At 67.4% G+C, this 105695-nt stretch carries 90 protein-coding genes, 2 rRNA genes and 1 riboswitch (2 of these 93 cut by a window edge); of the genes, 26 read left to right on the forward strand and 66 right to left on the reverse strand.

The genetic code is table 11. The features are described from left to right. From CLM74_RS20650 to CLM74_RS20775, 26 genes are all read right to left on the reverse strand, one after another. Positions 1 to 2695, reverse strand: the 5' portion of a protein-coding gene (locus CLM74_RS20650; RefSeq protein WP_059065581.1) for an ankyrin repeat domain-containing protein. 644 nt of this gene lie to the left of the window's left edge; 2695 of the gene's 3339 nt are visible here — the first part of the coding sequence; the start codon lies at positions 2693 to 2695; its stop codon lies beyond the left edge, outside the window. Continuing rightward, complete coding sequence (locus CLM74_RS20655) at positions 2688 to 2948, reverse strand: YcgL domain-containing protein (protein ID WP_032976812.1); 261 nt, start codon at positions 2946 to 2948, stop codon at positions 2688 to 2690. Before CLM74_RS20655 ends, CLM74_RS20650 begins: the two co-directional genes overlap by 8 nt. 159 nt (positions 2949 to 3107) lie before the next feature. Continuing rightward, positions 3108 to 3548 carry a hypothetical protein gene (locus tag CLM74_RS20660; protein WP_025877987.1) on the reverse strand — a complete coding sequence of 147 codons (441 nt, stop codon included), beginning with the start codon at positions 3546 to 3548 and terminating at the stop codon, positions 3108 to 3110. 37 nt (positions 3549 to 3585) lie between these two features. Further along, positions 3586 to 4824, reverse strand: a complete 1239-nt coding sequence (locus tag CLM74_RS20665) for a beta-ketoacyl-ACP synthase (RefSeq protein WP_105164856.1) — start codon at positions 4822 to 4824, stop codon at positions 3586 to 3588. Then, entirely contained in the window at positions 4824 to 5555 is a 732-nt protein-coding gene (locus CLM74_RS20670) for a 3-ketoacyl-ACP reductase FabG2 (protein ID WP_025877991.1), read from the reverse strand. Before CLM74_RS20670 ends, CLM74_RS20665 begins: the two co-directional genes overlap by 1 nt. Beyond that, positions 5552 to 6010, reverse strand: coding sequence for a hotdog family protein (locus CLM74_RS20675; protein WP_025877993.1), 459 nt, complete (start codon positions 6008 to 6010; stop codon positions 5552 to 5554). Before CLM74_RS20675 ends, CLM74_RS20670 begins: the two co-directional genes overlap by 4 nt. Beyond that, on the reverse strand, positions 6007 to 7194 hold the full coding sequence (locus CLM74_RS20680) for a beta-ketoacyl-[acyl-carrier-protein] synthase family protein (protein ID WP_025877995.1): 1188 nt from the start codon (positions 7192 to 7194) through the stop codon (positions 6007 to 6009). The genes CLM74_RS20675 and CLM74_RS20680 overlap by 4 nt, the downstream gene beginning before the upstream one ends. After that, on the reverse strand, positions 7191 to 7745 hold the full coding sequence (locus CLM74_RS20685; protein ID WP_033832520.1) for a DUF3261 domain-containing protein: 555 nt from the start codon (positions 7743 to 7745) through the stop codon (positions 7191 to 7193). Before CLM74_RS20685 ends, CLM74_RS20680 begins: the two co-directional genes overlap by 4 nt. Beyond that, positions 7733 to 9007, reverse strand: a complete 1275-nt coding sequence (locus CLM74_RS20690) for an NAD(P)/FAD-dependent oxidoreductase (protein ID WP_105164857.1) — start codon at positions 9005 to 9007, stop codon at positions 7733 to 7735. The genes CLM74_RS20685 and CLM74_RS20690 overlap by 13 nt, the downstream gene beginning before the upstream one ends. Before the next feature lie 62 nt (positions 9008 to 9069). Further along, entirely contained in the window at positions 9070 to 11415 is a 2346-nt protein-coding gene (locus CLM74_RS20695; protein ID WP_088101872.1) for an MMPL family transporter, read from the reverse strand. Continuing rightward, positions 11408 to 12037 (reverse strand): outer membrane lipoprotein carrier protein LolA, encoded by a 630-nt coding sequence (locus CLM74_RS20700; protein WP_059065590.1) that lies wholly within the window; start codon positions 12035 to 12037, stop codon positions 11408 to 11410. The genes CLM74_RS20695 and CLM74_RS20700 overlap by 8 nt, the downstream gene beginning before the upstream one ends. Further along, on the reverse strand, positions 12034 to 12465 hold the full coding sequence (locus CLM74_RS20705) for an acyl-CoA thioesterase (RefSeq protein WP_059065592.1): 432 nt from the start codon (positions 12463 to 12465) through the stop codon (positions 12034 to 12036). Before CLM74_RS20705 ends, CLM74_RS20700 begins: the two co-directional genes overlap by 4 nt. Then, positions 12452 to 14002: an aromatic amino acid ammonia-lyase gene (locus CLM74_RS20710; RefSeq protein ID WP_025878005.1), complete on the reverse strand. Its 1551-nt coding sequence runs from the start codon at positions 14000 to 14002 to the stop codon at positions 12452 to 12454. Before CLM74_RS20710 ends, CLM74_RS20705 begins: the two co-directional genes overlap by 14 nt. Beyond that, positions 13992 to 14933 (reverse strand): acyltransferase, encoded by a 942-nt coding sequence (locus CLM74_RS20715; protein WP_025878007.1) that lies wholly within the window; start codon positions 14931 to 14933, stop codon positions 13992 to 13994. The genes CLM74_RS20710 and CLM74_RS20715 overlap by 11 nt, the downstream gene beginning before the upstream one ends. A gap of 1 nt (position 14934) precedes the next feature. Beyond that, a complete protein-coding gene (locus CLM74_RS20720; protein WP_080149573.1) occupies positions 14935 to 15705 on the reverse strand; it encodes a glycosyltransferase family 2 protein in 771 nt (256 codons plus the stop codon). Then, a complete protein-coding gene (locus tag CLM74_RS20725; protein WP_105164858.1) occupies positions 15695 to 17383 on the reverse strand; it encodes an AMP-binding protein in 1689 nt (562 codons plus the stop codon). Before CLM74_RS20725 ends, CLM74_RS20720 begins: the two co-directional genes overlap by 11 nt. Beyond that, on the reverse strand, positions 17376 to 17927 hold the full coding sequence (locus CLM74_RS20730) for a membrane protein (protein WP_025878012.1): 552 nt from the start codon (positions 17925 to 17927) through the stop codon (positions 17376 to 17378). The genes CLM74_RS20725 and CLM74_RS20730 overlap by 8 nt, the downstream gene beginning before the upstream one ends. Before the next feature lie 22 nt (positions 17928 to 17949). Then, positions 17950 to 18207 carry an acyl carrier protein gene (locus CLM74_RS20735; protein WP_025878014.1) on the reverse strand — a complete coding sequence of 86 codons (258 nt, stop codon included), beginning with the start codon at positions 18205 to 18207 and terminating at the stop codon, positions 17950 to 17952. Positions 18208 to 18223: 16 nt separating this feature from the next. After that, the gene (locus CLM74_RS20740) at positions 18224 to 18481 is read right to left on the reverse strand and encodes a phosphopantetheine-binding protein (RefSeq protein ID WP_005411610.1); all 258 of its coding nucleotides are present in this window, start codon (positions 18479 to 18481) and stop codon (positions 18224 to 18226) included. Beyond that, positions 18468 to 19265, reverse strand: a complete 798-nt coding sequence (locus tag CLM74_RS20745; RefSeq protein ID WP_105164859.1) for a lysophospholipid acyltransferase family protein — start codon at positions 19263 to 19265, stop codon at positions 18468 to 18470. The genes CLM74_RS20740 and CLM74_RS20745 overlap by 14 nt, the downstream gene beginning before the upstream one ends. Then, the gene (locus tag CLM74_RS20750) at positions 19258 to 20004 is read right to left on the reverse strand and encodes a beta-ketoacyl synthase chain length factor (protein WP_025878021.1); all 747 of its coding nucleotides are present in this window, start codon (positions 20002 to 20004) and stop codon (positions 19258 to 19260) included. The genes CLM74_RS20745 and CLM74_RS20750 overlap by 8 nt, the downstream gene beginning before the upstream one ends. 229 nt (positions 20005 to 20233) lie before the next feature. Beyond that, on the reverse strand, positions 20234 to 21247 hold the full coding sequence (gene cydB / locus CLM74_RS20755) for a cytochrome d ubiquinol oxidase subunit II (RefSeq protein ID WP_088101877.1): 1014 nt from the start codon (positions 21245 to 21247) through the stop codon (positions 20234 to 20236). Between the two features lies 1 nt (position 21248). After that, a complete protein-coding gene (locus CLM74_RS20760; RefSeq protein ID WP_099844137.1) occupies positions 21249 to 22646 on the reverse strand; it encodes a cytochrome ubiquinol oxidase subunit I in 1398 nt (465 codons plus the stop codon). A gap of 224 nt (positions 22647 to 22870) precedes the next feature. Continuing rightward, complete coding sequence (locus CLM74_RS20765; RefSeq protein ID WP_080149569.1) at positions 22871 to 23086, reverse strand: hypothetical protein; 216 nt, start codon at positions 23084 to 23086, stop codon at positions 22871 to 22873. Beyond that, positions 23083 to 23727 carry a sigma-70 family RNA polymerase sigma factor gene (locus CLM74_RS20770; RefSeq protein WP_105164860.1) on the reverse strand — a complete coding sequence of 215 codons (645 nt, stop codon included), beginning with the start codon at positions 23725 to 23727 and terminating at the stop codon, positions 23083 to 23085. Before CLM74_RS20770 ends, CLM74_RS20765 begins: the two co-directional genes overlap by 4 nt. 37 nt (positions 23728 to 23764) lie before the next feature. Beyond that, positions 23765 to 24094 (reverse strand): hypothetical protein, encoded by a 330-nt coding sequence (locus tag CLM74_RS20775; protein ID WP_025878030.1) that lies wholly within the window; start codon positions 24092 to 24094, stop codon positions 23765 to 23767. 166 nt (positions 24095 to 24260) lie between these two features. Between CLM74_RS20775 and CLM74_RS20780 the strand changes: the two genes are divergently transcribed. From CLM74_RS20780 to hemF, 6 genes are read left to right on the forward strand one after another with little or no spacing between them, the layout of a single operon-like run. Continuing rightward, a complete protein-coding gene (locus tag CLM74_RS20780; protein WP_105164861.1) occupies positions 24261 to 26633 on the forward strand; it encodes a S9 family peptidase in 2373 nt (790 codons plus the stop codon). Beyond that, positions 26630 to 27049 (forward strand): NUDIX domain-containing protein, encoded by a 420-nt coding sequence (locus tag CLM74_RS20785; protein WP_032976796.1) that lies wholly within the window; start codon positions 26630 to 26632, stop codon positions 27047 to 27049. The genes CLM74_RS20780 and CLM74_RS20785 overlap by 4 nt, the downstream gene beginning before the upstream one ends. 30 nt (positions 27050 to 27079) lie before the next feature. Beyond that, entirely contained in the window at positions 27080 to 27643 is a 564-nt protein-coding gene (locus tag CLM74_RS20790) for a hypothetical protein (protein WP_105164862.1), read from the forward strand. Positions 27644 to 27680: 37 nt separating this feature from the next. Next, the gene (locus CLM74_RS20795) at positions 27681 to 28874 is read left to right on the forward strand and encodes a hypothetical protein (protein WP_158684180.1); all 1194 of its coding nucleotides are present in this window, start codon (positions 27681 to 27683) and stop codon (positions 28872 to 28874) included. 41 nt (positions 28875 to 28915) lie between these two features. After that, on the forward strand, positions 28916 to 30097 hold the full coding sequence (locus CLM74_RS20800) for a hypothetical protein (protein WP_105164864.1): 1182 nt from the start codon (positions 28916 to 28918) through the stop codon (positions 30095 to 30097). Between the two features lie 10 nt (positions 30098 to 30107). Next, a complete protein-coding gene (gene hemF / locus CLM74_RS20805) occupies positions 30108 to 31004 on the forward strand; it encodes an oxygen-dependent coproporphyrinogen oxidase (protein ID WP_025878040.1) in 897 nt (298 codons plus the stop codon). Between the two features lie 96 nt (positions 31005 to 31100). On the opposite strand, the gene CLM74_RS20810 is transcribed toward hemF, so the two are convergent. Further along, a complete protein-coding gene (locus CLM74_RS20810; RefSeq protein ID WP_025878041.1) occupies positions 31101 to 31583 on the reverse strand; it encodes a YetF domain-containing protein in 483 nt (160 codons plus the stop codon). A 315-nt stretch (positions 31584 to 31898) separates the two neighbouring features. Next, positions 31899 to 34673 (reverse strand): DNA polymerase I, encoded by a 2775-nt coding sequence (gene polA / locus CLM74_RS20815; protein ID WP_105164865.1) that lies wholly within the window; start codon positions 34671 to 34673, stop codon positions 31899 to 31901. 97 nt (positions 34674 to 34770) lie between these two features. Here polA and CLM74_RS20820 point away from each other — a divergent pair, with 97 nt between their 5' ends. Together CLM74_RS20820 and CLM74_RS20825 are read left to right on the forward strand one after the other, a co-directional pair. Next, positions 34771 to 35055 (forward strand): DUF2782 domain-containing protein, encoded by a 285-nt coding sequence (locus tag CLM74_RS20820; RefSeq protein WP_025878043.1) that lies wholly within the window; start codon positions 34771 to 34773, stop codon positions 35053 to 35055. A gap of 186 nt (positions 35056 to 35241) precedes the next feature. Next, positions 35242 to 35499: a hypothetical protein gene (locus tag CLM74_RS20825; protein WP_105164866.1), complete on the forward strand. Its 258-nt coding sequence runs from the start codon at positions 35242 to 35244 to the stop codon at positions 35497 to 35499. Positions 35500 to 35601: 102 nt separating this feature from the next. Here the strand turns inward: CLM74_RS20825 and CLM74_RS20830 are convergent, their stop codons facing one another. The 4 genes from CLM74_RS20830 to CLM74_RS20845 all read right to left on the reverse strand — a co-directional run bounded on the left by CLM74_RS20830 (position 35602) and on the right by CLM74_RS20845 (position 40641). Continuing rightward, a complete protein-coding gene (locus CLM74_RS20830) occupies positions 35602 to 36048 on the reverse strand; it encodes a universal stress protein (protein ID WP_025878044.1) in 447 nt (148 codons plus the stop codon). Positions 36049 to 36240: 192 nt separating this feature from the next. Further along, positions 36241 to 37257 (reverse strand): RNA 3'-terminal phosphate cyclase, encoded by a 1017-nt coding sequence (rtcA, locus tag CLM74_RS20835; protein ID WP_025878045.1) that lies wholly within the window; start codon positions 37255 to 37257, stop codon positions 36241 to 36243. Between the two features lie 81 nt (positions 37258 to 37338). Continuing rightward, entirely contained in the window at positions 37339 to 38565 is a 1227-nt protein-coding gene (locus CLM74_RS20840; RefSeq protein ID WP_059065616.1) for an RtcB family protein, read from the reverse strand. Between the two features lie 528 nt (positions 38566 to 39093). Further along, positions 39094 to 40641, reverse strand: a complete 1548-nt coding sequence (locus CLM74_RS20845; protein ID WP_105164867.1) for a VWA domain-containing protein — start codon at positions 40639 to 40641, stop codon at positions 39094 to 39096. A 187-nt stretch (positions 40642 to 40828) separates the two neighbouring features. On the opposite strand from CLM74_RS20845, the gene rtcR reads away from it, so the two are divergent. Both rtcR and CLM74_RS21700 read left to right on the forward strand, forming a co-directional pair. Beyond that, on the forward strand, positions 40829 to 42421 hold the full coding sequence (rtcR, locus tag CLM74_RS20850; protein WP_105164868.1) for an RNA repair transcriptional activator RtcR: 1593 nt from the start codon (positions 40829 to 40831) through the stop codon (positions 42419 to 42421). 78 nt (positions 42422 to 42499) lie between these two features. Continuing rightward, positions 42500 to 42658, forward strand: a complete 159-nt coding sequence (locus CLM74_RS21700; RefSeq protein ID WP_165780913.1) for a hypothetical protein — start codon at positions 42500 to 42502, stop codon at positions 42656 to 42658. 89 nt (positions 42659 to 42747) lie between these two features. Here the strand turns inward: CLM74_RS21700 and CLM74_RS20855 are convergent, their stop codons facing one another. The 8 genes from CLM74_RS20855 to dnaQ all read right to left on the reverse strand — a co-directional run bounded on the left by CLM74_RS20855 (position 42748) and on the right by dnaQ (position 50373). Further along, on the reverse strand, positions 42748 to 43302 hold the full coding sequence (locus tag CLM74_RS20855) for a hypothetical protein (RefSeq protein ID WP_025878052.1): 555 nt from the start codon (positions 43300 to 43302) through the stop codon (positions 42748 to 42750). A gap of 210 nt (positions 43303 to 43512) precedes the next feature. Beyond that, entirely contained in the window at positions 43513 to 43839 is a 327-nt protein-coding gene (locus CLM74_RS20860) for a low molecular weight protein tyrosine phosphatase family protein (RefSeq protein ID WP_105164869.1), read from the reverse strand. A 97-nt stretch (positions 43840 to 43936) separates the two neighbouring features. Continuing rightward, a complete protein-coding gene (gene uvrD / locus CLM74_RS20865; protein WP_032976788.1) occupies positions 43937 to 46129 on the reverse strand; it encodes a DNA helicase II in 2193 nt (730 codons plus the stop codon). A gap of 9 nt (positions 46130 to 46138) precedes the next feature. Continuing rightward, positions 46139 to 47560, reverse strand: a complete 1422-nt coding sequence (locus CLM74_RS20870) for an FAD/NAD(P)-binding protein (protein WP_105164870.1) — start codon at positions 47558 to 47560, stop codon at positions 46139 to 46141. Positions 47561 to 47584: 24 nt separating this feature from the next. Beyond that, positions 47585 to 49003 (reverse strand): cardiolipin synthase, encoded by a 1419-nt coding sequence (gene cls / locus CLM74_RS20875; RefSeq protein ID WP_105164871.1) that lies wholly within the window; start codon positions 49001 to 49003, stop codon positions 47585 to 47587. 205 nt (positions 49004 to 49208) lie between these two features. Next, positions 49209 to 49376, reverse strand: coding sequence for a 50S ribosomal protein L33 (gene rpmG, locus CLM74_RS20880; protein WP_170272460.1), 168 nt, complete (start codon positions 49374 to 49376; stop codon positions 49209 to 49211). A gap of 10 nt (positions 49377 to 49386) precedes the next feature. Further along, positions 49387 to 49623, reverse strand: coding sequence for a 50S ribosomal protein L28 (gene rpmB / locus CLM74_RS20885; RefSeq protein ID WP_005411638.1), 237 nt, complete (start codon positions 49621 to 49623; stop codon positions 49387 to 49389). Between the two features lie 240 nt (positions 49624 to 49863). Beyond that, positions 49864 to 50373, reverse strand: coding sequence for a DNA polymerase III subunit epsilon (gene dnaQ, locus CLM74_RS20890; RefSeq protein WP_025878062.1), 510 nt, complete (start codon positions 50371 to 50373; stop codon positions 49864 to 49866). Between the two features lie 203 nt (positions 50374 to 50576). On the opposite strand from dnaQ, the gene CLM74_RS20895 reads away from it, so the two are divergent. Further along, a complete protein-coding gene (locus CLM74_RS20895; RefSeq protein WP_105164872.1) occupies positions 50577 to 51809 on the forward strand; it encodes a glycosyltransferase in 1233 nt (410 codons plus the stop codon). Here CLM74_RS20895 and CLM74_RS20900 read toward each other — a convergent pair. Continuing rightward, on the reverse strand, positions 51778 to 52671 hold the full coding sequence (locus CLM74_RS20900) for a LysR family transcriptional regulator (RefSeq protein WP_105164873.1): 894 nt from the start codon (positions 52669 to 52671) through the stop codon (positions 51778 to 51780). The genes CLM74_RS20895 and CLM74_RS20900 overlap by 32 nt on opposite strands. A 110-nt stretch (positions 52672 to 52781) precedes the next feature. On the opposite strand from CLM74_RS20900, the gene CLM74_RS20905 reads away from it, so the two are divergent. From CLM74_RS20905 to CLM74_RS20925, 5 genes are all read left to right on the forward strand, one after another. Then, positions 52782 to 53180: a RidA family protein gene (locus CLM74_RS20905; protein ID WP_059065633.1), complete on the forward strand. Its 399-nt coding sequence runs from the start codon at positions 52782 to 52784 to the stop codon at positions 53178 to 53180. 242 nt (positions 53181 to 53422) lie between these two features. Next, positions 53423 to 53767, forward strand: a complete 345-nt coding sequence (locus tag CLM74_RS20910) for a hypothetical protein (RefSeq protein ID WP_032976781.1) — start codon at positions 53423 to 53425, stop codon at positions 53765 to 53767. Positions 53768 to 53823: 56 nt separating this feature from the next. Further along, positions 53824 to 55077 (forward strand): TolC family protein, encoded by a 1254-nt coding sequence (locus CLM74_RS20915; protein ID WP_059065635.1) that lies wholly within the window; start codon positions 53824 to 53826, stop codon positions 55075 to 55077. Then, positions 55074 to 56273, forward strand: coding sequence for an efflux RND transporter periplasmic adaptor subunit (locus CLM74_RS20920; protein ID WP_105164874.1), 1200 nt, complete (start codon positions 55074 to 55076; stop codon positions 56271 to 56273). Before CLM74_RS20915 ends, CLM74_RS20920 begins: the two co-directional genes overlap by 4 nt. 9 nt (positions 56274 to 56282) lie before the next feature. Then, on the forward strand, positions 56283 to 59492 hold the full coding sequence (locus CLM74_RS20925; RefSeq protein ID WP_105164875.1) for a CusA/CzcA family heavy metal efflux RND transporter: 3210 nt from the start codon (positions 56283 to 56285) through the stop codon (positions 59490 to 59492). Positions 59493 to 59614: 122 nt separating this feature from the next. Here CLM74_RS20925 and CLM74_RS20930 read toward each other — a convergent pair whose 3' ends face one another. From CLM74_RS20930 to CLM74_RS20970, 9 genes are all read right to left on the reverse strand, one after another. After that, complete coding sequence (locus CLM74_RS20930) at positions 59615 to 61387, reverse strand: DUF885 family protein (RefSeq protein ID WP_025878076.1); 1773 nt, start codon at positions 61385 to 61387, stop codon at positions 59615 to 59617. A gap of 245 nt (positions 61388 to 61632) precedes the next feature. Further along, the gene (locus tag CLM74_RS20935; RefSeq protein ID WP_025878793.1) at positions 61633 to 61980 is read right to left on the reverse strand and encodes a lipid-A-disaccharide synthase N-terminal domain-containing protein; all 348 of its coding nucleotides are present in this window, start codon (positions 61978 to 61980) and stop codon (positions 61633 to 61635) included. Further along, positions 61980 to 62702: a glycosyltransferase family 2 protein gene (locus tag CLM74_RS20940; protein WP_099589329.1), complete on the reverse strand. Its 723-nt coding sequence runs from the start codon at positions 62700 to 62702 to the stop codon at positions 61980 to 61982. The genes CLM74_RS20935 and CLM74_RS20940 overlap by 1 nt, the downstream gene beginning before the upstream one ends. 90 nt (positions 62703 to 62792) lie before the next feature. After that, positions 62793 to 63758 (reverse strand): NAD-dependent epimerase/dehydratase family protein, encoded by a 966-nt coding sequence (locus CLM74_RS20945; RefSeq protein ID WP_025878791.1) that lies wholly within the window; start codon positions 63756 to 63758, stop codon positions 62793 to 62795. 64 nt (positions 63759 to 63822) lie between these two features. Then, on the reverse strand, positions 63823 to 64548 hold the full coding sequence (locus tag CLM74_RS20950) for a suppressor of fused domain protein (RefSeq protein WP_105164876.1): 726 nt from the start codon (positions 64546 to 64548) through the stop codon (positions 63823 to 63825). 142 nt (positions 64549 to 64690) lie between these two features. Beyond that, entirely contained in the window at positions 64691 to 65614 is a 924-nt protein-coding gene (locus tag CLM74_RS20955; protein ID WP_025878789.1) for a ParB/RepB/Spo0J family partition protein, read from the reverse strand. After that, positions 65614 to 66411 carry a ParA family protein gene (locus CLM74_RS20960; RefSeq protein WP_025878788.1) on the reverse strand — a complete coding sequence of 266 codons (798 nt, stop codon included), beginning with the start codon at positions 66409 to 66411 and terminating at the stop codon, positions 65614 to 65616. Before CLM74_RS20960 ends, CLM74_RS20955 begins: the two co-directional genes overlap by 1 nt. 112 nt (positions 66412 to 66523) lie before the next feature. Further along, complete coding sequence (gene rsmG / locus CLM74_RS20965; protein ID WP_025878787.1) at positions 66524 to 67162, reverse strand: 16S rRNA (guanine(527)-N(7))-methyltransferase RsmG; 639 nt, start codon at positions 67160 to 67162, stop codon at positions 66524 to 66526. 39 nt (positions 67163 to 67201) lie between these two features. Then, positions 67202 to 67801 (reverse strand): 4'-phosphopantetheinyl transferase superfamily protein, encoded by a 600-nt coding sequence (locus tag CLM74_RS20970; RefSeq protein ID WP_105164877.1) that lies wholly within the window; start codon positions 67799 to 67801, stop codon positions 67202 to 67204. An 84-nt stretch (positions 67802 to 67885) separates the two neighbouring features. Between CLM74_RS20970 and CLM74_RS20975 the strand changes: the two genes are divergently transcribed. After that, positions 67886 to 68137, forward strand: a complete 252-nt coding sequence (locus CLM74_RS20975; RefSeq protein WP_025878785.1) for a GlsB/YeaQ/YmgE family stress response membrane protein — start codon at positions 67886 to 67888, stop codon at positions 68135 to 68137. A 79-nt stretch (positions 68138 to 68216) separates the two neighbouring features. Here the strand turns inward: CLM74_RS20975 and xth are convergent, their stop codons facing one another. The 4 genes from xth to CLM74_RS20995 form a co-directional block, all read right to left on the reverse strand. Further along, positions 68217 to 68984, reverse strand: coding sequence for an exodeoxyribonuclease III (gene xth / locus CLM74_RS20980; protein WP_032976774.1), 768 nt, complete (start codon positions 68982 to 68984; stop codon positions 68217 to 68219). 266 nt (positions 68985 to 69250) lie between these two features. Beyond that, positions 69251 to 70660, reverse strand: coding sequence for a coniferyl aldehyde dehydrogenase (locus tag CLM74_RS20985; protein WP_105164878.1), 1410 nt, complete (start codon positions 70658 to 70660; stop codon positions 69251 to 69253). Between the two features lie 198 nt (positions 70661 to 70858). Further along, positions 70859 to 72514 (reverse strand): MFS transporter, encoded by a 1656-nt coding sequence (locus CLM74_RS20990; protein ID WP_025878778.1) that lies wholly within the window; start codon positions 72512 to 72514, stop codon positions 70859 to 70861. A 113-nt stretch (positions 72515 to 72627) separates the two neighbouring features. Next, positions 72628 to 74049, reverse strand: a complete 1422-nt coding sequence (locus CLM74_RS20995) for a DcaP family trimeric outer membrane transporter (RefSeq protein WP_025878777.1) — start codon at positions 74047 to 74049, stop codon at positions 72628 to 72630. A gap of 245 nt (positions 74050 to 74294) precedes the next feature. Between CLM74_RS20995 and acs the strand changes: the two genes are divergently transcribed. The 3 genes from acs (at position 74295) to CLM74_RS21010 (ending at position 78028) form a co-directional block, all read left to right on the forward strand. After that, positions 74295 to 76238 (forward strand): acetate--CoA ligase, encoded by a 1944-nt coding sequence (acs, locus tag CLM74_RS21000; protein WP_105164879.1) that lies wholly within the window; start codon positions 74295 to 74297, stop codon positions 76236 to 76238. Positions 76239 to 76319: 81 nt separating this feature from the next. Continuing rightward, the gene (locus CLM74_RS21005) at positions 76320 to 76985 is read left to right on the forward strand and encodes a response regulator transcription factor (protein WP_006477308.1); all 666 of its coding nucleotides are present in this window, start codon (positions 76320 to 76322) and stop codon (positions 76983 to 76985) included. Positions 76986 to 77273: 288 nt separating this feature from the next. Continuing rightward, positions 77274 to 77441, forward strand: a riboswitch (yybP-ykoY riboswitch). A gap of 11 nt (positions 77442 to 77452) precedes the next feature. Continuing rightward, positions 77453 to 78028 carry a manganese efflux pump MntP family protein gene (locus CLM74_RS21010; protein WP_033832555.1) on the forward strand — a complete coding sequence of 192 codons (576 nt, stop codon included), beginning with the start codon at positions 77453 to 77455 and terminating at the stop codon, positions 78026 to 78028. A gap of 39 nt (positions 78029 to 78067) precedes the next feature. Here the strand turns inward: CLM74_RS21010 and CLM74_RS21015 are convergent, their stop codons facing one another. The 6 genes from CLM74_RS21015 to glyQ all read right to left on the reverse strand — a co-directional run bounded on the left by CLM74_RS21015 (position 78068) and on the right by glyQ (position 93077). After that, entirely contained in the window at positions 78068 to 81511 is a 3444-nt protein-coding gene (locus CLM74_RS21015; protein WP_105164880.1) for a PAS domain-containing hybrid sensor histidine kinase/response regulator, read from the reverse strand. A 261-nt stretch (positions 81512 to 81772) separates the two neighbouring features. Next, positions 81773 to 83920, reverse strand: a complete 2148-nt coding sequence (locus CLM74_RS21020) for a S46 family peptidase (protein ID WP_105164881.1) — start codon at positions 83918 to 83920, stop codon at positions 81773 to 81775. Positions 83921 to 84088: 168 nt separating this feature from the next. Further along, complete coding sequence (locus tag CLM74_RS21025) at positions 84089 to 87955, reverse strand: translocation/assembly module TamB domain-containing protein (RefSeq protein ID WP_105164882.1); 3867 nt, start codon at positions 87953 to 87955, stop codon at positions 84089 to 84091. Then, a complete protein-coding gene (locus CLM74_RS21030; RefSeq protein WP_025878770.1) occupies positions 87952 to 89748 on the reverse strand; it encodes an autotransporter assembly complex family protein in 1797 nt (598 codons plus the stop codon). The genes CLM74_RS21025 and CLM74_RS21030 overlap by 4 nt, the downstream gene beginning before the upstream one ends. Positions 89749 to 90001: 253 nt before the next feature. Beyond that, entirely contained in the window at positions 90002 to 92077 is a 2076-nt protein-coding gene (gene glyS, locus CLM74_RS21035) for a glycine--tRNA ligase subunit beta (protein WP_105164883.1), read from the reverse strand. 88 nt (positions 92078 to 92165) lie between these two features. Beyond that, positions 92166 to 93077, reverse strand: coding sequence for a glycine--tRNA ligase subunit alpha (glyQ, locus tag CLM74_RS21040; RefSeq protein ID WP_105164884.1), 912 nt, complete (start codon positions 93075 to 93077; stop codon positions 92166 to 92168). Between the two features lie 83 nt (positions 93078 to 93160). On the opposite strand from glyQ, the gene CLM74_RS21045 reads away from it, so the two are divergent. From CLM74_RS21045 to CLM74_RS21055, 3 genes are read left to right on the forward strand one after another with little or no spacing between them, the layout of a single operon-like run. Continuing rightward, complete coding sequence (locus CLM74_RS21045) at positions 93161 to 94996, forward strand: GspE/PulE family protein (RefSeq protein ID WP_032976767.1); 1836 nt, start codon at positions 93161 to 93163, stop codon at positions 94994 to 94996. After that, complete coding sequence (locus CLM74_RS21050; RefSeq protein WP_025878766.1) at positions 94968 to 95714, forward strand: glutamine amidotransferase; 747 nt, start codon at positions 94968 to 94970, stop codon at positions 95712 to 95714. Before CLM74_RS21045 ends, CLM74_RS21050 begins: the two co-directional genes overlap by 29 nt. 51 nt (positions 95715 to 95765) lie before the next feature. After that, positions 95766 to 96677 carry a BPSS1780 family membrane protein gene (locus tag CLM74_RS21055; RefSeq protein WP_105164885.1) on the forward strand — a complete coding sequence of 304 codons (912 nt, stop codon included), beginning with the start codon at positions 95766 to 95768 and terminating at the stop codon, positions 96675 to 96677. Between the two features lie 90 nt (positions 96678 to 96767). Here CLM74_RS21055 and tatC read toward each other — a convergent pair whose 3' ends face one another. From tatC to CLM74_RS21075, 4 genes are all read right to left on the reverse strand, one after another. Then, positions 96768 to 97517 (reverse strand): twin-arginine translocase subunit TatC, encoded by a 750-nt coding sequence (gene tatC, locus CLM74_RS21060; RefSeq protein WP_025878764.1) that lies wholly within the window; start codon positions 97515 to 97517, stop codon positions 96768 to 96770. Then, positions 97514 to 97987: a Sec-independent protein translocase protein TatB gene (gene tatB, locus CLM74_RS21065; protein ID WP_032977537.1), complete on the reverse strand. Its 474-nt coding sequence runs from the start codon at positions 97985 to 97987 to the stop codon at positions 97514 to 97516. Before tatB ends, tatC begins: the two co-directional genes overlap by 4 nt. A gap of 15 nt (positions 97988 to 98002) precedes the next feature. Continuing rightward, positions 98003 to 98230 (reverse strand): Sec-independent protein translocase subunit TatA, encoded by a 228-nt coding sequence (tatA, locus tag CLM74_RS21070; protein ID WP_025878762.1) that lies wholly within the window; start codon positions 98228 to 98230, stop codon positions 98003 to 98005. Positions 98231 to 98304: 74 nt separating this feature from the next. Next, positions 98305 to 99195, reverse strand: coding sequence for a YSC84-related protein (locus CLM74_RS21075; protein ID WP_025878761.1), 891 nt, complete (start codon positions 99193 to 99195; stop codon positions 98305 to 98307). 166 nt (positions 99196 to 99361) lie between these two features. On the opposite strand from CLM74_RS21075, the gene hemH reads away from it, so the two are divergent. The 3 genes from hemH to CLM74_RS21090 all read left to right on the forward strand — a co-directional run bounded on the left by hemH (position 99362) and on the right by CLM74_RS21090 (position 103566). After that, a complete protein-coding gene (hemH, locus tag CLM74_RS21080) occupies positions 99362 to 100324 on the forward strand; it encodes a ferrochelatase (protein ID WP_105164886.1) in 963 nt (320 codons plus the stop codon). Next, the gene (locus CLM74_RS21085) at positions 100321 to 101178 is read left to right on the forward strand and encodes an alpha/beta hydrolase (protein WP_105164887.1); all 858 of its coding nucleotides are present in this window, start codon (positions 100321 to 100323) and stop codon (positions 101176 to 101178) included. The genes hemH and CLM74_RS21085 overlap by 4 nt, the downstream gene beginning before the upstream one ends. Positions 101179 to 101469: 291 nt before the next feature. Continuing rightward, positions 101470 to 103566, forward strand: coding sequence for a methyl-accepting chemotaxis protein (locus CLM74_RS21090; RefSeq protein ID WP_105164888.1), 2097 nt, complete (start codon positions 101470 to 101472; stop codon positions 103564 to 103566). Between the two features lie 389 nt (positions 103567 to 103955). Here the strand turns inward: CLM74_RS21090 and rrf are convergent. Further along, positions 103956 to 104070: ribosomal RNA gene (gene rrf, locus CLM74_RS21095) — 5S ribosomal RNA — on the reverse strand. Between the two features lie 169 nt (positions 104071 to 104239). After that, positions 104240 to 105695 (reverse strand): 23S ribosomal RNA (locus CLM74_RS21100) (it continues 1425 nt past the right edge of the window).

A 105695-nucleotide genomic window follows, 5' to 3' on the forward strand; every position in this document is an offset into this window, starting at 1 on the left:
CCGCCGCTGACAACGGCGTGGCACCACTGGCAGCGGCATGCTGCGGATCAGCGCCGCGCGCCAGCAGCAGGTCGACCACGGCAAGGTGGCCACCGCCGGCAGCACGCAGCAGTGCGGTGCAGCCCTGCGCATCGACGGCGTCGACGGCAAAGCCCAGATCATTCAAACGACGCACGGCGTCGACATCCCCGGCCATCGCGGCGGCCGGCAGATCGCCTTCGCGCAGGGTCCGGCGCGGCAGCGGCCAGACGCGCCAGTCCAGCCAATCAGCCAGATCACGACGACCGATCGACAACGCCACGCCCAGCGGTGTCTGCCCATCGGCAGCACGCGCTTCCGGCGAGGCGCCGTGCTGCACCAGCAGCTTCAAGGCGCTTTCGCGCGCCAGTGCGGTGGCCAGATGCAGCGCGGTCATGCCATGGCTGTCGCGTGCTTCGCGGTCCACGCCGGTGGTGAGCAGCGCCTGCTGCAGGCGCAGCCAGCCCAGGCGCACCGCCAGCGACAACGGCGGATCACCGGCCGGCGAGGCGGCAAACGGATCGGCGCCCCGCTCCAGCAGTTCCAGCGCCAGCTGCTCAAGCCCACGCGCCGCCTGGTCGTGCTGCGCACAGGCAGCCAGGAAACGCGCCAGGCCACCGCGCCCGGCCGGCGACAGGCCGTGCTGCAGCATCACCTGCAGGGCTGGCACGGCATCGATGCCACGCGAAAGCAGCGCGAACATCGGCGTATCTGCGCAGGCGTCGCGCACGTACGGATCGGCACCATGGGCGAGCAGCCAGTCGACCGCACGCGGCTCCAGCGCCAGCTCCGGATCGAGCAGCAGGCCACCCAGTTCTTCGGGCTGGCACAGCCTGGCCAGTGCGGCCATGCCATCGGTATTGCCGAACCCCAGCGCCTCGCGCAGCAGGGTCAACGGCGGGCGGTCGGGCAACAGGCCGCTGGCGCTGGCCGTCTCACCGCGCTCGGCCAGGCCATCGCTGACGGCGGCGGGCAGCGGGTAGGACGGGTCCAGCAGGGCCACGATCGCCCAGCGACCGGCTTCGGCGGCATAGTCCACCGCGCGCCGGCCGGCCGGATCGCTGCCGTCGGCGGCGATGCCCAGTTCCAGCAGGCGCTTGATCAACAACGGCGAAACGTCCTCGGCCATCGTGGCCAGCAGCACCGCGTTGCGGCCATCGGTGTCGACCGCAACCAGGTCGGGTTTGTGCGGCAGCAGGTGCTCGACCACGGCAGCGCGGCCGGCGCGTGCGGCTTCCAGCCACGGGGTGCGGCCCAGCGCATCGCGCGCTTCCAGGTTGGCACCGGCGGCCAGCAGCACGCCGATGATGTCCACGTGGCCGGCCAGTGCGGCTTCATGCAGCGCGCTGCGGCGCTGGCGGTCGCGCGCGTCGGCACGTGCCTTGTACTTGAGCAGCAGCTGCACGCCGGCCGGATCGTCGTCCTCGGTGGCGGCCGCGGCCAGCAGCACCGGGGTGCCGTCAGCCGGCTCGCTGCGCGCGCCACGCTCCAGCAGGAAGCGCGCCAGGCGCCAGTTGCCGACCTGGCAGGCCACCGCCAGCGGCGACCAGCCATCACGGTTCAGTGCGTCCACTTCAGCCGCCGCATCACGCAGCAGTGCGGCCACGCCCGGGTCGGAACTGCGCGCGGCGTGGTGCAGGGGCGTGTTGCCCTCGCTGTCGGTGGCGCGCGAATCGGCACCGTTGGCCAGCAGGGTCATCACCGCTTCCGGACGCCCATGCCAGCTGTCGCGGGTCGCGGCCAGCAGCGGGGTCATGCCACGGTGCGGCGCGTTCACATCGACGCCGCGGCCGATCAGCTCGCGCAGCAGGCGCAGGTCCGGCAATACCGCGGCCAGTACAGCCAGGCTGCGCTGGTCGCGCCAGTTGGGGTCAGGCAATGAATGCGGATCGGCGCCGGCCTGCAGCAACTGCAGCGCGCGGTCGATGCGGCCGTGGCGTGCGGCTTCGTACAGGGCCGGGGTCAGCTCCTGCGGCGCCAATGCTTCCAGCGGTGTGGTGTCCACCGCAGCGCTGAACAGCGTTTCGCGATCAACCGGCAGTTCAGCGCCAACCGGGCCGCGCAGCGAGACCAGCGGCGCCGGTGCGATGCGCTGCAGCAGCAGGTGGAGCAGCGGCGACAGCAGCAGCACCGCCAGTGCCGACGGCCAACGCGCGCTTTCCGGCAGCAGGCCCGGCCAGGTCGGCAGTACCACCAGTGCGGCCAGGGCCATCACCAGTGCGGCCACGCCAAGGCCACGCCAGGCGCTGAGGTCGCGGCCGGCCAGCGCCTGCCAATGCTGGGCCAGGCCACCGTCGAGACGCTCGACATCATTCCACAGCGGCCAGGTGCGCCAGGCCGCCAGCAGGCCAGCGCTGACCAGCACGCTCAGACCCAGCACCGCAGCCAGGCTACCGCTGTCGCGCAGCGCGGCCAGCGGCCAGGCCAGCAACAGGGCCAGCAGCAACGGCGCGGCGATCCACAGTGCCAGCAGCGCCGGCAGGTCCTGGCGGACGATCACCTTCGGCGGCAGCAGCGCACGGCTGCGCCGCCACCACGAGATTCCCAATGCGAACGCCGGTTGTGCCAGTGCCGCCAGCACCGCACCGGGCAGGCCGCCCAGCGCCGAACCCAGTGCCAGCAAGGCACCCAGGGTGAAGGCCAGCGACAGGGCGCGGGATCGGGAAAGCTCAGTCATAGTGGCGCAGCATCATGCTGCTCACCGACGGCGGCACCTGCAGGTAGAACCCGCGCTCGGTCAGTTCGCTGCGCACCTTGGCCGGGTCGGCCTGGGCCAGCCGGCGCTCCGCGTCCAGGGTCACGTCCAGCACGAAGACGAGCGAACCCAACGACGCCGACAGCGGCGCAGGCAAAGCGCTGAAGTCATCGCGTCGGGCGAGATAGACGTAGGTGTCCGGCTTGAGTTGGCTTTTATAGACGTAGGCGTGCATGTCCACGGGACGATAACCCGGGAAGAGCCGTGATTGTGTCGGAAAGCCGACACCGGGGAAAGCCGTCACGCGACGATGGCGGCGCGATCGACGGCGTTTCCCCGTTGAGGTTCAGCAATGTGGCGGCGCCGTTCAGGCTGCGCCACCGGTCGGCAGCGCTTACTTGACCTTGGCGTAGGTGCCCTTCAGGGCCACGCCGGCGACGAAGGTGCCGGCCCAGCACTCGTAGTTGGTCGCGCTCTTGAACTCGTTCTTCTTGTAGTAGCTGACGATGTCGACCACGGCGTTGGCGCCGCGCGACTTGGCACCGTCCTGCAGGGCCAGCAGTGCCGACAGCGCGACCCAGTTGCAGGCCTCGACGTCGCTCTTGTTGGCGGCGTTGGTCTTCTTGTTGGTCACGTCTTCGCCCAGGCGCTGCTGCACGCTGACCGGCTGGCCGGCCAGGTAGAAGCGCACGCTGCCGTCGATGCCGGCATCTTTGGCGGCCTGCGAACTGATCAGCTCGCGCAGGGACTGTTCGACGCGGGTATCGCGCGCCGAAGCGGTGGAAGTCAGGGCCAGCAGCGCGGTGGCAGTGGCGATCAGCAGGGTGCGGCGCATCGGAACGTCTCCTTGTTGGGGTGCGGGTACGGCGGGGTCACGCGCTCCAGCGGCGGAACACCAGCGAGGTGTTGATGCCGCCGAAGGCGAAGTTGTTGCTCATCACGTACTCGGCCTGCAGCTCGCGGCCTTGCCCGGTGATGAAGTCGAGCTGGCCGCAACGCGGGTCCACCTCGACCAAGTTCAGGGTGGGCGCGAACCAGCCGGCGCGCATCATCTCGATGCTCATCCAGGCTTCGAACGCGCCGCAACCGCCCAGCATGTGGCCGACGTAGCTCTTCAACGAGCTGATCGGCACGCGGCTGCCGAACACCTGGGCGGTGGCCTGGGTCTCGGCGATGTCCCCGTGGTCGGTGGCGGTGCCATGGGCGTTCACGTAGTCGATCTGCGCCGGCTGCAGACCGGCGTCTTCCAGCGCCAGGCGCATGGCCTGGGCCATGGTATCGGCGCTGGGCTGGGTGACGTGCTGGCCGTCGCTGTTGGTGCCGTAACCGACGATCTCGGCGAGGATGGTCGCGCCGCGTGCCTGCGCGTGTTCCAGATCCTCCAGGATCAGCGTGCAGGCGCCCTCGCCCAGCACCAGGCCATCGCGGCCGGCATCGAACGGGCGCGGGGTGGTGTGCGGTGCGTCATTGCGCGTGCTGGTGGCAAACAGGGTGTCGAACACCGCCGCAGCCGTGGCGTCGAGCTGTTCGGCCCCACCGGCCACCATCACCGTCTGCTTGCCGCTGCGGATCGCTTCATAGCCGGCGCCCACGCCCTGGCTGCCCGACGTACAGGCGCTGGAAGTGGTGTAGACACGCCCGGACAAGCCGAAAAACACACCGATGTTGACCGGTGCGGTGTGGCTCATCATCTTCAGGTAGGTGGTGGCGCTGATGCCGTCGGTGGTGAACTCATGCAGCATGCGGCCGAATTCGCCGGTGGCTTCGTGGCTGCCCGACGACGAGCCATAGGCCACGCCGGTACGGCCACTGCGCAGCACCGGGTGCTCGAACAGGCCCGCCTCACGCAGGGCGACCTCGGTGGCGCGCACCGACATGATCGCCACCTTGCCCATCGAGCGGGTGGTCTTGCGGTTGTAGTTCGGCGGCAGCTCGTAGTCCTGCGCCGGCGCGGCAAGCTTGGTGTTCAGGCCCGCATACACATCCCATTCCGGCATCGAACGCACCGCATTGCGGCAGCTGCGCAGATGGGCGTGGATGGTCGGCCAGTCGTGGCCGAGCGGACTGATGGCGGCAGCACCGGTGACCACCACGCGACGATCGGCGGCCATCAGATCATCCCTCCGTTGACCGAGATCACCTGGCGGGTGATGTAGCCGGCCGGCTCGGACAGCAGGAACGCGACCGTGGCCGCCACTTCCTCGGGGCGGCCGACGCGGCCGGCCGGGATCAGCTTCAATGCGTGTTCGACCACTTCTTCGTTGAGCATGTCGGTCTCGATCAGGCCCGGGGCCACGCAGTTGACGGTGATCTGGCGGCTGGCCAGTTCCAGCGCCAATGCCTTGCTGGCACCGATGATGCCGGCCTTGGCCGCACTGTAATTGACCTGGCCACGGTTGCCGGCCACGCCCGACACCGAGGACAGGGTGACGATGCGGCCCGGCTTGCGCCGCCGCACCATCGGCATGATCAGCGGATGCAGCACGTTGTAGAAACCGTCCAGGTTGGTGTGGATCACCTGGTCCCAGTCGTCCTCGGACAATGCCGGGAACGCGCCGTCACGGGCGATGCCGGCATTGCACACCACGCCGTAATAGGCGCCATGTGCCTCCACGTCAGCCTCCAGCGCAGCACGCGCGGCAGCACGGTCGGCCACGTCGAAGGCCAGCACGCGCGCCTGCCGGCCCAGCGCCTGGATCTCGTCGGCCACCGCCTGTGCTTCTTCCACACGGCTGCGGCAATGCACCACCACGTCGAAGCCATCGCGCGCGATACGCAGCGCAATGGCCCGGCCGATGCCCCGGCTCGCGCCGGTCACCAGCACGCTTGGATTCCCTGTCATGCCTGTCCACTCTCCAGATAGGCCATCGAGTCGGCCGGTTCGAACACCGACACGTTGGCAACCGCCCATTCTTCTTCGCCTGCCAGGATGCGGCAGGCGAACATCCCTAATCCATTGTCGCCCAACAGCTCGCAACGCGCCTGTACCTGCAGGCGGGTGCCACTGGGGAAACTGCTGCGCGTGCTGGTATAGCGCCGGCTGCCAAGCAGGAAGCCCAGCTGCGGCGGGTTGCCGGCCGTGCGTGCGCGGCAGCCGGCCCAGGCAGCGATGGCCTGGGCCATGTATTCGATGCCGACCCATGCCGGGACCGCACCGTCTTCGATGAACAGGCCGGCCTCGGGCACCACCAGTTCCGCCTCGATGCCGTCCTGGTCCCAGCGCAGGATGCGGTCCAGCAGGCACATGTCCTGGCGGTGCGGCACCACCTCTTCGATGGCATACAGCGGCATGTTCATCGGCGCTCCAGTGCCAGCACGGCATTGCTGCCGCCGAAGGCGAACGAATTGCTCAGCACCCGCCGCGGCAGCTGCTGCAGGAAGGTCGCCGGGGCTACCAGCGGCAACGCCGGCAGCGCCGGATCGGCCACGCCGTCCCACCAGTGCGGCGGCAGCTGCTGCTGCGGATTCTCGGCCAGCAGGATCCAGCACAGCGCCGCTTCGATCGCACCGGACGCACCCAGCGTGTGGCCGGTCAGTGGCTTGGTCGAACTGGCCGGCACGGCGGTGCCCAGCACCTGCGCCACGGCGTGGCTTTCCATGGCGTCGTTGTGGCCTGTCGCGGTGCCATGCAGGTTCACGTAATCCACTTCCGAAGGTGCCCAGCCAGCACGCTGCAACGCCTGCTGCAGGGCATCGATGGCACCCAGACCCTGCGGGTCCGGTGCCGACATATGGTGCGCGTCGGCCGACTCACCCCACCCCGCCAGGCTGACCGGGCCTGCATCGCGGGTCAGCAGGAACAGCGCGGCGCCCTCGCCGATGTTGATCCCGCAGCGATGCTGCGAGAACGGATTGCAGCGCACTGCGGAGACCGATTCCAGCGCGCTGAACCCGGCGACGGTGAACCGGCACAGGGAATCGGCACCACCGGCGATGACCGCATCGACGATGCCCGAGCGCAGCATGCGCGCGGCCGACATCAACGCCTTGGCGCTGGACGAACAGGCCGTGGACAGCGTCCAGGCCGGGCCCAGCGCACCGCTGCGCTCACGCACGAACTGCGCGGCGGTGCCCATTTCCTGCTGTGCGTAGTCGAAGCCTTCCGGCCAATGGCCGTGCTCGGCGCGGGTACGCAGCGCCTGTTCGGATTCACCGATGCCCGAGGTGCTGGTGCCCAGCACCACCGCCACACGCTCGGCGCCGTAACGGTTGATGGCATCGGCAACGGCCGGCGCGATCTGCGCCAGTGCCACGTCCAGCAGAGCATTGTTGCGGCCACGCAGGGACACCGGCAGTTCTTCCAGCGTCGGCAGCGGGCTGTGCACTTCGCCCAGCGCGAGGGTGCGACCCGGCAGCAGGTTGGCGTTGTCGCTCAAGCCGCCGGGCGCATCGGCAAACAGCGCAGCAGCCACCGCGGTGCGGCCCTCGCCCAACGCGCAGACCACGCCGAGGTCGTTCAGGAAAATGGGAGCGCTCTTCATTCCTGGCCGGCCATGTCGATCGATTCGATGCGCAGGGTGTAGCCCTCGGCGCGGTTGTCCAGCTGCACGCTGCCATCGCCCAGGCGCTGCAGCTGCAGCCACACGGTGCCGTCGCGGGACAGGCTGCGCTGGCGGCCGTCGTCGCTCACCTGCCAGCCGGCCGGCAGCGCGGCGGCAATGGCGTCCGTCGGCCACAGCGCGAACTGCAGGTCATCCAGTACGCGTTCGGCACGTACCTGTGGCGGCAGCCACGGTGCACGCTGCTGGGTCAGCTGCTGGCCGTCCCACTGCAGGCGCACGCCGGTCTGGCCCATCGCCTGCACGGCCAGCCGCACCTGCTGCGCGTCGGCTTCCAGCAGCGCATCCAGATCACGCTCGTGGCTGCCGAAGCGGAAGTGCAGTTGCTGCTGCAGGGCCAACGGCGCCGGCAGGCTGGACGGTGCCAGCCGCAGCGGCGGCAGGTCGACCAGCGGCCGCGGCATGCGGCTGGCACAGGCGGCCAGCAGCAGGCACAGCAGGACCGCGGAGAGGCGGACGATCAGGCGCTGCACAGTTCCTCCAGCACGCGCATGCGGCGGCCACTGTCGTCGGCCACATACGGATTGTTGGTGTCCCAGGCGTAGCCGGCCAGGATGGAGCTGATCATGTCGCGTACCTGCGGCTGCTGGTCGGGGTGGTAGATGATCTTCTGGAAGCCGCCCTGGTACCAGCTTTCGACGAAGCGGCGGAAGGTTTTCACACCGGCGCGCAGCGGAATCGAGAATTCGCTTTCCCAGTCCACGGTCTCGCCCGCGTAACGGCGCTTCAGGCATTCGCTGGCCAGCTGCGCCGACTTGAACGCGATGGTGACGCCGGAGGAGAACACCGGGTCGAGGAACTCACCGGCGTTGCCCAGCAGCGCATAACCCGGGCCCCACAGCGAGCTGACATTGGCCGAATAGCCAGTGATGCGGCGCACCGGCAGCACCGCCCATTCGGCATTGGCCAGCAGCGAGGTCAGGTTCGGATCCTCGCCGACGATGGCCTGCAGCTTCTGCAGGTCGTCGCCTTCGTAGCGCTCGAAGAACGATGGCTCGGCGACCACGCCCAGCGAGCAGCAGCCGTTGGAGAACGGAATCGTCCAGTACCAGACGTCGATGTGCTCGGGATGGGTGGTGATCAGGATCTTGTTGCGGTCGAATTCCGCTTCGGCCGGGATGTTGTCGCGCACGTGGCAGAAGATCGCGCCGCGCACCGGGAAGTTGGACGGTGATTCCAGGTCCAGCAGGCGTGGCAGCAGGCGCGCGAAACCAGAGGCGTCGAGGATGAAATCGGCTTCGATGCGGTACTCGCTGCCATCGGGGCGGCGCACGCTCACCAGCGGCTGCTCGCCCGGCTCGACGGACAGAACTTCGTCACCGAAGCGCAGGGTCGCGCCCATGCGCTCGGCGCCGCGCGCCAGCACGTTGTCGAAGTCGGCGCGCTGCACCTGGTAGGTAGTGCCCCAGCCCGGTGAGAACTTCTTCCTGAAGTCGAACGCGGTGCGCGCTTCCCCGTGCACGAAGGCCGCGCCGTTCTTGTACTGGAAGCCTGCCTCGACCACGTCCTGCAGCAGGCCCGCCGCTTCGATGTATTCCATGCTCTGCGGCAGCAGGCTCTCGCCGATGGAGAAGCGCGGGAACTGCTGGCGCTCCAGCATCAGCACCCTGCGGCCCTGCTGGCGCAGCATCGCCGCGGCCACCGAGCCGGCCGGGCCGGCGCCGATGATCAGGATCTCGGTACGTTCCACATCTTCGTGGCGGGAAGAATCAGCAGCATCCACAGCAGTAGTCATCGGTGCGTCCTTGTTGCTCGATCAGGTGGAAAAGCGGAGGAATCGGAATGAAGCGTGCCCGGTCAGGCCGGCGGAGCGTCATGCGGTGGCGGCCGGAACAGCGGCGAGATCAGCCACACCAGGCCGATGCCGAACAGCAGGGTGAGCCCGAACGCGCGCAGCGCCGGCGTCTGAGAAAGACCCAGCAGGCCGAACGACAGCCAGGTGCTGGCCGCACCCACGCATACCGCCAACCAGGCGCTGGCATCGCCGCGGTGCTCGATCAGGAAGATGCCGTAGTCGATGCCCATGCCCAGCAGCAGCATCAGTGCCAGCACGTTGAACAGCTGCAGCGGCTGGCCGAACAGGCCGAGCAATCCAAGGGTGAGCGCACCGGCCACCAGGGTCGGTGCGAATACGCGCCAGGCCTGGCGCCGGTAGCGCAGCCACAGGGCGCCGAACACCAGCACGATGCCGACCAGCAGCAGGCCGCCCATCAGCTTGCGGTAGTGGCCCAGCAGCTGCGAGAAATCGGCCGTACGGTCGACCCAGCGCACGCCGTCCAGGCCTTCGGCAGCACCGCGCAGGGTGGCCAGTGCATCGGCGCGCGACAGGTCATCGACCATCACCACGCTGATCATCTGCCCGCCCACATTGCCGACCCACAGGTGGCGGAACGGCTGCGACGCCGGCGAGGCGAGGAAGGCCTCGGCGCTCAGCGGCGCCGCTGCGAATGCGGGGCGCTGCAGGGGCTCGCCCACCGCTTCGCCCACGGCGGCCAGCACGCCGGGTTCCACCCTGGCGGTCAACGCCGCATCGGCCTGCTGCCGCGCGGGCGATGGCAACCAGTCACTGATTGCGCGGTAACCGCCGATGCGCTTGTCGTGGGTCAGTTCACGCAGGCGCGTGGTCAGCGCTTCTTCGCGCTGCAGCAGTTGTGCGGCATCGCTCCCCTGCACCAGGTAGAACTGCGCCGGGCTGGGCATGCCCAGCAACTGGCTGAGACGGATCTGCTGGGCCATCAGCGCCGGCGGCGACGACTGCAGGCTGCGCAGGTCGTCGTTGCTCTGCAGGCGGGCGATGCCGATGGCCGACACCAGCGCGGCCACGCCGAGGAAGATCGCCACCGGGCGACGCCCGTGCAGGCGCGGGAAACGCTCCAGCGTGTTGCCCAGCCACTGCGCGAAGCGGGTGGTACGGATCTCGCCACCGTCCAGCCACGGGAACCAGAAGATCACCGTGAGGAAGGCAGCGGCCAGCCCCACCACCGAGAACAGCGCCATCTGCCGCAGGCCGGGGAACGGCGCCAGACCCAGCGCCAGGTACGCCAGCGCACTGGTCAGCAGCGCCAGCCACAGGCCCGGCAGCAGATGCCGCAGCAGCTTCCAGCGACGGTCGGCCGGCTCGGCCTGGCGCGAAGCGAACCAGTGGATGCCGTAGTCCTCGGCCACGCCAACCAGCGAGGCACCGAACACCAGGGTCAGCACATGCACCTTGTCGAACACCAGCACGGTCACCGCCAGCGCCACGCCACAACCGATCAGCAACGAAGCGGCAACCAGCAGGATCGGCCGCAGCGAGCGGAACGCCAGCCACACCAGCAGCAGCACCGCCGCCAGCGAGCCCCAGCCGATGGTGTTGATCTCCTGGTTGGCCTGCACGGCAGCCGCTTCGGCATGCAACGGCACGCCGGCATGCAGGATCTCCAGATCCGGCGCAGCGGCCTTGGCCGCCTGTCCGGCGCGTTCGAGCAGGCCATCGAGATGACGCTCGCCATCGAGCCTGAAGGCCGAGCCCGGCGTATCGAACTGCAGCGCCGCCCAGTGCTTGCCTTCGGCCTCGAGCAGGCCGTCATCGCCCAGGCGCAGGCCGGAGCCCTGGGCCTGCTGCTGCCACCACTGCGGCCACAGCGACAGCGGATCCTGCCGCCACTCGGTCAACCGCGGCGCGCCCATCGGGCCGTACAGCGCGCCGAGTGCCTGTTCGGCCAACGCACCGGGTTCGGCCTGCTGCAACTGCTCGCGCTGGGCCGGGGTCAGCAGGCGATCGCGGTACGGTGCGTAGAACGCACGCGCCTCATCGAACCAGCCTTCGATCGAACCACTGGGCACCAGCAGCGCGCTGTCGGCATCACTGGCCATCGCCGCGGCGAACGCGGCCTGCGCGCGCTTGGCAGCGGCACCGTCGGTACTGCCGAGCAGCACCACCACCTGCCGCGAGCTGCCATCGGCAATGCGCCGGGTGACGTCGCTGAGCAGGCGGTCGTGCGCGTCCTGCGGCAGCAGGGCGAGGATGTCGGTGTCGATCCGCGACTCCTGGCTCCACAGGCGCCACTGCTGCGCACCCAGCACCAGCAACAGCAGCAGCCAGGCGATGCCCAGCCAGTGCCACCAGCGGCGCAGGCGATCCGGTGCGGCGCTGTCACTCAAAGCGGCGCGCCTCGTCGGCGTTCAACGCGGCCGGCGCTTCGCTCAGCGCAGTGAACTGGATGCGGGTGCGATCCTGGTTGGCTTCGATGATCTCGACCTGGCGCACGTAACGGTCGCCCTGCAACGTCAGCGACTGGAAGGCCTTGGCCAGCATCGCCGACTTCGGCGTCAGCTTGAGGTGCCAGCCCTGCCCTTCACGGGTGGCCTCGACGTTGAACTGGCTGGACAGTGCCTGCACGTCACCGCTCATCAACGCGAACATGATCGCGTTGACCGAGCGCATCGCCGGCTGCTGGCGCGCGTCCAGTTCGACGCGGGTGCTGCCATCGCGCTGGCGGCTGAGGATGCGGTCGGCAGTGACCACCACCTCCGACGGGAACGGCTTGAGCGTGGACCAGATCACGCCGTGCTTGCGCGCGACCACGAACTGGCCCTGCGAACGCAGCGGGTTCTTGAAACCGCTGACCTGCTTTTCCTGGGTGAACTGCCCGCGCAGCACGTCCGGCCGGGCGACGGCCTGGGTGATGGCATCGACGGCGGCATCAGCCGCCTGCACCAGCGGTGCGGCCACCAGCAGCAGCGCGCACAGCAGCACGCGCGGAAGACGAAGGGATCGGTTCACGGGGCAGGCACTCCAAGACGCTGCCACAGCACCGGCGGGCACTGGTACAGCATTTCCTTGCTGGCCGCGTCGACCGCGACCTGGATGGTCATTGCGCGGGTCAGCACCTGGCCGCTTTCCGCATCGACGATCTCGTATTCGATCTTCAGCCGGTTCTCCCACTCGACGATGCGCGAGCGCACGCGCAGCGCCTGGCCGAACAGCAGCGGCCGCACGTACTTCACCCGGGCGTCGACCACCGGCCACAGGTAGCCCGATTCGAGCATCTGCGGATAGTCGTAGTCGTAGCGCTTCAGCAACGCGCAGCGCGCGATCTCGAAGTACTTGAAGTAGTTGCCATGCCAGACCACGTTCATCGGATCGCAGTCATGGAAAGCAGGGGCCAGCTCGATCTCGCCGACCAGTTCGTTACCTTCATTCACCGACATACAGCTCCCAGCGTTGCGCGCGGATCTCCACCAGCAGTTCCCGCAGTTCGCGATCCAGCGCGCGGTCTTCTTCGACCAGGGCGATGCGCTGCCCCAGGTCGGCGTACATGTCGGCCAGACTGCCATGCAGCTGCGCGTTCATGCCAACCCGTTCGCGCAGCGCCAGGCCCTGGCGGGCAGCGATCAGCATGGCCGCCACCACCTGCTCAGTCAGCTCGATCACGCGCAGGCAGTCGCGCGCGGCGATGGTGCCCATGCTGACCTTGTCCTGGTTGTGGCATTCGGTTGACCGCGAGAACACCGAGGCCGGCATGGTCTGCTTCAGGGCCTCGGCCGTCCACGCCGAAACGCTGATCTGCAGCGCCTTCAGGCCATGGTTGATCGCCGCGCGCGGGCCGGTGGCCGCCGACAGGTTGGCCGGCAGGCCGTGGTTGTAGCGGGCGTCGACCACCAGCGCCAGCTGCCGGTCGAGCAGGTCGGCGATGTTGGCAACCGTATTCTTCAGCGTGTCCATCGCCAGCGCGATGTGCCCGCCGTAGAAGTGGCCACCGTGCAGGATGCGCTCGCCGTCGGCGTCGATCAGCGGGTTGTCGTTGGCGCTGTTCAGTTCGGTTTCGATCAGCTGGCGCAGGAACGGCAGGGTGTCTTCCAGCACGCCGATCACGTGCGGCGCGCAGCGCAGCGAGTAGCGGTCCTGCAGGCGCTGCTCGTTGCGCGGCGGGCGCTCGCTGTGCAGGTCGCTGCGCAGGCGTGCGGCAATGCGCGACTGCCCCGGGTGCGGCTTGGCGGCGAACAGGGTTTCATCGAAGTGATGCGCGTTGCCGTCGCTGGACAGCACGTTGAACGCGGTCAGACGCGTGGCCATGCGCGCCAGGTAATCGGCGCGCTGCCAGGCCAGGCAGGCCAGGCCGGTCATCACAGCCGTGCCGTTCATGATCGCCAGGCCTTCCTTCGGCCGCAGCTTCAGCGGGGTCATGCCGATCTTCGCCAGCACGTCGGCAGCCGGCTGTACGCGGCCGTCGTGCAGCACCTCGCGTTCGCCGCACAGCACGGCCGCCACGTACGACAGCGGGGTCAGGTCGCCACTGGCGCCCACCGAGCCTTCGGCCGGAATCAACGGCAGCACGTCGTGCTGCAGCAGCGTGGCCAGGCCTTCCAGCAACGGCACGCTGACGCCGGACATGCCGCGCACCAGCGAGGCCAGGCGCGCGGCCAGCACGGCGCGGGTCTCGGCCGGGTCCAGGTAACGGCCCAGGCCGCAGCCATGGTAGGTGTACAGGTGGTGCGGCAGCTCGGCGACCAGTGCCGGCGGAATGTTCACCGTGCACGAATCGCCGTAGCCGGTGGTCACGCCATAGATGACGCCATCCTCGCGCAGCAGGCGGTCGAGGAAGTCGGCACCACGCTGGATATGTGCGCGGAACGCCGGCACATCGCTCAGCGCGGCCTCGCACTTGCGCTGGGCCAGGGCGACCACGTCTTCGATGGTCAGCGGTGCATCGCCGAAACGGCACACGGGTACGGCGTCAATCGTCATGAGGAGCCTGATCCCAGAAGGGGAAGAAATTGAACCAGTCCAGCGGGGACTGGATGACCTGGAGTTCCAGCCAGCGCGCGAAGCGCTGCGCCTGTTCGGCCAGTGCGGCATCGCGTGAACCGCGCGGCAGCACCACGCGGTCGGCGAACTGTTCGAATGCCACCCGATAGCCGTCGCCCTGGTGCAGGCACGACATCGTGTAGACCGGGCAGCCGAGCGCGGCCGCCAGCACATAGGCGCCGATCGGGAACGGCGCGCGGTGGCCGAGGAAATCAGCCATCACGCTGCGCCCGCCCTGCACCGGCACGCGGTCGCCAACGATGGCGACGAAGCCACCCGAGGCGACCTTGTCGGCCAGCATCATCGCCGTGGCCGGGCCCATCTCGGTGACCTGCACCAGCTCCACCGCGGCCAGCGGGTCCAGCCGTTGCAGCAGCCGGTTGAAGCGCTGCGCGTGCGCGGTATGCACCAGCACGGTGATGCGGAAGCCCGGCACCTGCTCGGCCAGCACCTGGCACAGTTCCAGGCAGCCGATGTGTGCGGTCAGGATCAGGCCGCCTTCGCGGCGCGCGATCCTGCCCAGCACCAGGTCACGCTGCAGGCGGATGCGCTCGGGCGGATAGCGGCCGCCGAGGCCGAGAATCTTGTCCAGCATCGTGTCGGCGAAGCTGAAGAAGTGGCGCAGGCTGTCGCGCCGGGTGGGCGCATGGCCCAGCGCACCGGCATGGGCCTGCAGCCGCTGCAGGTACTGCATCGAGGCCTGGCGACCAACGCGGTTGCCCAGCCAGTGGCAGGCCACGACCGGCCACACGCAGAGGTGGAACGGCCAGCGCCCGAACCAGCGGTGCACCCAGCACAGGAACAGCACGCCGGCCACCGACGTGGACTCGCCGATGTCGGCCCAGTGCGGGGCGTCGTGCGCGTGGCTCATCTCAGCCCTGCCCCTGCAGGCGGCGCCACAGCAGGCGCGGCGCGCGCCAGAGCATGCCGAAGAACAGCCGGGTATGCATGCGGCTGATGCGCACGTTGTCGCGCCACACATCGAAATGCGAAACGCCGTCGGCGGGATAGGTCACCCGCGTAGCCAGGTGGTCGACCGGTACCTGCCGCCAGTACAGGCGCACCATCACTTCGGTGTCGAAATCCATGCGCCGGCCGATGGTTTCCTCGCCGACCAGGCGCAGCACCGGCGGCAGCGGATACACCCGGAATCCACACATGGTGTCGCGCAGGTGCAGCGACAGCGTGTTGATCCACACCCAGATGTGGGTGGCGTAGCGACCATACAGGCGCGCCTTCGGCACACTGGCATCGTAGGCGGGAATGCCGCAGATCACGGCGTCCGGCCGCGCGCGGGCGGCGTCGATGAAGCGCGGCAGGTCGCCGGTGTCGTGCTGGCCGTCGGCATCGATCTGCAGCACATGGGTATACCCACGACGCTGCGCTTCGGCGAAACCAGCCAGCATCGCACCACCCTTGCCCTGGTTCACGTCCAGCCGCAGCAGGTCGACACCCGCTCGCTGTGCCAGTTCCCGCAGCACCAGCGCGCAGGACGGCTGCGAGCCATCGTCGACCAGCAGGCAGGGCAGGCCCGCAGCCTGCACGCCATCGACGACCGCGCCGATGGCGTGTTCGTGGTCGTACACGGGAATGACCACCAGCGGCGCGAACGCGCCGCCAGCGGTGGCCGGCTCAATGCGCATCGGCGAACACCACCCTGCCGCTGGCGTGCACGCCATGCACCGAGGTGTAGCGGAACGTCAGCACGCCGCGCCCGGTGTCCCAGTCCAGGTGCAGGGTCAGCTCGTCGCCGGGGCGGGCCACGCGCTGGAACTTCACTGCATCCATGCGCTGGAAAACAACCGGCAACACGAAGGCCTGGCGGCCGAAGCGCACCGCCCAGTCCAGCTGGGCGACGCCGGGCAGGATCGCCGCCTGCGGGAAGTGGCCCTGGAACGCGCGCAGCGCGGGGTCCAGCGTCATCCGCAGGGTGGCCGCCGCCTCGTCGCGACAGTCCCAGACCGGCACCGGCATCATCGGCTGGAACAACGCCACCAGTGCGGCCTGGGTGACCTTGCCCTGGGCATTGATCGGCAGCGATTCGACCAGGCGCCAGCGCCGCGGCCGGGTGACCGCATCGTGGCCCTGCGCCAACCGCGCACCGAGCCGCTGTCCCAGCGCACGCCGTGCGCCGTCACCGGCACGTGCCAACGCCGGATCGGCCGGCACCACCACGGCCGCCAGCTGCTCGCGCTGGCCCTGCAGCACCAGCACGCGCACGTCCTCGACTTCTGCATCCTCGCGCAGCGCGCGCTCCAGTGCATCCAGCGAAACGCGGCGTTCTTCGATCTTGACGATGCGGTCGGCACGGCCCAGCAGGCGGAAACGGCCATCGGCCAATGCTTCCACGCGATCCTGGGTGCGCCACCAGTCCAACGTCTCCAGGTGCGGCGAGGCCACCGCCAGGCAGTCCTCCTCGATCCGCCACTGCACGCCCGGCAACGGCTGCCACGGCGGTGCATCGGTGTCCCAGCGGCGCCAGGCGATGCCACCGGTTTCACTGCTGCCGTAAACCTCGGTGGGCGCCACGCCCAACCACTGGCGGACCTGGCGCGCGGCGTCCTCGGGCAGCGGGCCGCCGGAGGAGAACACCGCACGCAGGCGGCCGTGCAGGCTGGCCCAGTCGAGCTGCTCGGGCAGGCGCTTGAGATGGGCCGGGGTCGCCACCAGCACCGTGTCGGTACCGGCCAGCGCGCCCACCAGGTCTTCGTGGAAGAAGCGCCGGGGCTGGATCGCACGGCCGGCAGCCAGCGGCCACAGCACGCGGAACAGCAGGCCGTAGATATGCTGGTGGGACACGGTGCCATGCACCTGGGCCCCGTCGAGCTGGGCGCCGAAGGCGGCCTGCAGCGCGTCGACTTCGCGTGCCAGCTGGTCCAGCCGCTTGCTGATCGCGCTGGGTTGGCCGGTGCTGCCGGAGGTGAACACGCACAGTTCGCAGGCACGCTCGTCCAACGGCAGCAGCGCCACGTCGGCGGCGGCGCTGTCGGTGGCCTGCAACGGCTGGTAATCCGCCGACAGGTCACCTGCGAAGCCACTCACCTGCGGCTGCAGCGCCTGCAATGTCGCGGGCAGGTTGTCGGCGGCCAGGAACACCCGCTTGCCGGCATGCCAGGCACCGAACAACGCCGCAGCGAAGGCCACGGTGTCATCGAAGTAGAGCGCCCAGTCACGACCTTCGGCAGCGCTGAAAGCGTCATGCCAGGCCAGTACGCGCAGGCGGAAGGCGACATGGTCGAGGGCAGTGCCATCGCAGATACCGATGTCACGACCGGGCTGCGCCGCGATCAGCAGCCGGTCCAGGGCAATCCAGTCAGCCATGCGCGTGCGCTGCCTTGACCCGACGCCGTACCAGCCATTCGCCCCCGAACAACAATCCCATCATCACGTACGCCAACAATCCGTTGTAGAGCATCCAGACCCGGTCCGACGCATACAGCGCGGTGAGCAGGGCGAGACCACCATTGAGAACGAAAAAGCCGCACCACACCTGGGTGACGCGGCGGGTATAGACCACCGCGAACGGTGGCAGGTCCGGCTCCTGCAGGCGCGCCAGGCGCTCCACCAGCGGCGGACCGAAGCGCAGGCTGGTGGCGAACACCGTCAACATCACCACGTTCACCAGCGCCGGGTACAGCTTCAGCGGCAGGGCCTGGTTGAGCACGGTGGCCAGCCCGGCCAGCAGGCCCGCGCCGGCGGCGGCGGCCCACCACAAGGGCTGGCGGGTGCTCAGCGCGCGCAGCAGGGCCAGCGCGAACAGCAGCAGCGACAGCCAGCGTGGCTCGAAGCGGCCCATCGCCAGGTAGACCAGCACCGGATAGGCAAGCGAAATCGCTGCCACCACGACCATGCGTGCCCGTGCCATGGTCGCGGCGTCCGTGCTGCTGTCAGGCAGCGGCCTGACCGGGCAGCAGGCCATGCACGACATCAACGATGTCCTGCACGGTGCGCACGGCCTTGAACGCTTCAGGCTGCAGGTTGCGGCCGAGCAGCGGCTTGAGCTGCACGATCAGGTCCACGGCATCGATGCTGTCGATGTCCAGGTCGTCGTACAGGCGCGATTCCGGGCTGATCCGCGCCGGCTCGATCTCGAAGCTGTCGGTCAGGATGCGGACGATGCGCTCGAACAGTTCATTCTTGGTCATGGCAGTTCCTGGCGCCTTACGACTGGCGGGCGGCGACGAACTCGCCGAGCGCGCGCACGCTGGAGAAATGGCGACGGGTTTCTTCCGAGTCGGCCGAGAGGCTGACACCGTACTTCTTCTGCAGCGCCAGGCCCAGTTCCAGTGCATCGATCGAGTCCAGGCCGAGGCCTTCCACGAACAGAGGCGCGGTCGGATCGATGTCCTCCGGGGTGATGTCCTCCAGTGAAAGCGAGGAAATGATCAATTCCTTGATCTCGTGCTCAAGTGCTTGCACGGGTCGGATCTCCAGACAGGTCGAAATAACGAGTGAGGTGGTCGGTGACGCGACGGGCCGCCAGGGCATCCCCCCTTGGCGAGTCATCTTCGGCCAGGAACGGCGCGATCGGGATATCTTCGCCGATCTGCAGCTGAACGTGAAAACGACGTGAGGGTACACGATACCACTTCTGGCCCTTGGTCAACGTCGGCGGGGTGCAGGTGATGCGCACCGGGGTGATGTCCAGGCGCCCGCGCACGGCGATGTTGGCCGCGCCACGCTGCAGCCGCAACGGCTGCCCCGGCACGCTGCGGGTGCCTTCCGGGAAGATCACCAGGGTGCCGCCGGCGTGCACGGCCGCCGCGCAGTCATCGACCAGCCCAGCGCCGTCGTCATTGGAGATGTAACCGGCGGCACGCACCGGGCCGCGCATGAACGGGTTGCAGGCCACCGCCCGCTTGACCACGCAGTCGGCGTTGGGCAGCAGGGCGATCAGGCAGACCACGTCGATCAGGGTCGGGTGGTTGGCCAGCACCAGCAGGCCATCGCGCTGCAGGCGTTCGCGCCCGTCGACCTGCAGGGTCATCACCCCCAGCCGGCACATCAGCCACACATGGCTGGCGAAGGCGCGCTGGACCAGCCGGCGGGCCCCGCGGCGACGCGCCACCGGGTCGCGCATCAGCAGCAGCACCGGCATCACCAGCACGCCCAGCAACAGACCGCCGACGCCAAACGCGGCGAAGCTGAGGCCGGTGCCGAACACCCGCCAGGCATGATCAAGGCGGCGCAGCGCCTCAGCCACGGCGGCGCCAGGACCAGCGTTGGCCCTGGGTCACGTGCTGCAGCTGCGGATCCCCGGCCAGCAGGAAGCGGTGCAGGTCCAGCGCATGCGGCAACACGCCCGGCGCGGTCGGCCCGGCGTCGCCGGCGACCTGCCAGGACAGCGAAAGATCGCTGCCGCCGGCAGTACCGGCGGGTGCCAGGCGCCAGCACCAGGCGAAGAACGGGTCGGGTTCGTCGGCGAATTCGGCGTAAACGTCGGGCAACGGCGACTCATAGACCACGATCCGCACTTCACTGGCACCATCACCAAGCAGGCCGACGGCCTCCAGGCACGCCGCTTCCACCGTCGACTGGCCAGCGGACAACGCCAGGTAGTTGCCCCGGTGGCCGCGGGCGATCGAATACAGCGCGGCGATCGCGTTGTGCACCGACAGGCCGAAGCCGGTGGGCGACAGCGGCTGATCGGCCACCAGCGAGCCCAGCAGGTCCATCGATCGGGCGACATCGCCATGGCGGCTGGCGAACACCAGCGGCACCTGGCTGTCAGCGCCCTGCCCGTCCTCGCACCAGCACGCGGCCTGGATCGCCATGCGGCCCAGGCGCTCGATCCGGCGGCGCTGCATGGCCGGAATCTCGGCCAGCGCCGGCGTGTCCTCACCCTGCGGCAGGAACGGTGCTCCGGCCCAGCCCATCCATTGGCTACGCTCGGTCAGGCCAGGCGCCCAGGCGGCCCAGTCGACAACGGAAAATTCGATCATTACCGGTGATGTTTCGATGGGCGAACGAGAGTCTCGAGCCATTACGGCGACACGCGGCTGCCCCCCATTCCTGCAGCCATGCATCCGTCCAGGACGTCGCCGGCTGCCCCCCTGGCTGCCGGAAAGGAGCGCACGCTAGCACGTCCGACACAGGGATGACATGTTTCACAAAGCACAACGGGGAGCGGTCAGCGACCGCCCCCCGCATGGACCGATCCAGCGAGCCGGTTCAGTGGTAGCTGGCGTCGGCGCGTACCTTGCCGCGGAACACCCGGTAGGACCATGCCGTGTAGCCCAGGATCACCGGCAGCAGCACCACCAGCCCCACCAGGGTGAAGCCCAGCGACGAGGCCGGCGCGGCGGCCTGCCACAGCGTCATCGACGGCGGCAGCAGGTACGGCCACATGCCCAGCACCAGGCCAGCGAAGCCGAGCACGAACAAGGCCAGGCTGAGCAGGAACGGCGGCAGGTCGCGACGCGGATGGGTGGCGCTGCGCCACAGCGCGATGGCCACCGCCAAGGTCAGCAGCGGCACCGGCGACAGCCACCAGAAGTTGCCGTCGCTGAACCAGCGGTCCATCAGCCGCGACTGCAGGAACGGCAGCCAGCTGCTGACCAGGCCCATTGCCGCGATCACCGCCACCACCAGCGGGCGGGTCATCTGCCGGGCCAGCGCCTGCACGCGGCCTTCGGTCTTCAGGATCAGCCAGGTGCTGCCCAGCAGTGCGTAGCCGGCTACCAGCGCGGCACCGGTCAGCATCGCGAACGGGCTGAACCAGCCGAACGCGCCGCCCTGGTACACGCCATCGACCAGCGGCAGGCCCTGCACCAGCGTGCCGAGGATCACGCCCTGGGCAAAGGTGGCCAGCAGCGAACCGAGGCCGAACGCCACGCTCCACAGCCGCCGTGAACGGTGCGCCTTGAAGCGGAACTCGAAGGCCACGCCACGGAACACCAGCGCCACCACCAGCAGCAGCACCGGCAGGTACAGCGCCGACAGCAGTACGGCATACGCCTTCGGGAAGGCGGCCATCAGGCCGGCGCCGCCGAGCACCAGCCAGGTCTCGTTGCCGTCCCAGATCGGCGCGGCGGTGTTCATCATCAGGTCCAGCTGTTCCTCGTCCTCGGCGAACGGAGCGAGGATGCCGATGCCGAGCACGAAGCCGTCCAGCACCACGTACATCAGCACGCCGAAGCCGATCACCGCGAACCATGCCACCGGCAGCCAGGTCATCAGGTCCATGTCAGCGCTCCTCCAGCGGCTCGTCGGCGGCCGACAGCGGCCGCGCCGGGGTGTGGCTGCCATGGTCCAGCGACGGGCCTTCGTCGTACGGCTGCGGGCCGTGGCGCAGGATCTTCACCAGGTACCAGATGCCCCAGCCGAACACGAAGGCATAGCCGATCACATAGACACCCAGCGACAGCGCGGTCATCCATGCACTCTGCGGGCCAACGGCATCGGCGGTACGCAGCACGCCATAGACCACCCACGGCTGCCGCCCCATTTCGGTGACGAACCAGCCCGACAGCAGCGCGATGAAGCCGCTGGGCAGCATCCAGTTCCAGCCACGCAGCAGCCACGGCGAGGCCAGCAGCTTCTTCCGCCACAGCTGGAAGGCCGAGACCCAGGCCAGCACCAGCATCAGCGTGCCCAGCCCGACCATGATGCGGAAGGCGAAGAACACCGGCGTCACCGGCGGCCGTTCGCTGGCCGGCACCGACGTCAGCGGATCGAACGTACCGTCCAGGCTGTGGGTGAGGATCACGCTGCCGAGCTTGGGAATGGCCACCTCGAAATCGTTGCGCTCCTCCTTCTCGTTGGGCAGCGCGAACACCACCAGCGGCACGCCCTCGCCCTCCTTGGTCTCATGCCAGTGCGCTTCCATCGCCGCGATCTTCATCGGCTGGTGCTTGAGCGTGTTCAGGCCATGCATGTCGCCGACGAAGATCTGCACCGGCACGGTCAGCGCCGCGAACGCCACCGCCGCGATCAGCATCCGCCGCCCCGCTTCCACGTGCGTTCCCCTGCGCAGATACCACGCGCCCACACCACCGATCACGAAACAGGTGGTGATGAACGAACCCAGCGCCATGTGCGCCAGCCGGTACGGGAAGGACGGATTGAACACCACCTGCCACCAGTCGACGGGGTGCACGATGCCGTTGACCATCTCGTAGCCGGCCGGCGTATGCAGCCAGCTGTTGGACGAGAGGATCCAGAAGGTAGAGAACAGCGTGCCCAGCGCCACCATGCAGGTGGACAGGAAATGCAGGCGCGGCGACACCCGGCCCCAGCCGAACATCATCACGCCGAGGAAGCTGGCTTCGAGGAAGAACGCGGTCAGCACTTCGTAGGTCAGCAGCGGTCCGATCACCGTACCGGCCACTTCGCTCAGCCGCGGCCAGTTGGTGCCGAACTGGAAGGCCATGACGATGCCGCTGACCACGCCCATGCCGAAGGACACCGCGAAGATCTTCTGCCAGAAGAAATACAGCTCGCGCCAGACGGGCAATTTCGTGCGCAGCCAGCGCCATTCGATGAAGGCCAGCCAGCTGGCCGTGCCGATGGTGAAGGCCGGGAACAGTACGTGGAAACTGATGACGAATCCGAACTGGATCCGCGACAACAACAACGCGTCCAAGGGACGCCTCCTGCCAGGTGCCGGTGGGATACCAGACCACTTTAGGGGGATATCGTTAAGCCGGGATGCGACCGGGTGACGCGCTGCTTCACTTTGTCGCAGGGTGCGTGGAAGCCGCCGGGCATGGCCCGGCGCTACACGTCATTTCATCATTGGTGGCTCCGAGCCATGCCCGGCGGGGCGCTGATTCACGCGGTAGCGCCGGGCCATGCCCGGCGGGGCGTTCACCGCCAGAAATACCAGACGCCCATCGCCAGCAACGCGCCCAGCAACACGATCTGCACCACCGCATAGCCCACGCTGCTGTCGCGCGACTCGGACGCAATCCGCTTCTGCAGCGCTTCGCTCACATCCGGCACGTCGTCCTGCCTTACCTGTTCATGCAAGGCCTGCGAGAGCGCACGCTCGTCGGGTTCGCGGGAATCGGTTGGTCGGCTCACAACAGTTCTCCGGCGGTGGCGTGCTTCACCAGCTCCTGTTTCAGGACCTGGCGCGCACGGTGCAGGTGGCTCTTGATGGTACCCCGGGCCAGCCCGGTCACCTGCTCGATCTCGGCCAGATCGAAATCCTCCAGGTAGTGCAGGCCGACGATCAGGCGCTGCGGCGCACTCAACCGCTCCAGCGCCACGCCCAGTTGCCGGCCGGCCTGCAGCGCCTCACTGAGTTCGGCCGGGCCCGGCCCTTCATCGCCGATACCCAGCTCTTCAGGTACCTCCACCGCCACCATCCACTGCGCTTCCAGTCGCCGCCGCCGCAGGTGCTGCAGCGCGGTGGTGTAGGCCACGCGCGAAATCCAGGTCCGCAACGAAGATTCAAAACGGAACCGGTGCAGCTGGCGGAACACGGCCAGGAAGGTTTCCTGCAGCAGGTCGGCCACCTGGTCGCGGTCGCCGACCATGCGCCCGATCACATGCGCGCAGGTGCGCTGATGTGTTTCCACCAACTGCGCGAAGGCCGCTTGCGAGCCGTCGATGATCGCGCCCACCAGGGCGCGGTCGTCCGACCACGCAGAGGGCTCCTCCACGGGGACATTGCGCCGCCGCCCCCGCAGTGCAGCCAGTGCTCCCCCCAGAAGGCTCATGCGGGGGGCGCCCCTTGTGCCCGCAGCATGCGCCGGCTCAGCCCTTGCGCGTGGCGGGGCGGGTGAAGTGCCAAGCCAGCAGCTGGCCCAGCCCTGCGCTGCCGACCAGCGCGGCAGCTGCGCCGAACGTCAGGTCGCGTGCACCGATGGCCTCCAGCAGCGCCATGGCCAACGCCAGGCAGACCAGGCTGATGCCCCAGCGCAGCGCGCCCTGGCGGCGGCGTTCCTCTTCCAGCACCGCCAGCGAGCGGATCACCTCTTCCGGTACGTGCGGTGCCACCAGCTTGCTGCGCGCACGCGCATCGGCGATGGCATGGATCGCATAGGCGATGCAGATGAAGAGGGTGATCGGGATGAGTTCCTGCATGTCGTGCTCCTGTCCGGTAGATGATGCGGGTTCAGGAGATTGGATGCGCGGCCCTGCCGACCGGTTGCACCGCTTTGCCGATTCCGCTGCCATGACCTGTGGCCCCTGCCCGGGGCCGGGACGGCTGCTACGCTTGCCCGGTTTCCTCTTCTGGTGCCGTCCGCCCATGTCCCGAGTGCTGCCCCTGTCCCTCCTGCTGTCTGCCGTGCTGGCCGCTCCGGCCGCGCAGGCTGCGCCGACACCGATCACCATCGAACAGGCCATGGCCGACCCGGACTGGATCGGTCCGCCGGTGGAGAAGGCCTGGTGGTCGTGGAACAGCCAGCAGGTGGAGTACCAGCTCAAGCGCAACGGCAGCCCGGTGCGCGACACCTTCCGCCAGCCGATCGCCGGTGGCGTGGCCGCGCAGGTGGCCGATGACCAGCGCGGCAGCCTGGACGTGGCCGATCCGGTGTACGACCGCAGCCGCACGCGCAGCGCGTTCGTGCGCAACGGCGACGTGTTCGTGCGCGACCTGCGCAGCGGCGCACTGACCCAGCTGACCCGCAGCAACGAGCGCGCCAGCGGCGTGAACTTCGCCGCCGACAATGGCGTGATCTGGCGCGTCGGCCAGAACTGGTTCCACTGGACCGCCGCCAGCGGCGTGCAGCAGGTGGCCAGCCTGAAAGCCGAAAAGGATCCCAGCACGCCGCCGAAGGCCGACGTGCTGCGCGACCAGCAGCTGCGCACGCTGGAAACCCTGCGCCGCGACCGCGAACAGCGCGAGGCGCTGAAGGACCAGGACCAGCGCTGGCGCCAGGCCGACCCGACCCGCGCACCGGGTCCGGTGTTCCTGGGTGCCGACGTGGAGATCGTCGACAGCGTGCTGTCGCCGGACCTGGGCCACCTGATCGTGACCACCAAGCCGAAGGACTTCGATGACGGCCGCGGCGGCAAGATGCCGCTGTACGTGACCGAGTCGGGCTATGAAGAAACCGAGGACACCCGTCAGCGCGTCGGCCGCAACGGCTTCGAGCCGCACACCCTGTGGTTCGTGGATGTACGCAGCGGCAAGGCCGAGAAGCTGTCGCTGTCCAGCCTGCCGGGCATCGGCACCGATCCGCTGGCCGAGCTGCGCCGCAAGGCCGGCAAGGACGCGCTGAAGGGCGACCGCAGCGTGCAGGTGATGAGCGACTTCATGGGCGGTGGCATCCGCTGGAGCGCTGACGGCCAGCAGGCCGCGGTGATGCTGCGCGCCAACGACAACAAGGACCGCTGGATCGTCAGCGTTGCTGCCGCCGACGGCCGCGTGCAGAACCGCCACCGGCTGACCGACAACGCCTGGATCAACTGGGGCTTCAACGATTTCGGCTGGATGGCCGATGGCCGCACGCTGTGGCTGCTGTCCGAGGAATCCGGCTTCTCGCACCTGTACACCCAGGCCGGTGGCGGCAAGCCGCAGGCGCTGACCAGCGGCAAGTGGGAAACCTCGGCGCCGGTGCTGTCGGCCGACGGCAAGGGCTTCTACTTCCTGTGCAACCAGCAGGCCCCGCATGACTACGAAGTCTGCGCGGTCGATACCGCTGCCCGCCAGGTGCGCGAGCTGACCAGCCTCAATGGCGTGGAAGATTTCTCGCTGTCGCCGGACGGCCAGCAGCTGCTGGTGCGCTATTCCGGCGCCTACCTGCCGGCGCAGCTGGCGGTGGTGCCGAGTACCGGCACTGGCCAGGCGCGCGTGCTGACCGATACCCGTACCGCCGAGTACAAGGCGCGCCAGTGGATCCAGCCGAAGCTGGTGGCGGTGCCGTCCAAGCATGGCGCCGGCGTGGTCTGGGCCAAGTACTACGAGCCGGAAAACAAGGAACCCGGCAAGAAGTACCCGATCGTGATGTTCGTGCACGGTGCCGGCTACCTGCAGAACGTGCACCAGCGCTACCCGGCCTACTTCCGCGAGCAGATGTTCCACAACCTGCTGGTGCAGAAGGGCTACATCGTGCTGGACATGGACTACCGCGGCAGCGAAGGCTATGGCCGCGACTGGCGCACGGCGATCTACCGCAACATGGGCCACCCGGAGCTGGAAGACTACAAGGACGGCCTGGACTGGCTGGTCGACACCCAGCAGGGTGACCGTGACCACGCCGGCATCTACGGCGGCTCCTACGGCGGCTTCATGACCTTCATGGCCCTGTTCCGCTCGCCGGGCACGTTCAAGGCCGGCGCCGCGCTGCGCCCGGTGGTCGACTGGCACCAGTACAACCACGGCTACACCAGCAACATCCTCAACACCCCGGACATCGATCCGGAGGCGTACCGCGTGTCCTCGCCGATCGAGTACGCACAGAACCTGCAGGACAACCTGCTGATCGCCCACGGCATGATGGACGACAACGTGTTCTTCCAGGATTCGGTGAACCTGACCCAGCGCCTGATCGAGCTGCACAAGGACAACTGGTCGATCGCGCCGTACCCGCTGGAGCGCCATGGCTACGTGCGTGCCGATTCCTGGCTGGACCAGTACAAGCGCATCCTCAAGCTGTTCGAGCAGAACCTGAAGTGAGTGCTGCCGCGGCCACGATCCACATCGTGGCCGCGGTCATCCTCGATGACCGTGGCCGGGCACTGGTGGTGCGCAAGCACGGTGCCAGCCGCTTCATCCAGCCAGGCGGCAAGCCCGACCCGGGCGAGGCACCCCTGCAGGCACTGGCTCGCGAACTGGACGAGGAACTGGGCGTACGGCTGCACACCGCTTCGGCCATCGCACTCGGGAGTTTCGAGGACTGGGCGGTGAACGAGCCCGGCCATCGCGTGCAGGCGCAGGCCTGGCGGGTGTGGATCGAAGGTGAGCCGTGCGCGCGTGCTGAGATCGCCGAACTGGCCTGGGTGCCGCTGCAGCCGCCGCACGGCCAGCCCTTGGCACCCTTGAGTGAACACCATATCCTGCCGGCGGTCGCTGCCCTGGCGACGGCCCGCTGACCCGGCGGGCATCGCTCACCCGGACAACGGATGTCAGCTTCGATTCCCTCGATTCCAGCACCTGCCCCACCGCCACCCAGCAACTGGGTCGGCGCAGTGGCGCAGGGCTCGTTCTGGCTGAGCCTGCTGGTCACCCTCTATTTCCTCGCGCAGGCGCTGATGGCCGCGGTACTGGCCCGTACCGGGTTCTGGACCACGCTGGTGACACTGGCATGGGAACAGCAGCTCGACGGCAGCCTGTGGTGGATGCTCAAACACCCGGCGGCCACCTCGCTGCTGGTTGCCCTGCTCTGCCTGATCTCGACCCTGGCCAGCTGGGGCCTGTGGCGCGAGCGACGCTGGGGCCTGTGGGCCTATGTGTGGATGCTGGGCCTGAGCGCGCTGGCCAACTTCGTGATCGCCTGGTGGATGGATCGCCTGCTGCTGGTGTTGATCGCGCTGCTTGCCAGCGACCCCACGGCGCAGCATGAGCTGCAGGTGCAGCGTGTGCTGTTCACCCTGACACTGGTCGGCACCTCGGTGCTGTTCGCGGGGCTGCAGGGCTGGCTGGGTTGGCGCCTGCTGCGACCGGACATCCGCTGCCGCTTCCGCTGACTCCCCTCCCGCGTTCCGCCTTCGACAAGGATGTCGCATGCCTGCCCTGCTCCGAATGTTTCTGGTCGTCACTGCGCTGCTGCTGGCCACCCCGCCGGCGCCGGCCGCAGCCTCCGCTTCCACGCCCGCGCCGCTGCGATGTGGCCGGTACGTCAATGCGCAGAATGATGCCGCGCTGGTGATCGACTCACACAACCGGGGCCGTCGCCTGGCGACGGGCTTTGATCTCGAATCGCTGCAGATCGAACGCGATGGCAACGGCCTGGTGCTGGTCAACCTGGATGACGGCGTGGCAACAGCGCTCACTGCCAGTGCTGATGGCAGACGCATCAACGACACGCTGCAGGACTATCAGCTGCGTGCACCGGCGGTCTGCCAGCCGGTGGCCGTGAACGCCGCCGGCAGCTGCCTGGCCGATGCGAACCGCTGCATGGCTCGCCTGCACGCGGCGACGCCGCCGCAGCTGCTGACCGCCTGCCAACAGGGCGTGGGCGCGGCCTGCAGCGGCCTGTTGCTGGGCTACGTGGACGATGCGCTCCTCGCCGCCGCGTCTGCCAAGGGCGTAGCGCTGGCTACCGCCGCACCGGCGCCCTGCACCACCGATGCGGAGCGCGAGGAGGTGCTGACCTGCCGTGATGCCCGTCGTGACGCGTTGGCTGCCGCGGTGGCACAGGCCAGTGGCCAGGCGTTCGCCCGTGGCATCGATCCAGCGTGGGTGGAACTGCCGGCGGCGCAGCGCGACCAGTTGCAGCAGCTGTGCCTGCAGCAGCGCGCTGGCCGCTTCTGCACCGAAGTGGCCGAGCAGCAGTTGAATGCGCGCGATCCGCAGGCGGCCGTGCAGGCGTTGCAGGTGGTCTGCGACAGCGGTCGCTACAGCGCATGCGAGCGGGTCGAGCCCCTGCAGGCACTCGGTGCCGCGCTGCGCCTGGTCAATGCGACCGAGCCGCCCTGTGGCCTGTACCGGGCCGACGGCGGCACGATCGATGCGGTTGCGTTCGGCGACGATGGCCACGCGACGATCGGTAGCCAGCGCTCGCAGGTGCGACTGCTGGACGGTGCCATCCATCTGCGCAATGACCACGGCAGCGATCATGTGCTGCGCCTGCTGGCCAATGGCGACCTGCTGGGCATGGATGCCTGGACCGGCTACCAGCGTTACCAGCGGCAGCCGGGTGCTGTGCGCTGCAAGGCTGCGCCCACCCGTGATACCGCACCGTCTGCCCGCCGATGATGACCATCGTTCCACGTACCGTTTCTGCAAGGAGTTCCTGCATGCCCCCCTCCACTGCCCACCGCGGCCACCTGTCACGCGGGTGGATCGCCGCGCTGCTGTTGTCGCTCGGCCCGGCAGCATCCGCGCAACCACTGCTGTGCGGCACCTTCAAGGACGCCGACAGCGGCGCCCGGCTGACGGTGGAAAGCCCATTGCAGGGCTCCCGCCTCATCCCCGGCGCGGCCCCGGAGCCCTACAACCTGGAGCAGCTGGAGGACGTGCTGATGCTGGCCAACCTGGCCACCGGCGACATCGAGGCCCTGCAGATCATCGACGAGGGCCACGCGCTGGCCGGCGAAGAGCGTTACTACACGCTGGAAAGCACGGCGGTCTGCCAGGCGTCGCCGGTGTTCGCAGCGGGCAGCTGCCGCGCCGATATCGCCAGCTGCATGGATGACATGGCAGTGGCCGGACCCGAGCGCTGGCGGCAGTGGTGCCGTGAAGGCGTGCCGGCCGGCTGCAATCGCTTGATCGAGGATTATCGCAGCGACGCCCGCAATGCCCTGGTGCTCGACATCGCCCTGGCCAGCAATCGCGAGGAGCCTGCTGAACCTGCGGCATGCCAGCGTGGCAGCACGGACGTCGACGCAGAAGCATGCAGACAGGCCGAAGCGGTGGGCCGGGTCCGTGATGCGGCCTGGGCGTTCTCGGTGGCGCGAAGCATCCCGCGCGACGTGCCGCTACCGGCAGCGCAGCTGGACGAGGTGAGCACGCTGTGCCGCGAGCATCCCAGTGCCAGTTCCTGCCATGCCGCGGCCGTGGCGCTGTGGGCATCGGCGCGCCTGCTGCCGGCCCGCGATGCCCTGCAGCTGGCCTGCAGCATCGGTCGGGACCCGCAGGCCTGCAGCAGCGTCGCCCCCTTGGCCGCACTGAGCAGCGCAGACCTGGTCATCGTGGACGTGGCCAAGCTGCCCTGCGGCCGCTATGCGGCGCAGGGCCACGCCCTGGTGTTCGGCGACGACGCCCAGGTCCAAGTCGATGCGTCCGGCAGGCAGCCGGCGGTGATGCGCGCGGGCGCCATCCGGGTGCGGAACGAGGAAGGCGAGGACCACGTGTTCTGGCAGCTGGCCAATGGCGATCTTGTCGGCAACGACCGTTGGGCCCGCTTCGCCCGCTACCAGCGTGATGGTTCGTCGCCGACCTGCGGGGCGCGCGCCAGCGCAGGCACGGCGCTGCGGTAAAGTACGCGCCATGAACGAATTCGAGCGCGTTCGCGCCTACCTCACCGACCTGCAGGACCGCATCTGTGCAGCGATCGAATCCGCCGATGGCCGGGCACGCTTCCAGGAAGATCTGTGGCAGCGCGCCGAAGGTGGCGGTGGCCGCACCCGCGTGCTGCGCGATGGCGCGGTGTTCGAGCAGGCCGGTATCGGCTTTTCCGATGTGGCGGGCAGCCGCCTGCCGCCGTCGGCCTCGGCCAACCGGCCGGAACTGGCCGGTGCCTCGTGGCGCGCCACCGGTGTGTCGCTGGTGTTCCACCCACTCAACCCCTACGTGCCGACCACCCACGCCAACGTGCGCTTCTTCCAGGCCCAGCGCGACGGCGAGGTGGTGGCCAGCTGGTTCGGCGGTGGCTTCGACCTGACCCCGTTCTACCCGTTCGACGAGGACATGCAGCACTGGCATCGGGTGGCGCGCGATCTGTGTGCACCGTTCGGCGACGAACGCTACGCCGCGCACAAGCGCTGGTGCGATGAGTATTTCTTCCTGCGCCACCGCAATGAGACGCGTGGTGTGGGTGGTTTGTTCTTCGATGATCTGCACGGCGATTTCGAACGCGATTTCGCCTACCTGCGCGCGGTCGGCGATGGCTTCCTCGATGCCTACCTGCCGATCGTGCAGCAGCGCAAGGACATGCCCTACGGCGAACGCGAGCGCGAGTTCCAGCTGTACCGCCGCGGCCGCTACGTCGAGTTCAACCTGGTCTACGACCGTGGCACGCTGTTCGGCCTGCAGAGTGGCGGGCGCAGCGAGAGCATCCTGATGAGCCTGCCGCCGCGGGTGCGTTGGGAGTACGGCTTCAGCCCCGACGAAGGCAGCGCCGAGGCGCGCCTGGCCGATTACCTGGTGCCGCGCGACTGGGTGTGATGCGTGGCGCCCACAGTGGTCGAGCAAGCTCGACCACTACCGGGACCGGGCCGAGGCGACAGGCGGTCGGGCCAGCTCGATATCGACCGCATCCGCTCAATCGTCCTTGCGCTTGGGAATGATGGTGATGTGGCCGTTGGTTTCCAGCAGTGCCAGTTCCACTTCTTCCACGCCGATGCAGCTCTGCTGGCGCATGGCGACATCGAAATCGGCGCGGCTGACCAGCTCGCGCCGCAGCACACTGTCGAAGAGCTTGCCGTTGCGCGCGATCACCACCGGTTCGCCCTCGATCAGCCGTTCCATGCGGCGGCTGCGGGCGGTGATCCAGCCTACGCCATAGTTCAGCAGGATCAGCGTGGCGGCCAGCAGCAGGCCGCCGGCCAGCGAGGTGTCGGTGCCCAGCAATGCGTTCTGCACCGCATTGCCCAGCAGCACGATCAGCAGCACGTCGAACGGGGTGACCTGTCCCAGCGCGCGCTTGCCGCTGAGCCGGACCATGCCCAGCACGACTGCGTAGACCACCACCGCGCGCAGGATGAATTCCCACCACGGCATCGCCAAGTCGAACAGATCGGGCATTGCGGGTTTCCCTGCTGGGCGGTGGCCCAGCGTGGCGCAGCAGCGCACAAATAAAAAGCCCCGCTGACCAGGGGGAGGTCAACGGGGCCGGGGAACGGGCGCTTGGGGAGGAGCCCCCGTTCCGAGATCTGCTCCAGGGGATGGGAGAGATCCACGACAGGCATTGCGCCTGTCGGGAGTTATAGAAGCACTCCGAACACTAACGGTTCGTGAAGGGGCCCAATTTAATAAGCACCCATCAGGGAAACATTCATGTTTGAGTCAGAAATATCATGCAAATGAACGAATTCACGGCGTTTTCGGCCTGAATGCGACTCAGTGCGCCTCATCCCAATTGCTGCCAGTACCGGTATCGACCACCAACGGCACCCGCAATTGTGCCGCTTGCGACATGCGCTGCACGACATTGCTACGCAGTTCTTCGATGAAACCGGCCTCGGCTTCGAACACCAGTTCATCGTGCACCTGCAGGATCATCCGCGCCGGTGCGCCGCTGTCACGCAGCCATTTGTCCACATCGACCATGGCGCGCTTGATGATGTCGGCGGCGGTGCCCTGCATCGGTGCATTGATCGCCGCACGTTCAGCGCCAGCACGCAGGCCCTGGTTACGTGCATGAATGTCGTTCAGGTACAGCCGGCGACCGAACAGGGTCTCCACGTAGCCCTGCTCGCGGGCCTGCTCGCGCATGCGCTCCATGAAGTCACGCACGCCCGGATAGCGGCTGAAGTACAGCGCCACGTAATCCTGCGCTTGGCCGCGGTCGATGCCGAGGTTGCGGGCCAGTCCGAACGCACTCATGCCGTACATCAGGCCGAAGTTGATCGCCTTGGCAGCGCGACGCTCGTTGCTGGTCACTTCTTCCAGGGTGCGGCCGAACACCTCGGCGGCGGTGGCGCGATGCACGTCGGCGCCCTGCTCGAAGGCCCGCACCAGGCCCGGGTCTCCGGACAGGTGGGCCATGATCCGCAGCTCGATCTGCGAATAGTCGGCCGCCAGCAGCTGGAAGCCTTCCGGGGCGATGAACGCACGGCGGATGCGGCGGCCATCCTCGGTGCGGATCGGGATGTTCTGCAGGTTCGGATCGGACGAGGACAGGCGGCCGGTGGCGGCGCCGGACTGGTGGTAGCTGGTGTGCACCCGGCCGGTTTCGGAGTTGACCATCTCCGGCAGCTTGTCGGTATAGGTGCTGCGCAGTTTGGCCAGGCCACGGTACTCGAGGATCACCCGGGGCAGCTCGTGCTGCTCGGCAATCGCCTCCAGCGCCTCTTCATTGGTGCTGGGCTGGCCCTTGGGGGTCTTCACCACCGCCGGCAGCTTCAGCTCGTCGAACAGCACCGCCTGCAGCTGCTTGGGCGAATCCAGGTTGAAGCTGCGCCCGGCCAGTTCGGTGGCCTTCTGCTGCGCGGCCAGCATGCGCGAGGACAGGTCCTGGCTCTGCCGGCGCAGTTCGTCGGTGTCGATCCGCACGCCATTGGCTTCGATGCTGGCCAGCACCGGCACCAGCGGCATCTCGATGCTGCGGTACACGCTGTCCAGGGTCGGTTCGGCCAGCAGCTGCGGCTGCAGCGCGTGGTGCAGGCGCAGGGTGATGTCGGCGTCTTCGGCGGCGTAGCGGCCGGCCTCGTCGATGCCCACCTGCGAGAACGAAATCTGCTTGGCGCCCTTGCCTGCCACGTCCTCGAACTTGATGGTGCTGTAGCCCAGGTAACGCAGGGCCAGCGAATCCATGTCGTGGCGGGTGGCGGTGGAATTGAGCACGAAGCTCTCAAGCATGGTGTCGTCGTGGTAGCCCTGCACGTCCACGCCATGGCGGCGCAGCACGTGCAGGTCGTACTTGCCATGCTGGCCCAGCTTCTTCTTCGCCGGGTCCTGCAGCACCGGCCGCAGCGCATCGAGCACCTGTGCCAGCGGCAACTGTGCCGGCGCGCCGGGATAATCGTGGCCGACCGGGATGTAGGCGGCCTTGCCCGGCTCCACCGCCAGGCTGATGCCGATCAGGCGCGCACGCATCGCATCCAGTGCGTCGGTCTCGGTGTCGAAGCTGATCAGGTCAGCCTGCTGCACGCGCGCGACCCAGGCCTGCAGCTGCTCGGTGGTCAGCACGGTCTCGTACTCGCCGGGCGCCGACAGCGCCGGATCGAGCTCGCCAACGGGCGGCGCTTCGGCGCTGCCACGGGCAAAGCCGGCCGCGGTGCCACGCAGGCTCGGCGTCGCGTCGTTGGCCACTGCAGGCGCCGGTACCGGCCCGCCCAGCTCCTTCAACGCCTGGGTGAAGCCGTAACGCAGGTACAGCTCGCCCAGGGTGGGCACATCCGGATCGCGCAGGGCCAGCGTGGTCGGGCTGGCGTCCAGCGCGACGTCGGTGCGGATGGTCACCAGCTCCTTGTTCAGCGGCAGGCGCTCCAGCGCGGCGCGCAGGTTTTCGCCGATCTTGCCCTTCATGGTCGGCGCCGCTGCCATCACCCCGTCCAGATGCTGGTATTCGGCCAGCCACTTGGCGGCCGTCTTCGGCCCGCACTTCTCCACGCCGGGCACGTTGTCCACGGTATCGCCCATCAGCGCCAGCAGGTCGACGATCTGGTCGGCGCGCACGCCGAACTTGTCCATCACCGCCGCGTCCGAATCCATGCGGCTGCCGGTCATGGTGTTGACCAGTTCGATGCCCGGCCGGACCAGCTGCGCGAAATCCTTGTCGCCGGTCGAGATGGTGACCTTCAGGTCCTGTGCCACGCCCTGCAGGGCCAGGGTGCCGATCACATCATCGGCCTCCACGCCGTCGATGCGCAGGATGCTGATGCCCAGCGCTTCGACGATGCGGCACATCGGTTCGACCTGGCTGCGCAGTTCATCGGGCATCGGCGGGCGGTTGGCCTTGTACTGGTCGTACAGGTCATCGCGGAAGGTCTTGCCGGGGGCATCGACGACGAAGGCGACGTAGGCCGGGCGCTCCTTCAGCGTCGAGCGCAGCATGTTGACCACGCCGAACAGCGCGCCGGTGGGCTCACCCTGTGCATTGGACAGGGGCGGCAGCGCGTGGAACGCGCGGTACAGGTAACTGGACCCGTCGATCAGGACTAATCTGCTCATGTGTCGATTCTACGCGCCTGTTCCTGCATCGCGGCGACACGGCAGCGACGCGGCGTTGGGGCATAATCAAGGCTCTTTCCAGGCAAAGGCCCCGCCGATGAAGACCCTGATGCTGGCTTCCCTGCTCCTGCTTGCTGGCTGCGCCAGCATGGGCGGCGCGGGCGCTCCCCCGGTGGACGTCAAGGGCGCCGATGTTTCCAAGCGCACGATGGACAACGGCGACACCATCGAGGAATACCGGGTGTCCGGCCAGTTGCGCATGGTCAAGGTGACGCCGGCACGCGGCGCCCCGTTCTACATGTATGACAAGAACGGCGATGGCCGCTTCGACAATGACAAGGATGGCGTGTCGCCGGTGTACTGGAAGCTGTACAGCTGGTGATGTGGCCGGGGTCGGATCCCTTTCCACAGGAAAGGGCTCTGACCCCATCAAGGCGATCGGCACGGCCCTATCCACGCATGGCGTGGATCTACTGGGCATTGCGGTGGCCCTATCCACGCATGGCGTGGATCTACTGGGCGTTGCGGTGGCCCTATCAACGCATGGCGTGGATCTACTGGCATTGCGGTGGCCCTATCCACGCATGGCGTGGATCTACTGGGCATTGCGGTGGCCCTATCCACGCATGGCGTGGATCTACTGGGCATTGCGGTGGCCCTATCCACGCATGGCGTGGATCTACTGGGCATTGCGGTGGCCCTATCCACGCATGGCGTGGATCTACTGGGCATTGCGGTGGCCCTATCCACGCATGGCGTGGATCTACTGGCATTGCGGTGGCCCCATCCACGCATGGCGTGGACCTTTGACGGTGAACTGGAGTAGATCCACGCCATGCGTGGATGCTCTTCGGGCCGCCGATAAAAAACAACGCCGGCGCGCATCCTGCGGCCGGCGTCGGGTCCCCTCCCCGGGAACGCTTCCGTATCAGCGGATGACCAGCACCGGCAGCGTGCTGCGCGCCAGCACCTCGGCGGTCTGGCTGCCCAGCAGCACACGGGTGACGCCGCGGCGGCCGTGCGAGGTCATTACGATCAGATCGCTGTTGCGCTGGCCCGCCGTCTCGATGATGCCGTCGGCCGCGTAGCGGTCCAGCACATGCACCGGATTGGCGGTGATGCCCTGCTCGGCCGCCTTGGCCAGGGCCGGCTGCAGCACCTTCTGCGCGCCTTCCTCGCGGTCGGCCTTGTACTCCGGGCTGTTCATGTAGCCCACGCTCCAGCCCATGGCGTCGTACATGCCGACGGCCCAAGGCTCGGAGACGGTGACGATGTCGACCTCGGCGTTGAGGTCCTTGGCCAGCTCCAGGCCCTTGGCCAGGCCCTTGTCGGCCAGCTCCGAGCCATCGGTGGCGATCAGGATGCGCTTGTACATGGTGGGGCTCCGCGGTGATCCAGCCAGTGGGAACGACACCATTACACAGCCTGTGTGGAGATCGTGCCTTGCGCAGGATCAATCCGGCAGCGCGCAGCGATGCCTGCGCAGCGCGGCATGATCGGCCGACGCGCCCAGGATCGACAGACGGCTGGGATGCTCCGGTAGCGCCGGGCCACGCCCGGCGGGCACTCAGGCCTGCACCGTCACCCGCCAGCCACCGTCGTGCGGCTGCCAGTCGAATTCCACCGGCAGGAACTTCTCGATCAACCGCGCATTGCTGACCAGGTGATCGCTCAGCACGTGGGTGGTGAACGCACCGCCGCCTGCCAGCGCCATCGGCAGCAGCAACTGGTCGGACAGGTACTCGCCAACAGCACCGGTCCCGTCCAGGTACTGCTTGACCTGTCCGGCCAGGCGCGCCCCGACCTGCTCGGCGGAGACACTGCGCTCGCCGTGGCCGCTGAACACCTCCACGTGATCACCATGACGCACGCGCACCAGGGCGACGTTGCCCGGTCCCAGCGCCGGCCGTATCGACTGCACGTTGCGCGGGTGCGGGTCCACGCCCAGCGTCTCGGCCAGTACCTGCAGTTCGCGCAGGCCGATGCCGCTGGACAGGCCGGACATCAGCACCTGTGCCTCGATCGCCTGCAACGGTGCACGCACCTCCAACGACGGCGGCTGCAACGCCGCGCACGGCTGCACCTGCACCTCCATCACGCCGCCACCGGCTGGATGGAAACCGTGCTGCAGCAGCTGCATCGACGCCTGCACGCCCATCCGGCCCAGCGCCGGCAGATAGCTTTGCGCGATGAAATCCGCGCTGGGTGCCAGCGGATTGTGGGTACCGCCTTCCAGGCGCAGCTGCGACGGCCCCTGCGCGCGCCACAGCGCGGGCAGCACGGTCTGTAGCACCAGCGTTGCCGAGCCGGCGCTGCCGGTCGCGAAGTGGTAGGTGCCGGCGCTCACCCGCCCCGGCTCGAAGCGCAACGAGGTAGCGCCCAGTTCTGCACCGTGCACACAGGCGTTGCCGACCCGCGCCGCAGCGTTCACCGCGGTCAGGTGCTGGCGCATCAACCCCGGCTTGCGCCGGATCGCGCGGATGTTGTGCAGCGTGAAGCCGGTGCCGGTGCACAGGCTCAGGGTCAGTGCCGAGCGCAGCAGCTGTCCGCCTCCGTGCCCGCCATCCAGTTCAATCATGTCCATCTGTCTGTTCCTCCGTGCCCGTTGTTCGATGCCGGGCCTTGCTGCCGTGCGCGGCGCAGTGTACGCCGCGCACGGGTTGCCTCATCCCTTCACGCACACCACCTGGCGCAGCGTGTGCACGATCTCGACCAGATCGCGCTGGGCCTCCATCACTGCCTCGATCGGCTTGTAGGCCGCCGGCGATTCATCCACCACCTCCGCATCCTTGCGGCACTCCACGTGCGCGGTGGCCTTGGCGTGGTCATCCACCGTGATCAGCTTGCGTGCCTGGGTACGGCTCATCACGCGGCCGGCACCGTGGCTGCAGCTGTGGAAGCTGTCCTCGTTGCCGAGGCCACGCACGATGAAGCTCTTGGCCCCCATGCTGCCCGGAATGATGCCCAGTTCGCCCTTGCGCGCACTCACCGCGCCCTTGCGGGTCAGCATCACTTCCTTGCCGAAGTGGGTCTCGCGGTTCACGTAGTTGTGGTGGCAGTTCACCGCCTCGGCCTCGGCCTCGAACGGCTTGCTGATCACCGTGCGCACCGCGGCCACCACGTTGCGCATCATCACCTCGCGGTTCATGCGTGCGAAACGCTGCGCCCAGTCCACCGCGAACACATAGTCGCCGTAGTGCTGGCTGCCCTCGGGCAGGTAGGCCAGGTCCTGGTCGGGCAGGTTGATCATCCAGCGGCGCATTTCCTGCTTGGCCAGCTCGATGAAGTAGGTGCCGATGGCATTGCCTACGCCACGCGAACCGGAGTGCAGCATGAACCACACGCGCTGCTCCTGGTCCAGGCAGACCTCGACGAAGTGGTTGCCGGTACCCAGCGTTCCCAGGTGCTTGAGGTTGTTGGTGTTCTTCAGGCGCGGGTGACGCTCGCAGATCAGTGCGAAGTCATCCACCAGCTGCGCCCAGCCTTCCACCGCCAGTTCGGGCGGCGTGTCCCAGCTGCCCTTGTCACGGCCCCCGCGGGTGACGCTGCGGCCGTGCGGCACCGCCCGCTCGATCGCGCTGCGCACCGCCGACAGGTTGTCCGGCAGGTCGCTGGCAACCAGCGTGGTGCGCACCGCGATCATGCCGCAGCCGATGTCCACGCCCACTGCTGCAGGAATGATCGCGCCGATGGTCGGCACCACCGAACCCACGGTCGCGCCCTTGCCCAGGTGCACGTCGGGCATCACCGAGATCCACTTGTGGATGAAGGGCAGCTTGGCGATGTTCTGCAGCTGCTGGCGCGCCTGGTCTTCCAGCGGCACGCCGCGGGTCCACAGCTTGATCGGTGCAGCGCCCGGCTGCTGGATCACGTCGTAATTGAGGGTGGTCATGGTGATGTTTCCTTTCATCCAAAGCAAAAACAAAGAAGGTGCGGTGACAAAGGGGGTGGAACATTCCGTCACCCGCGTTGCCGCGGAGGACGGCCGGGACTTGAACCCGACCCCGAAGGGCTTCCGATGTAGTTCCACCTGCATTCCCCGCGCAACGAAAGCGAAGGTGCCGGCAGCACGACAAGAATCTGGAGGAACATCCTGCTCTACCACTGAGCTACTGCCGCGTTGCCGTGGCAGGCGGGAGTCGAACCCGCGACCTGGAGCTTAAGGGGCTGTAGTTCCTCCGGCATTCGCGCTGCCGGCATTGAAGCGGTGGCACCGTTGCCGGTGCCGTTTGAAAAAGTGCGGTGACAAGGGAGGTGGAACGTCTGCTTCCTCACGACAGGCAGGAAACGCGGGACTCGAACCCGACCCCGAAGGGACAACCAATGTAGTTCCACCAGCATTCACCGCGAAAACGAATTCCTGGCCCTGCCCGGCTGGCCCCATTGCCAGCCGGGCGGTCCGTGCGGCCTCCCTGCCGCCTTACAACGCCATGTCCTGGATGCGCTCGACCCAGCTGCTGCCGTCCTCGGCCGCAGCGGCGTACTGCGCCATCAGGTCGAACACCGCATCGCTGAAGCCACCGATGTGCAGCACGTCACCGCGCTGTACGGTCTGGCTGCTGGCCACCGGCTGCAGGTCGATGCACACCAGCCGCGCCTGTGGGCAGCGACGCTTCAATGCATCCCACTGCAGCATCGTGGCCGTCTGGCCGCCCTGGCGGGTGTCACGCCAACTCTCGTTGTCCGACACCAGCACCACCAGGTCCACCGGCTCGCGCCGCAGGTTGAGGTAGTGCAGCGGCGCGCTGACCGACGTACCACCGCCGTTGATGGCCAGCTGGCGGGCCAACGTCATCACGCTGTCGCGCGGGTTCAGGCGCACGTGGCGCACCTCGGTATCGAACGGCAACACCTTGGCCTGCGGCTGGCCGCGCAGCACGCAGGCTGCAACCAGCGCCGCCACGTCCACGCAGCGCGCCGCCGTGCTGGAGCCCTTGCGGTAGCCGGTTACCGGCGACTGCATGGAACCGGACACGTCCACCGCCACCACCACCCGCCCAGGCAATGCCGGGGCCGACGCCGTGGCGATCTCCATCGCGTCCTGCAACGCTTCCAGGATCGGCGCCGGCAAGCCACCGCCGGCGTGGAAGGCCATCAGCAGCTGGTAGGGCAATACGCGGGCACGACGCACCTGCTGCGGATCACGCAGGCGCTCTGCGATCACCTGCACCATCGCCGGATCGTCGAACACGCCATTGCGGGCGAACGTGTTGAGGTTCATCCGCATCGACTGCCACGATGCATTGCGGGCCAGTGCCGACCACTGCGCCGCGTCCAGCGGCAGCGTGCTGTAGTACTGGAACGGCAGGTCCGGCGGCAGTCCGCGCGGGTCACGCTTGAACGCCTCGTACGCCTGCACCACTGCCGGCAGCTGCGCCTCGTCGTAGGGACGACCGATGATCCATGCATACAGCGCCTTGCGCTCGGCGTTGGCCGGCTTCGGGTGCACCATGCGGATCACATCGGCCAGCGACGGCTGCTGGCCGATCGCCGCACGCACCAGCGTTTCCGCCGACGCCTGCTGGATCCACTCACGCACCCTGCGCTTGGGCAGCGAGCCCAGCGAGCGGCGCCCCACCTGGCCGCTGCGCATGATCTGCACGAAGGTGCGCAGCTGGCGGCCGTTGTCGATCACCCGCGGGAAAACCAGGGCGAACGCCTCCGGGTCGCGCAGGCTCAGCACCGCCAGCAGCAACGCCGGCATGTCCTTCATGTGTGCGACCTGGCGGGCGTACAGGGCGGTACGGGCGATGAAGCGCGGCTCGACCTGCGCGGTCAGCGCCAGCACCTGCTGCAGCTGTGCCTCGGCGTCGCTGTAGAAGGTGTTGTTCAGGCACCCGGTGGCCGCATACAGCGCCAGCGCGGCACGCGGGTCGCGGCGGTAGGCCAGGCCACCGGCTTCATTGACGGTGTCTGCCTGCGGCGGCTGGGGCGTGCGCATCCAGGAGAAGAGCGAAAGGTTGGCCATGCTGATGTCCTCGGCGGGAACAGCCCGCGTCGTGTCTTGCCGGATATAGAGCAATGGCCGTGCCAACTTTTGCGAAACCATCGCATGCTATTGATTTTGAAGTTATTTCAATAGAAGAAGGCCATCCTGCCCAGCGGACACCGGCGAAAAGATATATATTTCCTGCGCCTCTTTTATAGGAATGGATATGGCGCGTCGGCAGGTGGTATTCGGCATGCTGGGCACCCAGCTCGACGCAGGCGAGGGTCCGGGCCGCTGGCAGAAGTGGCGCCCGACCGTTTCGCTGGGCATGCATGAGGATTTCCTGCCCGACCGCATCGAGCTGCTGCTGGATGAGCGCCGCTACAGCAAGCTGGCGCGCGTGGTCTGCGAGGACCTGGCGCAGGCCGCGCCGGGCATCAGCGTGCAGCGTCACGACACCTACCTGGCCGATCCATGGGAATTCGAGGGCGTCTACGCCTCCCTGCACGACTTTCTCGCGCGCTACCCGTTCCAGCCGGAGGAGGAGGACTACTACGTCCACATCACCACCGGCACGCACGTCGCGCAGATCTGCTGGTTCCTGTTGACCGAGAGCCGTCATTTCCCCGGACGGCTGCTGCAGACCTCGCCACCGCGCAAGCAGGACGGTGCCGCCGGCACGTACGCGATCATCGACCTGGACCTGTCGCGCTACGACCACATCGCCCAGCGCTTCGCCCAGCAGCAGCTGCTGGATCGCGACCTGCTGAAGGGCGGCATCGCCACCCGCAACGCCGCCTTCAACCGCATGATCGAGCAGATCGAAACGGTGGCCACCCGCTCACGTGCGCCGATGCTGCTGATGGGACCGACCGGCGCCGGCAAGAGCCAGCTGGCCAAGCGCGTGTTCGAGCTGAAGAAGCTCAAGCACCAGCTGCCCGGTCGCTTCGTCGAAGTGAACTGCGCCACGCTGCGCGGCGACGGTGCGATGAGCACCCTGTTCGGTCACACCAAAGGCGCCTACACCGGCGCTTCCAGCGACCGTGCCGGCCTGCTGCGCTCAGCGCACCAGGGGCTGCTGTTCCTGGACGAGATCGGCGAACTCGGCCAGGACGAACAGGCGATGCTGCTGCGGGCGCTGGAAGAGAAGCGCTTCCTGCCGGTCGGCAGTGACCGCGAAGTGGAGAGCGATTTCCAGCTGATCGCCGGCACCAACCGCGATCTGCAGCAGTCGGTGCTGGAAGGCCGCTTCCGCGAAGACCTGCTGGCGCGCCTCAACCTGTGGACGTACCACCTGCCCGGGCTGGCGCAGCGCATGGAAGACATCGAGCCGAACATCGAGTTCGAGCTGGAGCGCTGGTCGCTGGACCAGCACGCGCGGGTGCGCTTCAACACCGAGGCGCGCACGCGCTATCTCGCATTCGCCACCAGCCCGGAAGCGGCGTGGCGTGGCAACTTCCGCGACCTGGGCGCGTCGATCATGCGCCTGGCCACGTTGGCCAGCGCCGGGCGCATCCAGATCGAGGGCGTGGAGGACGAGATCGCGCGCCTGCGGGCACAGTGGCGCGGCGGCGATGCGCCGTCTCCACTGGATGCCCTGCTGGGCGAGGCCGTGGACGCGCTGGACCGTTTCGACCGCGTGCAGCTGGAAGAAGTGGTGCGGGTCTGTGCACGCTCGAAGTCGCTGTCCGCCGCCGGGCGCGAGCTGTTTGCGGTCTCGCGCACCCAGCGCGCCAGCACCAACGACGCCGACCGCCTGCGCAAGTACCTGGCGAAGTTCGGGCTGGACTGGGAGCAGGTGCGGGGGCCGACCAGGTAGCGCGACGGCCCGGCTTGCGCGTGCACCGGTCACGGCGCATGCTCCGGCTGCGACCCCATACCTGAACGGAGATTTCCCATGCAGGACCGCCCCCGCTCGACTTCCAAAACCGGCCTGATCATCGTGCTGGCCTGTGTCGCTGCCTTCGTCCTGCTCGTGGGTGGCTACCAGTTCGGCAAATCACTGGCCAAGGCCGACAACGCTCAGCAGGCTGCGGCCGCCCAGCCAGCACGCTGACCGCGCTCCGGTAGTGCCGGCCGCTGGCCGGCAGCCGCGGCTATCCCGGCACTTGGAGCAGCCGGCCTGCTCCACCCGAAACCGCAGCTTCAGGCGATCTGCACCACGCGTGCGTTCTGGCACAGCGGGTAGCTGCCGACGAATTCAGCGATCGCATCACGCATCGCCTCGAACGACTGGCCGTACATGTACAGCGCGGTCTCGCTCGGGCCCTGCCACCAGCTGCAGATCTCGCCCAGGCCATCGATGCGCTCGGACAGCTGTTCGAACACGTGGTTCGAATCGCACTGCTCGTACACCTCGTCCGGCAGGGTCAGGCCATCCAGATAGATGCCCAGGCCTTCGGTCACGCCGAAGCTGCGGTCGGCCTCGCCTGCGCCCTGCACCTGCGACCCCTTCGGTGCCCCCAGCTGCTCCAGCAGGTCGACCAGCTTCGGCACGCCCGCGGCATCGACCAGTGCCACTTCGATATCGCCGTACTCGACTTCGCCCTCGTCGGACATCGCAGTACCGCCTCCGGTGATCCCGCCCAGCTCGGCCGCCTGCAGCAGCGCGTCCAGCGGATCCTCGAACAGCTCATGGCGATGCTCGGGCTGCAGCCTGGCGTTCAACTTCACGGTGACATGCAGCGTGGGTTCGGTCATGAGGGCGTTCCTGGGAGATGTGGCCGCCATTGTAGAGCCGAAGGTAGCGGCAGGAACCGCTGCCAACGTCGCTTGCGACGGCCCGAAGGGTGACGGTCAGCACGAGCGGCATAGCCCATGCTCGGCTGCCTTTTGTAGAGTCGAGCCGTGCTCGGCTGCCTTTCCCCGTAGAATCAGCCGAGCGCGGGCTCGGCCCCGCAATCACTCCGGTCAGCGCAGGAACGGGATCACTTTGCGCCTGAGCAGTTCCACCAGCACCGGGCCCATGTACTCGTAGTCATCGGGAATATCCAGGCAGATCACCCGCTTGCCGTTCAACCATGCCTTGTAGCGGCTGGAAAGCCGGTTGCGGTGCACCCGCTCCATCACGAACACCAGATCGGCCCACTGCAGCAGCTCGGGGCTGAGCACTTCCTCGGCGTCGGCGAGCAGCCCGGCCGAGGCGGTTTCGACGCCCGGCCAATCGGCGAACACCTGCTCGGCCGTCGGGCTGCGCAGACGATTCTGGCTGCAGAGGAAGAGCACGTTGCGGGTCATCAGCACTCGCCTTTGTAGAGCCGAGCCCGTGCTCGGCTGCTTTCCATCGCGTCGGGGTCAGAGCCCTCCTACGGGAGGGATCCGACCCCGGCGGTGATCAGATCACCGTCAGGTTGGCATACGCCATCACCAGCCACTTGCTGCCGGCGTCGGCGAACTCGATCTGCACGCGTGCGTGGGCACCGTTGCCTTCGTAGTCGGTCACCATGCCTTCGCCGAACTTGGGATGGTTGACCAGCGCACCCAGCTTGATCGGCGGCGTTTCGATGGCGGCGTGTCCCATCACCCGGCTTGCGCCCATCGACGCCGGCCGCGACACCTGCACCTTCGGCCGCACTTCGTGCAGCAGCTCGCGCGGGATCTCGCGCAGGAAACGCGAAGGCAGGCTGTAGTTGTCCTGGCCGTGGATGCGCCGCGATTCGGCGTAGCTGAGCACCAGCTTCTGCCGCGCGCGGGTGATGCCGACGTAGGCCAGCCGACGCTCTTCTTCCAGCCGCCCGCTTTCCTCCAGCGACCGTGCACTGGGGAACAGCCCCTCTTCCACGCCGGCCAGGAACACCAGCGGGAATTCCAGGCCCTTGGCCGAGTGCAGCGTCATCAGCTGCACGCCTTCCTCGCCGGCCTGCGCCTGGCCCTCACCGGCCTCCAGCGCCGCGTAGGCCAGGAACGCGACCAGCTCGTCCATGTCCTCGCCCACTTCCTCGATGTCGTCGGCACGGCGCACGAAGCGCGAGGCCACCGACACCAGTTCGTCGAGGTTGTCGGTGCGCGATTCCGAATCCAGCGCGTTGCGGCTTTCCTTGCTCCAGTGCTCGCGCAGCTGCGAGCGCACCAGCACATGGTCCACGCGCTCGGCCAGGGTCATCTGCAGGGTCTGCGCCTGCAGTTCGTTGACCAGCACCAGGAAGCCGGCCAGCGCATTGCGGGCTCGTGCCGCCAGTGCGCTGCCCTGGGTCACCAGCATGGTGGCTTCCCACAGCGAGATGCCCTGGGCGCGCGCTTCGCGGCGCACTTCGTCCAGCGTGCGGTCACCGATGCCACGCGTGGGCGTATTCACCGCGCGCTCGAATGCAGCGTCGTCGTTGCGGTTGGAGAGCAGGCGCAGGTAGGCCAGCGCATCCTTCACTTCGGCGCGCTCGAAGAAGCGCATGCCGCCATACACGCGGTACGGCACCTGTTCGCTCAGCAGCGCTTCTTCCAGCGCGCGCGACTGCGCGTTGCTGCGGTAGAGCACGGCCACTTCGGTGTAGCTGCCGCCGTCGCGCACCCACTGCCGTGCGCGCTCGACGATGTAGCGCGCCTCGTCCATCTCGTTGTACGCCGCGTACAGGTCGATCGGCTCGCCGTCACCACTGTCGGTCCACAGCTGCTTGCCGATGCGGTCCGGATTGTGCGCGATCACCGCGTTGGCGGCGCTGAGGATGTTGGCGGTGGAACGGTAGTTCTGCTCCAGGCGGATGGTCTGCGCGCCCGGGAAATCGCGCAGGAAGCCCTGCACGTTCTCGACCTTGGCACCGCGCCAGCCGTAGATGGCCTGGTCGTCATCACCGACCACGAACACGTGGCCCTCGTGCCCGGCCAGCACGCGCACGAAGGCGTACTGGATGGCGTTGGTATCCTGGAATTCGTCTACCAGGATCTCGCGGAACCGCGCACGGTAGTGCGACAGCAACGGCGGATTGTCGCGCAGCAGTTCGTGCGCGCGCAGCAGCAGCTCGGCGAAATCGACCAGGCCGGCACGGTCACACCGCGCCTGGTACTCGGCGTAGGCCTGGCGCATGGTTTCCAGCCACGCATCGTTCGGCTCGGGCTGGATGTGCTGCGGGCGGCGGCCCTCATCCTTCTGCGCGTTGATCCACCAGGCAATCTGCTTGGGCGGGTACTTGCCGTCATCCAGCTCCAGCGCCTGTACCACGCGCTTGACCAGCCGCAGCTGGTCGTCCGAATCCATCACCTGGAAGCCTTCGGGCAGCTTGGCGTCCTGCCAGTGCAGGCGCAGCAGGCGGTTGGCCAGGCCGTGGAAGGTGCCGATCCACATGCCGCGACTGCCATGCGGCAGCTGCGCGTCGATGCGATGGCGCATCTCGCCGGCGGCCTTGTTGGTGAAGGTCACCGCGAAAATGCCGTGGGTCGGCACGCCTTCGACTTCATGCAGCCAGGCAATGCGGTGGGTGAGTACGCGCGTCTTGCCCGACCCGGCACCGGCCAGCACCAGGTGGTGACCGAGGGGAGCGGAGACGGCTTCGCGCTGGGCCGGGTTCAGGCCATCAAGCAAGTGGGAGACATCCATGCCTCCATTTTACGGCATCGACGTCGCAGCTCCTGCGACCACCTGCGTGGCAAGTGCCTGCGCCTGCTGACGCAGTTCAGGCACCGCCAGGCTTTCCCACAGGCTGCCGATGCGCAGGCTGCCGAGTACCCCCAGGCGCGCCTGTGGCTGGCCATCCGCTGCACACAGCCGGTCGCCCGGCACACTGCTGTCCAGGCCCAGCCCATGCGGCCCGGAGCGGGCCAGGCCATCGGCCTGCAGTTGCTGCAGCAAGGGATTGCGCAGTGCCGAGGCGCGGGTCTCCACACCGGTGGCATTGACCACCGCAGCGATCGTCCACTGCACGTTGCCGCCGCCCGCCTCGCGGCCCGACAGCCGCAGGGCATCACCGTCGCGCCACACGCGCTGCAGGCGGGCGCGGTGAACGCGCAGCTGGCCGCTGGCCTGCAGCGCCTGCAACTGCTCAGCCACCGGTTCAGCAATGCGATGGCGGTGCACGTCCCAGTAGCGCACCACGTGGCGCAGGAAGCGGCGCTGGTCGGCGGCGTCCATGCTCTGCCACAGCGCTTGGCCGTGCGGGCGGATGCGATCCATCACGCCCTGCCAGGGCATGCCGTCGACCTGTGCCTTGCGCGCGTGCTGGCGCAGCGCGTGCAGGCGCTGGCGCAGGCTCATCGTCAGCAGCTCCTGCGGGTCGAACGCCGGCAGACCGCCGTGGGCGTGCGGCAATGGCAGCAGCCCGTGGCGCGAGATCACGTGCAGCGGTCCGCTATGGCCGCCGGCCACCAACGCCAGCACGGTGTCGGCCATGCTCAGCCCGGAGCCGACGATGGCCAGGGCATGGTCACTGGCCAGCGTGCGTACGCCGTCGTAATCCCAGGCCTCGACCACGTCATCGGCGGGCAACGCATCGGCGCCGTCCACCGGCAACGGCCGCATGCTGTTGCCGGTGGCGATCGCCACCTGCGCTGCATGCAATGTTTGGCCATCGCCCAGCTGCAGCTGGTAACCGTGGTCATCCGGATGCAACGCCAACACCGGCTGGGCCACGATCTGCAATCGCGCCGCACCGGCCGCTTCGGCCTCGCGCAGGCGCTGCTGCAGGTAGGCAGCGAAGTAGTGGCGACACACATAGCGTTCGCCCAGCACTTCGCGCGCCTCGCCCGGGTACGCGTTGGCGGCCTGCAGGAAATCGAGGAAGTCGCCGGGCTGGTCGGCAAAGGCGCTCATCTTCGCCGCCGGCACGTTCAGCAGGTGCTCCGGCCACGGCGTGGCATAGGCAATGCCCTGTGCCAGCTGCGAGGCGGGTTCGAAGATGGCCAGCGCCAACGGCGCCTGGGCCTGGCGCAACACCTGGATCGCCACCAGCACCCCGGCCGCACCACCACCGATGATCGCCAGGTCCAGTTCGCCACTACGCGGTGAATCAGTCATGCGCCGATTGTAGGCCATCGGCCCTGCCCGGCTGGCGCTGGCCTACATCAAGGCATCGGCCAGGCGCGCGATGCCCTCGCGGCTGCGCAGCCACGCGGGACGCTTGCGCCACTGCTCCAGGTCCAGCAGGCGCGACTGGCGCAGGTAGTCGTCCTCGATGGCACACAACTGCGTGACCAGTTGTCGGTCGTAGCAGATCAGGCCGATTTCGGCATTCAGCGCGAACGAGCGGATATCCATGTTGATCGACCCGAGCACGGCGATGTCCTCATCCACGCTCATGTGCTTGGCATGCAGGAACTGCGGCTCGTACAGCGCGATCTGCACACCGCAGCGCAGCAGCTCATCGTAGTAGGCCTCCTGCGCCCACGAGGTCAGCCGCTGGTTGTTGCTGGCCGACAGGATCAGCTGCACCTGCACGCCGGACAGCGCGGCGATGCGCAGTGCACTCAGCGTTGCTTCGTCGGGCACGAAGTAGGGCGTGACCATCACCAGCCGGCGCCGGGCAAGATGGATCAGCGCGGCCACCGCATCGCGCGCGTTGCTGTACGGGTAGGCCGGGCCGCTGGGCAGCAGCTGGGTGGCGATGTCCTCGCTGCACACCGGCACGTCGGCGATGACCTTCAGGCGCTGCCCGGTTTCGATGTACCAGTCGCTGGCGAACACCGCTTCAAGGTGCGCCACCGCAGGCCCGCGCACGCGCGCCACCAGCTCGCGGTTGGGGTGGCCCGCAACGAATTCAGGGCGCGCCAGGTTCTGCGAACCGACATAGCCCACTTCGTTGTCGATCACTGCGATCTTGCGATGGTTGCGCAGGTCCATGCGTCCGCTGCGGCGCCAGCGCAGGCCGCCGGGCAGCATCGCGCGCACTTCGATGTCACGTGACCGCAGCCGCTTGCTGTATGCGCGCAGGCCCCGCTTGGCGCCGACCGCATCCAGCAGCACGCGGCACTGCACCCCGCGCGCTGCGGCACGCTGCAGGGCTTCGACGATGGCCTCGCCCACCGTGTCATCGAACATCAGGTAGTACAGCAGGTGCACCCGGTCCTGGGCCTGGTCGATGTCGGCGATCAGGGTGTGCAGTGATTCGTCATAGTCGGTCAGCAGGTCGATCGCGTTGCCGTGCACCGGCATGAAATCGCCCTGGCGCTGCACCAGCGGCACCACTTCGGCGCTGGCCGAATCGGGCTGCGGCGTCCAGCGCAGGCGGCGCTGCAGCGCCTGTTCTTCACGGATGACCTGCGAGGCCTCGGCCTGCCGGCGGATGCGCTCGCGCGACAGCCACGGATGCCCGAACAGCAGATAGAGCGGCAGGCCCAGCAGCGGCACGAAGCCGACCAGCAGCAGCCAGCTGCGCGCCGCGCCCGGCGTAGTGCGGGTGGGGATCCAGCACAGCGCCACCAGCCGGATCAGCCAGTCGATCAACAGCAGGTACGAGCCCAGCAGCCACTCGAACAGCATCGCGTCGCCCGTTGGGAGGTGTGGGGCCATTCTGCCCAGCGGGGTGTGCAGAGTCGAGCAGCGCTGGGGACAGCGTGCCGACCAACGGTCGGCACCCACGGGGTCGGAACGTGTCGACCAAGGTCGACACCTACCTGGGGCGGGGGCACAAAAAAACCCGCCACGAGGGCGGGTTTTTTCGGAAGCGACCCGCAATCCTTGCGGATTACTTGATCTTGCCTTCCTTGTACGGGACGTGCTTGCGCACGACCGGATCGTACTTGGAGAATTCCATCTTCCCCGGGGTGTTCTTCTTGTTCTTGTCGGTCGTGTAGAAGTGACCGGTACCAGCGGTCGAAATCATACGGACCTTATCGCGCTTGCCTGCCATGATCGTCTACTCCTCAGACCTTTTCGCCGCGCGCACGCAGCTCAGCCAGAACGGAATCGATACCGTTCTTGTCGATGGTGCGCAGTGCATGCGCGGAAACACGAAGCTTCACCCAGCGGTTCTCGCTGGCAACCCAGAAGCGGCGCTCGTGCAGATTCGGCAGGAAACGACGACGGGTCTTGTTGTTGGCGTGCGAGACGTTGTTACCCGTCTGCACTCGCTTGCCGGAAACCTGGCATACGCGGGACATGGCGCACCTCGATAGTAAGTTGTGTCTCCCCGTAGCCCGGGGGACGGCGGCCTCGGTGGTTGCCCACCACACGTCAAGAGAATCAAAGGGTTACGCTGGCGTTGGGCGACCGGGGACGTGCTCCCGGGGGCGCCGCCCGATAGAAAACCGGACACAGCGAGCCGCGCATTATGCACGCAATCAAGACCTTGCGCAACTTACCCACAGGCCACGCCTGAACACGCTGACGGCGCCCTGCTCTCAGCGCAGGTGCGGTACCACCTGGGCCAGCAGGTGGGCATCCTTCAGTGCGCCATGCAGGCCGCGGGTGCCGGGAATACGCAGGCGCTGCAGCACATCGTCGAGCTTGTTGGGCATGCCCGGCCAACGGCTGCGGGCCAGCTTCAGGCTGCAGGTCACGCGGCAGTGCTGGGCCAGCCCACCGGCCAGCCCCGCCAGGCGCAGCTCGTTGTCGAGGAAACCGACGTCGAAGGTGGCGTTGTGCGCGACCATCTCGCTGCCACGCAGGAACTCCAGCAGTTCGGCGGCCTTGCTCGCAAACAGCGGCTTGCCCACCAGCATGGCATCGCTGATGCCGTGCACGCGCTGCGCGCCCCAGTCCACCTTCCGCTGCGGCTGCAGGTAGGTGTGGAACTGGCGGCCGCTGAGTTGTCCATCGACCAGTTCCACCGCCCCGATTTCAATCACCCGATGGCCCAGGCGATGCGAGATACCGGTGGTTTCGGTGTCCAGTGCGACGACGCGGCTCACGGCGCACGCCGGTATGCAGCGGCCGGCATGCGGCAGACAAGGGACGGTAGGGATGGCAGTGCGGTCATGCGGTGCTGGATCCTGTTGCGCGCGCCCCGTGCGGCGGGGGCAGATGAGGCGGGATTGTCCCACGCAGTGCGTCGGCAGGAGCGCGGATGAACACAGCGATGTCGGCATACTGCTGATTCACTGCGGAGGCTCCAATGCGACTGCTGGCCCTCACCTACGGCACCGAAGGCGATACGCGCCCGCTGGTCATGCTCTGCCATGGGCTGATCGCGGCCGGTCACGAGGTCATGCTGCTGGCCGACGGCGGCACCCTCGACAGCGCGAAGGCCTTGGGCGTCCCGCACGCCGCGCTGGAAGGCGACATCCACGACGAAGTGGTGGCGCTGGTCTCACGCGGCAATGGCGTGGCCGCCGCCAGCACCGGGCTGGCACGGATGGCGCTGCAACACGTCGCCGGTTGGATGCGCCAGGCCGATGCTGCAGCCGACGGCTGCGATGCGATCCTGACCGGTGGCCTGGCTGCGTTCGTCGGCATGAGCGTCGGCGAGCGTCGCGATCTTCCGGTGATCGGCGCCGGCATGATTCCGCTGACGCCGACGCGCGCGTTCCGCTCGCCCTTCCTGCCGCCCGGACGCTCGCCGGGCTGGTTGAACCGGGCCAGTTATGGCCTGGTCAACGGCCTGATCTGGCGACAGTTCCGCGGCCCGATCAACACGGCCCGCCAGCACGCCGGGCAGCCGCCACGACGCTCGCTCTGGGCTGGCCTGCCGATGCTGTATGGCATCTCGCCGCAGCTGCTGCCACCACCTTCGGACTGGCCGGCCGAGCACCTCGTGTGCGGCCAATGGTCGGCCCCTGCTGCGCCGTGGCATCCGTCGTGCGAACTGCAGGCTTTCCTCGATGCAGGACCGCCGCCGGTCTATCTGGGCTTCGGCAGCATGACCGGCTTCGAGCGCGAACGTGTGCTGCCGGCGCTGTTGTCGGCGCTGGCGCCACGCCGCGTGCTGCTGTTTCCCGGTTGGGTCGGCGTGCCCGACATGACGCTGCCCGACTCGGTACGGGTGATCGGCCCGACCCCGCATGAAGCGTTGTTGCCGCGCTGCGCACTGGCGATCCACCACGGCGGCAGCGGCACCACGCATTCGGCCTGCCGCGCCGGCATACCGTCGATGGTGATGCCGTTCGCCGCCGACCAGTTCTTCTGGGCCGATCGACTGCAGCACCTGAGCGTGGCACCGGCGCCACTGTCACCCAAGCGGTTGCAGCCGAAGGTGTTGGCCGATGCGCTGGCGTTCGCCGAGCATGCCGATACACGCGCACGTGCGGTCGCGCTGGGCGCTGCAATGGCGAACGAGGATGGAGTGGCATGCGGCGTGGCCGCACTCGAGCGCTGGCTCAGCCCAACGTCTCCACCACCCAATCAATGAACACCCGCAGCCGCTGGCTCATGTGCCGGTTCGGCGGGAACATCACGTGCATCGGCATCGGCGGCAGCTGCCAATCGTGCAGCACGGGCAGCAGCTCGCCGCGCGCCACATGCGGTTCGGCCATGTAGCTGGGCAGCGCGACCACGCCGAGGCCGGCCAGGCCAGCGGCCAGATAGGCGTTGCCATCATCGAAGCCGATTGAATAGCGCCCCTGCACCTCGACGCGCTCGGCGCCACGCTGCGCGGTGAACACGCGGGCGCGGCCACTGCGTGGGCTGAGAAAACCGACCGTGTGGTGGTCCGGCCCTTCCAGCGCGCGCGGATGCTCCGGCACACCGAACCGCTGCACATAGCCCGGGCTGGCATGGAAGCCGATCGGCAGGCGCGCCAGCGGTCGTGCCACCAGCGCGGGATCGGCAGGCGCGCCACCACGGATCACGCAATCGATGTTGTCGGCGATGACATCCACCTCGCGGTCGCTGACGCCGATGTCCAGCTGGATCTCCGGATAGCGCGCCTGGAAATCCGGCAATGCCGGCACCAGCCGCAGGCACGCATACGGCCCCGGCACGTCGACACGCAGGCGCCCGCGCGGTTGTGCGGCGGCCTCGCCCAGCCCCCCTTCAACCTCTTCCAGCTCGGCCAGCAGGCGAACGATGCGCGGGTAATACGCCGCGCCATCGGCAGTGACGCTGACCCGGCGCGTGGTGCGGTTGAGCAGCCGCAACCGCAGATGCCCTTCCAGCTGCTGCACCAGCTGGGTGACCGTGGTGCGGCTGAGCTGCAGGGTGTGCGCGGCGCGGGTGAAGCTGCCGGTCTCCACCACCCGGGCGAACGCGCGCATCGCTTCGAAACGGTCCATGGCCGCGGCTGTGATTGTTTGGAATTTGCAATCAATCTAGACCGATCATCACGGTTTATCCAGACAGCGACAGTGGGGAGGATGGTCCGCTCCCGTCTGGAATCCGTCCCATGTCCCACCGTGATGTTGTCTTTCCCGCCGGCCGGCAGGCGCTGTACGAGCGAAACCGCTATTCGCCGGCGATCCGATCCAATGGCTTCCTGTTCGTTTCCGGCCAGGTCGGCAGCCGCGAGGATGGCTCGCCCGAACCGGACTTCGAGACCCAGGTCCGCCGCGCCTTCGACAATCTCAACGCGGTGCTGGCCGCGGCCGGCTGCACGTTCGATGACGTGATCGACGTGACCGTGTTCCTGGTCGACCCGGAAACCAACTTCGAAAAGGCCTGGGCGATCGTGCCCGAGTACTGGGGCCAAGCGCCGCACCCGACCCTGACCGGCATCGGCGTGACCTGGCTGTATGGGTTCCAGTTCGAGATCAAGGTGATCGCCAAGCTGCCCGCAGACCGGTAGTGCCGGCCGCTGGCCGGCAACGGCGGGCGATTGCCTGCGCTCATGAGGTTGCCGGCCAGCGGCCGGCACTACCTGGGATCGCAGGCTGGGCGTCGAAAGGCGTGCCGACCAAGCTCGGCACCTACCAGAGCCGAAGGCGGCATCCAGTGGCGTACCCCGCACCTGAACGGGAGGTTCCGACAAATTCCCGAGGTGGCCATTGATATTGTATCCACCGAAAACCGCTTGCTAGCCTCCCCTCCATGCGCCGGATCGCCCGCCACCTTCGTTCGACCCTGCTGATGCTGCTGATGGCGGCATTCGTGGTCGTGCCGGTGGCTGATGTGCTGGCGTGTGCGGTGGAACCGCACGACAGCACCGTGGTGCATGTGGAAGCCGGTGCCGAAGATGCCGACGGTGACACTGACAACGACGGCAAGCACGCCGCTGCCTGCAGCCACAACCACTGCCACCACTCCAACCTGAGCCTGCCGGCGAGCACCTTCGCCGCCTTTGGCACGCCGCAACCGGCGCGCTGGACGAATGCAGGCGATGCGGCGACCTATGCGGTCGCCCAGGACGAACTGGCACGTCCTCCCCGGGCGTGAGTTGAGCGCGTCCCGCAATCGCGGGCTCCCGTTTCACTCACAACCGGAATCCCCCTATGTCGATCCTGACACGTCGGTCGCCGCGCGCGGCCGGGCTGGTCGTCGCCGTGCTGCTGGGCCTGATCCCCGCCGCACAGGTCGCCGCACAAGCCGCACCTTCGTACGACACCCTGCTTGAACGCCTGGACCAGCTGCCCGGCGCCCGCGTCGGCGCGGCATTGGCCGAGGCGGCCGACGCCCGCGCCGACCAGGCCCGGGCGCTGCCCAATCCATCCCTTTCCTGGTCCGCCGAAAACGCTTGGGGCACAGGCTCCTACGGCGGCATGGGCCGGGCCGACACCGTGCTTACCCTGTCCCAGCCTCTGGAGGTCTGGGGCCAGCGCGGCGCGCGCGTCCGCGCCGCCCGCGCCGAGGCACAGGCCGCTGCCCTGCGGGGTTCGCAGAGCCGCAGCGATGTCGCCAGCCAGTTGGCGGCGATCTACGCACAGGCGGAAAGCGCCCTGCGTCGCTACACGCTGGCCGAAGAAGCGCTGAGCCTCACCCGCGACGATGCGGCGGCGGTCACCGCCATGGTCAAGCATGGCCGCGAGCCGCAGTTGCGTGCCGTGCAGGCACAGAGTGAAGTGGCCAATGCCAGCGCCGCGCTGGATGAGGCGCAGGCCTTCCGCGACGCCGCGCTGGCCCGCCTGGCCGGTGCGGCCCTGCTGGATGCACCGGTGCAGACCATCGACAACAGTCTGCTCGATCGCGCACCGCCAGCACCGCGTGGCGCCACCGATGTGGCTCTGGCCGTGCGTGTGGCCGAAGCCGAAGTTGATGCGGCCGGTCGTCTGGTCGACGTCGAGCGCAAGCGCGCCCTGCCCGACCTCAGCGTTACCGCCGCGCAGACGCGTTTCCGCGAGGACCGCGAACAGGCCTACACGCTCGGCGTCAGTCTCTCGATCCCGTTGTTCGACCGCAATCGTGGTGGCATCCGCGCCGCCAGTGCCGAACAGCGCGCGGCCGAAGCGCGCTTGGACCAGCAGCGGCGCGACAGCGAAGCCGAACGCTTGTCGGCGGTAGCGGGCCTGAAGGCCGCCGGCAGCCGCACCCGCGCCGCCGACGAAAGTGTGGTCGCCGCCGAGGAAGCCTATCGGCTGGCGCGCATCGGCTTCGACGCCGGGCGCATCTCGCAGCTGGAACTGCGCAGCACCCGCAGTGCCCTCATCGCCGCCCGCGGCACCGCTGTGGACGCGCGCCTGTCGCGCGTTGGCGCGGAAATCGATCTCGCCCGCCTCGAAGGGCGCGCACCCTTTGTGGAGGCCCGATGAACCTGTTCCGTTCTTTCCCGCTGGTTGGCGGCTTGTTGCTGACTGCATTGCTGGCCGGTTGTTCTGGTAACACACAGGCCCCGGCAGTCTCGGAGCCCGCCGGCAAGGCAACGGCCGACGATGGCCATGGCCACGCCGCCGACAGCACCGATGCCAAGGCCGAAACCGGCAGCGCGGCAGATGCCGACGAAGGCGTGGTGCAGCTGACGCCAGAGCAGATCAAGGCATCCGGCATCGACGTGGTGGCCGTCGGCCGCGGCGGCGGTGGTTCGACGCGGCTGTCCGGCCGGGTGGAACCGTCGATCGGTGCACGTGCCTCGGTCGCTTCCACCGTGACCGGTCGCGTGGAGCGCGTGCTGGTCGCACCGGGCACGGCAGTGAAGCAGAACCAGACGCTGGCGATCGTGGTCAGTGGCGAGGCGGCGGTGTTCCGCGCCAATGCGGTTGCCGCCGCCGCGGAGGCCGAGGCGGCGCGCCTGGCCCACGGCCGCGACAAGGCACTGGTCGAACAGGGCGTGGTCGCTCGCCAGGAACTGGAAACGTCACGCGCGCGATCGCTGGCGGCGCAGGCGCAGGCCGCTGCCGCGCAGGCACAGGCCGCCGCCAACGGTTCACCCGACAGCAGCGGCCGCGTGCGCATCACCAGCCCGGTGGCCGGCATCGTCGGCAACGTGCAGGTCACGCCCGGCGGCGTGGTGGCGGCCGGCAGCCCGGTGGCCGACGTCGCCGATCCGTCGATGAACGAGCTGGTGTTCACCGCGCCACCGGCGCTGGCCGCGCAGGTCACGCCGGGCATGACGCTGGAAGTGACCGTGCCGGGCGGCAGCTTCAGTGCCGCCGTCACCGGTTCGGCCGCCGATGTGCGCCAGCAGGGTGGCGTGGCGGTGATCCGTGCCATGCCGGTGGATGCCGCATTGCCGCCGGCCGGTTCGCCGGTGTCGGCGGTGGTGGTCACCGACGGCAAGGACGGCGCGTTGAGCGTGCCGGCTGATGCGGTACAGAACGTCGGCGGCAGCAGCGCGGTATTCGTCGCCGTCCAGGGCGGTTTCAAGGTGCAGCCGGTACTGGCCGGCCGACGTGCCGGTGACCGCATCGAGATTCTCGGCGGCTTGAACGGCGACGAACGCATCGTCGGCGCCAACGCGTTCCTGCTCAAGGCCGAACTGGCCAAGGGCGAAGCCGAGCACGGGCACTGAGGACCTTCCATGTTCAAGCTCATCATTGAAACCGCGGTACGCCACCGCTGGCTGGTCGTGGCCCTGGCTGCACTCGTTGCCGCCGTGGGCCTGTTCCAGCTCGGCAAGCTGCCGATCGATGCGGTACCGGACATCACCAACCGCCAGGTGCAGATCAACACCGTGGCACCGGCACTGACGCCCGAGCAGATCGAGCGACAGGTGACCTATCCGCTGGAAACCGCGCTGGCCGGCATCCCCGGCCTGACCACCACCCGTTCGCTGTCGCGCAATGGTTTCTCGCAGGTCACCGCGATCTTCACCGATGCCACCGACATCTACTTCGCCCGCCAGCAGGTGGCCGAGCGCATGCGCGAGGCCGCCGAAGCGCTGCCCGAGGGTGCCTCGCCGATGCTGTCGCCGGTCACCACCGGCCTCGGCGAGGTGTTGATGTGGACGGTGGACTTCACCGCGTTCGACCCTGCGAAGCTGGCCAAGCCCGGTGAAGCCGGCTGGCAGGCCGGCGAGGTCTACCGCACGCCGGAAGGCAACCTGCTGCGCACGCCGGAAGAACGTGCCACCTACCTGCGCACCGTGCAGGACTGGATCATCGCGCCGCAGATGCGCTCCAGCCCCGGGCTGGCGGGCGTGGACACCGTCGGTGGCTACGTGAAGGAATACGGCGTGCATCCGGACAGCGCGCGGTTGGCCGCGCATGGCCTGGGCCTGGCTGATCTGGTGACGGCCCTGCAGCGCTCCAACGTACAGGCCGGTGCCGGCTTCGTGCAGCGCGCCGGCGAAGGCCTGGTGGTGCGTGCCGACGGTCTGGCACTGACCACCGACGATCTGGCACAGGCGCCGGTAGCCACTCGCAACGGCGTGGTGGTGCGGGTGGCCGATGTGGCCGATGTCGGCCTCAGCCGCGCACCGCGCCTGGGTGCGGCCAGCCGCAACGGCCATGAAGCCGTGCTCGGTACCGCGCTGATGATCGCCGGCGGCAACAGCCGCACCGTGGCCCAGGCGGCCGCCACACGGCTGAAGCAGGTGAATGCCTCGCTGCCGGCGGACATCGTGGCCGCGCCGGTGCTGGACCGCAGCGTGCTGGTCAATTCCACCATCAAGACCGTGGCCAGGAACCTCACCGAGGGCGCGCTGCTGGTGGTGGTGGTGCTGTTCCTGCTGCTCGGCAACCTGCGCGCGGCGACGATCACCGCACTGGTGATCCCGCTGTCGTTCCTGTTCGCGGTGATCGGCATGAACCGCTTCGGCATCAGTGGCAACCTGATGAGCCTGGGTGCGCTGGACTTCGGCATCCTGGTGGACGGCGCGGTGATCGTGATCGAGTCGACGCTGCTGATGCTGGGCCAGCGTCGTGCCGAACTGGGCCGCGCGTTGACCGCGATGGAACGCCTGCGCGTAGCCGCCGATTCGGCGCGAAAGATGGCACGCCCGGCAGCGTTCGGCCAGCTGATCATCCTGCTGGTGTTCGCACCGATCCTCACCCTGAAAGGTGTGGAGGGCAAGACGTTCCACCCGATGGCCGCTACGTTCATGCTGGCCTTGGTGGGTGCCTTCATCTTCTCCTTCACCTTCGTGCCGGCGATGGCCGCGCTGATGGTGCGCGAGCCGAAGCCGAAGGAAGGCGAGGCACACAGTGATGATGGCCAGCACGAAACGAAGCTGATCCGCGTGCTGCGTGGACGCATCGAGCCGATCATCCGCCAGGCCGTCGCGCGGCCGCGCGCAGTGATCGCCGGTGCAGCGTTGATGCTGCTGGTGGGCATTGGTTCGTTCGGCCTGCTCGGCCGCGAATTCATGCCTACCCTGGATGAAGGCAACGTGGCGATGCAGGCACTGCGCGTCCCGTCTACTTCGCTGGAGCAGTCGCTGGCGATGCAGCTGGCACTGGAGAAGGCCATCGCCCAGCAACCGGAAGTGGAAACGGTGTTCTCGCGTACCGGCACCGCCGAAGCGGCAATCGACCCGATGCCGACCAACATCTCCGACAGCGTGATCGTGCTCAAGCCACGTGCGGACTGGCCCGATCCGACGCTGGGCAAGGAGGCGCTGGTGGCCCGCTTCGAAGAACTGGCCGGCCAGCAGCTGGGCAACAGCTTCGAGTTCAGCCAGCCGATCGAGCTGCGTTTCAACGAGTTGATTTCCGGCGTGCGCACCGATCTGGCGGTGATGATCTTCGGCGATGACTTCAGCCAGCTGCAGAAGGTGGCCGACCAGGTGGCGCTGAAGCTGCGCGCGGTGGAGGGCGCGGCCGATGTGCGGGTGGAGCAGATTTCCGGCCTGCCCACGCTCAACGTCAAGATCGACCATGTAGCGGCAGCGCAGTACGGGCTGACCGCCGCCGACGTCAGCGATGCGCTGTCCACCGGCATCGGCGGCACGGCAGCCGGCAAGATCTTCGAGGGCGACCGTCGCTTCGATGTGGTGGTGCGGTTGGATGACAGCGCCCGCAACGACCCGGATCAGCTGGCCTCGCTGCCGATCGCCACGCCGGCCGGCGTGGTGATTCCGCTGTCCTCGGTGGCACGCATCAGCGTCAGCGAAGGGCCGAACCAGATCAGCCGCAACAACGGCAGCCGCCGGGTGGTGGTGCAGGCCAATGTGCGCGGCCGCGACCTCGGTGGATTCGTTGGCCAAGCACAGGCCGCCGTGGCCGACGTGGCACTGCCGCCCGGTGCGTACCTGACCTGGGGTGGCCAGTTCGAGAACCTGCAGCGCGCGGAAAAGCGCTTGGCCACGGTGGTGCCAGTGGTATTCCTGCTGATCGGCAGCCTGCTGTTCATGGCCCTGCGCAGCGGCAAGGAAGCGGTGCTGGTGTTCAGCTGCGTACCGCTGGCGCTGGTCGGCGGCATCCTCGCCCTGCTGCTGCGCGGCATGCCGTTCTCGGTGTCGGCCGCGGTGGGCTTCATCGCCGTGTCCGGCGTGGCCACGCTCAACGGCCTGGTGCTGATGCAGGCGATCCGCGAGCGTCTGGACGCCGGTGACGTGCCGATGATGGCCGCGATCAACGGTGCATCCAGCCGTATCCGCGCGGTGCTGACCACCGCACTGGTGGCCATCGTCGGCTTCATTCCGATGGCGATCGCCAGTGGTTCCGGTGCGGAAGTGCAGAAGCCGCTGGCGACGGTGGTGATCGGTGGCCTGATCACCGCCACGGTGCTGACCCTGCTGGTGCTGCCGACCTTCGCCGCGCGCGTGGCGAAGGTGCGGACGGCGGGCTGAAAGATCACGGGGTCGGATCCTGTGATCCGACCCCGTCTACCGCGCTTCGCGCTCGCCGGGCATGGCCCGGCGCTACCACCGCACGTTCCGGTAGCGCCGGGCCATGCCCGGCGGCGCGGCGATCAGGCCTTCTTGCGCTCGGCAATGTACGCCTGGATCTGCTGCTCCAGCACCGGCAACGGCACCGAACCCTGCTTCAGCAGGGTGTCGTGGAAGCCCTTGACGTCGAACTTGTCGCCCAGCTCCTTCTCGGCCTGCGCACGCAGGCGCACGATGGCGATCTCGCCGAGCTTGTAGCTCAACGCCTGCCCCGGCCAGGAAATGTAGCGATCCACTTCGGTGGTCACTTCGTGCTCACTCAGCGCCGTGTGGTCACGCAGGTAAGCCAGCGCCTGCTCGCGGCTCCAGCCCTTGCTGTGCACGCCAGTGTCGATCACCAGGCGCGTGGCGCGCCACATCTCGTAGGTCAGGCGACCGAAATCCTCGTACGGGGTTTCGTAGATTCCCATTTCCACGCCCAGCTTCTCGCAGTACAGCGCCCAACCTTCGCCATAGGCGGAGATGTAGGCATTGCGGCGGAACTCCGGCAGGTTCTTCTGCTCGGCAGCGATGGCACCCTGCAGTGCATGGCCCGGATCGGATTCGTGCAGGGTCAACGCCGGCAGGTTGTACAGCGGGCGCGACGGCAGGTTGTAGGTATTGAGCCAGTAGGTGCCCATGCCACCACGGCCGGCGGTCCAGAACGGCGCGATGTCCGGCGGCACCGGCACGATGGTGAAGCGCGCGCGCGGCAATGTCATGTACTTGCCGAGCTGGCCATCGGCGCGCTTGGAGATCCATGCGGCGCGCGACAGCAGTTCTTCCGGCGTCTTGGCATAGAACTGCGGGTCGGTACGCAGGAAGGTCAGGAACTCGGCAAAGCTGCCCTTGAACTTCACCTGCTTGATGATGTCGTTCATTTCCTTCTGGATGCGTGCCACTTCATCCAGCCCGATGCGGTGGATCTCGTCCGGCGACAGGTCCAGCGTGGTGTATTCGTGGATCTGCTGCTTGTAGTACGCCTTGCCGTCAGGCATCGCTTCGGCGGCCAGGGTGGTACGCGCCTGTGGCACGTATTCGTTGACGAAGAAAGTGCGCAGTTGCTGGAACGCCGGCACCACCTTGCCGCTGATCGCCGCGCGGGCCTGTGCCTGCAGCTTGGCCTGCTCCGCAGCCGGGACGGTGTTGGGCAGCTTCTTGAACGGCGCGTACAACGGCGATTCGGTCGGGTCCTTCAGTTCGGCGACAGTGGCGATGGACACCTCGCGGCCATCAAGCACCGCACGCGGCACGCTGAAGCCGCGCTTCAGGCCGGCACGCATGTTCCCGGTCTGCTGGTCGAAGTAGCGCGGCACATCATTCAGGCGCGCGATGTAGTTCTGGTAGTCCTGCACGGTCTTCATCTCGCGCCGGGCCATGAAGGACAGGTTGGACCAGAACGAGGAATCGGCGTTGAACGGCATCTCGTAGCCGCGCAGGCGCACTTCTTCGGCCAGGTTGAACACCTGGTCGCGGTAGATCGCGTAGTTGACCTGGTTGTCGGGCGAAAGGGTCTTCGGGTCGATCTTCTTCAGCGCGGCCAGGGTCTGGTCCCATACCTCCAGGCGTGCCTGCTGCGCGGCCGGGCCGACGTCGGGCATGCGGGTGGCATTGGCCGGCGCGTCTTCGTCCTCGCTGGCCTCGCCGCCGCCTTGCTGGCGCCACTTCCATTCCTTCTCGTACAGCGCGCGGAAGGCGGCATCGGCGGGCGACTCGGTAGCCACGCTGGCCGGCGCGACGGCGGTGGGTGGTGCGGCCAGGGCCACGGCAGGGGCAGACAGGGCGATCAGCAGGGCTACGGCAAGACGGGTTTTCACAAGCACAGGTTCCCGGGAAGGCAGACCCCGATCATGGCACCCCGCACCGCGCATGGCATGGGACGAAGGTCCTGCCTCAGTAGATCCACGCCATGCGTGGATGCTCCTGCCGCGGACGCATCGGGCCAACCAAGGTCGGCATCACCCGGGCACGGCGGTGCCTGCGTGGCCGCTCGGGTAGCTGCCAACCTTGGTTGGCACCCGGAGAAAACCAGCGCCGACCAAGGTCGGCGTCTACCGGGGCGTCAGTGACTGGCCTTGTCCCGCTTCCAGCCGCGATGCTTGATGTCCAGCTGCAGGCTGTACAACGCGGTGAACGCCGGGAACAGGTTCTGCAGCACGCCCACCGAGTCCTGCTTGGCCGAGAACAGGAAGTAGCTCAGCGTCATCAGGCTGCCGACCACGCTCATGTACCAGAACAGCCGCGGGATCACCGGCTTGCCGGCGCGCTTGGAGGCGACGAACTGGACCAGCCAACGGCCACCGAACATCAACGCGCCGGTGTAGCCGATCAGCTTCCAACCGGTCACATGCAGGCCGGTCCAGTACAACCAGGTCAGCGGCTGGTCCAGCCAGTGCAGCTCCAGATCCATCAACGCTCCTCCACCGCGGTGCGCTTGCTGCGGGTGATCAGCCAGGCCACGCCGCGCAGGTCGCGGATGCCGACCAGCGCGCGGCCCAGGTTGTTGTACTTGGACACGCCGGCCGTACGGTGGCGATGGTTGACCGGCACGCTGGTGGTCTTCCAGCCGGCACGCTGCATCAGCGCCGGCAGGTAGCGATGCATGTGGTCGAAGTACGGTAGATCGAGGAAGGCGTTGCGCTCGAACAGCTTGATGCCGCAGCCGGTATCGGGGGTGTCATCGCGCAGCATGCGCGCGCGGATGGCATTGGCCCACTTGCTGGCCCAGCGCTTGCTGCCGCTGTCCTGGCGGTTGACGCGCCAGCCGGCGAACAGCTTCACCTGGGCATCGGCCGCATCACGGGCGTCCAGCAGCCTGGGGATGTCGGCCGGATCGTTCTGGCCATCACCGTCGAGGGTGGCGATCCACGGCGCACGCGCGTGCTTGACGCCGGTACGTACCGCGGTGCTCTGCCCGCTCTGCGAGACGTGGTGCAGCACGCGCAGCTCCGGCGTGGTGGCCTTCAGGCCCTGCAGCACGGCCAAGGTGTCATCGCGCGAATGATCGTCGATGTAGACGATCTCGAACGGCAGCCGTCCGCGCAGTGCAGCGGTGATTTCGGCCACCAGGGGCGCGACGTTGTCGCGCTCGTTGAATACGGGGACAACGACGGACAGCTCGGGTTGGCTCATGGGGGGACTCGGCCAAGGAGGGACAAAGACCGCGCATTTTCCGAAGCCGAGGTTATCCGAAGATGAATCCGGCGGCGTGAGGATCGGTTTTCAGGCGCGATCAGCAAAATACTCGCGACACCACTGCACCACCGGCGGCAGGCCCTGTTCGATCGGCATGACCGGTTCGTAGCCAAATGCGTCATGTGCGCGCCGGGTATCGGCCATCGTGCGCACCATGTCACCCGGCTGCATCGGCTTGTAGACCTTCTGCGCGGGGCGACCGGCGGCCTGCTCGATCACGCCGATGAAGCGCTCCAGCTCGACCGGCGTGTGGTTGCCGAGGTTGAACACCCGGTGCGGCACCGGACCATCCGCCGGATGCGCGAGGGCGCCGAGAATACCGGCCACGATGTCGGAGACATGTGTGAAATCGCGCTGCATGCGGCCTTCGTTGAACACATCGATCGAACGACCGGCCAGCACCGCGCGCGAGAACAGCAGCGGCGCCATGTCCGGCCGGCCCCACGGGCCATACACGGTGAAGAAGCGCAGGCCGGTGGCACGCAGGCCATACAGCTGTGCGTAGGTATAGGCCATCAGTTCATTGGCGGCCTTGGTGGCGGCGTACAGCGAGCGCGGCTGGTCCACGCGCTGGTCTTCGGAAAACGGCGGCGTGGCCGAATCGCCGTACACCGAACTGCTGGACGCATACACCAGATGCTGCACGCCACGGTGGCGGCACAGCTCGAGCATGTTGACGAAGCCGACCAGGTTGCTGTCGACGTAGGCGTGCGGGTTCTCCAGCGAATAGCGCACGCCGGCCTGCGCAGCCAGGTGGATCACCGCAGTCGGCTGCACTTCCTCGAACAGCGCGGCCAGGCCGTCGCGGTCGGTCAGGTCCAGCGTGCGCAGATCCAGCGTCGGGCACAGCGCGGCCACGCGGTCGCGCTTGATCTGTGGGTCGTAGTAATCGTTGAAGTTGTCCAGGCCGACCACCGACTGGCCCGCATCAAGCAGGGCACGGGCGGTGTAGGCACCGATGAAGCCGGCTGCGCCGGTGAGCAGGATGGTCATTGCGGTGAGCCTGGAATTCAACGGTCAATTCAGTAGTGATGGCGTCTGATGGTACGCGCAGGGCCTAGAACAGGCCGAAACGCTTCTTGGCCACATTGGTGCGCCCCGGCTGGATGACATCCTGGATGTTCTTCGCATCGAAGCGATCCAGCAGGGTTTCCGAGTCCTTTTTCAGCTTCAGGTCCATCTCTTCCGGGTACAGCGGCACGATCGCCATGAACTCGATGGTGGTGCCGTCTTCCAGCGCCAGCGTGCCGAAGTCCTCTGGGGTCGTGACCGGCGGCAGCACGATGGCCCCATCGAACCCCACGCCCGGTGCATAGGGCTCGGACGGATGGCCGTTGGGAATGGTGTGGCCGAAGCCCAGCCAGGTGTCGTACTCGTGCGGCAGCCGCGCCAGGGTCTTCAGCAGGCGCACCGGCCAATAGTTGCGCTCATCCTCGAAGGCATCCTGGGTGATCGGCCAATCCGCCGGCAGGGTCACCATCAGTTCCATGTGCCGGGGGGCGTCCACCTCGTCGGGCACGGCCATCGGCAGATCGCTCATGCCCGAGGTCACCAGCCGCAGGTACGGGCACTCGTCGGTGGCGGGCACCACATGCACGTCGATGTGCACGATATCGGAGATGATTTCATGGAAGACGCCGGAGATCGGACCAAGATGGCGCTCGATGTGCGCGCTGATCTCCTCGATGTGCGACTCGCCCTGGGCCGGGGTGAAGTCCTTCTCGCGGCTGTGCACGAGGATCGGGCTGCCGCCCTGGCTGACGTCGTCTACTTCAATGGTCATGTCCTGCTCCCTGGATGAGCCACGGGGCGGAGCGGCCCACCTGCGGTGGACGATACGACCTCCGGCACGCGCGGCGGTGCGTTCCCTGCAATCGACGGCACACGGCAGGAACAGGCCGTGCGCCCATGAAGATGCGCCGGGGTCAGCCCTGGCGCGTGCGCAGCCGCTCCAGCACGCCATCGAGCGTGTCCAGGTTGGCGTAATGGATGATCAGCTTGCCCTTGCCGCCGCGGCCATGGTTGATCGCAACGGAAGTCCCCAGCACTTCGGACAGCTCGGTTTCCAGCGAGGCGATATCGGCCTGCTGCACCTTGGCCACCGGCTGCGGACGGTTGCTCGGCACCTTGCCGGCGGCAAACGCCTGCGCGCGGCGCTCGACCTCGCGCACCGACCAGCCTTCATCGGCCGCTTCCTGGGCCAGCTTGCTGGCCAGTTCTGGGGCCAGCGTCAGCAGCGCGCGGGCGTGCCCCATCTCCAGCCGGCGCGTTTCCAGCAGCAGGCGGATGGCGATCGGCAGCTCCAGCAGGCGCAGCAGGTTGGACACCGCCGCGCGCGAGCGACCGACGGCCTCGGCGGCCTCGGCATGGGTCAGGGTGAATTCGCTGATGAGGCGCTGCAGCGCTTCGGCTTCTTCCAGCGGGTTGAGGTCTTCGCGCTGGATGTTCTCGATCAGCGCCATCGCGATGACGGTGCGGTCTTCCAGCTCGCGCACCACCACCGGCACTTCGTCCAGGCCGGCCAGCTGCGAGGCGCGCCAGCGACGTTCACCGGCGACGATCTCGAAGTTGCCTGCCGGCAGCTGGCGCACCAGGATCGGCTGGATCACGCCCTGCGACTTGATCGAGTCGGCCAGTTCGGACAGCTTGCCCTGGTCCATCTCGCGACGCGGCTGGTACTTGCCCGGCTGCAGCTGGCCTACCGGCAGCTTGCGCAGCACTTCACCGGGCAGCGGCTCGATCACCGCCGTACTGGCCTGCACCTGGCTGACCGCGCCCTTCGGACCGAGCAGTGCGTCCAGGCCGCGGCCGAGGCCTCGCTTCTTGGCTGCAGGCTTGCTGCTGGTCATCAGACGGTCTCCACGGCCTTGGTGGCCTTGTTGCGTTCGTTGTTGCGACGGATGATCTCGCCGGCCAGGCCGAGGTAGGCCACGCCGCCGCGCGAAGCACGATCGTAGCCGACGATGCTCTGGCCATGGCTGGGCGCCTCGGCCAAGCGCACGTTGCGCGGCACGATGGTGCGGAACACCCGGTCGCCGAAGTGCTCGGTGAGCTCGGCCGACACGGCATTGGCCAGGTTGTTGCGCACGTCGAACATGGTGCGCAGCACGCCTTCGATCTCCAGCGCCGGGTTGAGGTTGGCACGCAGCGCTTCGATGGTTTCCACCAGCGCGCTCAGGCCTTCCAGTGCGTAGTACTCGCACTGCATCGGCACGATCACCGAATCGGCGGCGGCCAGTGCGTTGAGAGTCAGCAGCGAGAGCGCCGGCGGGCAGTCGATCAGGATGTAGTCGTACTCATCGCGGATCGGTGCCAGCGCGCGCTTCAGGCGCTGCTCGCGCTCGCTCTGCGCCATCAGCTGGATCTCGGCCGCGGTCAGGTCGATGTTGCCCGGCAGCAGGTCGTAGCCTTCGGCGGTCTGCACGCGCACGTCGGCGGCGCTGGACTCGCCCAGCAGCAGGTCGTAGGTGGAGGAGACCAGCTCGCGCTTGTCCACGCCACTGCCCATGGTCGCGTTGCCCTGGGAATCCAGGTCGACCAACAGCACGCGCTTGGGTGCGTTGGCCAGGGAAGCGGCCAGGTTGACGGCGGTCGTGGTCTTGCCGACGCCACCCTTCTGGTTGGCGATGGCGATGATGCGGGCCATGCGGGTGTGCCTCGTCGACGTGTGCTGGGACCGGTCATTATGCGTACAACCGGGCCCGTGCGGAAATCGTGGATCGCCAACCGCTTGTTCCACAAGGGGCGGGCGGCGGGGTTCAGGGACCTGTGACGGTGACCAGATGGCGTTCACCGGCCAGGCCGGGCACGCTCAGCGGGACCACCTCGCGCACCTGCCAACCGGCCGGCAGCGCTGCGATCTCCTCATGCGGGTAGACGCCTTTCATGGCCAGCAACACGCCACCGGGGCGCAGCAGGTGGCCACCGACGCGGACGATGCCGGCCAGGGTGTCCATCGCGCGCGCGGTCAGCTGGTCGTAGCTGCCTGGCTCGGCCAGCGCTTCGGCGCGCGATTCGGCCACGCGGGCATTGCCCAGGCCCAGCTGGCGCACGGCCTCGCGCATGAAGCGGGCCTTCTTGCCGTTGCTTTCCACCAGGGTGACCTGCAGGCCCGGGCAGGCGATCGCCAGCGGGATGCCCGGCAACCCGGGGCCGGTACCGAGGTCGGCCAGGCTGCCATCGGCCACGAACGGCTGCATCGCCAGCGAATCGAGCAGATGGCGGGTGACCATTTCCTGCGGATCGCGGATGGCGGTGAGGTTGTAGGTGCCGTTCCAGCGGTGCAGCAGCGCCAGGTAGCGCAGCAGCGGCGGGGCCAGCTCGGCGGCCAGGCCCATGCTGGCCAGGCCCTGCTGCAGCGTGTTCGCTACGCCGGCGGGAAGATCGTGTTCGCTCATGCCGGCATTATCGCCGGTTTTCGCCGTTGATTCGCCGATTCACTGCGGATACCAGGCCAATGCGGCGCGGAATTGTCCGCTGGCCTGCCATTCGTGCAGGTGCCAGCGCGCGGCCTCGCCCAACTCCGGGTCGCACCAGCGCAGGTGCAGGGCGCCATCGTCGGCCGGGGCCAGCTGCAGGCGGTGCAGGCCGAAGGAAATGCCCTGCCCGTGCGCCTTCAGCATTGCTTCCTTGGCACACCAGACGCGGAAGAACCAGTGTTCGCGGTCGGCCTCGTCCAGGCCCTGCAGCCAGGCCACTTCGTCGGGATGGAAGAAGCGCTGGATGATTTCCAGCATGCGCGGGCGCGGGCGCAGCAGTTCCAGGTCCACGCCCAGCCGCACGCCCTCGCCCAGCGCTACCAGCAGCACCTCGCCGCTGTGGCTCCAGCCGGTGCCGTAGTGGGCGAGCGCGCCGCTCAGTTCCGGCCGGCCCTTGTCGTCGCGCACCAGCGGCAGCGCATCCGGATCGCCCCCCAGGGCCTGTGCCAGCACCTGCCGGGCCTGCGGCTCACCGCGCTGGCCAGGGACGTGCGGGCAGCGCCAGACGGTAACCGGACCAAACCGCCAGGGGCCCTCAAGGGTGGCTGGCAGGCTCATCCGCACGCGCCCGTCACAGGATTGCACAGCGGGTTCACGGCATTGCGCGTCAACTGGACGCGGTTATCCACCGGAGAGTCGATCATGGGCATCATCATCTGGCTGATCGTCGGCGGCATCGTCGGCTGGCTGGCAAGCATCATCATGAAGCGCGATGGCCAGCAGGGCATCATCCTCAACATCGTGGTGGGCATCGTCGGCGCACTGATTTCCGGCTGGCTGTTCGGCGGCGGCATCAATGAAGCGATCACCCTGCGCACGTTCCTGTTCTCGCTGATCGGCGCGGTGATCCTGCTGGCGATCGTCAACCTGTTCACCCGCAAGAGCATACGGTGAACTGACAGGTAGCGCCGGGCCATGCCCGGCGTCTCCCTGCCGCCGCTGCGCTCGCCGGGCATGGCCCGGCGCTACCGCTTCAACCCAATTCCACCCACGCCGGCGCATGATCGCTGGGACGTTCCCAGGTGCGCGGCTCGCGGTCGATGCCCGAGGCCACCGCAGTGCCCTTCAGCGCATCGGAGACCAGGGTGAGGTCGATGCGCAGACCGAGGTTGCGGCGGAAACCCGCTGCGCGGTAGTCCCACCAGCTGAAGGTGCCGGCCTCATCGTTGTGCAGGCGGAAGCCATCGTGCAGGCCCAGCTGCAGCAGCTTGTTCAGCGCGCCGCGCTCGGCAGTGGACGTCAGGATGTGGTTGTCGTTCCACACCTCCGGGTCATGCACATCGCGCGCATCGGGGGCGATGTTGAAGTCGCCCATCACGATCAGCTTCGGATGCCGCTGCAGTTCTTCGGCGATCCACGCGTGCACCGCCTCCAGCCAGCGCAGCTTGTACTCGTACTTGTCGGTGCCCACGTCCTGGCCGTTGACCACGTACAGGTTGATCACCCGCAGGTCGCCGAAGGTGCCGGCGATGACCCGCTTCTGCTCGTCCTCGAAGCCGGGAATGCCGATCTGCACGTCCTGCGCCGGCTCGCGCGACACCAGCGCCACGCCGTTGTAGGTCTTCTGCCCGGCGAACACGCTGCGGTAACCGGCGGCGACCAGCGCCGAGTCGGGGAACTTGTGGTCCTCCAGCTTGGTTTCCTGGATGCCGACGATGTCCGGGCCGAAGTCCTTGAGCCACTGCTCCAGGTGCGGCAGGCGGACATTGAGCGAATTGACGTTCCACGAGGCGATTTTCATGCGGGCATTCTACCCGGGTGGGCTTTGGTAGAGGCCGACCTTGGTCGGCGCTTTGCTTCCCGCTGTTGCCTTCGTAGAGGCCGACCTTGGTCGGCGCTTGGGGTTCACGCGTGCCAACCAAGGTTGGCCCCTACCGGAACGGGCCGCGCGGGTTGGCCCCTACCGGTAGTGCCGGCCGCTGGCCGGCAGGTGCAGGTCCCCGCCGAAGGGTCATGAGGTTGCCGGCCAGCGGCCGGCACTACCACTGGTGCACGCCCTGCCTGGATTCACCGCAGCAGCAGTTTCAACAACCTCGCAATCTTCGAATACGGCGGCCGCAGCCGATCACTGGCCGCCCAGCGCGACTGCCACAGCACCGGCAACAGCTTGCTCATCGCATCAAACCCGGCCCGCCCGTGGTACGCCCCCATGCCACTGGCGCCCACCCCACCGAACGGCAAACCGTCGGCGGCGAAGTGCAGCAGGGTGTCGTTGACCGTGACCCCGCCGGCCAGCACCTGGCCAAGAATGCGCTCCACCGTGGCCGTGTCGTGGCTGAAAGGATACAGCGCCAGCGGCCGGTCGCGGGCCACGATGTCGGCCAACGCCGCATCCAGGTCCGGATAGGCACGCACCGGCAGGATCGGGCCGAAGATCTCATCGCGCATCAGGTCCAGGTCTTCCGGCGGGTCCAGCACTACCGTCGGCACCAGCAGGCGCTCACGATCGGCGCGCGCGTCATCCACCTGCGCCAGCGGAATCACCGGCACCCCGCGTTCGCGGGCTTGCGCCAGATAGCCCTGCAGGCGCCGGTACTGGCCCTCGTTGATGATTCGCGTGTAATCGTCGGCATCGCTGAAATCACCATAGCGCTCGCGCACCTGCTGCTGCAGCGCCTGCACGAACTCACGCTGGCGCACGCTGTCGATCAGCACGTAATCCGGCGCAATGCAGGTCTGGCCGGCGTTGAACCACTTGCCGGTGGCCAACCGCGCGGCGGCTTTGTCCAACGGGAAATCGCGGCAGACGATCGCCGGCGACTTGCCGCCCAGTTCCAGCGTCAGCGGCACCAGATGCTCCGCCGCCGCCGCCATTACCTTGCGGCCGACCGCGGTGGAACCGGTGAACACGAGGTGGTCCAGCGGTAGCGAAGACACCGCCGCAGCCACGTCCGCCCCACCCTGCACCACCGCCACGCGATTGGGCGGGAACACGCTGGCCAGCAGATCGGCCAGGAAGGCGCTGGTGCGCGGGGTGTGCTCCGAAGGCTTCAACAGCACATGGTTGCCGGCGGCGATGGCTGTAGCCAGCGGCACCAACGCCAGCGTGACCGGATAATTCCACGGCGAGATCACCCCGACCACACCCAGCGGCATCGGCCGCAGCTGCGCGCGCGCCGGCCATAGTCGCCAGCCGGCGCCCACCCGCTGCGGCTTCGACCAGCGCCGCAGGTGGCGACGCAGGTGGTCGATGGCCGACAGCACGCTCATGCCATCGGCCAGCTTCGATTCCACGTGGGCGCGGTGGCCGAAGTCCTCGGCGATGGCTTGGGCCATTTCGTCCAGGCGTAGCTTCAGCGCCTCGCGCAGGCGGCGCAGGTCGGCTTCGCGCTGGTCGAGCGTGGGGCGCTGGGCCTGCCAGGCAGTACGCAGGGTATGCAGAACGGCGGGGAGGTCGGCTGGGGCGGTGGTGGTCATGGGCCGACTATACGGCGTGCTGTGCAATGTAATGGTAGTGCCGGCCGCTGGCCGGCAGCCTCATGGATCTCCGGCAGACATCGTGCAGTTGCCGGCCAGCGGCCGGCACTACCAGGGTGCGGGCCGGATAAGCGCCCCCACAAACAGAAAGGCCGTGGTCTGCACCACGGCCTCTCCTTCATTCGATGAACATCATTCTTACTTGGTGATGTCCACGTTCTTCGTCTCGCGCAGGAACAGGCCGCCAATCACCACCGACATCAGCGCGATGATGATCGGGTACCACAACCCGTAGTACAGGTTGCCGGTACCGGCCACCAGCGCGAACGAGATCGCCGGCAGGAAGCCACCGAACCAGCCGTTGCCGATGTGGTACGGCAGCGACATCGAGGTGTAGCGGATGCGGGTCGGGAACAGTTCGACCAGGTAGGCGGCGATCGGGCCGTAGACCATGGTCACGTACAGCACCAGCAGCCACAGCATCAGGATCGTGCCGGCGTAGTTGATGCGCGAACCATCAGCCTTGGCGGGATAACCAGCGCCGGTCAATGCTGTCTTCAGCTCGGCACCGAACGCGTCGGCCTTGGCCTTGCCTTCTTCCTTGGTCAGGCCAGCGGCCTCGTACGAAGTGACGCTGGCACTGCCCACGTTGACCATCGCCAGCGAACCAGCAGCGGCCGGCTGCACGTCATACGGCACACCGGCCTTGGTCAGCGCGGCGGTGGCTACGTCGCAGGAGCTGGTGAACTTGCGCAGGCCCACCGGATCGAACTGGAAGGAGCAGGTGGTCGGGTCGGCCACGACCAGCGCCGGCGAACTGCTGCGGGCCTCTTCGATGGCCGGGTTGGCGAAGTGGGTCAGGCCCTTGAAGATCGGGATGTAGGTGATTGCGGCCAACAGGCAGCCGGCCAGGATGATCTTCTTGCGGCCGATACGGTCGGACAGCCAGCCGAAGAAGATGAAGAACGGCACGCCCAGCGCCAGCGCGGCGGCGATCAGCAGGTAGGAGGTGGTGGCGTCGACCTTCAGCATGCTGCTGAGGAAGAACAGCGCGTAGAACTGGCCGCCATACCAGACCACCGCCTGGCCCGCTGCGGCGCCGAGCAGCACCAGCAGCATCAGCTTCAGGTTGCCGCCCTTCAGGCTGTCACGGAACGGCGTCTTGGAACCCTTGCCCTCCGACTTCATCTGCTGGAACAGCGGCGACTCGCTCAGCTGCAGGCGGATCCACACCGACACGCCCAGCAGCACGATCGAGACCAGGAACGGAATGCGCCAGCCCCAGGCTTCAAACGCTTCGTTGCCGAGGAAGTAGCGGCAGGCCAGGATGATCAGCAGCGACATGAACAGGCCGAGCGTGGCCGTGCACTGGATGAAGCTGGTGTACAGGCCGCGCTTGTCGTCCGGCGCGTGTTCGGCCACGTAGGTCGCCGCACCACCGTACTCGCCGCCCATGGCCAGGCCCTGGGCCAGGCGCAGGATGATCAGGATCACCGGCGCGGCGAAGCCGATCGAGGCGTAGTTGGGCAGCACACCGACCAGGAAGGTCGAGATGCCCATGATCAGGATGGTGACCAGGAAGGTGTACTTGCGGCCGATGCGATCGCCGAGGCTGCCGAAGAAGGCCGCACCGAACGGGCGCACGAAGAAGCCGGCCGCGAAGGCCAGCAGGGCGAAGATCATGCCCGTGGTTTCATTGACGCCACTGAAGAACTGCTTGGCGATGATCGCCGCAAGCGAGCCATACAGGAAGAAGTCGTACCACTCGAAAACGGTGCCCAGGCTGGACGCGAAGATGACCTTCTTGTGTCCCTGGGTTAGTTGGGCTTTCGCCGGTGCAGGTGTTGTGGACATGGGAAGCTTTCCCTCTGTAGGTGCCGACCTCGGTCGGCACGCAGTCTAGGTAGGTGCCGACACCATTGGTCGGCACTCATTCTTGGTAGGTGCCGACCTTGGTCGGCACTCCTTTAGAAGCTGTACTTCGTAGTGAACTGCAGACGGGTGATATCGCCCTTGTTGCCGTTCTCTATCTCGCGCTTGCCGTACATCAGCTCGGCACCGACATCGACCTTGGGCAGCGGCGAGTAGAAGATGTTGCCGCGGATGCTCTGCACGCTCTTGGTCACCAGCGGGCCGAGGATGCTGTCGTTGTCGTAGTCGCTGCGCGCGTAGATCAGGTTGGTGCGCAGCTTCGGCGAGAACGCATGGCGCCAACCGACATAGCCGGCGATCACACCGGTCGGGTTGAGCTCGTCACGAGCCACGTCATAGGCCGAATCCGCAGTAATGCCCAGGCCGATGTAACGGGCGATGCCCTCGCCACCGGTGAACTGGTAGTGCAGCGAATCGCTGTCACCCATCACCCACTTGCCGCCCAGGGTCAGGCCACCGGCCACCTTGTCGGCCTTTGCGCCGGTGGCCTGGTTGTCGACCTTCAGCTGACGGACGATACCGCCAACACCGAACGTGCCCCAGTCACCCTTCCAGCCATAACGCAGGGTCAGGTCCGGCAGGCTGCCGCGATCGGAGTTGGCGCTGGCATTGGTCCAGGCGCCGGTGACCGGATTGCGCGTACCGGTGAGGGTGGTCGTTTCCGGATTCTCCAGCGCGACGCTGAAGCCGCCCTGGGTGTAGCGGACCTGCGCCTGGCGCACGAAGATCACGCCATCGGTGGGACCGACGAAGTCGACCGCTTCCGGCAACGACGCCGCATCCATGAAGTTCGACCAGGTCTGGCCGGCCATCCAGTTGTTCCAGTACATGTACGCATGGCGCAGGGTCACGCCATAGGTGTTGGTGGCGGTCTGGTTGCCCAGCGAGTTGCCGAAGAAATCCATCTCGAAGAACGCGCCGGCCTTGTTGCCCGACTCGCTGACGTTGTCGATGCCCAGGTTGAAGCGCGAGAACTTGGCGTGGGCGTTGTAGTCCACGTCCGAGCGCTTGCCGCTGCCGCCGGCGCCTTCCACCGGGGTCTGCCCGGGCAGGTACAGCGAGCGGCCGGTGGCGTCGTCGGCCAGCTGGCCATCGCTGGTCTGGGTGGCCAGGAAATCGGCCTTGATGAAACCGCCGATCTTGACCGTGGTGCCCGGCGCCGCGCCGGGGGTGATGGTGGTGACCTGGATCGGCTGCTTGCCCGCAGGCACCGCCGGCTTCTGTTCGGCCTGCAGCGTGCGGACGTCGGTGACCGCCTGCTGGGTCTGCACGATCTGGGTCTGTTGCTGCTGCTGCGACGCCAGCAGCGCCTGCACCTGCCGCTCCAGCTCGGCGACGCGTGACTCCAGTGCCTTCTCTTTGGCGGTCTCGGCGAACGCCATGCCCGGTGCGACCAGGGCGACCAACAGGCAGGCCGCCAAAGGTGTGCGCACGGCTTTCAACGTACGGTGGCTCATGTTGCCCTCTCTCCCAAGTGGCAAGGTGATGCCGCGCGTGGGGCACGGTCGAGCCGAGACTGCGGGGCGTTTGCACGCACCGGCTATTGGCCATTGGTCGAACCCGGGCCTGCAGGGGCCCGACTTTCGACCAAGGTCTAACCGAAGTGGTGACGCGACCGGGGGTGGATGGGGCAAACTGAGGGGGAACGGCTGCTGCAATGCTGCGGCTGCACACACAAAGTCAACGTGCAAGTGAGGGTGCCATGGCTGATCTCTACCCTGTCGATCCGCAGTTCGCCGCCAAGGCGCGTATCGACAAGAACACCTATGAACAGCAGTACCAGGCCTCGGTGTCCGATCCGGATGCGTTCTGGGGCAAGGCCGCCGAGCGGCTGGACTGGTCGCGCAAGCCGACGACGATCAAGAACGTCAGCTACGACCTGTCCGACTTCCACATCAAGTGGTTCGAAGATGGCGAGCTCAACGCCAGCGTGAACTGCCTGGACCGCCAGCTGGAAAAGCGCGGCGACAAGACTGCCCTGCTGTTCGAGCCGGACAGCCCGGACGCGCCGGCCCAGCACGTGACCTATCGCGAGCTGTACGAGCGCACCTGCCGTCTCGGCAACGCGCTGCGCAACCTGGGCGTCAAGAAGGGCGACCGGGTCACCATCTATCTGCCGATGATCGTCGACGCTGCCGTGGCCATGCTGGCCTGCGCGCGCATCGGTGCGATCCACTCGGTGGTGTTCGGTGGCTTCGCCCCGAATTCGATCGCCGACCGTGTCAGCGACTGCCAGAGCAAGCTGATCATCACCGCCGACGAAGGCCTGCGCGGTGGCCGGAAGATTCCGCTGAAGGCCAACGTCGATGCGGCGCTGAAGCTGCCCGGCACCAATACCGTGGAAACCGTGCTGGTGGTGCGCCACACCGGCGGTGCGGTGGACATGCAGGCCCCGCGCGACCGCTGGTTCCATGATGTGGTCGACAGCCAGCCGGCCAGCTGCGAGCCGGAGCCCATGAACGCCGAGGATCCGCTGTTCATCCTCTACACCTCCGGCTCCACCGGCAAGCCGAAGGGCGTGCTGCACACCACCGCCGGCTACCTGCTGTACGCGGCGTACACCCATGAAGCGGTGTTCGACCTGCGCGAGGACGACATCTACTGGTGTACCGCCGACGTCGGCTGGGTCACCGGCCACAGCTACATCGTGTACGGCCCGCTGGCCAACGGCGCGACCTCGCTGATGTTCGAGGGCGTGCCGAACTACCCGGACACCTCGCGCTTCTGGAACGTGATCGACAAGCACAAGGTGTCGATCTTCTACACCGCCCCCACCGCCATCCGTGCGCTGATGCGCGAGGGCGAGGAGCCGGTGAAGAAGACCTCGCGCGCCTCGCTGCGCCTGCTTGGCAGCGTCGGCGAACCGATCAATCCGGAAGCCTGGCGCTGGTACTACGAAGTGGTCGGCGACAGCCGTTGCCCGATCGTCGATACCTGGTGGCAGACCGAGACCGGCGGCATCCTGATCTCGCCGCTGGCCGGTGCGATGGATCTGAAACCAGGTTCGGCCACCCTGCCCTTCTTCGGCGTGCAGCCGGCCCTGGTCAATGCCGATGGCGAGATCAAGGACGGCCCGACCGAAGGCAACCTGATCATCCGTGACTCCTGGCCGGGCCAGATGCGCACGGTGTACGGCGACCACCAGCGCTTCATCGACACCTACTTCCGCACCTACCCGGGCAGCTACTTCACCGGTGACGGCTGCCGCCGCGACGAAGACGGCTACTACTGGATCACTGGCCGCGTGGACGATGTGATCAACGTGTCCGGCCACCGCATCGGCACCGCCGAAGTGGAAAGCGCGCTGGTCTCGCACCCGAAGGTGGCCGAAGCCGCCGTGGTCGGCTTCCCGCACGACGTGAAGGGCCAGGGTATCTATGCCTACGTCACCCTGGTGGCCGAAGAAGCGCCCAGCGACGAGCTGCAGAAGGAGCTGGTCGCCTGGGTGCGCAAGGAGATCGGGCCGATCGCCACGCCCGACCACCTGCAGTGGGCGCCGGGCCTGCCGAAGACCCGTTCGGGCAAGATCATGCGCCGCATCCTGCGCAAGATCGCCGAGAACGCACCGGACCAGCTCGGCGACACCTCGACCCTGGCCGATCCATCGGTCGTGGCGTCGCTGGTGGACGAGCGCAAGGTGCGTTGATGTGCTACCCGGGGTCGGATCCCTTTCCACAAGGAAAGGGCTCTGACCCCATCTGCTTTCCCCCCACGGTTCCCCCCGACCATGACCACCCTCCTGATTGCCGATGACCATCCGTTGTTCCGCGAAGCCCTGCGGGGTGCCGTGCAGCGGGTCATTCCGGGCGTTCAACTGTTCGAGGCCGACAGCGTGGAGGCGCTGTATGCGCTGGCCGACCAGCACAACGACGCCGACCTGGTCCTGATGGATCTCAACATGCCCGGCGCACAGGGCTTCAACGCACTGGTACACATGCGTTCGCTGCATCCGCACCTGCCGGTGGTGGTGGTGTCCGCACGCGAAGAAGCCACGGTGATGCGCCGTGCACTCGACCATGGCGCGCTGGGCTTCATTCCGAAATCCGCTGATTCGGACACCATCGGCCATGCACTCGGCACCATCCTCGATGGCGAGACCTGGGCGCCGCCGGAAGCACACAACGTGCCGCCGACCGGCAGCGAAGAACGCGAAGTCGGCCAGCGCCTGCGCGAGCTGACCCCGCAGCAGTTCCGCGTGCTGCAGATGTTGGGTGCGGGCCGCTTGAACAAGCAGATCGCCTACGACCTCAACGTCTCCGAAGCGACGATCAAGGCGCACGTGACCGCGATCCTGCGCAAGCTGGGCGTGACCAACCGCACCCAAGCGGTGCTGATGGCCGGCAAGCTGGCGATCGACGACGACGCCATCGTCCTGCCGCCGGAAGAAGACTGAGGTTTCGTGCCGGCCGCTGGCCGGCATTCACCTGTACCTGTATCACCGCTGCGCTCGCCGGGCATGGCCCGGCGCTACCGGAAACTGCTTTGGTGGGTGCCACGCTTGCTTGGCACGCTCTCGCCGTTGCGTGTGCCGGCCAGCGGCCGGCACTACCCGCTACGCTCGCCGGGCATGGCCCGGCGCTACCGTATCGCCCGTGATATAGCCATCGCTATACAAACCAGCCGTGCCTGCGCGTTTCGCGGGAAATGCGCCACGCGCGGATCGCGGTGCTAAGCTTCGCGTCCCCTTGGGGAGTAGCCGGATTCCTACGCAGGAATCGTCCACGTCAACATACTCGGCCAGTGCGCCGTGGCGTGGACAACCATGATGGTTGGCGAGACCAGCGGCCCGCGCGCGCAACGTCAGGTTGGGCGCGAGCGCGAGCCGTGCGTCCGTCCTTGCCCGACCTTCTGCTGCCGCCCATGTCTCCTGTTTCGATCCTGCTGATCGGCTTTGCCATGTCCACCGATGCCTTCGCTGCCGCGATCGGCAAGGGTGCCGCCATGCGCAGGCCGGTGTTCCGTGATGCGCTGCGCGCCGGCATCATCTTCGGCGTCATCGAGGCGATCACGCCCATCATCGGCTGGCTGCTCGGTCGTGCCGCCCTGCAGTACGTCGAAGCCTTCGACCACTGGATTGCCTTCGCCCTGCTCGGCGCACTGGGCATCCACATGATCTACAACGGCCTGCGCCCTGACAGCGGCGAGGACGATGAAGATCCGTCGCAGCACCACGGCTTCTGGAAGCTGGCACTGACCGGTTTCGCCACCAGCATCGACGCGATGGCAGTGGGCATCGGCCTGGCCTTCATGGACGTGCATATCGGCGTGATGGCGGCGGTCATCGGCCTGTGCACGCTGACCATGGTCACCGCCGGCATCATGCTCGGCCGCGCACTCGGCAGCATGGTCGGCAAGCGCGCCGAAATCATCGGTGGCGTGATCCTGGTGATCATCGGTGCGACGATCCTGTACGAACACCTGCACGGCGTGGCGTAACCTGCCGGCGATTGCGAGGTTGCCGGCCAGCGGCCGGCACTACCGGGCGTCGCGCAACGCGCCCAGAAATGCCCGCAGCGAGGCTGGCTTGATCGGCTTGGTCAACAGGCGATAGCCGCGCTCGCGTGCCATCCGCTTCAGTTCATCGCGGCCATCGGCGGTAAGCAGCGCGCCGGGCAATGGATAGCCCGCCGCTTCGCGCAGTGCCACCAGTGCATCCAGGCCATCCATGCGATCGTGCAGGTGGTAGTCCACCAGCATCACCTGCGGACGCTCGGCGATCTTCTGCAACGCCTGGTCCACCGTCGATGCGGTGATCACCTGCACCTGCCAGCGCCCCAGCAGCGCGCGCATGCCATCGAGGATCTCCTCGTCGTTGTCCACGCACAACACGCGCAGGCCGGCCAGCGAATCGCTGCGCATCGGCGGTGCGGCCTGCGCCACGGTGAGCGCTTCGGTATATCCCGGCAACGGCGCTACCCGCGGCAGGATGATCGAGAACATCGATCCACTGCCAACCCGGCTGCGGGCATTCAAGCGATGGTCAAGCAGGCGCGAGATGCGCTGGCAGATCGACAGGCCCAGCCCCAGGCCCTGCTCGCCCCAGTCGAACGGCTGCTGGTAGCGGTGGAACTCATCGAAGATCTGTCGCATGTGGTGTTCGGGAATGCCGGGGCCGGTATCCCACACCTGCAGCTCCACTTCGTCGCCGCGCTGGCGTACGGCCAGCACGATGCGCCCCTGCCGCGTGTAGCGCAGCGCATTGGCCAGGAAGTTCTGCAGCACGCGGCGCAGCAGGCGGCGATCACTGCGCACCCAGGTGGTACGCGCGAACAGATCCAGCCGCAGCCCACGCCCGGCCGCAACCGGCGTGTACTGCGCGGCCAGCTCGCGCATCAACGCACTGACATCGAATTCGCCGATCACCGGATGCAGGCCACCAGCATCCAGCCGCGACACGTCCAGCAGCCCATCCAGCAGCTCTTCGGCCGCACGCAGCGACGCATCCACGCGTTCGGCCAGGTGCCGCTGCTCATCACTGACATGGTCGCTGTCGCGCAGCGCCGAAGCGAACAGCCGCGCCGCATTCAACGGCTGCAGCACGTCATGGCTGATCGCCGCCAGGAAGCGGGTCTTCGATTGCTGTGCGACTTCCGCAACATGCGAGCGCTCGGCCACGCGCTGTTCCAGTGTTTCGTTGGCTTCCAGCAGCGCCCGTTCGGCGTGCTTGTAGTCGGTGATGTCGTTGTAGCTGGTGACGTAGCCGCCGCCGGGCAGTGCCTGGCCACGCATTTCGATCACCTTGCCATCGCTGCGGGTGCGCTCGAACACGTGCGGCGAACCGGCGCGCATATAGCCGATGCGGCGGTTGATCTGCACTTCGATGTCGCCCTCGCCCAGCTCGCCACGCTCGGCGTTGTAGCGGATCAGATCCGCCACCGGGCGGCCCACGTAGAGCATGCCGTCGGGGTAGCCGAACATGTCCTGGTAGCGCCGGTTCCACGCGGTCAGGCGCATGTCCGGGTCGACCACGCTGACGCCGGCGCTGATGTTTTCCAGGGTGGTCGACAGGATCTCGCGGTTGAAGCGCAGTTCCTGCCCGGCTTCGTCCAGCACCGCCACCACTTCGCCCAGGTCCATGCCGGAGCCACGCAGGAGGCTGGTCAGCAGCAGGCGCGCGGACGCCGCCCCGATCGATGCGGCCAGCAGGCGCTCGGTGAACTGCACCCACGGCCGGTCTGCCGGTGCCGAGGACTGCAGCTCGCGCCCCAGCGACTGCGCCTGTTCGAAGAACGAGCGCCGCGCATGGCGCTCGCCGACCACGCGCGAGGCCAGTGCCAGCAGGTCGCCCACGTGCACGTGGCCCGGCCAACCACCGGCCACTGAAGGCCGCTCGGCATAGGGATCGAGGAAGGGCGCAGCGCGCAGGCGCTCATCCACGCCCGGACGCCAACGCGCCGATACCAGCATCATCGTTGCCGCGTTGACCAGCAGCGACCAGAACGTGCCATGGGTCAGCGGGTCCCAGCCGGTCATGCCGAACAGCTGTTGTGGCCGCAACCAATCGATGCCGAACGGACCATGCTGCACCCAGCCTGCATCCATCCAGCCGGCCATGGTCATCGCCGGCAGCAGCAGGGTGTACAGCCAGGTGGCGAAGCCGAGCAGCATGCCGGTCTCGACGCCACGACGGCTGGCGCCGCGCCAGTACAGTCCACCGATCAGGCCCGGCGCGAACTGCGCCACCGCGGCGAACGCCATCAGTCCGTACGAGGCCAGCGTGCTGTCGTTGCTGCTGCTGCGGTAGTAGCTGTAGGCCATCAGTGCCAGCAGCAGGATCGCCAGCCGGCGGATCCACAGCACCCGCGAAGCGACATCGGCCGCTTCCTGGTGGTCGCCACTGCGACGCAGCAGCACCGGCATCACCAGATCGTTGCTGACCATCGTCGCCAACGCGATCGAGGACACGATGACCATGCCGGTGGCGGCAGAGAACCCGCCGATATAGGCGATCAGTGCCAGCGCGTTGCGGCCCTCGGCCAGCGGCAACGCCAGCACCATCGAGTCGTCGGCCACGCCGCTTCCGGTACCGAACAGGCTGATGCCGGCCGTGGCGATCGGCAGCACCATCGCCGAGATCAGCACCAGGTAGCCGCCGAACATCCAGCGCGCGCGGCGCACGTCGCGCACGTCGCCGCACTCCACCACCGCCACATGGAACTGGCGCGGCAGGCAGATGATGGCCAGGAAACTGAGCAGCGTCTGCGAGATGAACCCCACCGGCGGAAGCCCGGTGAACAGCGTATGTACCGACTCCACCACCGCCTCGTTGCGGTCGCTGAGCCAGACATAGGCGAACACGCCCACCGCCACCATCGCCACCAGCTTGATCACCGACTCCAGCGCGATGGCCAGCATCATGCCGTGGTGGTGTTCGGTGGCGTCCACCTGGCGGGTACCGAACAGGGTGGCGAACAGCGCCATCAGCAACGCCACGTACAGGGCCGGATCGCTGAAGAACCCGGTCGGGCCGGTGTTGCCGGTCAGTACCTGCAGGCTCATCGCCACCGCTTTGTACTGCAGGGCCAGGTAGGGAATGATGCCGATCAGGGCGATGATCGCCACCAGCGCCGCCAGCCGCCGCGAGCGGCCGAAGCGCGAGGAAATGAAATCAGCGATGGAGACCACGTTCTGGCTGCGCGCGATCAGCGCCAGGCGCTCGATGATGCGCCAGCCGAACAGCAGCAGCAGCAACGGACCGATGTAGATCGGCAGGTAGCCCACGCCGTTGCGCACGGCGGTACCGACTGCGCCGTAGAAGGTCCACGACGAGCAGTACACCGCCAGCGCCAGGCTGTAGACGACCGGCCGCAGCCACGGCCGGTCCGGGTACATCGGCCGACGGTCGCCCCACCACGCCACGCCGAACAGCAGCGCAGCGTAGGCAACCGAGACCAGCAGCAGGATCCAGCTGGAGACCAAGCGCGTGTTTCCGTCGGAGGAGGGGCCAGTAGATCACGACCGTTGATCGTGATGGTAGGTCACGACGGGGGGTCGCAAAGGTGGGTCACGACCGTTGGTCGTGGCAGGGGCGTCCGTGCCCACCAACGGTGGGCACCCACCAGAGGGAAAGGTGGGCACCCACCAGAGGGAAAGGTGGGCACCCACCAGGAAACGGTGGGGACCTACCGGAAGACGGTGGGCACCTGCCGGGAGATCGTGGGCGCCTACCGGGAACCGGCGTTATTCCGCCGGAACGCCCATTTCCTTCAGCAGTTCAGGTGCCGGGTAGACCTTGGCCAGCAGCCAGCGCAGGTAGCGCATGTCCACGTGCACGGCGCGCTTGTAGCGGGGGTCGAACCACCAGCTGGCACTGACCGACTCCCAGTTGCTGTCGAAGTTCAGGCCGATCAGTTCGCCCTTGGCGTTGAGCACCGGCGAGCCGGAGTTGCCGCCGGTGGTGTCCAGGTTGGTCAGGAAGTTGACCGTCTGGGTCTTCAGCGAGGGATCGGCGGTGCTGCCGAAGTCGCCCTTGGCAATCGCGGCCAGCAGCGGCTTGGGGGCATCGAACGGATAGGCGTTGGTGTTCTTTTCGACGATGCCGGCCACGGTGGTCACCGGCGAATAGGTCACGCCATCACGCGGGTGCAGCGCTTCCACCTTGCCGTAGCTGATGCGCAGGGTGCGGTTGGCATCCGGGTACACCGCACGGCCCTGCTTGGCACGCCAGGCGAACAAGGCCTGCATGTAGGCCGGGCGCAGGCGCAGCTGTTCGCCTTCGCGGGTCTTGCTCTCGTTTTCGATGCGCAGCTGCGCGGCCACCAGCGGGCCGGCCACGGCAATCAGCGGATCGGCGGCCAGCGCCTTGCCTTCGCGGGCAGCGGCGAAGCGGGACAGGCGCTGCGCTTCGTCACCCAGCTGGGTGCCGGCATACAGCGTGTCCAGCGCCTGCGCCAGCTGTGCCGGGGTACGGCCGAAGGCCGTGTCGAACTCGGCCACGCGCTGCGCATCCGGCAGCTGCTGGTAGCGCGTCAACAGGGTGGTCAGCAGCGCCTTCTCGACCTCGGGTGCATAGCGGCGCTGCACTTGCTTCAGCACGCCCTCGATCATCGCCTGGTCGCGCTGCTGGTAGCCGGTCTCGCGCTGCGCATCCGGCTTGGCCGATTCAATGCGCAGGCGTTCCAGCAGCAACGCCGAGCGCAGCAGCTGGCTCTGGCTGGCCATCTGTTCCAGCAGCAGGTCGCGCTCGCCCACCGCCGCGCCCTGCGACAGGTTGGCCAGCAGCGCCTTGATGTCGCCCTGGTACTTGCGGTCGGTGGCGGCCAGCATCGCCTGCTCGTCGGCCGCACGCTGGGCCTTGGCATCGCTGCGCAGCAGCCCTTCCAGCTCACCGGCGGCGCGCTTGCGGTTGTTCTTCAGCGACTGCAGCTGCGAGGCATAACGGGTACGTGCCTGCGCATCCTTGGCACTGGCCGCTTCGATGGTGTCGATCATCTGCTGGAACACCGACACCCGGCGCGGCAGCACGGTATCGATCTGGCCAGCGAACTCGGCGGCGGTGCGATGGCGGTAGGTGATGCCCGGGTAACCGGCCAGCATCGCGTAGTCGCCCTCCTTCGGGCCTTCCACCGACATCTGCAGGTGCGCCGGTGCCTGGTAGGGCACGTTGTCCTTGCTGTAGGCGGCCGGCTTGCCGTCCTTGCCCACGTAGGCACGCAGCAGGGTGAAGTCGCCGGTGTGGCGCGGCCACATGAAGTTGTCGATCTCATCGCCGTAGTTGCCGATCGCGCGCGGCGGCGCATAGACCAGGCGCACATCGCTCAGCTCAAGCTGGGCGATGCGGTAGAAGTCGGTGCCGTAATACATGTTGGCCACCGAGCAGCGCACGCTGCCGTCCTTCTCGCACTCGGCCACGATCTGCTTGCTGGCTGCATCCACCGCGTCGAAGTACGCGCGGCCGGTCTTGCCCTTGGCCTGTGCCAGCACCTGGTCGGTCACCTTGTCGAAGCCGACGGTCACCAGCACGCGGAAGTCCGGATTGGCCGGACGCTCGTCGGCGCGACCCTTGGCGATGAAGCCATCGTTGATGAAGTTGTGCTCGGGCGAGCTGTTGTACTGGATCACGCCCATTGCCACGTGGTGGTTGGTCAGCAGCAGGCCATCGGCCGACACGAACGAGCCGGTGCCACCGCCGGCACGCACGACCGCACTCAGCGGCGGCGCGGTCACGTTGGCCAGATCGGCCGGGTTGCCCTTGAAGCCGGCCGCCTGCAGCGGCTTGGCCAGCTCCGGCAGCTGGGTCGGCATCCACATGCCTTCATCGGCGTGGGCGCCAGCGGCGAGGGTCAGGCCCAGGGCCAGGGCGGTGGGGAGGGCTTTGCGTGGCGACATGAGGCAATCCGGTACGACAGAACAGCCCGGGACCATAGCTGCTGGGGCCGGATGGGGCAACGGCCGATGGTTGGGTATGCGTGCACGGTAGTGCCGGCCGCTGGCCGGCAACCCACCGAATTCGGGATACGGTGCAGTTGCCGGCCAGCGGCCGGCACTACCACACCGTTATTTTTCCCGCCGCCAGTTCAACGAGCCACGGTTTTCCACCGTGCTCGATTCCACTTCCACGTCGAAGCCGCGGCGCAGCAGGTACTTCAGGGTGATCACCGAACCGGCGCCCACCAGCGACACGCCGTAGCCCACGTAGAGCTTGGGCGAGATGTACTTGCCCACACCAATCACCGAGCCGCCCAGCGCGCGCGACTGGCTGACGCCGGCATCGTCCAGGCCCAGCTTGGCACCCAGCTGCGAAGCAAGCAGGCCACTGCCCGCCGACAGCGCGGCCGATGCGGCGTTCACCTGCTGGGTCTGGTCGCTGCTGGCACCGGTCAGGCTGCGCCCCAGCACCAGGTAACCCAGTGCTTCGGACTGCGACATCGCCGGATCGGACCAGACATCGGCGCGCGGTTGCTGCGCGCGCCCGGTCACGTCGATGCCGGCGGTGACATCACCGATCCGGCGTTCGGCGCGGATGTTGATGCGCGGGTCGGACACCGCGTTGTAGTTCCAGTTGAGGTTGCCGCGCGTGATGGTCAGGTCCTGGCCATAGGCCTTGTAGCGGCCACTGACTTCCAGGCCGCCGTTGGCGGTCATCTCGCGGCCGGGCTTGGCCCAGACCTGCATCTTGCCGGTCAGCGCGCCCTTCAGGCCGAAGCCGCTCATCTTGACCTTGTCACCCAGGCTGACGGCCAGCTCCATGTCCAGCGGCGAGGTGCGTGACTCTTCCGGATCGGCCGGGTCCAGCACCACCACGTCCTCGGACACCGAGGTGCCACGGTCCAGGCGCTCCAGATCGATGTCGGCCTCGGGCACGTGCACCGTTCCGCGCAGCTCCATCGCGGCCTTGGCCAGGGTGAAGTCCAGGTTGGGATTGGCGATGATGCGCAGCTCGCTGGTGTTGGACAGCAGCACATTCTCGCCGTGGATCTTCAGCTGCAGCGGCTGTGCATCGCCGAACCAGGACAGGCCGCCGTCGACATACAGCGTGCCCTTGCCCGAATTGGCCTGTGCGGTGATCTTGGCCGACCCGTCGGGCTGGGCGACGAAGCTGCCCTTGCCCTGGTCGAAGGTCAGGCCCAGCGCCGGGAACTCGCCCTTGAAGTTGCTCAGCTGCGCATCACCGCCCAGCGACGGTTGGCCGCGCGTGCCACGCAGGCTCACGTGGCCTTCGATCAGGCCGGTCGGGCGCACCACATCCGGCGAGAACAGTTCCAGCCAGTACAGGCGCGACATGTTGAGGTAGAGCTCGCCGTTGAGCGGCGCACTCGGCTCCCAACCGGTCTGCATCTTCGCATCGACGAAGCCGTTGCCCTGGAAGCCCATGCCCAGGTAGCCCTTGATGCTGGCCGGGGTCATGTCCAGCTTCAGCGAGAACTGGTCATAACGCACCAGCTCGCCACGGTTGGCATCGCCCACGCCGGTGTTGCGGTTCTCGCCCAGGCGTACGCCACCTTCGGCCGAGCGCACTTCCACATGCCCTTCCCATGCGTTGCCACGCGGACGGATCTGCGCGTCCAGGTTGAGTTCGCCACGCAGGTAGATGCGCCGGCCGGACTGTGGCGGCAACCACGGCTGCACCAGCGCCAGCGGCAACGCATCGCCGCGCACCACCAGGCCTTCGCGCGGCCAGTTGGCACGTGCGCACAGGGCGCCACCGGTCGCAGCGCCCAGGCAGGTTTCGCCCAGCGTGTAGTTGCTGCCGTTGATGGCGAATGCCGCGGGCGCACGCAGTGCCCACGCATCGCCCTTCACCGGTGCGATGCGCAGCGTGGCCAGTTCGCCACGCCATTGTTCGCCCTGCTGGCGAACGCTGCCCTGCAGCTCGATCGCGCCCAGTTCGTTGCGTGTCTGTGCGGCCAGGCGCAGGTTGGAGACACTGCCCTGCGCATCGATGTTCAAGCGTTCCAGCAGCATGCCGGCATTGACCTGCTGGCCCTGTATCGCCAGCGTGCCACTGTCGCCACGCCACGGCAGGCGGCCCTTGATGCTCAGGCTTTCAGCGCCATAGCCGTCCCAGTTGAGATTGTTGCCGACCAGATCTGCAGTGATGTCCGGTGCATCGCGCGGGCCTTTCACCTGCACCTGACCACGCAGGCCACCATCGGCGCCGGGCAGCAGATCGCTCAGCTGCAGCGGCTCGAAGCGCGCATCGATGTCCAGGCGGTCGCCGACCTTGCCCGAGGCGGTCACCCGGCTGCTGCCGACGGCCAGTTTCAATTCACCCTGGCCCTGTTCACCCTGCAGGGCGAACTTGCCTTGGGCATCCACATTGCGCTGGCGCAGAATGCCCTTCAGCGACGGCAGGTCCACCGTGGCCTCCAGCGTGCCCGCAGTGCCCGGCGGCGCATTGGCCGGCGGCGGCAGCTGGCGTCCCTTGGACGCGAGATTGCCGGACAGACGGCCATCCCAGCCCGGTGCGAAGTAGCCCGGGTCGAAATCCTTCAGCGTGGCCTTGGCATCCCAGTCCAGCTGCGGTGCCCAGGCCACCTTGCCTTCCACCTGCAGCTGGCCACCCGGGGTCTGCGCCTGCAGTTCGCGGATCTCCGCAGCCTGATCGTTGCCACGCACATCGAAGCGCAGCTGCGCCTTCTGCTTTTCGCGCTCGACATCGGCACGGCCGATCGCCGCCCACGCCTTCAAGGTACCGGCCAGTCCAAAGCGCGCTTCCTTCAGCGTCACCGGCACCGGCGAACTGCCGGCGGTGTTCGGGTCCGGTGCCGGCACCCAGGTCAGGTCCTGCGCGATCACCGAGAAGTTCAGCTTCTGCTGGTCTTCCTGGCTGAAATCGGCGGTACCTTCCAGGCGTGCTTCGCCGCCCAGGCCCTTGACCACCAGCGGCGAGACCTTCAGCACCTGGTCCTGCAGCGAAACCACCGAGGGCGCCAGCTCCAGTTCCTGCTCACCCTGCTTCACCCGGCCATGCAGGTTGGCGTTGCCTCCCTTGCCGGAGGCGGTGAAGTCCAATGCCAGCGGCGCGATGGCCGAGCTGGCCAATGCCGGCGACAACAGCGCCACGTCCAGCTCGTCGCTGCGTACAGTCGCGTTCCAGGTCGGATCGGTGCGGCCATCGAACACCAGCATCGCGTGCAGCGGCTTCGGTGCGCGGCCGGCCAGCGCCACTTCCATATGCGCCAAGTCACCGCGCGCGACCAGGCCGACCGTGGCCGCGGTACGCCCGCGCGGTGCCGGCAGCACCGCGGTGACGGTGACGTCGGTGTCGTAGTCCTTGGCCGGGATGTAGCGGCCCTGGGCAGTGAAATTGCCCATGTCGCTGTCCACCACCAGCTTGCGCGCCTGGAACTCGCCATTGGCGATCTCGATGCCACCGCGCACGCGGCTGATGTCGATCACCGGCTCGTTGGCCTGGCTGATGCGGAAACTGTCGATGGCGATCACATCGGCCTGGATCGCCAGCGGCATTTCGATCTGCGGCAGCGAATCGGGCCACGACGGCAGCTTGAACGGCTCATCGCTCTTGGCCAGGTTGAGCGTGGCGTTGGTCAGCTCCAGCTTGTCCAGCAGAAGCTTGCGGCCCAGCAGCGGGCGCAGGTCCGGCTCCAGGTGCGCGCGCTCGGCGTGGAAATGGATGTCGTCGTAGCGGAAGTCGACGTTGTAGAGGGTCAGTGGTCCGGCCACCGGGCCATCGACCTTGTCCCAGGTGAAGCTGGCACCCACCGGCAGGCGCGCCACCACCTGCGCCAGCAGCACGTCGCGGCCGGCCACCGTCTGCAGCAGCCAGTACACGGCCAGCAGGGCGACCAGCACCAGGCCGACCACGCCCGCGCCGGACCATGCCCAGAAGCGGCGACGACGGTAGAAGCGCACGCGCCGCGGCGGCGTGTTCGGCGACGGAGTCGGTGCGGGCGTGCTCACAGGTCCGCTCCGATGTTGAGGTACAGCTGGAACTGCGAATCAGGGTTGTTCAGACCGTGAGCGATATCGACCCGCACCGGGCCCACCGGCGATTTCCAGCGCACGCCGAAGCCGACGCCGGTGTGCAGGTCGATGTCGGTATCGAAGGCGCTGCCGGTGTCGACGAACACCGCTGCACCCCACGGACCGCCATTGAAGTAATGCTCGTACTCGGCCGAGCCGACCACCAGGTGCTTGGCACCAAGCGCGTACTTGTCCGGCTTCGGCGTGCGCGGGCCGACCTCACGGTAGGCATAGCCGCGGATGCTGCGGTCGCCACCGGCGAAGTAGCGCAGGCTGGGCGGCATCGCCACCAGGTCGCTGGTCCATGTGGTGCCGCCTTCGCCGCGCAGGATCAGGCGATTGGTCGGCCCCACCGGGATGTACCAGCGCAGCACGGCATTGGCCTGCACGAAGCTGGTGTCCGATCCGACGCCTTCGACGCCGGCACGCACCGTCGCGGTGCCACTGATGCCGCTGCGCGGGAACAGCTCGTCATCCACCTTCACGTAGTCGGCCACGATCTGCGGGTAGACCAGCGTGGACGTGTTGTAGACCGCATCGGTGAATTCGGTGCCCGAGGCATAGCGCCAGCGCTCGCGCAGCGCGTTGATCGAGGCGATGGCGGTCCAGTTCTCGTTGATCTCGCCGCTGCGGCTGGCGATCAGCTTGAAGTTGCGCAGATCGATGTAGTCGGTCTGTTCGTCATAGGCACTGGCGGCGAAGGTGTACCAGCCATCCAGCCAGTTGAACGCCGGAATGCGGTAGCTGGTGATCAGGCTCTTGCGCTTCTGCGCATAGTCCAGCTGGGTGTTCATCTTGTGGCCGCGGCTGTTCAGGTAGCGCCGTTCAAGGCCACCACGCACACCGGCGCCACTTTCGCTGCCGTAACTCAGGCCGTAGGAATAAATGCTGCGCTTGGCCCGCGTCAGCTTCACATCGACTGGCACCTCGCCGTTTTCATCGGCCTGGTCCGGGCGCGGCTGGATGTCGATCACGCTGAAGTAATCGAGCTTGGTCAGCGACTCGCGCAGGCGGTCCAGCTTGCCTTCGTGGAAGTAGCTGCCCTGGTCCCAGTACACCAGCGGGTCGAACAGCTTGTCGTCGAAATAGTTCTGCTCGAAGGTCACCGGGCCCATGTTGTAGCGGCGGCCGCTGTCCCAGGTCAGGTCGATGTCGGCAGCGTTGTCCGCGCGGGTGATCTGCACCTGGCGCTGGGTGTAGTCGGCGTCGAAGTAGCCGCGCTCGGCCAGGCGCCGGGTCACGGTGATCTTGCTGGCTTCGTACTGGGTGTGTTCGAAGCGCTGGCCCTTGCGCGGCTTGAACGCGGCCAGGTCGTCCTGCAGGTACTGGTCGTACATCGCAGGACCGGTGATATCGATATGCTCGCGGCGCACCAGCACCGGCTGGCCCTTGTCGACATGGATCAGCACGGTGACGTGCTCATCCTGGCGTGGCGCCTCGACCTTGATCACCGGGTTGTAGTACCCGAAAGGTTCCAGCGCCTGGCGGGTCTGCCGCTCGGCCTGTGACAGCAGGTATTCCAGGCGCGACTCGCCCTGCTCCTTGCCGATCGTGTCGAACAACGACAGCGATTCCTGGATGTTCTCGATGATCGCGGCGTCGTCGCCCTTGTCCAATCCCTTGATGTCCACCTTGTCGATGGTGCCGCGCGCATGGGCCACGGAGGTGGCGCAAAGCGAGAGGACCATCAGCGGCAGGGCGTATTTCGTTGGCTGCATGCGGCACAGCATACCGACCGGAGGTGACGATGCGAAATGCATCACGTCAATCCGGATCGGTTGTTAAGTGGCGGTCAAAATACGCGCCTTTGTGGCGATCATCGCGGCCGCATGCGGAAATATCGGCATCGCGTCGCTGCCGGCCAGCGGCCGGCTACCCAGTAGATCCACGCCATGCGTGGATACGGTCTGATTCATGGCGAGCGCGCAGCGCGGCCTGCAGAAAAACCGCCGGGCATGGCCCGGCGCTACCCATCGTGGGCGATCAGCTGGACAGGTGCTCGATCGCCGCGACCTTGCCCAGGCGCTCGCCCAGCATCGTCAGCAGCGCCAGGCGGTTGCCGCGCAGTGCCGGATCCTCGGCATTGACCATCACCCCGTCGAAGAACGCATCGACCTGCGGACGCAGGCGGGCCAGGCGCGCCAACACGGCCACATAGTCCTTCTGGTGCAGGCTGGCGCCGGTATCGTCGATGGCGGCAGTCACGGCTTCGGCCAGCGCGCGCTCGGCATCTTCCTGCAGCAGGGCCGCATCGATCTGGCCCGGAATATCGCCTTCGGCCTTGCGCAGGATGTTGCGGATGCGCTTGTTGGCCGCGGCCAGCGCCTCGGCTTCCGGCAGCGCCGCGAAGATCCCGATCGCGTCCAGGCGGCGGTCGAAGTCGTACAGCGAGGCCGGCTTCAGCTCGGCCACCGCGTTGAAGTGGCTGGCCGGCACGCCCTTGTCGCTGTAATAGCCCTTCAGGCGGTCGAGGATGAAGTCGTACAGCTCGGCCACGTCGGCCTGCACGTTGCGCGCGGCCAGCCCGGCGTTGGCGCTGGCCAGCAGCGCGCGCAGGTCCAGCTCGAAGCCGCTTTCGATGATCGTGCGGGCCAGGCCCAGCGCGTTGCGGCGCAGGGCGAACGGGTCCTTGTTGCCGGTCGGCTTCAGGCCCGCGGCGAAACCGCCGGCCAGGGTATCCACGCGCTCGGCGATCGCCAGCACCTTGCCCAGCGGCGACAGCGCGATGTCATCACCACCGAAGCGCGGCTGGTAGGCCTCGTCGATGGCCAGCGCCACCTCCGGCGACTCGCCACCGGCCACCGCGTAGTGGCGGCCGGCGATGCCCTGCAGTTCCGGGAACTCATTGACCATGCGCGACTGCAGGTCGTTCTTGGCCAGCTGCGCGGCACGCTTGGCCAGCAGCGGATCGGCGCCGACCTGCGGCGCAATCACTTCGGCCAGCGCCACCACGCGCGCGACCTTGTCGGCCACGCTGCCCAGCTTGGCCTGGTAGGTCACCGTCTTCAGGCCCTCGCCCATCGCCTGCAGGCCCTGCTTCAGGTCTTCGTCGAAGAAGAACTTGGCATCGGCGAAGCGCGGGCGGATCACCCGCTCGTAGCCCTTGGCCACTTCGGCCACGTCCTTGGACTCGATGTTGGCGATGCCGATGAACTTCTCGGTCAGCTTGCCGCCGTCATCCAGCACCGGGAAGAACTTCTGGTTGATCTCCATCGTCTCGATCAGCGCTTCCTGCGGCACCGCCAGGAACGCGCGCTCGAAGCTGCACAGCACCGCCGACGGCCACTCGACCAGGTTCACCACCTGCTCCAGGTTGTCCTCGGTGATGCGTGCGCTGCCACCGGCGGTGGCTGCAGCGGCTTCCACCTCGGCGACGATGCGCTGGCGGCGCTCTGCCGGGTCAACCAGCACGAAGGCGGCGCGCAGCGATTCCACATAGTCCTGCGGCTGGGTCAGCCACACGGTCTTGTCGTGCAGGAAGCGGTGGCCGCGGCTCATGCGGTCGGCCTTCAGGCCGAACAGTTCGGCCTCGACCACCTCACCGCCGTGCAGCAGCACCAGCCAGTGCACCGGGCGCGCGAAGCCCCAGCTGTGGTCGCCCCAGCGCATCGGCTTGGGAATGGGCATGCCGGCGATGGCCTCGCGCAGGACCTCCGGCAGCAGCGCAGCGGTGCGCGCGCCCGGGGTCACCGCACGGTGCACGAAGCGCTCACCCTTGTTGTCGGTGGTCTTTTCCAGCGCGCTCCAGTCGATCCCGGCCTTGGCCGCGAACCCCTGCAGCGCCTTGGTCGGCTGGCCTTCGGCGTCCAGCGCGATGTTCAGGTACGGGCCCAGCACTTCGCTGTGCTGTTCCGGCTGCTCCAGGCCAACGCCCGGCAGCAGCACGGCCAGGCGGCGCGGGGTCGACAGCGGGCGTGCATCGCCCAGCTCCAGTTCCACGCCGCGCTTGCGCAGGCCGTCGACAACACCGTCGAAGAAGGCCTGGGCCAGGCCCGGCAGTGCCTTGACCGGCAGCTCTTCGGTGCCCAGTTCAATCAGCAGGGGAGACAAGTGGCTCATCGGTTCGATCCTGTGGTGGGGGCGCAGCGCGCGACGCGGCCGGCGCCCCTGGGGTAGTAGGTGAAACGCGTGATGGGAGAACGGGCCGTCAGGCCTTCTTCGCGCCCGGGAAGCCCAGCTTCTCGCGCTGCTCGTAGTAGGCCTTGGCCACCGCCTGGGCCAGCGCGCGCACGCGCAGGATGTAGCGCTGGCGTTCGGTCACGCTGATCGCACGGCGCGCATCGAGCAGGTTGAAGGTGTGGCTGGCCTTCATCACCTGTTCGTAGGCCGGCAGCGGCAGGTTCACTTCCACCAGCTTCTGCGCTTCGCGCTCGCAGGCATCGAAGCGGTGGAACATTTCTTCCACGTCGGCATATTCGAAGTTGTAGGTGCTCTGCTCCACCTCGTTCTGGTGGTAGACGTCGCCGTAGGTCACCGGCTGCCCATCCGGGCCGTAGGTCCAGACCAGGTCGTAGACGTTGTCGCAGTTCTGCAGGTACATGCACAGGCGCTCGAGACCGTAGGTGATCTCGCCCAGCACCGGCCGGCACTCCAGGCCACCGGCCTGCTGGAAGTAGGTGAACTGGGTCACCTCCATGCCGTTGAGCCAGACTTCCCAGCCCAGGCCCCAGGCGCCCAGGGTCGGCGATTCCCAGTTGTCCTCGACAAAACGCAGGTCGTGCACCAGCGGATCGATGCCCACCGCTTTCAGCGAATCCAGGTAGAGCTGCTGGATGTTGTCCGGTGCCGGCTTCATCGCCACCTGGTACTGGTAGTAGCGCTGCAGGCGGTTCGGGTTCTCGCCGTAGCGGCCATCGGTCGGGCGCCGCGACGGCTGCACGTAGGCCGCGTTCCAGGTTTCCGGACCAATCGCACGCAGGAAGGTGGCCGGGTGGAACGTACCGGCGCCCACCTCCAGGTCGAGCGGCTGGATGAGCACGCAGCCCTGCTGGGCCCAGAACTGGTTCAGGGTCTGGATCAGGCACTGGAAGGTGATCGGAACGGTCGGGGTCGCGGACATGCGGACGAGTCTTGGCCGGCAAAGGGGTGCGCTAGTATAACGGCCGACCTGCGGGGCATTCCGTACCCGGAAGGAGCAGGTGGATGGAACATCGGCTGCCCACGGGCACGCCCGGCGAGCCTGGAGCGGCACCGTTGCCGCCCGGTCGCCTGCAGTTCGAACAGGTTGCGGCGGCCCTGCTGGCCGACGGCGTGGTGGCTGCGCACGAGCGCGAGCGCATCCGTTTTTCCGCACAGGGCGCCCGCAATGCCAGTGAAGTGCATCCACTGGTGCTGCTGTCCAACCTCAAGCTGGCCGCCAGCGACGGCGGCGACCTCAATCTGGAACGCCTCACCGAGTGGCTGGCCCAGCGTACCGGCAGCCGCTACCTGCGCATCGATCCGACCCGGGTCGACGTCGCCTCGGTCACGGCCGTGGCCTCGCACGCCTACGCGCGCCGCCATCGCTTCCTGCCGCTGGCGGTGGATGGCGAACGCGTGCTGGTGGCCACCAGCGAGCCGCTGGCACAGGAATGGCTGCGCGACCTGCAGCACCTGACCCGCCTGCGCATCGAACTGGCGGTGGTCAATCCGCTGGACCTGCACCGCTACACCATGGAGTTCTTCGGCGTCACCCGCTCGGTGCGCGGTGCCCGTGGCGACGTACGAGGTGAGGCCAACACCACCCTGCCCAGCTTCGAGCAGCTGGTGGAACTGGGCCGCACCGGCGACGTCAATGCCGACGACCAGCACATCGTGCACATCGTCGACTGGCTGCTGCAGTACGCCTACGAGCAGCGCGCCTCGGACATCCACCTGGAGCCCCGCCGCGAAATGGGCCGCATGCGCTTCCGCATCGACGGCGTGCTGCACAAGGTGTTCGAAGTGCCGCCGGCGGTGATGACCGCCGTGGTCAGCCGTATCAAGGTGCTCGGACGCATGGACCTGGCCGAGCGCCGGCGCCCGCAGGATGGTCGCATCAAGACCCGCTCGCCCGGCGGCCGTGAAGTGGAAATGCGCCTGTCGACCATGCCGACCGCCTTCGGCGAGAAATGCGTGATGCGCATCTTCGACCCGGAAGCGGCCTTCAAGAGCATCGACCAGCTCGGCTTCAGCCCGCAGGAAGCGGCCGGCTGGACCGCCCTGGTCGAGCGCCCGCACGGCATCGTGCTGGTCACCGGCCCGACCGGTTCGGGCAAGACCACCACCCTGTATTCCACTCTGAAGCGGCTGGCCACGCCGGACGTCAACGTATGCACGGTGGAAGACCCGATCGAGATGATCGCGCCGGAATTCAACCAGATGCAGGTGCAGACCAACATCGACCTGGATTTCGCCAGCGGTGTGCGCACCCTGCTGCGGCAGGACCCGGACATCATCATGATCGGCGAGATCCGCGACCTGGAAACCGCGCAGATGGCGGTGCAGGCCTCGCTGACCGGCCACCTGGTGCTGTCCACCCTGCACACCAACGACGCGCCCTCGGCCATCACCCGCCTGCTCGACCTGGGCGTACCGCATTACCTGCTGTCATCCACCGTCAACGGCATCCTCGCCCAGCGCCTGGTGCGCACCCTGTGCCCGCACTGCAAGCAGCCGCACACCCTCGGCCGGGCCGATTGGGCAGTGCTGGCTGATAGCGAAGCTGCATATCCAGATGCCGCCACGCCCTGTCGGCCGGTCGGTTGCCTGGAGTGCCGGCGCACCGGATTCCTCGGCCGCATCGGCCTGTATGAGTTGCTGCCATTGGGCTCGCGCCTGCGCGGGCTGATCCGTGCGGACATGGATCTGGCCGGTTTCAACCGTGCCGCGCGTGCTGAAGGAGTGCGAACCCTGCGCCAGGCCGGGCTTGAAAAGGTGGCACAGGGGCTGACTACAATCGAGGAAGTCCTGTCCGTACTACCTCCCCCGGATGAATCCAGCGCCCTTCCTGATCCTTGAAACCGGCCGCCCCGTGCCGTCGTTGCGCCGCTACGGGCGCTTTCCGCACTGGATCCGGGTCGCCGCCGGCCTGGAAGAACACGAGACCGTCGTGGTCGACGTCGAGCACGGCGCCGACCTGCCCGATCCACGCCAGTTCGCCGGCGTGCTGGTAACCGGCTCGGCCGCCTTCGTCACCGACCACGCCGAATGGAGCGAACGCAGTGCCGCCTGGCTGCGGCAGACCGCGCACGACGACGTGCCGGTGTTCGGCATCTGCTACGGCCACCAGCTGCTGGCCCACGCGCTGGGCGGCGAAGTGGCCTACAACCCCGCCGGGCGCGAATCGGGAACGATTGAGCTGGCACTGGACCCGCAGGCCGCTCAGGACCCGTTGTTCCAGGGCCTGCCGAGCCACTTCGCGGCCCACGCCACCCATCTGCAGACCGTGCTGCGCGTACCCGAAGGTGCCGCCGTGCTGGCGCGCTCGCCGCTGGATGGCTGCCATGCCTTCCGCTGGGGCCGCCAGGCCTGGGGCGTGCAGTTCCATCCGGAATTCGCCACCCACCACATGCGTGGCTACGTGCGCGCACGCGCCGACTGCATCGGCCGTCATGGCGGTTGCGCGCGCAGCATCGAGCGCGCGGTCAGCGCCGCGCCGCTGGCGCGCCAGCTGTTGCGGCGCTTTGTCCGCCAGGCCCGGCTGTCTTCAGCCCAGCCGGTGGCAAAACAGGGATAATCGGCGGCACGGGCATACCGCCCGGCCCCTCCTGTCCCTCCCCGGATGTCCATGAAAGAGATTCGCAAGCTGCCAGCCTCGGCGGGCGCCCAGTGGTTGCTGGATACGTTCTCGCTGTATCGGCGTGCGCCGCTGCAGCTGGCCCGGATCGGCCTGACCTGGCTGCTGGTGAACTGGGTGGTCACCCTGCTGGGAACGATGCTGCCCGGTACCGCCGGCCTGGCCCTGCAGATGATGACGCTGGTGATTTCACCGGTGATGTTCGGCGGCATGCTGTACGCCATGGGTGAGATCGACCAGGGCCGTCCCGGCCTGGCCACCCATCTGCTGCAGCCGATCCGCGACCGTCGTGTCAGCCACCTGCTGGTGCCGCTGGCGATCCAGGTGTTGGCCGTGCTGCTGCTGGGCGCGCTGCTGTACCTGATGATCGGCCGCGAGGGCTTCACCGCCTTCAGCGACACCATGACCAAGATGCAGGAACTCGGCCGCAGCGGGCAGCAGATCAGTCCTGAAACCGCCGCCGAACTGGTCGCCAACCTGCCCGCGCAGCGCATCGCGCTGTGGATGCTGCTGGTGTTCTGCACCGCCGTGGCGCTGACCCTGGCGATGTTCACCCAGCCGGCACTGGTGGTGTTCGACCGCCAGAGCGGCATGCACGCGCTGCGCCTGAGCCTGCAGGGCTGCATCGAGAACATCGGCGCCACCGCCGTGTTCACCGTGCTCGGCCTGATCGCCGCGTTCTGCGTCTATGTGCTGTTCGTGATCGTGGTCCAGCTCGGCATGCTGCTGGGCGGCCCGCTGGCGGCGGCCTTCATCGCGCAGCTGGTGTTCACCACGGTGCTGATGCCGCTGTATGTCGGCGCCGTCTATGCGGCCTGGAAGCAGATGTTCGTGCATCGCGGCAGCCGCGGCGCACCGTCGGTGCCGCAGTCGCCGCCGGCCAACGACGTCTTCCACGCTTGAGCGGGGCTCAACGGTAGCGCCGGGCCATGCCCGGCGGATGGATGTCACCTCGCCCCACGAACGCCGGGCATGGCCCGGCGCTACCGGGGATCAGGCCGCAGGCTTCTTGACCACCGAAGACGGCACCAGCCAGCGCGCGGCGTGGATGCCCAGCTCGTACAGCAGGCACATCGGGATCGCCAGCATCAGCTGCGACACCACGTCCGGCGGTGTCAGGATCGCAGCGAGCACGAAGATGCCGACGATCGCGTAGCCGCGTCCTTCCTTGAACTGCTGCGGCGTGATCCAGCCCAGCAGCACCAGGATCACCATCGCCACCGGCAGCTCGAAGCTGCCGCCGAAGGCGAAGAAGATCGCCAGCACGAAGTCCAGGTAGGCATTCGCATCCGGCGTGATCGCGATCACTTCCGGGCTGAAGGTTGTGAGGAAGTGGAAGACGGCCGGCAGCACCAGGAAATAGGCAAAGGCGCAGCCGGTGTAGAACAGCAGCACCGAGGAGACCAGCAACGGCATCGCCAGGCGCTTCTCGCGTGCATACAGGCCCGGCGCGACGAAGGCCCACAGCTGGTACAGCAGCCATGGCACGGCCACGAACAGGGCCACGAAGAACGTCAGCTTCAACGGCGCGAAGAAGGCGCCGGCCGGGTTGGTGGCGATCATCGTCTGCCCATTGGGCAACTGCGAGATCAGCGGCTCGGCCAGTGCGTTGTAAAGCTTCTGGGTAAACGGCAGCAGGCCCAGCAGCACAACGCCCAGCCCCAGCAGCGCACGCACCAGGCGCGAGCGCAGTTCAACCAGGTGTTCCACCAGCGAACTTTCGCCGAAGTCGTGTTCGCTCATGACGGGCGCTCCGTGCGCGCGGGCGTTTCGGTCGCGGTATCAGCAACGGCATTGCCCGCAGCTTCAGCGGTGGCGGGCGTAATGGCTGCACCTTCAGTCGACGCCACCTCCGGCTCGGGCGCATCCGCCAGATGTGGGGGCTGTTCGGCCGGGGCCGGTGCACGCACCTGCTGCGCCAGTGTGTCGCTGTGCTGTTGCATCTGCTCGGCTTCGCGGCGCATGGCTTCGCCGCTGGCACGCAGCTGGTTCTCGGTGTCCTGCATGCCCTGACGCACGTCCTGCATCTGCCGCTTGATGTCTTCGGCCTGCAGTTCGCGTTCCAGTTCCTGCTTGACCGAATCCCATTGATTGCGCGCGCGGCGTACCCACAGCCCGGCGAAGCGGGCCGCCTTGGGCAGGCGCTCAGGTCCGAGCACCACCAAGGCGACAACCGCGATCACCAGCAGTTCGCTGAAGCCGATATCAAACACCGCAACCGCTCCGGATCAACGCGGCTTGCGGTCGTGCTCGTCCTGCGCGGTGCGCGAGGCGTCCTGGCTGCGCGACTCGTCGCCCAACTGCGCGTTCGGCTTGTCGTCGTCGTGCATGCCCTTCTTGAATTCCTTGACCGCCGAGCCGAGGTCCTTGGCACCACTGGTCAGGCGCTTGGTGCCGAACACCAGCAGGACGATGGCGAGCACGACCAACCAATGCCAGATGCTGAAACTGCCCATAAGTCGCTCGTTACGTTAGTGATCAGATTGCCGAGCATAGCGCACCGGCTGTTAGCCGGCGCGCGTGACGAAAGTCAGTTGTTGCCCAGTGTTTCAGTGCGGATTTCACCGTCGTTGACCGGCTGGAAACCCTGCTGGGCCGGCGGCGGGGTCTGCGGCACGGCCTGCAGCGGCGCCGTGGTGGCTTCAGCAGGTGCCGCCGGCGCTGCCTGAACAGGCTGCGGGGCAGGCGCTGCAGCGGCCGCCGGACGCGGTGCGTCATTGCCACCATTGCGGTTGTTGCGCGCCGCGTAGGTGGCCTCTTCCAAGCGATCACGGAAAGCGACCACATCCATTGAAGGCGAGCCAGCCGCGCGGCCCTCGAAGATCATCCGCGGGGTGGTGTTGCTGCCGTAGGCGTCAAGGTTGGCAGCATCGTCGATCTGCAGGATCGCACCATCCAGGGCCACGCCAGCGAACAGGCCGCGGGCGCGCGACCACGACCAGATCTCGGCCTTCAGCTGGCCATCGGTGGCGGCGGCGGCATTGCGGCCGACCGGACCGGCGGCCACACCGGCATCTGCGCCGAGGGTGAACTTGCCGTTGACGAGGTTGTCCAGGCTGCGGTCGTTGCGGAACACCAGCACAACGTCGGAGGACTGCACACCGGCCTGGAAGCCGATGCTGCCGCCGGTGAGCTTGATGAATACCGGGTTGGACCACGCACCATTGGGCATGCGCACCGACATCAGGCCGTGGCCACGACGGCCGCCGATCACCAGACCGGCCTTGATCGTGTCGGGAATGACGATGACCGCGCGGCCTTCGTCGAGCAATTTGTCCGGAATGCCCTGTTCAGGGATTCCCTGGATTTCAGCCAGTACACGCACCGCGTTGCGGGCGCGCTGGTCTTCCTGCGGTCCGGCCATGGCCTGGCTGGACAGCAGGCTGGCGGCGATCAGCAGGGCTTGGATCGGGCGACGCATGGCAGGCTCCAGAAGTCAGTCCATAGGAAGATATAGCAAGTGACTGAAATTAGTAGTGTTGTGATGAATCCCCAATGAGCGTTGCCTGCTCATATTGGCCTTATCGATGACATCCATCCGAACCCTGCATGCCGACGTGACGATGGAATCGGCGACAATACCGCCCATGCTCGACGCACCCGATACCGCCGTACTGGCGGTCAACCTAGGCACGCCCGAGACGCCGACGGCTCCCGCCGTTCGCCGTTATCTGGCCGAATTTCTGTCCGACCGGCGCGTGGTCTCGCTGCCGGCACTGCTGTGGCAGCCCTTGCTGCGCGGTCTGATACTGCCGCTGCGCAGCAGCCGTTCAGCCGCCAAGTACGCCCAGGTGTGGCTGCCGGACGGCTCGCCGCTGATGGTCCACACCCGCCAGTTGGCGCAGGCGATGCAAGCATTGCTGCCGACGCTGCGCGTACGCCACGCGATGCGCTACGGCGAACCCGCGCTCACCACCGAACTGGATCGGCTGGCCACCGAGGGCGTGCGCCGCATCGTGGTATTGCCGCTGTATCCGCAGTATTCGACCACCACCACGGCCTCGGTCGAGGATCGTGTGGATGCCTGGCAGCGCAGGAACCCACAGGTCACCGTCAGCCTGGTGCAGGACTATTCGATCGATCCGGACTGGGTCGCCGCCGTTGCCGGCTCGATCCAGCGCTACTGGCAGCAGCAGGGTCGCGGCCAGAAGCTGATGTTCTCCTTCCATGGCATTCCGCAGCGCCTTGCCGATGCCGGCGATCCCTATCCGCAGCGCTGCGAGGCCAGTGCGCGCGCGATCGCCGCAGCACTGGGCCTGGGCGCGGACGACTGGCAGATGGGTTACCAGTCGCGCTTCGGCCGCGAACGCTGGCTGCAGCCCTACGCCGAGCCCAGCCTGTGGGAGCTGGCCGAAGCGGGGGTGAAGCAGATCGACGTCGTCTGCCCCGGGTTTGCCACCGACTGCCTGGAAACACTGGAAGAAGTCGCCATGGGCTTCACCGAAACACTGGCCGAGCGCGGCGCACAGATGCGCTACATCCCCTGCCTCAACGCCGCACCGGAACACGCCCGCGCACTGGCTCGGCTGGCCGTGGCCTCGCTGGCATGAGCCTGCAGCCGTTTGAGCTGCAGGTCGCGGGCGTCCGCGTCGCCGGCCTGCGCCGGCCGGCTGAGGGTCCGCGGGTGCTGGCCCTGCACGGCTGGCTCGACAATGCGGCCAGTTTCGTTCCGCTGGCGCCGCATCTGCCGCACCTGGACCTGGTGGCGATCGATCTGCCCGGGCACGGCCACAGCGCGCATCTGCCGATCGGGGCGGTGTACACCACGCCAGCAGCGATCACCCATGTCCTCGATGTCGCCGATGCACTGGGCTGGGACCGGTTCACCCTGGTCGGCCATTCGATGGGTGCCGGCATCGCCAGCCTCGCCGCAGCGGTCAGTGATCGCATCGAACGGCTGGTCGCCATCGAGGCACTGGGCGGCCTGCGCGGGCCGGAGGAAGAAACTGCCAGCCGCCTGCGCGAGCACGTCGACGCCACCCGAGCACTCGCACGCAAGCAGCTGCGCGTGTTCCCGGATCTGGCTGCACCGATCCGGGCGCGGATGATGACCAACCAGCTCAGCGAAGGCTGCGCACGCCTGCTGGTCGAACGCGGTGTCGAGCCGGTCGAAGGCGGCTATCGCTGGTGCAGCGATCCGCGCCTGATGCTGCCCACCGCGATCCGCCTCAGCGAAGGCCAGATCGACAACCTGCTGCAGGCCATCACCTGTCCTACCCAGGTGATCTATGCCACGCCTGCACAGTCGTATTATCCCGAGCCGATGCGCAGCGAGCGCCTGCAGCATCTGCGTGATGGCCGCCTGGCGGTATTCCCCGGCAACCATCACCTGCACATGGAACACCCGGCGCGTATTGCCGCCGTCATCGATGCGTTCCTGAGCGAAAACGCCAACGCACGCTGACCATCGTCGGCCGCGCGCACTTCACTCTGCGCCAGCGCGGCCGATAGAACGGTAGTGGGCCCCTGCGTCCACAGCACGCAGGCCCTTTGTGCCTGCGGCTCGTTCCTGGTTCTGCAAGGAAGACCGCATGTCCCGTCTGCTGCACCGTCATCCACAGGATGTGGTCACGGTGTCCGTCCTCCGCGTCGCTGCCTGCGCCGCATTCCCCGCATTCCCCGCCCGTGCCGTCGTTGCGCTCATCCGCGCAGGGCGTTGCAGGGTCGCTGCCGTCCGTTGATCCAGGAGTTGCCGATGTCCATTGCGTCCTCCCGCCCGCCCGACCAGGGCCGTCTCCCTTATCTGCAACAGCTGGCCCAGCGAGGCGATCGTCGCCTGCTGCTGGGCAGCGTCGTATTGGCAGCGATCGGCCTTGTACTGGCCGTGCGCGGCACGTCGGTGCCCGCTGCGAGCGCCGTTGTCGCCGCAGTGCTGCCAGCCGCCTGGCTGGGCTGGCGCCAGGCCGGCCATTCGCTCGCGCGCAACGGCCTGGCCGTAGTGCTTTCACTGCAGTTGAGCCTGCTCTGCCATATCAGCGGATTGAATGCCGCATTGCCCATCGCGCTGCTGCTGGGCGTGCTGCTCATCCAGCGTGACCGCATGCCGTTGTGGCTGGCCGGCGCCGTGGGTGTCGGTGCGTTGCTGGCGCCGTTGCTTGATGGGGCGGCCGTCCTGCCGCCGCTGTTGAATGCCATGGCCCTGGCGGTGCTGACGCTGGTGCTGGGCCAGACCGCCGCGCGCCTGCGCCAACAGAGCGAAGCGCTGGGTCACGGACCGCACCGCCTGGCGGCATTGGCACGCGACATTGCCACGGGCGCCGACCTCGGCGCACACAGCGATGCACGCAACTACGCACCCGGTTCCCTGGCCCACGCGCTGGCCGATACCGCACGCCATGTGCAGGCGCAGCGCGGCCGCGAGGCCGAAGCACATGCCGAGAACGCGCAGATCCGCCAGGCACTGGATGCCTCGCGCACGGCGATGATGATCGCCGACAACGATCACGTCATCCGCTACGTCAACCGCTCGGTGGTGGCGCTGCTGCGCAACCAGCAGGCCACGCTGCGCCAGGCCTTCCCCGATTTCGACGCCGAGCGGCTGGTCGGCAGCAGCATCCATCGCTTCCATGCCAACCCTGACCGCATCCGCGGCATCCTCAATGAGCTGCAGGCGACACACAACGGCAAGGTGCGGATCGGGCCGGTGCACTTCGCCCAGGTCGTCACCCCGGTGTTCGACGCACAGGGCGCGCGCCTGGGTTTTGCGGTGGAATGGCATGACCGTACCCATGAACTGACGCTGGAGAATGCCGTCGCCGGGATTGTCGATGCCGCCGCGCAGGGTGATCTGGAACAGCGCCTGCAGGCCAGCGAAGGCGCCAGCTTCCTCGACGGCCTGACCGGGGGCATCAACCAGCTGCTGGACACACTGGGCAGCACGGTCGACGAAGTGCGGCAGATGCTTTCAGCTATGGCCAACGGCGATCTCGACCGTCGCATGCAGGGCGAGTACCACGGCGCGTTCGCCGCCATCCAGCGCGATGCCAACGCCACCGCCGGCCAGCTGGCGCGCATGGTCGGCCACATCCAGCACTGCGCCACCACCATCAGCACGGCCGCCAGCGAAATCGCCGCCGGCAACGGCGCGCTGTCCGAGCGCAGCGAGCGACAGGCCGCTCATCTACAGGAAACGGCCGCCTCGATGGAGGAGCTGACCGCCACCGTGCGCCAGAACGCAGCGCATGCGCGCCAGGCCAGCGAGCTGGCCGCCTCCACCCAGGGCGCAGCAAGTGATGGCAACCACGCCATGCAGCGGGTGGTCGACACCATGCAGGCCATCGAAGGCGCGTCGAAGCGGATCGGCGACATTACCGGCGTGATCGACGGCATTGCCTTCCAGACCAACATCCTCGCGCTCAACGCAGCGGTTGAAGCGGCACGCGCCGGCGAACAGGGGCGCGGGTTCGCGGTCGTCGCCAGCGAGGTCCGTGTGCTCGCGCAGCGATCGGCGGCGGCGGCCCAGGAGATCAAGGTCCTCATCGACGAGGCAGGTCGTCAGGTCGGCGAGGGCGCCCAGTTGGTGGCCGATGCCGGACAGCGCATGCAGGGCATCGTCGGCGGCGTTGAGAACGTAAGCCACCTGATGCGCGAGATCTCAGCGGCGTCACAGGAGCAGTCCTCCGGTATCGAGCAGATCAACCAGACGATGGTGCAGATGGACCAGGCCATGCAGCAGAACGCGGCGCTGGTGGAAGAAGCCACTGCGGCGGCACGTGAACTGCAGTCGCAGGCCGGTGCACTGAACCAGGCGGTATCGGTGTTCCGGCAGCGCGAGGCCGCGTTGATCGACTGATCCGGGCCTGCGCCTGCTGCATGGAAGGCGGCGCCCGCAGGGCGCCGCCTTTTTGTTGGGCGTGGTTCCCGGCGGGGTTGTTTGACTCAACGGGTACGAAGGCGGTCCGTTTGAGGCTGCATGCGACACGATGATAAGTAAGAAGGCCAGAGCACCTGCCGCTGCGGCGGAGTATGTCCGCCAGCTGCTGTGCTCCAAAGATTGCGGCACCGCCTGGGCGCCGCATCTACGCGTGGGTATTGAGTTCCGGTAGTGCCGGCCGCTGGCCGGCAACCTCATGAACATCACGCGGCTGCACGTGGTTGCCGGCCAGCGGCCGGCATTACCCTTGGTTTCTCGCGCACAAAGAAAAACCCCGCTGCGTGAGCAGCGGGGTTTTTGGGTATAAACCCTGGCGATGACCTACTCTCGCATGGCTTAGGCCACACTACCATCGGCGCAGCTACGTTTCACTTCCGAGTTCGGGATGGGATCGGGTGGTTCCATAGCGCTAATTTCACCAGGGAGGCGGTTGGAGTGTCGCCTGGGCGTCGTGTCTCTGCAGGGGGCGGGCATGATGATGCCTGCGATGCAAAGAGACGCGCCTGAGCGCCTGCCTCTCGTTTGGTCTTGTGACGTAGCGTGCACTTGGATCTATCGACATGTCATGTCGGCCAAGGCAACTTGAGGTTATATGGTCAAGCCTCTCGGATCATTAGTATCAGTTAGCTCAATACATTGCTGTACTTACACACCTGACCTATCAACCACGTAGTCTACATGGTTCCTTCAGGGGGCTTGTGCCCCGGGAGATCTCATCTTGAGGCGCGCTTCCCGCTTAGATGCTTTCAGCGGTTATCGCTTCCGAACATAGCTACCCGGCAATGCCACTGGCGTGACAACCGGAACACCAGAGGTTCGTCCACTCCGGTCCTCTCGTACTAGGAGCAGCCCCTCTCAAATCTCCAACGCCCATGGCAGATAGGGACCGAACTGTCTCACGACGTTCTGAACCCAGCTCGCGTACCACTTTAAATGGCGAACAGCCATACCCTTGGGACCGACTACAGCCCCAGGATGTGATGAGCCGACATCGAGGTGCCAAACACCGCCGTCGATATGAACTCTTGGGCGGTATCAGCCTGTTATCCCCGGAGTACCTTTTATCCGTTGAGCGATGGCCCTTCCATACAGAACCACCGGATCACTAAGTCCTAGTTTCCTACCTGCTTGATCCGTCGATCTTGCAGTCAAGCACGCTTATGCCTTTGCACACAGTGCGCGATGTCCGACCGCGCTGAGCGTACCTTCGAGCTCCTCCGTTACTCTTTAGGAGGAGACCGCCCCAGTCAAACTACCCACCATACACGGTCCCCGACCCAGATAATGGGCCCAGGTTAGAACGTCAAGCACGACAGGGTGGTATTTCAAGGATGGCTCCGCCACAGCTAGCGCCATGGTTTCATAGCCTCCCACCTATCCTACACAGACGAACTCAACGTTCAGTGTAAAGCTATAGTAAAGGTTCACGGGGTCTTTCCGTCTTGCCACGGGAACGCTGCATCTTCACAGCGATTTCAATTTCACTGAGTCTCGGGTGGAGACAGCGCCGCTGTCGTTACGCCATTCGTGCAGGTCGGAACTTACCCGACAAGGAATTTCGCTACCTTAGGACCGTTATAGTTACGGCCGCCGTTTACTGGGGCTTCGATCAAGAGCTTCGCCTTGCGGCTGACCCCATCAATTAACCTTCCAGCACCGGGCAGGCGTCACACCCTATACGTCCACTTTCGTGTTTGCAGAGTGCTGTGTTTTTGATAAACAGTCGCAGCGGCCTGGTTACTGCGACCCTCTTCAGCTATAGCTCGCACGAGCCACCAAAAAGGGTGCACCTTCTCCCGAAGTTACGGTGCCATGTTGCCTAGTTCCTTCACCCGAGTTCTCTCAAGCGCCTGAGAATTCTCATCCTACCCACCTGTGTCGGTTTACGGTACGGTCTGCGTAAGCTGAAGCTTAGGAGCTTTTCCTGGAAGCGTGGTATCAGCAACTTCGCCATAAAGGCTCGTCTCGGTGCTCGGTCTTAAAGGATCCCGGATTTGCCAAAGATCCAAACCTACCGCCTTTCCCCGGGACAACCAACGCCCGGTATG

This window comes from Stenotrophomonas sp. MYb57, from assembly GCF_002966815.1.
GTDB classification, from domain to species: Bacteria; Pseudomonadota; Gammaproteobacteria; order Xanthomonadales; family Xanthomonadaceae; genus Stenotrophomonas; species Stenotrophomonas indicatrix.

Bases quoted from the DNA above. Each gene is read 5' to 3' on its own strand.
- CLM74_RS20655 (WP_032976812.1), bottom strand. From the start codon at position 2,948: ATGCACGCCTACGTCTATAAAAGCCAACTCAAGCCGGACACCTACGTC.
- CLM74_RS20660 (WP_025877987.1), bottom strand. From the start codon at position 3,548: ATGCGCCGCACCCTGCTGATCGCCACTGCCACCGCGCTGCTGGCCCTG.
- CLM74_RS20665 (WP_105164856.1), bottom strand. From the start codon at position 4,824: ATGGCCGCCGATCGTCGCGTGGTGGTCACCGGTGCTGCCGCCATCAGT.
- CLM74_RS20670 (WP_025877991.1), bottom strand. From the start codon at position 5,555: ATGACAGGGAATCCAAGCGTGCTGGTGACCGGCGCGAGCCGGGGCATC.
- CLM74_RS20675 (WP_025877993.1), bottom strand. From the start codon at position 6,010: ATGAACATGCCGCTGTATGCCATCGAAGAGGTGGTGCCGCACCGCCAG.
- CLM74_RS20680 (WP_025877995.1), bottom strand. From the start codon at position 7,194: ATGAAGAGCGCTCCCATTTTCCTGAACGACCTCGGCGTGGTCTGCGCG.
- CLM74_RS20690 (WP_105164857.1), bottom strand. From the start codon at position 9,007: ATGACTACTGCTGTGGATGCTGCTGATTCTTCCCGCCACGAAGATGTG.
- CLM74_RS20705 (WP_059065592.1), bottom strand. From the start codon at position 12,465: ATGTCGGTGAATGAAGGTAACGAACTGGTCGGCGAGATCGAGCTGGCC.
- CLM74_RS20710 (WP_025878005.1), bottom strand. From the start codon at position 14,002: ATGACGATTGACGCCGTACCCGTGTGCCGTTTCGGCGATGCACCGCTG.
- CLM74_RS20715 (WP_025878007.1), bottom strand. From the start codon at position 14,933: ATGAGCCACGCGCACGACGCCCCGCACTGGGCCGACATCGGCGAGTCC.
- CLM74_RS20720 (WP_080149573.1), bottom strand. From the start codon at position 15,705: ATGCGCATTGAGCCGGCCACCGCTGGCGGCGCGTTCGCGCCGCTGGTG.
- CLM74_RS20725 (WP_105164858.1), bottom strand. From the start codon at position 17,383: ATGGCTGACTGGATTGCCCTGGACCGGCTGCTGATCGCGGCGCAGCCC.
- CLM74_RS20730 (WP_025878012.1), bottom strand. From the start codon at position 17,927: ATGGCACGGGCACGCATGGTCGTGGTGGCAGCGATTTCGCTTGCCTAT.
- CLM74_RS20735 (WP_025878014.1), bottom strand. From the start codon at position 18,207: ATGACCAAGAATGAACTGTTCGAGCGCATCGTCCGCATCCTGACCGAC.
- CLM74_RS20750 (WP_025878021.1), bottom strand. From the start codon at position 20,004: ATGATCGAATTTTCCGTTGTCGACTGGGCCGCCTGGGCGCCTGGCCTG.
- cydB (WP_088101877.1), bottom strand. From the start codon at position 21,247: ATGGACCTGATGACCTGGCTGCCGGTGGCATGGTTCGCGGTGATCGGC.
- CLM74_RS20770 (WP_105164860.1), bottom strand. From the start codon at position 23,727: ATGAGCCTTCTGGGGGGAGCACTGGCTGCACTGCGGGGGCGGCGGCGC.
- CLM74_RS20775 (WP_025878030.1), bottom strand. From the start codon at position 24,094: ATGCAGGAACTCATCCCGATCACCCTCTTCATCTGCATCGCCTATGCG.
- CLM74_RS20780 (WP_105164861.1), top strand. From the start codon at position 24,261: ATGTCCCGAGTGCTGCCCCTGTCCCTCCTGCTGTCTGCCGTGCTGGCC.
- CLM74_RS20790 (WP_105164862.1), top strand. From the start codon at position 27,080: ATGTCAGCTTCGATTCCCTCGATTCCAGCACCTGCCCCACCGCCACCC.
- CLM74_RS20795 (WP_158684180.1), top strand. From the start codon at position 27,681: ATGCCTGCCCTGCTCCGAATGTTTCTGGTCGTCACTGCGCTGCTGCTG.
- CLM74_RS20800 (WP_105164864.1), top strand. From the start codon at position 28,916: ATGCCCCCCTCCACTGCCCACCGCGGCCACCTGTCACGCGGGTGGATC.
- hemF (WP_025878040.1), top strand. From the start codon at position 30,108: ATGAACGAATTCGAGCGCGTTCGCGCCTACCTCACCGACCTGCAGGAC.
- CLM74_RS20810 (WP_025878041.1), bottom strand. From the start codon at position 31,583: ATGCCCGATCTGTTCGACTTGGCGATGCCGTGGTGGGAATTCATCCTG.
- polA (WP_105164865.1), bottom strand. From the start codon at position 34,673: ATGAGCAGATTAGTCCTGATCGACGGGTCCAGTTACCTGTACCGCGCG.
- CLM74_RS20820 (WP_025878043.1), top strand. From the start codon at position 34,771: ATGAAGACCCTGATGCTGGCTTCCCTGCTCCTGCTTGCTGGCTGCGCC.
- CLM74_RS20830 (WP_025878044.1), bottom strand. From the start codon at position 36,048: ATGTACAAGCGCATCCTGATCGCCACCGATGGCTCGGAGCTGGCCGAC.
- rtcA (WP_025878045.1), bottom strand. From the start codon at position 37,257: ATGGACATGATTGAACTGGATGGCGGGCACGGAGGCGGACAGCTGCTG.
- CLM74_RS20840 (WP_059065616.1), bottom strand. From the start codon at position 38,565: ATGACCACCCTCAATTACGACGTGATCCAGCAGCCGGGCGCTGCACCG.
- CLM74_RS20845 (WP_105164867.1), bottom strand. From the start codon at position 40,641: ATGGCCAACCTTTCGCTCTTCTCCTGGATGCGCACGCCCCAGCCGCCG.
- rtcR (WP_105164868.1), top strand. From the start codon at position 40,829: ATGGCGCGTCGGCAGGTGGTATTCGGCATGCTGGGCACCCAGCTCGAC.
- CLM74_RS21700 (WP_165780913.1), top strand. From the start codon at position 42,500: ATGCAGGACCGCCCCCGCTCGACTTCCAAAACCGGCCTGATCATCGTG.
- CLM74_RS20855 (WP_025878052.1), bottom strand. From the start codon at position 43,302: ATGACCGAACCCACGCTGCATGTCACCGTGAAGTTGAACGCCAGGCTG.
- CLM74_RS20860 (WP_105164869.1), bottom strand. From the start codon at position 43,839: ATGACCCGCAACGTGCTCTTCCTCTGCAGCCAGAATCGTCTGCGCAGC.
- uvrD (WP_032976788.1), bottom strand. From the start codon at position 46,129: ATGGATGTCTCCCACTTGCTTGATGGCCTGAACCCGGCCCAGCGCGAA.
- CLM74_RS20870 (WP_105164870.1), bottom strand. From the start codon at position 47,560: ATGGCCTACAATCGGCGCATGACTGATTCACCGCGTAGTGGCGAACTG.
- cls (WP_105164871.1), bottom strand. From the start codon at position 49,003: ATGCTGTTCGAGTGGCTGCTGGGCTCGTACCTGCTGTTGATCGACTGG.
- rpmB (WP_005411638.1), bottom strand. From the start codon at position 49,623: ATGTCCCGCGTATGCCAGGTTTCCGGCAAGCGAGTGCAGACGGGTAAC.
- CLM74_RS20895 (WP_105164872.1), top strand. From the start codon at position 50,577: ATGCGACTGCTGGCCCTCACCTACGGCACCGAAGGCGATACGCGCCCG.
- CLM74_RS20900 (WP_105164873.1), bottom strand. From the start codon at position 52,671: ATGGACCGTTTCGAAGCGATGCGCGCGTTCGCCCGGGTGGTGGAGACC.
- CLM74_RS20905 (WP_059065633.1), top strand. From the start codon at position 52,782: ATGTCCCACCGTGATGTTGTCTTTCCCGCCGGCCGGCAGGCGCTGTAC.
- CLM74_RS20910 (WP_032976781.1), top strand. From the start codon at position 53,423: ATGCGCCGGATCGCCCGCCACCTTCGTTCGACCCTGCTGATGCTGCTG.
- CLM74_RS20915 (WP_059065635.1), top strand. From the start codon at position 53,824: ATGTCGATCCTGACACGTCGGTCGCCGCGCGCGGCCGGGCTGGTCGTC.
- CLM74_RS20920 (WP_105164874.1), top strand. From the start codon at position 55,074: ATGAACCTGTTCCGTTCTTTCCCGCTGGTTGGCGGCTTGTTGCTGACT.
- CLM74_RS20925 (WP_105164875.1), top strand. From the start codon at position 56,283: ATGTTCAAGCTCATCATTGAAACCGCGGTACGCCACCGCTGGCTGGTC.
- CLM74_RS20935 (WP_025878793.1), bottom strand. From the start codon at position 61,980: ATGGATCTGGAGCTGCACTGGCTGGACCAGCCGCTGACCTGGTTGTAC.
- CLM74_RS20940 (WP_099589329.1), bottom strand. From the start codon at position 62,702: ATGAGCCAACCCGAGCTGTCCGTCGTTGTCCCCGTATTCAACGAGCGC.
- CLM74_RS20945 (WP_025878791.1), bottom strand. From the start codon at position 63,758: ATGACCATCCTGCTCACCGGCGCAGCCGGCTTCATCGGTGCCTACACC.
- CLM74_RS20950 (WP_105164876.1), bottom strand. From the start codon at position 64,548: ATGACCATTGAAGTAGACGACGTCAGCCAGGGCGGCAGCCCGATCCTC.
- CLM74_RS20955 (WP_025878789.1), bottom strand. From the start codon at position 65,614: ATGACCAGCAGCAAGCCTGCAGCCAAGAAGCGAGGCCTCGGCCGCGGC.
- CLM74_RS20960 (WP_025878788.1), bottom strand. From the start codon at position 66,411: ATGGCCCGCATCATCGCCATCGCCAACCAGAAGGGTGGCGTCGGCAAG.
- rsmG (WP_025878787.1), bottom strand. From the start codon at position 67,162: ATGAGCGAACACGATCTTCCCGCCGGCGTAGCGAACACGCTGCAGCAG.
- CLM74_RS20970 (WP_105164877.1), bottom strand. From the start codon at position 67,801: ATGAGCCTGCCAGCCACCCTTGAGGGCCCCTGGCGGTTTGGTCCGGTT.
- CLM74_RS20975 (WP_025878785.1), top strand. From the start codon at position 67,886: ATGGGCATCATCATCTGGCTGATCGTCGGCGGCATCGTCGGCTGGCTG.
- xth (WP_032976774.1), bottom strand. From the start codon at position 68,984: ATGAAAATCGCCTCGTGGAACGTCAATTCGCTCAATGTCCGCCTGCCG.
- CLM74_RS20985 (WP_105164878.1), bottom strand. From the start codon at position 70,660: ATGACCACCACCGCCCCAGCCGACCTCCCCGCCGTTCTGCATACCCTG.
- CLM74_RS20990 (WP_025878778.1), bottom strand. From the start codon at position 72,514: ATGTCCACAACACCTGCACCGGCGAAAGCCCAACTAACCCAGGGACAC.
- CLM74_RS20995 (WP_025878777.1), bottom strand. From the start codon at position 74,049: ATGAGCCACCGTACGTTGAAAGCCGTGCGCACACCTTTGGCGGCCTGC.
- acs (WP_105164879.1), top strand. From the start codon at position 74,295: ATGGCTGATCTCTACCCTGTCGATCCGCAGTTCGCCGCCAAGGCGCGT.
- CLM74_RS21005 (WP_006477308.1), top strand. From the start codon at position 76,320: ATGACCACCCTCCTGATTGCCGATGACCATCCGTTGTTCCGCGAAGCC.
- CLM74_RS21010 (WP_033832555.1), top strand. From the start codon at position 77,453: ATGTCTCCTGTTTCGATCCTGCTGATCGGCTTTGCCATGTCCACCGAT.
- CLM74_RS21020 (WP_105164881.1), bottom strand. From the start codon at position 83,920: ATGTCGCCACGCAAAGCCCTCCCCACCGCCCTGGCCCTGGGCCTGACC.
- CLM74_RS21030 (WP_025878770.1), bottom strand. From the start codon at position 89,748: ATGCTGTGCCGCATGCAGCCAACGAAATACGCCCTGCCGCTGATGGTC.
- glyS (WP_105164883.1), bottom strand. From the start codon at position 92,077: ATGAGCCACTTGTCTCCCCTGCTGATTGAACTGGGCACCGAAGAGCTG.
- glyQ (WP_105164884.1), bottom strand. From the start codon at position 93,077: ATGTCCGCGACCCCGACCGTTCCGATCACCTTCCAGTGCCTGATCCAG.
- CLM74_RS21045 (WP_032976767.1), top strand. From the start codon at position 93,161: ATGGAACATCGGCTGCCCACGGGCACGCCCGGCGAGCCTGGAGCGGCA.
- CLM74_RS21050 (WP_025878766.1), top strand. From the start codon at position 94,968: ATGAATCCAGCGCCCTTCCTGATCCTTGAAACCGGCCGCCCCGTGCCG.
- CLM74_RS21055 (WP_105164885.1), top strand. From the start codon at position 95,766: ATGAAAGAGATTCGCAAGCTGCCAGCCTCGGCGGGCGCCCAGTGGTTG.
- tatC (WP_025878764.1), bottom strand. From the start codon at position 97,517: ATGAGCGAACACGACTTCGGCGAAAGTTCGCTGGTGGAACACCTGGTT.
- tatA (WP_025878762.1), bottom strand. From the start codon at position 98,230: ATGGGCAGTTTCAGCATCTGGCATTGGTTGGTCGTGCTCGCCATCGTC.
- CLM74_RS21075 (WP_025878761.1), bottom strand. From the start codon at position 99,195: ATGCGTCGCCCGATCCAAGCCCTGCTGATCGCCGCCAGCCTGCTGTCC.
- hemH (WP_105164886.1), top strand. From the start codon at position 99,362: ATGCTCGACGCACCCGATACCGCCGTACTGGCGGTCAACCTAGGCACG.
- CLM74_RS21085 (WP_105164887.1), top strand. From the start codon at position 100,321: ATGAGCCTGCAGCCGTTTGAGCTGCAGGTCGCGGGCGTCCGCGTCGCC.
- CLM74_RS21090 (WP_105164888.1), top strand. From the start codon at position 101,470: ATGTCCATTGCGTCCTCCCGCCCGCCCGACCAGGGCCGTCTCCCTTAT.